The organism is Pseudomonas sp. HAR-UPW-AIA-41, assembly GCF_002304225.1.
Lineage (GTDB): Bacteria > Pseudomonadota > Gammaproteobacteria > Pseudomonadales > Pseudomonadaceae > Aquipseudomonas.
The window spans coordinates 56,779-167,009 of sequence record NZ_NSLB01000003.1; the positions used below are offsets into that span (position 1 = coordinate 56,779).

The following is a 110,231-nucleotide window of genomic DNA, read 5'->3' on the forward strand; positions in this document are numbered from 1 at the left end:
CCTGATGGTGTTCCTGCGGCCCAGCGTGGTGCGCGATGGAGCCGGTCTGGCCAGCCTGAGCCAGCAGAAGTACCAGGACATCCGCGTCTTCGGCGATGGCAATGGTGCCCCGCAGCTGCTGCCGGCCGATCCGCAGCGGCTGTTCCAGCGTGCCCCGGAAACGCCGCCACAGGCTCCGCCCGTGGCGCAGCCGCAGGTGCCGCCTGCCGCGCCGCCGCTGCAGACCCTGATGGAAAAACCGCGTCTGGTGGACCCGGCCACCCTGGGCGATGGGCGCGGCGGTGAGGAAGTCAGAGCCCCCGTTGCTCCTGCAGCACCGGCGCAGCGTTACAGCATTGCCCTGATCGAAGGCAGCAGCGAGGCCTACATGCGCATGCTGCTGGCGCAGCATCCGAAAGAGCCGCTGCGGCTGCAGCAGGAACAGCGCGGCGGGCAGCCCTGGTACCGGATCTTTTATGGCAACTACCCGCGCGCCGATCTGGCGGAGCGTGCCCTGCGCAGTCTGCCGGACAGTCTGCCGAAGCATCGCGGGCAGGTGGTGACGCTGTAACGGCGTTGCCCTGGCATTCACGACAATTGAAAACAAGAGTGAGGGAACATGCTGCGTGCAAGTGTGGTGCTGCTGGCGTTGCTGAGTCTGGCGGGCTGTCTGGAGTTGGGCGGCGGTGGTTCGGCGCCCGAGGTTGTGCCGCCGGTGACACCTCCTGTCAAACCGCCCGTGACCCCGCCGGTTAATCCGTCGCCCGACGAGCCGGGTGGCTCTGGTGAACCACCGCTTGAGCCGCCGGTTGAACCGCCAACCGAGCTGCCGGAGCCGCCCGAGGTCAAGCCGGAGCCTCCGGTTGTACCGCCGGTGAACAACTTTGCCGAGCCGACTGCCGCCGTGGTGGATGAACTCAATGCCCGTGCCTTCTACGACAAGGACAAGACGGGCGCGCCGCGCGCTGTGCGCAACGACCTGGGCGGCAGTCTGCCGGGCATGGTGCAGTTCGTTCAGAGCCACAGTGTCGATCCGTCCGGCAATGAAGCCCGGAGCATGCCCCGGCTGACATCGCAGAAAGAAGCCTTGCTGCTGGTCACGCCCGATCCGGCACTGACGAACATCGCCAGCCTGCAGGTGACCGTGCTGCGTAATGGCGCCCCGCTGGGCGTGCTGAGCATGCGTCAGCCTGACGAGATATTCCGCTCCGATTACGCTAATAACGATGGCCGCCCGGATTACGTCTATTCGCGTCGCGCCTGGAGCGCGGTGCTGCCCTGGGACTGGGTACAGGCCGGCCTGGAGCTGCGCGTCACCGACAACCAGGGCCGTGAAGGCAGCCTGGCGGCCGGTGCCATCGACTTCGCCGCCGCCGGCGAGCTGGTGGTCCACAACATCCGTATCGGTCTGCTGACCACGCCGCCGGGCGGCAGTCACTGGTTCCGCAGCAACCCGGCCGAGGCGGCCACCGACTACCTGCAGACCATTCCCGCCGCCCGCATCACGGCGGCGTTCTACGAGGACGTGACACTGCGCCAGGTCATGGTCAGCAGCGGGGTGATTTACGACGCGGACAAAGGCGAAACCAGCGCCACAACGGGTGACGTGTATAGCGGCGACATGCGTGGCGACACCGCCAAGAGCACCTTCGGTATCGGCATCAACCTGGCCAACTGGGGGGTGACCACCTCGGGCATGAGTGGTCAGGTTCAGCCGCAAGTGACGCAGATGGTGACGGCCCACCATGCCCGCGGCGTGTACACCAATGGCGTGCAGACCCATGGCCTTTCGGGCGGCAACAGCATGCTCACGCTGATCAATTCTAGCGGCAACGAATTCAGTCATGAGATCGGCCACCACTACGGTCTGGGCCATTATCCCGGTCAGAACGGCAACGACTACTTCTGGGCCGGGCACCACCATGACAGTGGCTGGGGCTTTATCAGCTACCGTAAGCGCATGCGTGCCAATATCCACTGGACGCGCGCCAAGACCGACCACCTGGCCGGCATGGCCGAGCTGGACGACACCTATACCTTCACCCCGGATGCCATGGCCGGCGGCAGCTTTGCCAGCAGTCTGTCGCGCTATACCCACTACACCGGCTACAGCACCAAGATCAGGATTCAGCCGGCCTTCGACCGCCCGGTGTTCGCCAGCGATTCGCCCACCGGTTACCGGAAATGGGATGCCACCACCCGCACCATGGTGGATTTCTCACCGGCTATCCCGGCCAGCCCCGGCTCGGTCTGGTACAACAGCGCCAGCGGCAAGTTCCTTGCCCCGCGCCGGCATGGCGTGCCGGTGGTCACCCTGCTTGGCGGTTACGACCCTGAGACCAACAAGGCGCTGATCTACCCGGCGCTGCGCGGCAACTGGGGCAACGTGTTTGCCCTGCCGTCCCAGGCCGTGGCCAGCGAGGCACGTGCCTGCTGGCTGCAGGTGGACTTTGCCGGCGGCGCCCAGCAGCGCATCGCTCTGGCGGGCCGGCGCATGCAAACCGGGCTGGTCAACAAGCTGCACGTCAACCTGGCCCAGGATGAGCAGCCGGCCCGCGCCGAGCTGCTGTGTCAGACGCCGGGCCAGGCCGCCGAGTCGCTGTATGTGCTGGCTATCCCGACCAATCAGCCGGCCATGGCGCCGGCCGTGGTGGTGGGCAAGGAGGCGGGTTATGCGGCGCTGCGGGCCGTTGAGCTGCCCACCCTCAATACCGCTCTGGAAGGACTGGCCGGCAAACCGTTACTGAACCTGAGCGGCAACGCCCGGGTGCTGTACGACAGCTGGGCCGATGACGTGCAGGGGCTCTCGGCCGGGGCTCAGCAGGTCGTTCAGCAACTGCGGGATCAGGAGAGCCGCGCGCTGCGCCTGAACCGCTGGCTGGATGCCTATGGCAGTCAGTTGTCCACCAGCGAGCCGGCCCGTCAGGCGCTGGACAGTCTGCTGGTCAACCTGCAGTTCAACATCAGTCCGTTGCTGCCGGCCGCCCAGACCCTTACCCGCAGCACGGGTGACTGCGTGAAGATCGAGCAGGTCAATGGTGTCTGGCAGCCGTATGTGGCGGCCAAGGCTCAGTGCACCGGCGCGCTGGATGAGCGCTGGCTGGTCGATGGCAGTCAGCGTATCCGCAGCGCCGCGCAGCCGAGCCTGTGCCTGACTCACGGAAGCAACATCAGTCTGACCAGTTGCTCGATTCAGAATGACAGCCAGGCCTGGGATCTCAGCGCCTTGCCGGCCATCAAGCGGGGCAACAGCTGTATGGACCTGTCGGGCGGCTACCTCACCGATGGTCGCGGCAAGCTGATCGGTTACGGCTGCACGGGCGGAGGCAATCAGAAATGGTATGGCCTGAGCCTGAATGACAACCTGCTGCTGCCGTTGCTGCGCAGCCGCAATGTGCCTGCCTTCTTCGCCTATGCCGAGCAACGTGCAACCCCGGCGCCCTGAGTCGCTGGTCTGGCTGCTGGGGTTATGCCTCGGCGGCCACGCCCACGCCGTTCAGCTGCCCGTCACGCTGTTGCCGGCCGCGCCTGCTATCACGGTACCGGCTGCCCGGCCGCTTGCCGGTATTGAGGGCTGGCGCCTGCACGGCGTATTCAGCTCCAGCCGGTCGGCGGCAGGCTGGGCGATGCTGAGTCTGGGCGACGGTGCCGCCATCAGCGTGCGGGTTGGCGATGGCCTGCCGGGCGGCATCCAGGTCAAGGGCGTGGAGCGCGACCACCTGTGGCTGCAGCGGGGCGAGGAGCAGGCGCTGCTTTACTTGCAGGGTGCAGTCGTCGCGGAGCGCCAGGTCCCTGACGAACCTGCTGCTTTGCTGAGCGGCCCTCTGCGGGCTGATGTTCTGCCGGTGGGTTGCGCCCCCTATGCCGCCGCCGGTGTGCCGACCGAAGAGCTGATTACACTGGGCGGGTGTCCGTCTGATGAGGCCGAAGCGGCGCCCGAGTAGTTGCTCCTGGCCGGTACTACAGAGCTATATAAGTCATGGTTTATGCTCTGGATAAGAAACATTAATTTCTAGTAATCAAACGGCCGGAAATCGCGGCTTTGCTCCTCATTTCTTCTGCTCCTTTGACCTGATGAATGGTTATTCAGGCCCCCGATCGGTAATCAAACGATTGAAACGCACGTTTGACTGCAGGCCGCGCCAGCTCTGCTGCTCAGTGGGGTGTTCAAAATTCTGGTCGGGGCATGACTTGTAGTCGATCTTTCGTCCGACTACAGAACTCCTTGATGCGCATCCGTCGCCTGTGCAAAATGCCGCCCCCGCCCTGATGCATGACCTGCATCCCGCGGTTTTTGTGCTGATCAGCCGCCCGGCCTGCCAACGTAGTGGGTCGGTTCATCAATGAGATCACACGCAGGAGATTAGAAGTGCACATCGGTGTTCCTCTCGAAACCCACGCTGGTGAAACGCGCGTCGCCGCGACGCCGGAAACCATCAAGAAGCTGATCGGCCAAGGCCATCAGGTGACTGTGCAGAGCGGTGCCGGCGTGAAAGCCAGCCTGCCCGACCACGTTTATGAAGTCGTCGGCGCCAATATTGGCGATGCCGCCACCGTGTTTGGTGCCGATCTGGTGCTCAAGGTCGTGGCTCCGGATGACGCCGAACTGGCGCTGATGAAGTCTGGCGCGGTACTGGTTGGCATGCTCAACCCGTTCTGCAACGAGACCATCGCGCGCATGGCCGCCCGTGGCATTACCGCTTTCGCCCTGGAGGCCGCGCCGCGTACCTCCCGCGCGCAGAGCCTGGACGTGCTGAGCTCGCAGGCCAACATCGCCGGCTACAAGGCCGTGATGCTGGGCGCCAACCACTACCCGCGCTTCATGCCGATGCTGATGACCGCTGCCGGTACCGTGAAGGCCGCTCGCGTGCTGGTGCTCGGTGCCGGTGTGGCGGGTCTGCAGGCCATCGCCACCGCCAAGCGTCTGGGTGCGGTGATCGAGGCTTCCGACGTGCGTCCTGCTGTTAAGGAACAGATCGAGTCGCTCGGCGCCAAGTTCGTTGATGTGCCGTTCGAGACCGACGAAGAGCGCGAGTGCGCCCAGGGCGTTGGCGGTTATGCCCGTCCGATGCCGGCCTCGTGGATGCAGCGTCAGGCCGGTGCCGTGCACGAGCGCGCCAAGCAGGCCGACATCGTCATCACCACCGCGCTGATTCCGGGCCGCAAGGCGCCGACCCTGCTGCACGAAGCGACCGTGGAAGAGATGAAGCCGGGCTCGGTGGTCATCGACCTCGCCGCTGCTCAGGGCGGCAACTGCCCGCTGACCGAAGTCGATCAGGTCGTCGTCAAGCACGGCGTCACCATCGTCGGCTACAGCAACCTGGCGGCCATGGTGCCGGCGGATGCTTCGGCACTGTACGCGCGCAACCTGCTGGACTTCCTCAAGCTCGTCATCGACAAGGAAGGCCATTTCCACCTCAACCTGGAAGACGACATCGTTGCCGCGTGCCTGATGTGCCGCGATGGCAATGTCGTGCGCACCAACGGCTAAGGAGTAGAGACATGGAACTGATTTCCCCAAGCATCTACAACCTGATCATCTTCGTGCTGGCCATCTACGTGGGGTACCACGTGGTGTGGAACGTGACCCCGGCCCTGCACACCCCGCTGATGGCCGTGACCAACGCCATCTCGGCGATCGTCATCGTCGGCGCCATGCTGGCCGCCGCCCTGACCGAAACCGTTCTGGGCAAGTCTATGGGCACCCTGGCAGTGGCTCTGGCCGCCGTTAACGTGTTCGGTGGCTTCCTGGTAACTCGCCGCATGCTGGAAATGTTCAAGAAGAAGGCGCCGAAAGCGCCGGCGGAGAAGCACTGACCATGAGCATGAATCTGATCACTCTTCTTTACCTGGTCGCCTCGGTTTGCTTCATTCAGGCCCTGAAAGGCCTGTCGCATCCGACTTCCTCGCGTCAGGGCAACCTGTTCGGCATGATCGGTATGGCCATTGCCGTGGTCACCACCGTGTTCCTGGTGTTCAAGCTGGGTGCCGAAATGTCCGAAGGCGGCGCGGCCAAGGGTCTGGGCTTCGTGCTGGTCGGCCTGCTGGTCGGCGGTACTGCCGGTACCATCATGGCCAAGCGCGTCGAGATGACCAAGATGCCGGAACTGGTCGCCTTCATGCACAGCATGATCGGTCTGGCCGCCGTGTTCATCGCCATCGCTGCCGTGGTTGAGCCGCAGTCGCTGGGTATCGTTGCGCACCTGGGCGACGCCATCCCGGCCGGTAACCGTCTGGAGCTGTTCCTCGGCGCGGCCATCGGTGCCATCACCTTCTCCGGTTCGGTGATCGCCTTCGGCAAGCTGTCGGGCAAGTACAAGTTCCGTCTGTTCCAGGGCGCCCCGGTGGTTTTCAAGGGCCAGCACCTGGTCAATCTGGTGGTTGGTCTGGCCATCTTCGGCCTGGGTCTGTACTTCACCCTCACCGGTAACATCACTGCCTTCGCCGTTCTGGTGGCGCTGGCCTTCGTGATCGGCGTGCTGATCATCATCCCGATCGGCGGTGCCGACATGCCGGTTGTGGTGTCGATGCTGAACTCCTACTCGGGCTGGGCGGCTGCCGGTATCGGTTTCTCGCTGAACAACTCGATGCTGATCGTCGCCGGTTCGCTGGTGGGCTCTTCGGGTGCCATCCTCTCGTACATCATGTGCAAGGCGATGAACCGTTCGTTCTTCAACGTGATCCTCGGTGGTTTCGGTGGCGCGGCTGAAGCTGCCGGCCCGGCTGGCGCTCAGGAAGCCCGTCCGGTGAAGTCGGGCTCCTCCGACGACGCCGCCTTCCTGCTGACCAACGCCGACACCGTGATCATCGTTCCGGGTTACGGCCTGGCGGTAGCCCGTGCCCAGCACGCGCTGATGGAGCTGGCCGAGAAGCTGACTCACCGCGGCGTGACCGTGAAGTACGCGATTCACCCGGTTGCCGGTCGTATGCCTGGCCACATGAACGTTCTGCTGGCCGAGGCCGAAGTGCCTTACGAGCAGGTGTTCGAGATGGAAGACATCAACTCCGAGTTCGGCCAGGCCGACGTGGTGCTGGTGCTGGGCGCCAACGACGTGGTCAACCCGGCCGCGAAGAACGATCCGAAGTCGCCGATCGCCGGCATGCCGATCCTCGAGGCCTACAAAGCCAAGACCGTGATCGTCAACAAGCGCTCGATGGCTAGCGGCTACGCCGGCCTGGACAACGAACTGTTCTACCTGGACAAGACCATGATGGTCTTCGGCGACGCCAAGAAAGTCATCGAAGACATGGTCAAGGCTGTCGACTAAGACCTCTTGCTCCAGTAACAAAAACCGGCCAAGTGCCGGGTTTTTTGTGTGTGGCTGTTGATAGGGCGCAATGGCCAAATACCCTGCTATTGGCTAGTCTGCCAGTACATCCTTCCCGTCATGCCAAGGAGTTTCTCCATGACCCGTCTGCTCCGCTTGTTCTGCGCTACCGCCACCCTGGCTTTCGCTGCCAGCGCTTCTGCCACCAGCTTCGTGGTTACCACCGATGCCATCGTCGGTGCCATTGGTGCGACTTCGGATTCCACGTCGTCGTCGACCAAGGATGACAAGATCGTCAAGGCGGCCCGTGATGACGCGGCCAGCTTCGTCGCCAGCCAGGGCGAGATTCGTGGTGCCCACCTGCAGGCCGCGCTGACCCATATCCGCGCGCAGCAGCCGCAGCTGCAGGCCAGCGATATGCAGATCGCCGAGGCGATTCTGGCGCAGTAATCGCGCTGCGATGCGATGCCCTGTCAGCCCGCCTTCCGGCGGGCTGATGCTTTATGGACGATGGGCGCTTGCGAGGTGGCCGGGCTTCACGTCCAATAGGCATCTTCATGGTTTGCTCTGGTTGAATCGTCATGCGTTCTCTGCTGATTGCCGCTGCGGCGGCTGTTTCCGTTCTGAGTCCTCTGGCCCATGCGCAAAGCGTGGTGGCCACCAGCAACATCATCGTGCGTGCACTGGATCGTTCGCTGGACTTCACCTCCGACACCACCACCTCGATCCGTGACATGAAGGTCGTGGCGGCGGCGCGCGAGGACGCGGCCAGTTTTGTTGCCAGCGAAGGCGCCATTCGCGGTGTGCAGCTGGAGGCCGCCCTGCAGCTGCTGCGTGAGCGTCTGCCGGAAGCGCGTCAGGCCGACGATCTGGCACTGGCCGAAGCCATCCTGGCGCACTGAGCCTGATCATGCGCCGCTGGCTGGCGGGCCTGGCGCTGTTGGCCTGCATGGTGCCCGCGCAGGCGGAGCTGCGCCTGTGGCTGGATACCGAGGGCCTGAGCGTCGCCGAGCGTCAGGCCAGTCAGCGGTTGCTGGAGGAAGCCCGGCAGGCGCTGCCGCCGAGTTTCCGCCAGCGCCTGGACCGCACGGTCGAAGTGCGCTGGGAGGCTGATCTGCCGGCGCAGAGCTATGGGCAGAGCAATGGCCGCCAGCGCCTGCTGCTCAATCGCCGCCTGCTGCCGGGGCTGGTCAGTGGTGAGCTGGCCCTTCAGCGCACGGAGCGCAGCCACGGCACGCAGCAGCGCGAGCTGCTCGCCACCGTTCTGCATGAGCTGCTGCACCTCTATGACCGCACCCGTCTCTGGTCGCCGGAGCAGAAGACGCTGCTGGCCCGTTGCCGGCTGCAGCGTGAAACGGCCGGCCCGGTCGGTTTGCCGGGGGAATGCCGCAGCCAGGATCACCGCCGCTTCACCCTGAGTGATGATCCGCGCCTGCTCGATCTGGCCGGCTGGCCGCAGCAGGTGGGACGGCGAGGCGCACGCGAGGCGGGCAATGCTTTTGTTGATCGTTCGCCGGATGACTACGAACTGAGCAACCCGCGCGAGTTCGTTGCGGTCAACTTTGAGTATTTCCTCCTTGATCCGCAGTACGCCTGCCGCCGCCCGGCGCTGCAGCGCTTCTACCGCGAGCATTTTGCCTGGCAGCCGGCCGCGCAGGCGCCCTGCGCGGAGCAGCAGGTCTATCTGAATGCCGGCAGTGATTTCCGTCGTCAGCCGCTTGGGCGCCTCGACCCCGAGCGGATCTACGAGATCGACTACCTGTTTGCCGAGGCCAATGCCAACTGGGTCAGCCGCTGGGGGCACAGCATGCTGCGTCTGGTCATCTGTGCGCCGGGCCGGCCGCGCGGGCCGGATTGCCGGCTGGATCTGGATGAGCATCTGGTGTTGTCCTACCGCGCTTTCGTCGGGGATGTGCAGCTCTCGACCTGGGACGGCCTGACCGGGGCCTATCCGTCACGCCTGTTCATCCTGCCGCTGGGGCAGGTGGTGGATGAGTACACCAAGGTCGAGCTGCGCAGCCTCGCCTCGGTGCCGCTGCGACTGAACCGGGCACAGATCGACCAGCTGGCGGTGCAGGCCGCGCAGGCGCACTGGAGCTATGACGGGCGCTACTACTTCTTCTCCAACAACTGCGCGGTGGAAACCCTCAAGCTGCTGCGCGCCGGTACCGATCACCCGCAACTGCGCGACCTCGACAGCATCATGCCCAACGGCCTGCTGGCATTGCTCGAGGGGCGCGGCATCGCCGATCGCACGCCGCTGCAGGACCCGCGTGAGGCCTTGCGTCTGGGCTATCGCTTCGACTCCTTCCGGGAGCGCTTCCAGGCCATGTTCAAGGTGCTCAAGGCACAGCTGGCCGTGCCGCAGAACGAGGTCGAGGACTGGCTGGTCCTGCCGGCCCGCGAGCGCCGGCCGTGGTTCGCCCAGGCCGACCTGCGCAGCAGCGCGGCCTTGCTGCTGCTTGAGCAGGCGGCGCAGCGGCGTCAGTTACTGCTGGCGCAGGAGGAGCTCAAGCAGCGTTATCTGGCGGCGCGTGAAGGGCGCAGTGGCGAACGGCTGGGCAGCGCCGACAGCACGCTGCAGCAGATTCTCGGCAACAGCGGTTTCCTCAGTCGTCCGGCTGAGCTGCTGCCGGCAGGCTATGGTCTGCCTCAACCCGATGAATGGGCGGTGCTGGAGGCACAGAGTCGCGAGCGTCAGGGGCGCCTGCGCCAGCTAAGCGACCATCTGGACGAGGAAATCCGCCGCCTGCTGGAGCCGCAGCGACTGGCCGAACTGGAGGCGGGCGAGGCCAATACCCGGGCCCTGGCTGACCGGTTGCGTGAGCTGCACCGCGCCAAAGGCGGGATTGTTCTGCCTGGTGCGGCCAAGGGCTCCTAATAGTTCTCCTCGCGTTCTTCCGGCAGCTGCGGATCCAGATGCAGCCAGGGCAGGCGTGTGCCGACCCAGATATGCCGACGGACGGTGACCTGTTCGGGATCATCCAGCGTGGCGATGGTGATATCGATGCTGTCCGGGCTGCGTGTGGTGAAGAGCGCCAGTTGTGCCCCGCAGTTCGGGCAGAAGTAGCGGGTGCAGGTGGCGGATGATTGATAGCTGCGTGGCTTGCCCTGAGCCCAGGTAAAGCTATCGAGCGGTACGGTTGCCCAGGTCGTGATGGTGCCGCCACTGCAACGCCGGCAGATGCTGCAGTGGCAGTGGGCAACATCGTCGAGCGTGGCCTGAACGCGGTAGCGAAGTGCGCCGCAGTGGCAGCCACCACTATGATTATGCGACATCGTTATCAGCCTCCTGGTGCTCGCCTCCCGGGTCATCTTCGGGCAGACTGCGCAGCCTTGAAAATGTCACTGCTTCGCCGAGGATCGCGACATGCTGGAGATTCTGAGCAACCCGGAAATCTGGATTGCCTTTCTGACCCTGACGGCCCTGGAAATTGTCCTGGGTATCGACAACATCATCATGATCGCCATTCTGGTCGGGCGCATGCCGCCGCATATGCAGGCGCGCACCCGTTTCTTCGGCCTGGCACTGGCCATGGTCACGCGCATCCTGCTGCTGCTGTCGATCACTTGGATCATGCGCCTGACCGCTGACCTGTTCGAGCTCTTTGGTCAGGGCATTTCCGGTCGTGATCTGATCCTGTTCTTCGGCGGCCTGTTCCTGCTGTGGAAGAGCAGTACCGAGATGTACCACAGTCTGGAAGGCGAGGATGAGACCGCTGATGAGCCCAAGAGCATGGCAGGGGGCTTCATCGGTACCATCATCCAGATCGCCATCATCGACATCGTGTTCAGTCTGGACTCGGTGATCACCGCCGTGGGCATGGTGTCGAACGTGCCGGTCATGATCGCGGCGATCATCGTGGCGGTGCTGGTGATGATGCTGGCTGCCGGCACCATCAGTGATTTCATCGACAAGCACCCGAGCCTGAAGATGCTGGCGCTGTCCTTCCTGGTGGTAGTCGGTACCGTGCTGATCGCCGAGTCGTTCGAAGTGCATGTGCCGAAGGGCTACGTCTACTTCGCCATGGCCTTCTCGTTGGCCGTGGAAGCGCTGAATATCCGCATGCGCACTGCGCGCCAGAAGGCGGTCAAGCTGCGCAAGGACATTCCGGGCGAATAAGGCCGGATGTTGCTGCACAACGGGGCCTGCGGGCCCCGTTGTCGTTTCGGCAACAGCGCCGCAAGATGAATCGAAGGAGGTGCCCATGTCGATCAATGCCGATTTTTCCCTGCGGGTGGTTATCCAGACGGCCGCAGAGGCCTGGCAGCCTTCGCCGCAGGCGGGTGTCGAGCGCATCCCGCTAGACCGCATCGGTGCCGAGGTGGCGCGTGCCACCAGCCTCGTGCGTTATGCGCCGGGCAGTCGCTTTACGGCCCACGGGCATGGTGGTGGCGAGGAAATTCTGGTGCTAGGCGGCGTATTCAGCGACGAGCACGGTGACTATCCGGCGGGCAGCTACCTGCGCAACCCGCCCGGCACCCGTCATGCCCCCTTTACCCGTGAGGGCTGCACCCTGCTGGTTAAGCTCTGGCAGTTTGCCCCGGATGACGACCGGCAGCTGTGCCTGGATACCACGCAGGCAACCTGGCGGCCCGGGCTGGTGGAAGGCCTGCGGGTACTGCCGCTGCATGAGCATGATGGTGTCAGTACCGCGCTGGTGCGCTGGGCGCCGGGCACGCATTTCTCGGCGCATACCCATCCGGGCGGTGAGGAAATCTTCGTCATCGAGGGTGAGCTGTGCGACGAAGACGGGGTCTATCCCGCCGGTACGTGGCTGCGCAATCCGCGCTGGAGCCGGCACGCGCCCTGGAGTGACAGTGGCGCGCTCATCTACGTGAAGGTCGGCCACCTCGGCGCGACTACCTGCTGGGAGCTGGCTCACTCTTCGGTATAGCAGGTTGCGCTGGTCCGCCCGGTGGCCAGCTCAGTTCGCCGCTGGTATCGAAGCGCGCACCGCCCAGCCAGCCGCTGGCCAGCTTGCCGCGCAGACGGTAGGGCAGCCGCTCTTGCGCCTGCCGATTGGCCATGCCCCATGCCTGGCGGAGTACAGAGAACGCCGAAATGCTTACCGGCACGCGTATTACCTGCTCTGCAAAGCCGGGAATCCGCCCCTGCTGGTCACTGACGCCACTGGCCAGTGGCTGCCCGTTGACCTGCAGATCAACCGCAATGCCCTGATAGTCGATGGCGCGACTGTTGGGGTTCTGCACCCGCAGGGCCAGGGCGAAGCGGGCCTCCAGGCTCTCGCCCGGCAGGGGCTCCAGGCCGACCACCTGAATCTGTGGTGGATCACCTGGCAGCAGGCTGCTGCAGGCGCTAAGGCTGAGGGCAATCAAAGTCAGCAGTGCGCGTAGGGAAAGGTGCTGCATGTACAGGGTCCGTCTCCTTTGTGTGTCTCTAGCCTAGGAGGATGCGAGGCTCCGGGCCAGTGAAGGTTTATCGCTTGCTGCACTAAGCAGATGGCGGGCAATTTCCAACTTATTTGAGCTTGAAAATTGGCGCCTGTTTTTTGTCTATTGCTTGGCAAATTCCGCATCTGCCGCTGCCTGATGGGGCGTGACTCTGCTTCTGTAGTGGTGTGACTATCCGCTGTGGGAGAGCTGCCATGCAGTCCCGGACATTGTCCCCTCGTACGTTCTATCGCTTTACTCGCTGCCTGTTTCAGTCGCTGCTCGTGTCTCTGTGTTGCCTGTTATCAGTGCAGGCTGCGCCTGCCGTAACCCTCAAGGCGCCCAGGCCGGTGGTTTGGCAGGAATTTCTCGGCGTGAATGCCCATTCATTGTGGTTTTCCGAATCTGCCTATCGTACGCAACTGAGTAAATGGCGATCGCTTGGGTTGCGCTGGGTGCGGGTAGATCTGCACTGGGATCGCCTTGAGCCGGCTCCCGGGCAGTGGCGCTTGGCGGAGTTGGATCGCCTCGTCAGCGTAATGCAGGAGCAAAGTATTAGTCCGCTCATGTATCTGGTGGGCTCGGCTCCATTTGCCAGCAGCGCTCCGGCGGGTGTGCCCAATGTCGATCAGTATCCGCCGGTTTCTGCTGAGCTATTTGCAGATCGAATGGGGCTGCTGGCCAGTCGCTACCCGACTGTGAAGGCCTGGCAGGTGTGGAATGAGCCGAATCTGCCGTCATTCTGGCAGCCGATGGAGGATCCGCAGGCTTATGCGCGACTGCTGGAGCCCAGCTTGGCAAGGTTGACCGCTGCAAACCCGGCTGCTCAGCGTGTTCATGGAGGCTATGCCTATTACAGCCAGATGCCAGTGAGGGGTGGGTTGATGCTGCAGGCGCTGAAGGATCAGGGACAGATTCGTCGCGACAGTGTGGTGGCCTATCACCCTTACAGTCTGTCGCCGGAGGGGGATCGGCCTGAGGAAATGGACTTTGTGCAGTACGCTTCCACCTTGAATCAGTACCTTCGCCAAGCCGGTACCGGCGGCATTTGGGCAACAGAGTTTGGCTGGTCCAGTTATGCCGGGCCGGTTGAGTGGCAGCCCCTGATTGGAGAGCAGGGGCAGGCTGACTTTTTGCTGAAGCGTCTCTCGCTCATGAGTGCGCTGGATTTCGACAAAGTCTTCTTGTTCGCCCTGAGCGATCTGGATGCGCGGGCTACCACGCGTGATCAGAAATACGGTCTGTTACGCCTCGACGGCACAGAGAAACCTGCATTTGTGGCGCTCAAACGCTATTTGCAGATTGCAGGTGCTCGACTCACGCCGCTGACGCCGCCGGCATTTGCGGATGCCCCGGCTGGCATGTTGAGCATGGCTTGGCGGCGTGCTGATGGAAAGAACCTGTGGCTTTTCTGGTCTCAAGTACCAGGCGTCGTCACGCTGCCCTTGCCGGTTGCCGGTCGGCTGTATAACCCGTTGCAGGGTAGTGCGCGAGATATTGCCCCTGGTTCCAGGGCGGCGATTCCAGTTGAACGAGAATTGCAGATGCTGGTTTGGTAGTCCTGGCTGTATGGCTATTTTAAGTCGGCACCTGTCAAGAATAATTAACCCCCGGATCGGTGTTTCATTAATTAAATCTATATAAAACAAGGTGATGGACGAGTGCGTAGTTTAGGCTGCACTGCTCGTTCATCGGCTTTGTGCAGAAAATCATTTCAATTGTTTGACATATTTTACGCATCTGCGAGACTGCGCCCCCCTGGGGTGTGTCGGGCACGGTACCGCTGATGGCGCCCCCAAAGAGCATAAGAAAAACGTTGCCGGCTTAGGTTGAAATGCCCCCAGCACGCGGGATGGTGCGGGGCAGTCAATCGGCGGGCCAGAGCCTTTGGAACATAGAGCGATGTTGATCTGGTTTGTTGTGCTGTATCTGCTGGTTACCGTTGGGATCGGCGTTTATGCATCCACTCGGGTGCACAACTCCAAGGACTTCGCGGCCGGTGGCCGTAGCATGGGATTCCCGATCGTGGCGGCGATGGTGTTCGCCACCTGGTTCGGCTCCGAAGCGGTGCTGGGCATTCCGGCGACGTTTATCGAAGAGGGTTTTGCCGGCATCGTCGAGGACCCGTTTGGCTCCTTCGGCTGCCTGATGCTGGTTGGCCTGATCATTGCCCGCCCGTTGTACCGTCTGAACCTGCTCACCATCGGTGACTATTTCCGCAAGCGCTTCGGGCCAAATGTGGAGCTGATCATTTCGCTGGTGATCATCGCCTCCTATCTAGGCTGGATCGCCGCCCAGCTGACGGCTCTTGGCCTGGTATTCAACGTGCTTTCCGACGGTGCCATCAGCACTACGCAGGGCATGCTCCTCGGTACTGGCATCGTCCTGATCTACACGCTGTTTGGCGGTATGTGGTCGGTCGCGCTGACTGACACCTTCCAGATGGGCATCATTGTCATCGGTCTGATCTACCTGACCTGGCTGATCGGTGACATGGCCGGTGGTGCCGATGTGGTCATCGCCCATGCCGCCGATGCCGGCAAGTTCACCTTCATGCACAGCTTCGAGCCCAAAGACGTCGTGGCCTTCATTGGTGCCGCGGTGACCATGATGCTCGGTTCTATTCCGCAGCAGGACGTGTATGCCCGTGTGATGTCGGCCAAGACCGAGAACATCGCCGCGCGTGCTTCGATGTTCGGGGCCGCCTTTTATCTCTGCTTCTGCATGCTGCCGATCTTTCTGACCTACGCCGCGTCGATGATCGATCCGCAGATGGTGCAGCGCTGGTTGGCAGAAGATTCGCAGATGATCCTGCCGCACCTGATCCTCGAGCGCACGCCGCTGTTCGCCCAGATTATGTTCTTCGGCGCGCTGCTGTCGGCGATCATGTCCACCGCTTCGGGTACCCTGCTGGCGCCGTCGGTAACCTTTACCGAAAACGTGCTCAAGCGCTTCCTGCCGGCGATGAAGGATCACCAGTTCCTGCGCGCCATGCGCCTGAGCATCGTGGCCTTCACCATCTTCACCTGTGCCTTCGCCCTCTACTCGGATGCCAGCATCTACGAGATGGTCGGTAACGCCTACAAGGTGACTCTGGTCGCCGCTGTGGTACCTCTGCTTGCTGGTCTTTTCTGGAAGCGTGCGACCACCCAGGGTGCCCTGATGGCCATCGGTTTCGGCCTGTTGTCCTGGATCTACCTGGAAGTGACGTTGACCGAAGAAGCCTTCTGGCCGCCGCAACTGGCAGGTCTGCTGTTCAGCTTGGCGGGCATGCTGATCGGCAGTCTGGCTCCGCAGTGGGGCGGGAGTCGTGCGCTGGAGGTAAAGGCTGAAACCAGCTTCTAAGCGTTCTACTGGCTTGATGCAGTGGCCCGGCTTGTCCGGGCCACTTTCGTTTAGGGCTGCAGATGTTTCTGAAGACCGGCGTCGAGGCTGGCGATAAAGGTCTCGACTTGACGGGTATAGACGTTATCCAAACCCAGTTCATGGTTGATCGCCTTGTGCGACAGGGGCTGTGGCAAGACTTCAGCGCGACTGCCCAGGCGCCGCATGGCGTTGGCGAAGGTCCTGGCTGCTGTACACGGCTGATCTTTGCGCTGGCTGGAGCATACAGCCAGTATTGGCGGCATCCCTTTCTGCAGTTGATGCAGGGGCGATAGCTGGCGCCAATAGGCAGGATCATTGCCGAAGGCTTGATCATAGAAGCGGTAGTGGGGTTTGCGCATGACCGCCGGCAGGTCTAGTACGGCGCTGTCGAGCAGGACGGTACCGCGCCAGGGTTGGATGCCCTGACGGGTGCTGGACCCGATGTCGGCATTGAGCAGGGCAACCAGGTGGGCGCCGGCGGAATGCCCGAGCAGCACCATCTGCGCCGGATCGCCGCCCCATTGCTGGGCATGTTGCTGCGTATGTTGTAGCGCCAGGCGCAAGTCGGCCAGTTGCTCCGCTACCGAGGTATCTGGCAGTAGACGGTAGTTCACCGAAACCAGCACAAAACCTTTGGGCTGCCAGCGCGCCGCCTTGTTGTCGATGACGCCTTCGTTGCGTTTATCGCCGGTGCGCCAGGCGCCGCCGTGGACCATCCACAGAATGGGGGCTGGCCCTGTGCTGGCGGGGCGATAGATATCCATGCGCTGGCGTGGGTCATCGCCATAAGCGCTTTCCAATGGCGTTTTCTTGTCTGCGCGCCGTTCCGCGAGCCAGTCACGCAGCGGTCCTGCCTGGGCGCTCTGGGCGGTCAGCAGGGCGCACAGGGTAAGCAGTGGCCAGCGCATGACGGTCTCCTTTAGTCGCTAGGGTGTCTGTTCAGCTGTGCATCGAGTTGGTGGGGCGGTACTGCAAGGCTTCGGCCAGATGCGTACGTTGGATCTGGTGTTGCTGCTGCAGATCGGCCAAGGTGCGCGCTACCTTCATGACCCGGTGGGCGGCGCGCAGTGACAGGCCGAGACGCTCGCAGGCATTTTCCAGCCAGTGCTGATCATCCGTGAGCAGCGCGCAGTGCTGGCGCAGGCCGGTCAAATCGAGCAGGGCGTTAGCGCAGCCTTGGCGGGCGAGCTGTCGATGTCGGGCCTCGACGACTTGAAGTGCCGCCTCGGCGCTGCTCGGCCCTTGGTTCGGGAGAGGTTGCAGCGAGGTGGTCTCACGGGCCACGCTCAGATGCAGGTCGATGCGGTCTAGCAGCGGGCCGGACAGCTTGCTGCGATAACGCTGGATCTGCTCCGGCGTGCAGCGGCAGCGCCCGCTGGGGTCGCCGAGATAGCCGCAAGGGCAGGGGTTCATCGCCGCCACCAGCTGGAAGCGGGCCGGGAAACGCACCTTGTCGTGAGCACGGGCGATGACGATCTCTCCGGACTCCAGAGGCTCCCGTAATACCTCCAGCACCTTGCGGTCGAACTCTGGCAATTCGTCGAGAAACAGCACGCCCTGATGGGCCAGGCTGATTTCGCCGGGCTTTGGCCGGCTGCCACCGCCGACCAGCGCGGGCCCCGAAGCGCTGTGGTGCGGCTGGCGGAAGGGCCGCTGCGGCCAGACATCCAGCGGGGTATGGCTGGCGATGGAGTGAATGGCTGCGACCTGCAGCGCTTCTTCTTCATTTAGCGGCGGCAGCAGGCCGGGCAGGCGGCTGGCCAGCAGGGTTTTGCCGGTGCCGGGCGGCCCGGAAAACAGCAGGTTGTGCTGGCCGGCGGCGGCAATCAGCAAGGCGCGCTTGGCGGCCTGCTGACCCTGCACGTCGGCCAGGTCCGGGTAGGCGGCGCTCTGTTTTTGCAGGCCATTGGCCTGGTAGGGCGTCAGGGGCGTTTGTCCGCTGAGGTGCGCGGCCAGTTGCAGCAGGTGCTCGACGGCATACACGGTGAGGCCTGAGGCCATGCAGGCTTCCTCGGCATTGGCCAGGGGCACCACCAGGGCGCGCCCGGCGGCGCGGGCTGCGAGGGCCGCGGGCAGCACGCCCTGCACCGACCGGATTGCGCCGGAGAGGGCCAGTTCGCCCAGGCATTCCAGCCCGCTCAGGCTGTCGGCGGGCACCTGTCCGCTGGCGGCGAGAATGCCCAGAGCAATGGCCAGATCGAAGCGGCCGCCGTCCTTGGGCAGATCGGCGGGGGCAAGGCTGAGGGTGATGCGTCGCGGCGGGAAGTCGAAGCCGGCATTGAGGATGGCGCTGCGCACGCGGTCCTTGCTTTCCTTCACCGCCGTTTCCGGCAGGCCCACCAGTGCCAGGCTGGGCAGGCCATTGGCCAGGTGTGCTTCGACGCTGACCGCCGGGGCTTCAATGCCGACCTGAGCGCGGCTGTGTACAAGAGCCAGGGACATCGATCACTCCTTGATCGTCAGTCGCCGGCGCCGGAATGCTTACTCGGCGTTGGGCGTGGGCTTTTCTGCCAGGCGTGCTTCCAGTTCGGCGACCTTGGCTTCCAGGCTTTCCAAGCGCGCGCGGGTGCGGGCAAGCACCACCATCTGGCTGTCGAATTCGTCGCGGCTGACCAGGTCGAGCTTGCTGAAGGCGCTCTGCATGAGCATTTTCAGCTGGGCTTCCAGTTCGGCGCGCGGCAGCGGCGCGTCGGCACTGAACAGGCGGGCGGCCTGCTGGCCAAGAACATCAAAAAGGGCTTTGGGCGGCAGCATTATGGGACTCCGGGTATCTGGGCGGCAGTGTAGCACGCGACTGCAGGGGCTCGGCCGAGCCGCTCGCGCCTTGGCCGCACGTTTTTCGAGCGCCTTTGCCGATGCGAGTGCATTGTTTTGGTGCGCGCGCCGCTGGTCGGGCTGGCCATCACCGCAGGGTTTTCGCCTAACTGGCTGAATAAATGAGTTTTTTCAGAACTGGCAAGCTTTCTGCTTTATCACTCTCGACGCGTGCACCGATGCAGTTCCGGTGCAACAGGCGAGGCAAGCCCCGAGTCACGAGCAAGGGGTGTGGTGTGTCGCAGCGGTTGGAGAGGTCGCTGCGGCGCGTTTCCAAAGCCAGACACTGCGCTTAGACTTGTCGCGGGTTCACCTGGGGCACGTCAACCAACACGGGAGAGAGTTTCATGAAGTTAGTCACTGCCATCATTAAGCCGTTCAAGCTGGACGACGTGCGCGAATCACTGTCGGAGATCGGCGTGCAGGGCATTACTGTCACTGAAGTCAAAGGCTTCGGTCGTCAGAAAGGCCACACCGAGCTGTATCGCGGTGCCGAGTACGTTGTTGATTTCCTGCCGAAGGTAAAAATCGACGTGGCCATCGCCGATGACCAGCTCGATCGCGTTATCGAGGCGATCACCAAGGCAGCCAACACCGGCAAGATCGGTGACGGCAAGATCTTCGTGGTCAACCTGGAACAAGCCATCCGTATCCGTACCGGCGAAACCGGCACCGACGCGGTTTAAGACCCAGTCTCCGAACGAACCCCTCGCCCCAGGAGAAACACTATGACTCTGCGTAAATTCGCAGGGCTTGGAGCCCTTTTGTCCCTCGTTACCCCCGGCATCGCCATGGCTGACGAGGTTGTACTGAATACTGGCGATACCGCATGGATGCTGGTCGCCTCCCTGCTTGTCCTGTTCATGACCATTCCCGGTCTGGCGCTGTTCTACGGCGGCATGGTGCGTTCCAAGAACGTCCTGTCGGTGATGATGCAGTGCTTTGCCATTACCGGCCTGATCAGCCTGCTGTGGGTCATCTACGGCTACAGCATGGCGTTCGACACCACCGGCATGGAGAAGGGTGTTACCAACCTCAACTCCTTCGTTGGCGGCCTGTCCAAGGCCTTCCTCAGTGGCGTTGAGCCGTCCAGCCTGGTGTATGCGATTCCGGAAAGCGTGTTCATCGTCTTCCAGATGACCTTCGCCATCATCACCCCGGCTCTGATCGTCGGTGCCTTCGCCGAGCGCATGAAGTTCTCCGCGATGCTGATCTTCATGGCGGTGTGGTTCACCCTGGTCTATGCCCCGATGTGCCACATGGTCTGGTCCGGTGACGGTGCCTTCCTGTGGGACGAAGGCGTTCTGGACTTCGCTGGTGGTACCGTGGTGCACATCAACGCCGGTATCGCTGGTCTGGTGGCCTGCCTGGTGCTGGGCAAGCGCAAGGGCTTCCCGACTACCGCCATGGCTCCGCACAACCTGGGCTACACCCTGATGGGCGCCGCCATGCTGTGGATCGGCTGGTTCGGTTTCAACGCCGGTTCCGCTGTTGCCGCCAACGGCACTGCCGGTATGGCCATGCTGGTGACTCAGATCGCTACCGCCGCCGCTGCTCTGGGCTGGATGTTCGCCGAGTGGCTGACCCACGGTAAGCCGAGCGCCCTGGGCATCGCCTCCGGTGTGGTTGCCGGTCTGGTGGCCATTACCCCGGCTGCTGGCACTGCTGGCCCGATGGGTGCCATCGTGATCGGTCTGGCTTCCGGCGTGATCTGCTTCTTCTGCGCCACCAGCCTCAAGCGCAAGCTGGGCTATGACGACTCCCTGGACGCCTTCGGCGTGCACGGCGTGGGCGGTATCGTCGGTGCCATCCTGACCGGTGTGTTCGCTGCTCCGGTACTGGGCGGTTTCGGCACCGTTGAGGACATCGGTGCTCAGGTCTGGATCCAGTTCATCGGCGTGCTGTTCACCGTGGTCTACACCGGCGTGGTCACTTACGTGATCCTCAAGGTGCTGGATCTGGTGATGGGCCTGCGCGTGACCGAGGAAGAAGAGACTGTTGGTCTCGACCTCTCCGAGCACAACGAGCGCGGCTACAACCTGTAAGCCTCACGCAGTACCCAACGCCCGGCTTGCCGGGCGTTGTTCTTTCTGCGCCGACGATGGCGCGATGTGATCCGGTACAAAGGAGTACCTCATGGACAGTACGGCTCTGATTCCCCTGCAGTATGCGCTGGATACTTTCTATTTCCTGATCTGTGGTGCCCTGGTGATGTGGATGGCGGCAGGCTTTGCCATGCTGGAATCCGGTCTGGTACGGGCGAAGAACACCACCGAGATCCTCACCAAGAATATCGTGCTCTACGGCCTTGCCTGCGTGATGTACATGCTCTGCGGCTATGCCCTGATGTACGGCGGCGACGCGGGGGGCGTGCTGCCCAATCTGGGCGCGCTGATTGGCGATGAGCATGCCGCTGAGGTGGTGGCAGCCGGTGGCGAGGGTGCGCCCTATTACTCCAAACGGGCTGACTTCTTCTTCCAGGTGGTGTTCACCGCGACCTGCATGTCGATCGTTTCCGGTGCCGTGGCCGAGCGTATGAAACTCTGGGCCTTCCTCGCCTTTGCCGTGGTGATGTGCGCGGTGATCTATCCGGTCGAGGGGTACTGGGCCTGGGGCGGCGGCTTCCTCAAGACAGCCGGCTTCAAGGACTTCGCCGGCTCCGGCGTGGTGCACCTGGCGGGGGCGACGGCGGCACTGGCCGGTGTGATCCTGCTCGGCGCGCGCAAGGGCAAGTACGCCGCCAACGGCCAGATCAATGCTTTCCCCGGTGCCAACCTGCCGCTGGCAACCCTGGGTTGCTTCATCCTCTGGTTCGGCTGGTTCGGTTTCAACGGCGGTTCGCAGCTGAAGATGAGCACCATCAGCGACGCCAACGCCGTGGCCAGCGTCTTCGTCAACACCAACCTGGCGGCTTGCGGTGGCTTGCTGGCGGCACTGGTGGTGGCCCGCATCCTGTTCGGCAAGGCCGATCTGACCATGATCCTCAACGGCGCACTCGCCGGGCTGGTGGCCATCACCGCCGAGCCGGCCACGCCGACTGCCGTGCAGGCCAGCCTGATTGGTGCGGTTGCCGGTGTGCTGGTGGTGTTCTGCATCCTGGCCCTGGACAAGCTGCACCTGGACGATCCGGTCGGTGCCATTTCGGTCCATGGCGTCTCCGGTATCTGGGGCCTGCTGGCGGTGCCGCTGAGCAATCCGGCCGCCAGCTTCGGGGTTCAGCTGCTGGGCGTGGCCAGCATCTTCACCTGGGTGTTCCTCGCCAGCCTGCTGGTGTGGGGGCTGATCAAGCTGATCATGGGTCTGCGGGTCAGCGAGGAAGATGAATACGAGGGCGTCGACATTGCCGAGTGCGGCATGGAGGCCTACCCCGAATTCACCCGCAAGTAAGGCTCGACCTTGGTCGCAGAGGGCGCTTCGGCGCCCTTTGCTTTTTCTGTGGCCGCGCTAGAATGCGCGCGCTAAGGCTCCTGCACAGGAATCAGCGATGGGCGGCATGTTCTGGCAGCAAACCCTGATCAGTCTCAAACCCCGCGCGCGTGGTTTTCATCTGATCAGTGCCGAGGTCGAGCAGGCGCTGCCCGAACTGGCGCGCTGCCGTGTCGGCCTGCTGCACTTGTGGCTGCAGCACACCTCGGCCTCGCTGACGGTCAACGAGAATGCCGATCCGGCGGTGCGTCGTGACTTCGAACGCTTCTTCAACCGTCTCGTTCCGCAGGATATGGCGGGCTACGAGCATCAGGATGAAGGACCGGATGATCTGCCGGCGCACTTCAAGTCCAGTCTGCTCGGCGTCAGCCTGCAGCTGCCGGTTCGTGAAGGCCGTCTGGCGCTGGGCACCTGGCAGGGTATCTACCTGGGTGAGCATCGCGACCACGCGGGAGCGCGCCGGCTGGTGGCGACCTTGCAGGGCGAGTCTTTCTGAATTTTTTCTGGCAACGCGAAGATTGCGCGCGGCTGGGCTATAACTAACGTGCTTTTCGCTAGGCAAGAGGTTGAACATGAGCGACGAAGAACTGGAACAGGACGAACTGGAAGGTACCGAGGACGAGGACGGCGAGGACCTGGGCGCCGCGGCCGACGAGGATGAGGCCGACGAAAGCGACGGTGAAGCCACGCCTGCCTCATCCGGCAAGAAAGCCAAGGCGGCGGTAGAGGAGGAAGAACTGCCTTCCATCGAAGCCAAGCAGAAGGATCGCGATGCTCTGGCGCGGGCCATGGAAGAGTTCCTTGCCCGTGGCGGCAAGGTGCAGGAGGTCGAACCCAATGTGGTTGCTGACCCGCCCAAGAAGCCGGACAGCAAATACGGCAGCCGCCCCATCTGAGGTGGCACCATGAAAAAGCCCGCCAACCGGCGGGCTTTTTCATGGTCGCGTTTCAGCGCCAGCCGCGCAGCAGGTCAGGCAGCTCGGCGAGACTGCGCACCTCGGCATGAGGACGCGTAGCCTCGCCCCAGGCATTCCCCTGCGGGTTGAACCAGATGGCGCGAAAGCCGGCCGCGAGGGCGCCGGCAATGTCATCGCCGGGATGGTCGCCGATATGGGCAGCCTGTACGGCCTCGACCCCGGCATGGGCGAGGGCGGCGGCAAAGGGTTCGCTGGCCGGCTTGCCGATGCCCACTTGCTCGGCGCTGACGGCAAAGCGGAAGTAGTCGGCCAGGCCCAGGCGCTGTACATCGGCATTGCCGTTGGTGATCACGCCGAGGATGAACTGGTTGGCCAGGTGCTCCAGCGTGGCATGCACGTCGGGAAAGAAATCCACTTCGTGGCGCGCGGCGAGGAATACCTGAAAGCCGCCTTCGGCCAGATGCGCCGCCTCGGCGTCCGGGTAGCCGGCTTCCAGCAGGGCCTGCAGGAGAATCCTCCGGCGCAGCTCGCTGAGGCGGTGCTTGAGTGCCGGTTCAGCTGCCAGCTGGCGGGCACGGATGGCCCACAGGTGCTCGATGGGGATTGGGCCGAGACGCGGTGCCTCGCGCGCCAGCCAGTCGCGCAGGCGCGCTTCGGCGTTGTGCATCACCGGGGCGACGTCCCACAGGGTGTCATCGAGGTCGAAGGTGACCAGCTTGAGGCTCATTCGCTGTCGCTCCCGCTGCGGCGTTTGGCCCGAGGGTGGGCACTGTCGTAGACCTTGGCCAGATGTTGGAAATCGAGGTGGGTATAGATCTGCGTGGTGGCGATATCGGCGTGGCCGAGCAGCTCCTGCACTGCGCGCAGGTCCTGGGAGGATTCCAGCATATGGCTGGCGAAACTGTGCCGCAGCATGTGCGGGTGCAGGTGCTGGCCAAGCTCTCGCACGCCGGCGGCACGTACCCGCAGCTGGATGGCGCGGGGCGTCAGGCGCTTGCCCTGACGGCTGATGAACAGTGCCGGGTCCTGCGGATTGGCCTGGGCACGCAGCGGCAGCCAGGCGCGGATGGCCTCGCGCGCCTGACGCCCAACCGGCACCTCGCGGGTCTTGCTGCCCTTGCCCAGTACCCGAACCAGGCCTGCTGCCAGGTCGAGAGCGGGCAGATCGAGGCTGACCAGTTCGGCCAGACGCAGGCCCGAGGAGTAGAACAGTTCCAGCAGCGCCTGGTCGCGGCGGGCAATGAAATCATCCTCGACACCGCCATCGAGCAGCTGCTGCGCGCGATCAGCATCCAGGGCACGCGGCAGGCGGCGCTCGCTCTTGGGCGGGCTCAGGCCGTTGGCCGGGTCGTGGCGGCACAGACCTTCACGCAGCAGGTACTGGTACAGCCCGCGTACCGCCGAGAGCAGGCGGCCCAGGCTGCGTCCGGAGAGCCCCAACTGATGCAGGCGGGCGATCATCCGGCGCAGGCGCGCGCTGTCCAGCTCATTCCAGCTACGCAGGCCATCCTGCTCGGCCAGCGGCAGCAGCTTGAGCAGGTCGCGCTGATAGGCGGCCAGGGTATGCGGGGAAACCTGGCGTTCGCGGCGCAGGTGTTCGAGGTAGGCGTCGAGGGCTTCGCGCACGGCGCGTTAGCGCACCGAACGCAGCGGGTTGGCGAAGCGTGGCAGAACGCGGGCGATGACCTCAGCCAGGTAGGCGAGGAACAGGGTGCCCAGGCTGCTCTTGTAGTGCTGCGGGTCGCTGCTGCCGATGGCCAGCACACCGTGCAGGCCCTGATGAGTCAGGCTGACCACGGCGGCCGAGCCGATCTGTGCGGCATCGTCATCGCCGAACAGGAAGCTCAGTTCGTTGGGGCGCAGCACGCCACACACGGTCTTGCCGCCGGCGAGGAGTCCGCCGATGGCCTGATGCGCTTCCGCGCTGCTGACGCAGCGGCCGACGGGCAGGCCGTTGTCGCTGAACAGGATCAGGCTGACGAAGGGCACCTGGAACTCATGGCGCAGGCTGTCCTCCACCGCGCTGACCACTTCGTCGAGGCTGTTGGCATCGAGCAGGGCCAGCACCAGACGGCGGGTCTTGTCGAACAGGCGGTCGTTGTCGCGGGCCACGTCCATCAGCTGCGACAGGCGATGGCGCATCTCGATGTTGCGCTCGCGCAGCAGTTTGACCTGGCGCTCCACCAGAGAAATCGCCTCTCCGGGCTGGTGCGGGATGCGCAGCTCGGTGATCAGTTCTTCGTGATCGACGAAGAATTCCGGATGGCGACGCAGGTAGGCTGCGACCTGTTCGCTATCCAGCTCGGCGGATTCCTGATGGTGTTCGCTCATAGACGGATCTGACCTTCGTACACGCGGACGGCGGGTCCGGTCATCATAACCGGCTGCCCTGCGCCTGCCCACTCGATGGACAGCTTGCCACCGGGCAGCTCCAGTTGCACGGGTGAATCCATCCAGCCCTGGCGAATCGCCGCCACGGCGGCGGCGCAGGCGCCGGTGCCGCAGGCCTGGGTTTCGCCGGCGCCACGCTCCCACACCCGCAGGCGGGCCTGATGGCGGTCGAGAACCTGTAGGAAACCGACATTGACCCGCTGCGGGAAGCGCGGATGGTGCTCCAGCTTTGGCCCCAGGCTGTGCACCGGCGCGCTGTCGACGCTGTCGACACGCAGCACGGCATGCGGGTTGCCCATGGATACTGCAGCCAGCTCAACCAGCTGACCGTCGACCTCCACCGGGTAGCTCAGGGCTTCGGCGTCGGCCTGGAAGGGGATGACGGCCGGCGCCAGGCGCGGAGCACCCATGTCCACGCAGACCTGGCCGTCCGGGCGCAGGTTGAGCTCGATGACGCCACTCTTGGTTTCCACGCGGATGCATTTCTTGGTGGTCAGGCGCTTGTCCATGACGAAGCGCGCGAAGCAGCGCGCGCCGTTGCCGCATTGCTCCACTTCCGAACCGTCGGCGTTGAAGATGCGGTAGCGGAAGTCCACGTCCGGGCTGGTCGGCGCCTCGACGATCAGCAGCTGGTCGAAACCGACACCGGTGTGCCGGTCGCCCCACTGCTTGGCGTGCTTGGGCTGGATGTGCGCGTGCTGGCTGATCAGGTCGAGGACCATGAAGTCGTTGCCCAGGCCGTGCATCTTGGTAAAGCGCAGCAGCATGATCGTCTACTCCGGCAGCAGGCTTTCGCCGGCATAGAGCTCCTCGAGCGTCTCGCGACGGCGTACTTCGAAGGCCTGTTCGCCATCCACCAGCACCTCGGCGGCGCGGCCGCGGGTGTTGTAGTTGGAACTCATGACGAAGCCGTAGGCACCGGCCGAGCACACGGCCAGCAGGTCGCCTTCTTCGAGCACCAGCTCGCGGCTCTTGGCCAGGAAGTCGCCGGTTTCGCAGATCGGGCCGACCAGGTCGTAGGTGCGGGCTTCACCTTCGCGCGGGCTGACCGGCACCACGTCCATCCAGGCCTGGTACAGCGCCGGGCGGATCAGGTCGTTCATCGCCGCATCGATGATGGCGAAGTCCTTGTGCTCGGTGTGCTTGAGGTATTCCACGCGGGTCAGGAGCACGCCGGCGTTGGCCACGATGGAGCGGCCCGGCTCGAACACCAGTGCCAGATTGCGCCCGGCAATGCGCTCGCGCACGGCGGCGATGTAGTCACCGGCCAGCGGCGGGGTTTCGTCCTTGTAGCGCACGCCGAGGCCGCCACCGAGGTCGAGGTGCTCGATGCGGATACCGCGGGCGGCCAGACGGTCGATCAGCGCCAGCAGACGGTCGAGGGCGTCGAGGAAGGGCGGCAGGCTGGTCAGCTGAGAGCCGATATGGCAGTCGACACCGACCACCTTGAGGTTCGGCAGCTCGGCGGCGCGGGCATAAACGGCTTCCGCGTCGGCGATGGCGATGCCGAACTTGTTTTCCTTGAGGCCGGTGGAGATATACGGGTGGGTGCCGGCATCGACGTCCGGGTTGACCCGCAGGGAGATCGCGGCAACCTTGCCCAGCTCGGCGGCCACGACCTGCAGGCGTTCCAGCTCGACGGTGGATTCGACGTTGAAACAGTGCACGCCGACTTCCAGCGCGCGGCGCATGTCGTCACGGCTCTTGCCGACACCGGAGAATACGATCCGCTCAGGCTGACCGCCGGCGGCCAGTACCCGCTCCAGCTCGCCGCGCGAAACGATATCGAAACCGGCGCCCAGACGGGCCAGCACATTCAGCACGCCGAGGTTGGAGTTGGCCTTGACGGCAAAGCACACCAGATGCGGGATGCCAGTCAGGGCATCGGCATAGGCGCGGTACTGCGCCTCGATATGGGCGCGCGAGTAAACGTAGGTCGGCGTGCCGAAGCGCTCGGCAATGGCGGACAGGGCCACGCCTTCCGCGAACAGCTGGCCGTCGCGGCGGGAGAAAGCTTCCATGATTACCCCTTAGAGAAAGACGTCTTTGTCGCGTTCTTTGACGGCGTCTTGGTCATCCGGATGGTACAGCGGACCTTTCTGACCGCAGCCGGTCAGGGCGCCGGCGAGGACGACGAGGGCGAGGAAGGGAAGCAGCAGGCGCTTCATGGCGTAATCCTTTGCATAATCGAGAATGGCCCGGAGTATACCGGCCCCCCGGCGCCTTGCCTATGCGCTGCCAGCCCCGTCCGGCGGGCCTTTGGCGGGGGATGACTGCCCAGGCCGGGCCTGCTTGTGGCAGGCTGTCGGCGCTTGAATCAACGAGGAGTGGATATGCAGCCGTTGGCGACACTGGCCAGCTCGGTTTCCGTGGCGTACCTGCAGGGGCTGGTCGACTATCTCGCGCGCCTGGGGATCGAGCCGGCGCAGCTGCTGGCGCTGGCCCAGCTGAGCCCGGAAATTCTGGCCCAGCGCGACCAGCGCATTGCCGCCAGCACCTACTTGGATCTGCTCGGCCAGGGCGTACGCCTGAGTGGCGACGACTGCCTCGGGCTGCACCTGGGCGAAGCCATCCGCCCCGGTTACTACGGTGTGCTCGGTTATTTGATCATGAGCTGCCCGACGCTGGCCGATGCGCTGCACCGGCAGGCCCGTTACGCTGCGCTGGTGGGCAATCTGGGGCATATCGAGCTGGAGGACTGGCCCCAGGGTGACAGCCCTGAACCGCTGGTGGTGCATCGCTGGACGCCGCTGCTGCCGCAGCAGCAACGGCAGATCGCCGAGGAGACGCTGGCCGGCTGGGTGACCTTCGGCCGCTGGGTCACTGGCCTCGACGAGCCACCGCTGCAAGTGCACTTCCAGCATACGGCACCGGCCGATACCCGTGAGCACCAGCGTCTGTTCCGCTGCCCGGTAAAGTTTGCCCAAGCGCAGAATGCCCTGATCTTCCCCAAGCGCCTGCTGACCCTACCGCTGGGGCAGGCCGATGCGCAGGTGCGGCTGATGCTGGATGCCTACGCGGACCGCCGGCTGAGTGAGATCGAGCAGGGCCATAGCGTGCTCGACCGCGCCCGCGCGCTGCTGGCGCGGCAGTTGCCGGAGCAGGGCCTTGAGCTTGAACAACTGGCGGCACAGCTGGCGCTGAGCCCGCGCACCCTGCAGCGGCGCCTGCGCGAGGCGGGCCTGTCGTTCAGTCAGCTGGTCGATGAAACCCGCCAGCAACTGGTGCTGCACTACCTGCGCGATCCGGCACTGGAACTGGCCGATATCGCCTTCCTGGTCGGCTTCAGCGAAGCCGGCTCGCTGGCCCGTGCCTTCCGCCGCTGGACCGGGCAGACACCGGCCGAATACCGACGGCAGCACAATTGAGCGTGCCAAAGCGCGCCGGCTTGGGGATACTGAGCAGCTAATCAACCTGCCGATGCAGGCAACATTTTGAGGGTGCGGTAATGAGTTTGAGTGAAGCGCGGTTCCATGATCTGGTCGATGCCACCCAGCAGGCGATCGAGGATGTGCTGGATGACTGCGATCTGGATATCGATCTGGAGAACAGTGCAGGCGTGCTCACCGTGCGCTTCGAGAATGGCAGCCAGCTGATCTTCAGTCGTCAGGAACCGCTGCGCCAGCTGTGGGTGGCGGCGCGCTCCGGTGGTTTCCATTTCGACTACGACGCCGAGACCCAGCGCTGGCTGTGCGACAGCAATGACGAGCCGCTGGGTGAGCTGCTGCTGCGCGTCACCGCCGAGCAGGCTGGTGAAGCCATTGAGTTCGAAGACCTCTGACGCCTCGCCCGGGCCGGCGGCCGCCGGCCCGGCCTCGCCCTGCGTGCGCCAGTGCTGTCTGGATGCGCAGGACATCTGCCTCGGCTGCGGCCGCAGCCTCAGTGAAATCCTCGAATGGGGCCCAGCCGATGCGGCGCGGCGCCATGCCATCTGCGCCGCTGCGCAGACCCGGCGGCAGTCGCGGGGTGTGCGCTGACCCGGCAGTCTTGCTTATTGCGCCGTCTGTGGTACGGTCACAAACCTGACCAGTTGTTCAGCAAACCCCGCCTTCGGGCGGGGTTTTCTTTTTGTCATGAGGAGTACCGTACACGCCATGAGTCTCAACCCGCCGATTACCATCACACGTCTCGACCTGCAGCGCTTGGAGCGCCTGCTCGACAGCCTGGAGGACTTCGGCCCGAGTGCCCTTGCTCTGGAAACGGAGCTGGCGCGGGCCCAGGTGGTGGGCCACAACGAGGTGCCGGCCGGCGTGGTGACGATGAATTCGCGGGTGCATTGCCGTGAGGAAAGCAGCGGTAAGGATTACCACCTGACCCTGGTGTTCCCGGAGGACGCCGGCGCGGAGGGGCGTGTGTCGATTCTGGCTCCGGTGGGCTGCGCGCTGCTCGGCCTGTCAGTGGGTCAGCAGATCGACTGGCCGGGGCCGGCCGGCAAGCCGCTGCGTCTGACCCTGCTGGCAGTGGAGTATCAGCCCGAGGCGGCTGGTGCCTATCAGCACTGAGCCGGATCAGGCTTCCTGCAGTGCCCGATTCAGCGCCTGCTCAAGCTCTGCCTTGTGGCGCAGGTAGTGAAGCGTCTCTACTGTTTCTCCGCCCGGTGTAGCGGAAAGGTCAAGGTCGGTGATGTAGCAGGGATAGCGTTGGCCGCCTGCCCGCTGGGCGAGAATGTGCCGGGCTACTGCCGGGAACAGCCCTGCACCGTATTCCAGCTCAGAAAACTCACGGTGGTTACAGTACAGCGTGACGTGCCGCCGGCCACCGGCGCTCTGCTCGATGATTGCCTGCACCGGATAAAACGGCTGGCGCTCCGCTTGTTGCGGTGTGCTACGACGCTCCAGGGAGCGTGCGCGCCCTGGCAGAGGGGGCAGCAGCTCGTAGTAGCGCAGTTCTAGAGGCTGTCCTGGCAGGTCGCTGAGTGATTTCAGCGCACTCTGGCGTTGCTGCACCGAGCTGAGAAAACGCTGCAGCGGGGTCAGCAGGCTCTGCTCATCGCGAAAGGGCAGGCGCTGGCGCCACAGTGCATTGCGCTCATCCAGCACATGCAGTTCGGCTTCGTCGCCATCGCGGCGATAGAACACCTGCACGCAGCCGGGACGCCCCTGCGGCAGGATGAGCGCCAGGTCCTCGCCCTCCAAGGCGTGGCGGTCCAGGGCCAGCGGGCTGAAATCGCTCTGTTCCTCGCCCAGCAGGCTGATCAGGGCGGCGATGCCGTTGACCGCCTGGTAGCTGACCTGACCGGGAGTGAGGTCGAACAGGTAGAAGCGCTGCTGAATCTGCAGGAGGAAACGGCTGCGCCCGCTGCTCTGACAAGCGATGACTTCCTGGAACAGTTCCTCGACCCGACGGGCGATGGCTGGGGCGCGGTTGCGACAGAAACAGCGGACCTGCAAGCGCGGCGCCGGGCCGCTGGCCGGCAGGGCATTGAGGTAGTCGCGCAGGCTGTCGAGCAGGGCATTGTCGTTGTCGTAGCGGCTGACCAGCAGCTCGTTCCAGCTGTTCAGGCAGACCTGATCCAGGCTCAGTACCAGATTTTCCCGCAGGCCGGCGTAGCCCAGCGAGTCGGTGCGCTCGCTGGTCATGTGGATGTTCTGCTGGCTGTGCTGACGCAGCGGGTCGAGGCCGACGTTGACCAGCAGCAGCACCTCGCTCGGCCGGCTCGGCTCCAGCAGTGCCTGGTCGTCCACCTCCGGCAGCGGCAGGGCAAAGCTGTGCTGCAGGCTGCCCAGCAGGTTGGACAGTTCGAAGTCGTTGAGGTCGCTCTCGCCGGGCTGGATGGCGATCCGCGAGCTGTTGTCGATCACGCCGTTGCGCTGGGCCCAGGCCAGCAGCTCGATCAGGTGGCGGCTGCGCTTGAGCGGCGAGTGATCCTGCCATTCGCTGCCGGCCAGGCTGCCGGCAAACAGGGCCCATTGCTGTTCCTGATCATCCTCGGAGTTCGGGCACTGCACCAGGCTGAGCAGCTCCTCGGCCAGGTCCGGGGCGATGCCGGGGTTGATGAATTCGACCTTGCCGGCCTTGCGCTCGAAGGCGGCGTACAGGCGCCGGCCGAGGATGCCCATGTCGCGGCCGCTCAGCGGGCTGCTGACCTGCAGCTGGCGTGCGAACTGGGCGAGGAAGCGGTAGGTGTAGGTCAGCTCGTTGACCAGGGCGCGGCGTTCACTCTGTACCTGGCGGACCTTCCAGCTGTCGCGGGCATCCAGGCGTTCCCACTGGCGCTGATCCCAGTGCCAGTCGGCGGTCAGACGCTCCAGCAGCAGGCGTTGCCAGCTTTTCTTGCGGTTGCGCGGCGGCTTGCTGAGCTTCTTGCCGACCTTCAGGTACAGGCAGCGGCGCACCAGCTCCAGGCGTTCCTGCTCGCCGCGCTGGCTGAGGTATTCCTCCAGACGGCGGTAAATGACCATGTACGGATCGAGTTCGTCGGCATCCAGCTGGTTGGCGAATACCGCCTCCTTGAAGCGCAGCGACAGGCAGCGGGTGTTGGGGTATTCGCTGGCGTAGACCTCGGTCAGCAGCAGCTTGAGCACCGACTTGAACGGTGAGTGGATGCCCTTGAACAGCTGCCACATGCCGGCGCCGATGAATTCGCTGGGCGGAATGTGGGCCAGGTGGCCCAGATCGATGACCTCGTCGGCGCGGACGAAACGTTTGCTCAGCAGGGTCTGGGTGAACTCGGCATAACGCGCCTCGTCCTTGACCGGCACCAGCCACCACAGGGGCGTGCGCCCGCCGAGCCAGATCGCCGTGCGGTAGAACTCGTCGAGCAGCAGGTAATGCTGGGTGGTGCCGCAGTCGTCGGAGGTGAGTCTGGCCTCGCGATCCTCGCGGCTGAAAGTGCCGGGGTTGATCAGGAAGCAGTGCAGCTCGGCCCCCTGACCGGTGGCCCAGACCTCCAGTTGCTGGCATTTGCGCTGCAGTTCGGCGATTTCCGCGGCGGACAGGTCCGGCGAATGGCAGACCCACAGATCGAGGTCGCTCTGCTCGGCCTGGGCCACGGTGCCCAGGCTGCCCATGAGGAAGAGTGCCTGGATTGGCTGTGGCGGGTTGCCACGGCGCGGCTTGTAGCTGAACGAGCGGGTCAGGCGCTGGGCTTCGGCGAGCAGGTCGTCGTCTGGTTCGAAACCGCTGAGACCTGCCGGGGTATTAACCGACACATAGCCCGGTAGCAGTGGATGATTGACGTGAAACAGCAGTGGCAGCAGGCGCAAGACCAGCTGTTGACGGGTTGATAGAGCGCTGCTGGCGCGCTGCAGCCGGGTCTGGTTGAGACTAAGGAAACGACCGCGCAGGCGTGCCAGTTCCTTGCGGTCGATACCTTCGTCAATATCCAGATGGATGTGCGGGTGGCGGATCATGAACTGCATTCCATCCGGCGCGGGTCGGGCTCCGTGATATCGCCCGTCTACTGAGTGGCTTTAGGGTTTGGAGTTGAGGATGGTCAGCAGGGCCTGGGCGTGCTCGGCGGCGTCCAGTCCGAGGCTGGTCAGATAGCCGCCATCGGCGGCGCTGATCAGACCTTTCTGGTGGAGGCGGGTGACGGCGCCGATCGCTTTGGAGTTGGCATTGTTATGTACCTTGAGGCCTTCCTGATGGTTGTCCAGGTTATACAAGGCCAGCAGTTCCAGTTCGGCGATCATTTCGGGAGTAAACGTCATGGGTGCCTCCACGGCAGGGATGAGGGCGCGGCGTACTGACCGCTGTACTCAGTCTAGGCGCAGGCGACGATCGCCGCCTAGTGGTTGGCTGCCGCACTGTCCGCATGGCGCCAGAGTCTGATGATCTCGTCGTAGCGCCCGTTGCGGCGAATCTCCCGCATGCCTTCGTCGAACCTGGTCAGCAGTTGCTCGGCCTGCGGGTGGCGGCGAGAGAAACTCAGGTGCAGTTCGGCGCGGTGGGCCAGATAGACCGGCGTGAACAGATTGGCCAGCTCGGGCTGGTCGCGGAACAGTTGTTCGCTGGTGCCGCGAAAGGCGATGACATGGTCGACCCGGCCGCGCTCCAGCATGCGGAAGCCGAACAGGTCCTGACGCACCGCGACGCGCACCAGCCCGGAGTAGCCATCGAAGGCGGGGCCGTATTCGTAGCCGATGGTGACGGCGACCCTTTTGTCCTGCAGGTCGCCGAGACCCTTGAGGGGCACTGCTTTTTCGCGACGGCTCCAGATCAGGATGTCGTCGGTAAACAGGGGTTCTGTGGACAAGCGGTAGATTCTGCGGGTTTCCGGTGTGGGAGTGGTATTGAAACAGCCGGCGAGGACACCTTTTTGTGTCAGGTGCATGCAACGTGAGTAGGGGTAGGTGATCAGCTCGACCGGGGTGTTGCTGGCGGTGAAGGCGGCGCGGACGATGTCCACAGCCATGCCGCCTAAGCGTCCCTCGCGCACGCCCGAGTAAGGATACCAGTCGTCTTCTGCACCAATCTGCGGTACCTCTGCAGCCTGCGTAGCGGTCACCAGCAGAAGCGACAGCAGCAGGTAGAGAGATCGCCGCAGCATGCTCAGGCCTCGTCAGGCAGCGTAGGCAAGGCGCGCAGCGCCTGTTCATACCAGGCTAGATCGAAGGGGCGGTCAGCCTCGAGCATGGCGCTGACCTCAAAGGCCAGTACCTGAGCCATGAGCTCCAGCGCTTCTTCGGCGGGGTAGCCGACCAGCGTCAGCTTGTTGAAGGTGGCGCGGGCGGCCGGCGGGCTGTCGGCGTCGATCTGGTTTTGCACGGCCTCGATGAGGCGCTCAGCGGCAAAGTCTTCGTCGTCTTGCGGCTCGTTGATCGGGGTGGCTTCGGTCACGCTGGAGGATTCCTGCTCAAGTTGGCAGAGCCGGCAGTCGCCGGCATCGCCCTGATTGGTTTCACGGTAGCGCACGGTGCGGTGCGCTGAGTGGCGGTCGGCGTCAAAGGCAAAGCGGGGCCGCTCGGTCATGTCACCTCCGACACTCTTACAGAACTACCCAGTCAGTCTGCCACAGACAGGGTGTCCGGAGCAGGTATCTCATAATAGCGATCGGTCAGTTGCTTGCCGTGGCGGCGGCTCAGCAATGTGCGCAGGGTTCCGTCTTCAAGCATGGCGCGGATATGTCGCTCCAGATGCCGTCGCTCGCCTAGCGTCAGGCTCAGACGAGACAGGTACGCGCCGGTGGGCAGGGCATCGGCTTCCGGCAGACGGATCAGCTGGAGGTGGTCATGTAGACCGAGGCTGTCGACTTCCTTCTGGTAGAGCCCCGCCGGCATCAGGGTGCCGTCGAGTCGCCCGGCCATGAGGCGGACGAAAACGTTATGCGCATCGGGCGACAGACTCAGCCGTTCTGGTGGCAGCCGGGCCAGCCGGTTGTCCAGTACCGGTCCGTTGACATGGCCGCGCACCATGCCCAGCTGCAAGGCCGGGTCATCCAGAAAGGCGTCGAGGCTGTTGATGTGTGGGGCCAGCTCGCGGCGGATCAGCAGATCGCTGCGGGTCTTGAAGTACTCGACGAAACGCGCCAGATGGTCACGATCCGGGGTGCGCACGGTCGGGGTGATCAGGTCCACCTCGTGCCGCTCCAGCAGATACCAGGCGCGGGCCCGTGGCATGGGGTCGATCCGGAAGCGACAGCCGCTGCGCCGGCTCAGCTCGGCATAGAAGTCGATGGAGGAGCCGGTCGGCTGCCCCTGCTTGTCCAGATAGTAGCTGTAGCCAATGGGCGAGACGCCCACGCGATACTCGCGGCTGCAGGGCACCTCGGCAAGGGCCGGGGCGCCCTGCAGGAGCAGGGCGAGCAGGACGAGGCGGCGCAGTGCAATGCCTCCCGGGGGACGGGGCGAGATCAGCGTTGCGCCAGCAGTTGCCGGCCGCGGGCCACGGCAGCGCGTACCTGGTTCGGCGCGGTGCCGCCGATGTGGTCACGGGCGTTGACTGAGCCTTCCAGGGTCAGCACGGCGAACACGTCATCGGTGATCTGGTCGCTGAACTGGCGCAGCTCGTCCAGGCTCATTTCTGCCAGGTCCTTGCCAGTCTGCACGCCGTATTTCACCGCGTGGCCGACGATCTCGTGGCAGTCGCGGAAGGGCAGGCCCTTGCGTACCAGGTAGTCGGCGAGGTCGGTAGCGGTGGAGAAGCCGCGACGGGCCGCCTCGCGCATGATGTCCTTCTTCGGCTTGATCGCCGGGACCATGTCGGCGAAGGCACGCAGGCTGTCGCGCAGGGTGTCGGCGGCGTCGAACAGCGGCTCCTTGTCTTCCTGGTTGTCCTTGTTGTAGGCCAGTGGCTGGCCCTTCATCAGGGTCAGCAGGCCAGTCAGGGCGCCGAACACGCGGCCGGATTTGCCGCGTACCAGCTCCGGTACGTCCGGGTTCTTCTTCTGCGGCATGATCGAGGAGCCGGTGCAGAAGCGATCCGGTAGGTCGATGAACTGGAACTGCGCGGAGGTCCACAGCACCAGCTCTTCGGAGAAGCGCGACAGGTGCATCATCGCCAAGGAGGCAGCGGCGCAGAATTCGATGGCGAAGTCGCGGTCCGACACGCCGTCCAGCGAGTTGCCGCCGACCTGATCGAAGCCCAGCAGTTCGGCGGTGATCTCGCGGGCAATCGGGTAGGTGGTGCCGGCCAGCGCGGCCGAGCCCAACGGCATGCGGTTGACCCGCTTGCGGCAGTCGACCAGGCGCTCGTAGTCGCGGCTGAGCATTTCGAACCAGGCCAGCAGATGGTGGCCGAAGGTCACCGGCTGGGCGGTCTGCAGGTGGGTGAAGCCGGGCATGATGGTGTCCGCTTCGGCTTCGGCCAGGCTCAGCAGGCCCTGCTGCAGGCGGGTGATCTCGGCGAGGATGATGTCGATTTCGTCGCGCAGCCACAGGCGGATGTCGGTGGCCACCTGATCGTTGCGGCTACGTCCGGTGTGCAGCTTCTTGCCGGTGATGCCGATGCGGTCGGTCAGACGAGCCTCGATATTCATGTGCACGTCTTCCAGGTCGACGCGCCAGTCGAACTGGCCCGCTTCGATCTCGCCCTGGATCTGCTTGAGGCCCGCCTCGATGGCATCGCGCTCGTCCGCGGTCAGCACGCCGACCTTGGCCAGCATGGTCGCATGGGCGATCGAGCCCATGATGTCGTGGCGGTACAGGCGCTTGTCGAAATCGACGGAAGCGGTGAAGCGGGCAACGAAGGCGTCGACGGGCTCGCTGAAGCGGCCGCCCCAGGACTGGTTGGTTTTTTCAGTGCTCATGGCTGGCTCGTAGTGGGGCAGGCTGGCGCCTGCAGAACGACAAATTGTGTCGATAATAACAGGGTCGTGGCCTTGCCTGCTGCCTTTGCCTGGCAGCGCGGGGACGGGGTCGGCGTCACACTTTGCCGGTATGGGCTGCCGTTCACCGGTGGTTTTTGCCCGATCGGCACTCATACCGCTTGTCGGCTGGCTGTGTGCCGGGGAAACTCCATCCATGTTCAAGCCATGGCTCAAGCCGGCGTCTAAGCCGGCGATCGACGACGATTTCTTCCTTCCCGAACTGTGCGAGTCGGAGGCGTTGTTCGCCTTGATTCTGCTGGCCGAGCTGCTGGTGCTGGTGCTGGTGCTGGCCGAGCCGATGCTGCCGGACTTCGACTGGGTGCGCCTGGCGCTGACCTCGCTGTTCGTGCAGTGGATCGTGCTGCTCTCGGCCGCCTGCATGTGCCGGCTGCGCCCGCTGCTGGCCCAGCTCCGGCCCTGGCTGGCGGGCTGCCTGTGCAGCGCGCTGGTGGTGGTGCTGACCCTGGCCTGCACCCTGGTGGCCGATTACTACGATCTGGGCGGGCCACTGCCGCGCAGTGGCGAGGTCAACCTGTACCTGCGCCATGCGCTGATTGCGCTAATCATGTCGGCATTGTTGCTGCGCTACTTCTACCTGCAGAGCCAGTGGCGCCGTCAGGAGCAGGCCGAGCTGCGTGCGCGTATCGAGTCGCTGCAGGCGCGCATCCGCCCGCATTTCCTGTTCAACAGCCTGAACAGCATCGCCAGTCTGGTGGTGGTGGATCCGTACAAGGCCGAGCAGGCCGTGCTCGATCTGTCCGATCTGTTCCGCGCCAGCCTGGCGAAGCCCGGCACCCTGGTGCCCTGGTGCGACGAATTGGCGCTGGCCCGGCGTTATCTGTCGATCGAACAGTACCGTCTGGGTGACCGTTTGCAGATGGAGTGGCAGGTGGAGGGAGTGCCCGACGACCTGCCGATTCCCCAACTGACCCTGCAACCCTTGCTGGAAAATGCGCTGATCTACGGTATCCAGCCGCGTATCGAGGGCGGTCTGGTGCGGGTTGAGGGGGAGTATCGCAATGGCGTGTTCAGTCTCTGCGTGAGCAATCCCTATGACGAGGCCGGCGATAGCCAGCCTTCGCGCGGGACGCATCAGGCGTTAGGGAATATTGAAGCGCGACTGACGGCACTTTTCGGCGCGGCAGCTACTCTGAGTGCAGAGCGCCGTGACGGACGGCACTTCACCTGTCTACGCTATCCTTGTGAAAGACTCTCGCAGGAAGCCCGAGCGTTATGAATGTCCTGATAGTCGATGACGAACCATTAGCCCGTGAGCGCCTGGCCCGCATGGTGGCCGAGCTTGAGGGTTGCCGAGTGCTCGAACCCTCGGCCAGCAACGGCGAAGAAGCGCTGGCGCTGATCGACAGCCTCAAGCCCGACGTGGTGTTGCTGGATATCCGCATGCCGGGGCTGGATGGCCTGCAGGTGGCTGCCAAGCTGTGCGAGCGCGATGCGCCGCCGGCAGTGATCTTCTGCACCGCCCACGACGAATTTGCCCTGGAAGCCTTCCAGGTCAGTGCGGTGGGCTATCTGGTCAAGCCGGTTCGCCCGGAAGCGCTGCGCGAGGCACTGAAAAAGGCCGAGCGACCCAACCGGGTGCAGCTGGCCGCGTTGACCAAGCCGCCCACCGTCGGTGGCAGCGGGCCGCGCAGCCATATCAGTGCGCGCACACGCAAAGGCATCGAGCTGATTCCGTTGGATCAGGTGATGTTCTTCATCGCCGATCACAAGTACGTCACCCTGCGTCACGAGGGTGGCGAGGTGCTGCTGGATGAGCCGCTCAAGGCGCTGGAGGATGAGTTCGGTGAGCGCTTCGTGCGCATTCACCGCAATGCGCTGGTTTCGCGCGAGCGCATCGAGCGGCTGCAGCGGACTCCGCTGGGGCACTTCCAGCTGTTCCTGCGGGGCATGGAGAGCGAAGCGCTGACGGTTAGTCGCCGGCATGTGGCGGGTGTGCGTAAGTTGATGCATCACCTCTGACCGTCGCTGCGGTGCCTTTCCATTGACTTCCGGCGGGTGCACCACCCGCCGGGCTGTCTTATCATGCCGGCGTTCATTCGTATCGAGAGCCGTCATGTCTTCCCGCGAAATCCGCATTGCTACCCGCAAGAGTGCCCTGGCCCTGTGGCAGGCCGAATACGTCAAGGCTTGCCTGGAGCAGGCCCATCCCGGTCTGCGCGTGAGTCTGGTGCCGATGGTCAGCCGCGGCGACAAGCTGCTCGATGCGCCGCTGGCGAAAATCGGCGGCAAGGGGCTGTTCGTCAAGGAGCTTGAAACCGCTCTGCTGGAGAACGAAGCCGACATCGCCGTGCATTCCATGAAGGACGTACCGATGGACTTCCCCGAAGGCCTCGGTCTGTTCTGCATCTGTGAGCGTGAAGACCCGCGTGATGCTTTCGTTTCCAACACCTTTGCCAGCCTCGACGAACTGCCGGCCGGCAGTGTGGTTGGCACTTCCAGCCTGCGCCGTCAGGCCCAGCTGCTGGCGCGTCGCCCGGACCTGAAAATCCAGTTCCTGCGTGGCAACGTCAACACCCGCCTGGCCAAGCTGGATGCCGGCGAGTACGACGCCATCATCCTCGCCGCTGCTGGCCTGATTCGCCTGGGTTTTGCCGAGCGCATCCGTTCCTCGATCAGTGTCGATGACAGCCTGCCGGCCGGTGGTCAGGGCGCGGTCGGCATTGAATGCCGCACGGCTGATGCCGAGATTCATGCCCTGCTGGCACCCTTGCACCACCGTGAGACTGCACTGCGGGTGATCGCCGAGCGGGCGCTGAACAAGCACCTCAACGGCGGCTGCCAGGTGCCGATTGCCTGCTACGCGATTCTGGAAGATGAGCAGCTGTGGCTGCGTGGGCTGGTTGGCCAGCCCGATGGTGGCTGCCTGCTGCGCGCCGAAGCCCGTGCGGCGGCGGCGGATGCCGAAGCCCTGGGTGTGCAGGTGGCCGAAGCGCTGCTGGCGCAGGGCGCCGACGATATCCTGCACGCGGTCTATGGCGAGGCCGGGCATCCGTGACCTGGCGGCTGCTGATCACCCGACCGGTCGAGGAGTGTGCGGCGCTGGCCGCCACCCTGGCCGAGCATGGGGTGTTCAGCAGCGCCATGCCGTTGCTGGCGATCGAGCCGCTGGCCGAGACGGCCGAGCGCGTGCCACTTTCCATGAGCTGTCGCGCTACAGCGCGGTGATCGTGGTCAGCAAACCGGCCGCGCGCCTGGGGCTGGAGCTGCTGAGCCGCTACTGGCCAGAGCCGCCGGCCTTGCCCTGGTTTGCCGTCGGCGCGGCCACCGGCCAGTTGCTGCACAACTATGGTGTGGATGCCTTCTGGCCGGCGAGCGGCGACGATAGCGAGGCATTGCTGGCCCTGCCTGAGCTGCAGCAAGCGCTGCAGGTGACTGATCCCCATGTGCTGATTCTGCGCGGCGAGACTGGCCGAGACTTCCTCGCCGAGTGCTTGCGCGGCCAAGGCGTCACGGTTGACTATCTGCCACTCTATCGTCGTGCGCAGCCGTTCTATGCGCCCGGCGAGGTGCTGGAGCGGGTGCGCGGGCAGCGTCTCAACGGCCTGCAGGTCAGCAGTGGTGAAGGGTTGGAGCGTCTGCGCGAACTGGCCGCCGATGACTGGCGCGAGCTGCAGCACATGCCGCTGTTTGTGCCCAGCCCGCGGGTCGCCGAACTGGCCCGTCAGGCCGGCGCCACTGATGTGATTGATTGCCGGGGCGCCAGCGCGCCGGCCCTGCTGGCGGCGCTCGATTCCCGGCCCGCCCCCTAGCAGGCTGTTGAAAAAACAAGCAGCTCTCGACGAGCAAAGGATGGATACGTGAGCGACGCAGTTTCTACCTCTGTCGAACAACCGGCGGCCGCCGCGCCCAGCGAGAAACCCCAGCCGGCTCCGGCGCCTGCTGCCGCCAAACGGGGTAACGGTCTTGCCCTGCTCGCCCTGCTGGTGGCCGCGGCGGCGGGTGGCGTGGCGGGCTGGTCGCTCCTCCAGCAGCAGGAGCAGCAAGCGCGTGAGCAGTTGCTGATCAAACAACTCAACGAGGCGACCGGCGCCACGCAGAGCCTGGCGCAACGTGACCAGCAGCTGCAGGCCCGTCTGACCGAGCTGCCAACCCCGGCCCAGCTGGAGGAGCGTCAGCGTCTGCTGGCCACGGTGCAGGGCGAGCAGCAGGTGCTGGCCGAGCGTCTCGACCGCCTGCTGGGCGAGAGCCGCGAACACTGGCGTCTGGCCGAAGCCGAGCACCTGCTGCGACTGGCCACTCTGCGTCTGAAAGCCCTGCAGGACATCAACAGCGCCGAAGCGCTGGTCAAGGCGGCCGACGATATTCTCCGCGAGCAGGATGATCCGGCGTCGTTCGCCGCCCGCGAGCAACTGGCGCTGAGTCTGGAGGCGCTGCGCAGCCTGCCCAAGCCCGACCGTACGGGGCTGTTCCTGCAACTGGCGGCCCTGCGCGAGCAGGTCGGTGGCGTACAGAGCCTGCGTCCGCAGTTCGAAAAGGGCGCCGCGGATAACCTCAACCTGCTGTCTGAAGGGGATGGGCAGAGCTGGTGGGCGGATGTCTGGGAAACCCTCTCGCCGTACTTCCGCATCGAATTCAATGCCGCCCAGAGTGTGCGCCCGCAACTCACTGGTCAGGGGCTGGCTCAGGTTCAGCTGAGCATTTCGCTGGCGCTGGAGCAGGCGCAGTGGGCGGCGTTGAACGCTCAGCAGGACATCTATGCCAATGCTCTGAAGCAGGCCGAGCAGAACCTGACCACCTACTTCAACCTGGATACCCCGCAGAGCCAGGCCCTGCTGGCGCGCATTCAGGCTCTGGGTACTCAGCCGGTCGCCGTGGTGGTGCCCGATCTCGATCCGGCCCTGGCCGCGCTGCAGACCTACCTGCGCCGGCATGACAGCATCAACGCCCAGCCCGTGCCGGAAACACCCGCTGCGCCAGTGCAAGAGGAGCCAGCGCCATGATCCTGCGCGTTGTGCTGTTGCTGGTGCTGCTGGCCGCCGCCGGGTCCTGGCTGTATTTCTTCGTCGAAACTCCCGAGCCCGGCTATGTGCTGATTGCCTTCGAAGGCTTTCGTTTCGAGTCGAGCCTGTGGTTCACCCTCGCCCTGCTGGTTTCGCTTTGGCTGTTGTGGCGGCTGAGCTGGTGGCTGGTGAGTCTGCTCGGCGCTTCCGGGCGGGTCATCAATCCCTGGTCGCGGCGCAACAACCAGCGCCGCGTGCAGCAGGCAGCCGAGCAGGGCATGCTCGATCTGGCAGAAGGGCGCTGGGCGCGGGCCCTGCGTCACCTGCAGCGCGCCGCCGAGGGCGAGGCGCGTCCGCTGATGCATTACCTGGGTGCGGCGCGTGCCGCGCACAAGCTGGGGCAGGTCGAGGAGAGCGAGCGTCTGCTGGAGCGGGCGCTGGAGCGTCAGCCCAAGGCGGAACTGGCCATTGCTCTGGCGCATGCCGAGATGCAGCAGTCCCGTGGTGAGTTGCAGGGTGCTCTGGAGACTCTGGAGGTCATGGCCAAGCGTCATCCGCTGCACCGTCAGGTGCTGCGCCACCTGTTGCAGGTGCAGCAGCAGCGGGGTGACTGGTCCGCGCTGCTCGGTCTGCTGCCCGAGTTGCGCAAGGCCAAGGTGCTGGCGGCAGAAGAGCTGGACCGTCTGGAACTGCAGGTTTGGCAGGGCCGTCTGCGCGCTGCCGGCAGCGAGGGACTTGCTACGCGCGACAGCCAGGCGCTGCAGCGTACCTGGCAGCAACTCAGCAAAGCCCAGCGCGAGCAGGCCGAGCTGGTGGTGGTGTATGCCGAGCAACTGCAGCAACTGGGGGGCGAGGCCGAGGCCGAGGAGGCGCTGCGCGCGGTGCTTAAGCGCGGTTTCCGGCGCGACCTGCTGGGCCTGTTCGGCAGCCTGCGTGGCCGCGACCCAGCGCGCCAGCTGCAACTGGCCGAAGGCTGGCTCAAGGACAATCCCGGCGATGCCGCTTTGCTGCTCTGTCTCGGCCGTCTGTGTCTGCAGTGCCAGCTGTGGGGCAAGGCGCGCGAGTACTTCGAGAGCAGTCTGAGCTTTGCCCGCACCGCCGAAACCTGTGCCGAGCTGGGGCGCCTGCTGACCCATCTGGGTGAGACTGAGCGCAGCAACCAGTTGCTCCAGGAGAGCGTGCAATTGCTCGAGCAGCACCTGCCCGCCCTGCCCATGCCCGTGCAGCACGGCTGAAACTCTGGCGACACAAGGCGGTCTATCTGCGATCAGCGCCCGCGCGTCCTGGTTGTGCCAGGCTCGCTTGAAAGGGGCGGGCGCTTTCCTCTACCGTAGCCGCCTCTTTTACCCATAGGTGTTGTCATGCCGCTGGCCAGTCCCCGCAATCTGTTTGCTCTTGCCTTCCTTGCCTGCGTTGCCATGATGGGCGCGGCGCTGTATCTGGAGCATGTGCTGGGCCAGGAGCCCTGCCCGCTGTGCATCGTGCAGCGCATCCTGCTGATCGCCTTCGGTCTGGTCTGCCTGTTGGCTGCTATCCATAACCCGGGGCGCGGCGGGCGCATGGGCTATGCCGGCGTTGCCGGACTGTTCGCCTTGTGCGGCGCCGCCACTGCCGGCCGGCAGATCTGGCTGCAGACCGTGCCGGCCGATCAGTTGCCCGCCTGCCTGCCGAGCCTCGACTACATGCTGCAGGCCTTTCCCTTCCAGGAAATCATCCGCGTGGTGCTGCATGGCAGTGCCGACTGCGCAGAAGTTAACTGGACCCTGTTCGGCCTCAGCATTCCGGAGCTGAGTCTGCTCGGCTTTGTCGTCTGCATTGGCCTGGCGCTCTACCAGGGGCTGCGCCGCAGCTGATGCGCAAGCGGCGCAGGGCCTCGCTTCCGGGCTCTTGCGCCATGCCTTGCCGCTGGGGGATTAAGCTCTGGCGCGCCGCGCGGGACGTCCCCGCCAGCGCCTCCGGCAATTAAACGCTCGTATGAAAGCCGCGCTTGCTGGCGTTATGCCACGGGCATAATCTGGCTTTGCGCGCCGCGGGCCTCACCCCTGCCAAGATAAAAACCTATCCGCAGCGCCTTCCCATCCGCAGTGCCGTGACAGGAGTGTTCACGGCGGGGATCAATAACGAGAACTTCATAGGGAAGAGAATCGTCATGCTTGATAGTTGTCAAAATGCCCAGGAACGCTGGGGTGGTGTACACCTGCTGATCGACCGCTGGTTGCGCGAGCGCCACGAGCTGATCACCGCCTTTGAGGCATTGCATGCTGAAGTGCCGGCACCCAAGGCGCACAGCGCTGAGCTGATCGGTTTCTGCCAGATCCTCGTCGATTACGTGTCGGCAGGTCATTTCGAGGTGTACGAGCAACTGATGGCCGAGGCCCGTGCCTTTGGTGATCAGCGTGGCCTGGAGCTGGCCAAACAGATCTACCCGCGCATCGAAGCCATCACCGAGGCCGCGCTGGCCTTCAATGATCGTTGCGACAACGGTGACAGCCGTGAAGGCGAATGCCTCAGCACCGAGCTGAAACGTCTGGGCCAGTTGCTGCATGAACGCTTCGAGCTGGAAGACTGCCTGATCGAAGTGCTGCATACCGCGCACAGCAGCCAGGTCGCCCAGCCGGTGTGATGGTTCGGCCCGGTGTCTGCCGGGCCTCCCTGACGCCTCCCCGCAAAAGCCGCTGCTGGTCAGCGGCTTTTCAGCAATTCCACTTCGAATACCAGCGGCGCGTGCGGCGGAATCAGGTCGCCGGCACCTTCTGCGCCATAGGCCTGCGCCGACGGAATCACCAGTTGCCAGCGTGCACCGGCCGGCATCGCCAGCAGCGCAGTGCGCCAGCCGGCAATCAGGCTGTCCAGGCGGAACCATTGCGGCTCCTGGCTTTCGTCGAACAGCGTGCCATCGGCCAGTCGACCGCTGTAGCGCACACTGACCTGCTGATCCGCCGTGGGTTTGGGCCCCTGGCCGGCGCGCAGCTCGCGCCAGAGCACGCCGCCGGGTAGTTCGTGGGTGCCGGGTTTGGCCTTTTCTTTGGCCAGGAAGCGCCGTTCGGCCTGCTGTGCCGGACTGTCATCTGTTGCACTGGCCAGCCGGGCTTCGTGGGCGGCGAGCAGGTCTTCAATCTGCTCTGCCGGCAGATCCAGCTTCTCGCCGCGATATGCCTGCTGCAGGCCTTTGAGCAGAGCCTGCAGCTGCAGTTCCGGCACTTCATCGCGCAGGCGCTCACCCAGGCGCACGCCGAGGCTGTAGGACAACGCTTCGTTATCTTTGGCTTCGGCCAGAACGAGTGATGGCAGGGTCAGGGCGACGAGCAGCAAGGGCAGACAGCGCATGGGGAATCTCCGGCCGGACAGGCCGACGATTATGCCAGTGCGCTGGTGACGGGTGTTGGCGTCGCCACTTCGGGGCGTCTAGTATGGGCGCTTAACCATCGCCAGGAGGCTCATCATGCCGGCCAAGAAGAAGTCAGTGACCACCCCGCTGCATCTGCTCCAGCAACTGTCCCACAGCCTGCTTGAGCACCTTGAGGATGCCTGTGCCAAAGCCCTGGCAGATGCCGAGAAGCTGCTGACCAAGCTGGAAAAACAGCGTGGCAAGGCTCAGACCAAACTGCATGAGGCGCGAAGCAAGCTGGAGCAGGCAGCTGTGGCAGGTAAAGCCAAGGCCCAGGCCAAGGCGAAAAGCGCCATCGCCGAGCTGGAAGAGCTGCTGGAAGCTTTGGCCAAGCGTCAGGGCGAGACCCGCCAGTACATTCAGCAGCTGAAGAAAGATGCCGAGGACAGCCTCAAGCTGGCCCAGGGCGTCGGCAAGGTGCGTGAGGCTGCCGTGAAGGCACTGGGGCTGCGTGAGGCCAAGGCCAAACCGGCCGCCGCCGAGAAGGCTCCGGCCAAGGCAGCGGCAAAACCGGCGGCGCGTAAGCCGGCTGCGACCAAGCCCGCTGCCAAACCGGCCACTGCTGCTGCCAAGGCTCCGGCTAAAGCTGTGGCCAAACCTGCCAGCAAACCGGCAGCCAAGACGGCCAGCAAGCCTGCTGCGGCCAAGCCTGCAGTCGCCAAGAAACCCGCTGCTGCGGCCAAGCCGGCTGTGGCGAAGAAGCCGGTCGCCAGCAAGCCGGCCGCCGCTAAACCCGCAGCCAAAGCACCGGCGGCCAAGCCTGCTGCAAAACCGGCTGCCAAGCCGGCGGTCAAGAAGGCGCCAGCCGCTAAGCCTGCCGCCAAACCGGCAGCGGCCAAGCCGGTAGTGGCGCCTGTTGCCACTCCTGCCGCAGTGCCGGCGGCCGAGGCCAAGCCGCAGGCTTAAGCTTCGTGCAGCGCGCGGCGTAACTGCCGCTGCGCATCCTCCGACTGGGCGGCCTGCGGGCCGCCCAGTGCATTCAGCCAGTCGTCCAGTGTTTCGCCTTGTCCGGTGGGCCAGTGCTCGCTGAGTTGCTGCAGGCGCTCCAGCAGGTAGCGTTCAGCCTGCAGTTCCAGTTGCTTGAGGGTTTCGCGCAGTTCGTGCAACCGGGCGTCCTGCTGCGCGGCCTGGCGCCAGCGCTGACGCTGTTCCCGCAGCGGCGTGATGACATCCTGCTGCCAGGTCCTGGCCTGTTGCTGCAGGGCTTCGGCACGCTCCGGCGTGCAGGCTACGCCGTGTCTGCCCAGCCAGCCGGCGGTCAGCAACAGGCAGACATCCGCGCCCTTGGTCTGCAGTTGCAGGCAGGCGCTTTCCACGCCCGGACGGGCGTAGCGGTCGCAGGCAAAATTCCACAGGTCGCTTGGCATCGCTGGCTCCGTGGCTAGGAGTGGTAGACTGCGCGTTTCGTAGAGAACCCGGAAGCTGGCCATGCGGTGGCCGCCCGGGTCTGTCCATTCTCGCTAAATTGCGCTTTTTCGCCTGTCGCGCTGCTTGCGGCGCGCGCGAGGGAGCGAACAGGCTGTCATGATCAAGATACAGAATCTTACCCTGCAACGCGGCCCGCAACGCCTTCTCGAAGGCGCCGAGCTGACCCTGCATCCCGGCCAGAAAGCCGGTCTGATTGGCGCCAACGGTGCGGGTAAGTCCAGCCTGTTTGCCCTGCTGCGGGGCGAGCTGGAGCCGGATGCCGGCGACTGCCAGCTCCCGCCGGACTGGCGCATCGCCCACATGCGTCAGGAAGTGGATAACCTCGAATGTCTGGCGGTGGACTATGTGCTGGACGGTGATGAAACGCTGCGGCGCATTCAGCAGCAGCTCAGTCAGGCCGAGGAGACGCACGACGGCACCGCCATTGCCCGTCTGCACATCGAGCTGGATAACGCCCAGGGCTATACCGCCGATGCCCGCGCCCGCAAATTGCTGGCCGGTCTGGGTTTTTCCAGCGAGCAGATGGAGCGCCGGGTCGGTGACTTTTCCGGTGGCTGGCGTATGCGCCTGAACCTGGCGCAGGCGCTGATGTGCCCGTCCGACCTGCTACTGCTGGACGAGCCGACCAACCACCTCGATCTCGATGCCATTCTCTGGCTGGAAGGCTGGCTCAAGAGCTACCCCGGCACCCTGCTGCTGATCTCCCACGACCGCGATTTCCTTGATGCGGTGGTCGACCATATCGCGCACCTCGAACAGCAGAAGCTGACGCTGTACCGCGGCGGCTACTCGGCCTTCGAGCGCACCCGCGCCGAGCGTCTGGCGCAACAGCAGCAGGCGTACGACAAGCAGCAGGCGCAGCGCGCGCACATGGAAAAGTACATCGCCCGCTTCAAGGCGCAGGCCACCAAGGCACGCCAGGCGCAGAGCCGGATCAAGGCGCTGGAGCGTCTGGAAGAGTTGGCACCGGCCCATGTCGATTCGCCGTTCGAGTTCAGCTTCCGCGAGGCGGACAAGATTTCCAGCCCGCTGCTCGACCTCAGCGAAGGGCAGCTCGGCTACGGCGACAAGGCGGTGCTGCAGCAGGTCAAACTGCAGCTGGTGCCGGGCGCGCGTATCGGCCTGCTGGGCCCCAACGGGGCGGGCAAGTCGACCCTGATCAAGACCCTGGCCGGCGAGCTGCAACCGCTGGGCGGGCGACTGGCGCGCGGCGAAAACCTGGCCATCGGCTATTTCGCCCAGCATCAGCTTGACGGTCTGGATGCCAAGGCCAGTCCGCTGCTGCACCTGCAGCGCATCGCCCCGGGTGAGCGCGAGCAGACCCTGCGCGATTTTCTCGGTGGCTTCGATTTCCGCGGGCCGCGCTGTGATGAAGTGGTGGTGAATTTCTCCGGTGGTGAGAAGGCGCGTCTGGCCCTCGCCCTGATTGCCTGGCAGAAGCCCAACCTGCTGCTGCTCGACGAGCCGACCAACCACCTCGATCTGGAAATGCGTCTGGCCCTGACCTTGGCTCTGCAGGAATTTGCCGGTGCGGTGCTGGTGGTCTCTCACGATCGTCATCTGCTGAAAAGCACCACCGACGAGTTTCTGCTGATCGCCGATGGCCGCGTGCAGCCCTTCGATGGCGATCTGGATGATTACAGCCGCTGGCTGGTGGACTACCGCGCGCGGCAGGCGGCCAGCAGTTCGCCGGCACCGGCTGCCGGTGCTCCTGACAAGACCGACAAGCGCGCTCAGCGTCAAGCTGCCGCCGCGTTGCGCCAGCAACTGGCGCCGCACAAGAAGGCCGCCGACAAGCTGGAGAAGGAGTTGTCTATCCTGCATGAGCAGCTGGCCCAGGTTGAAGCCAGTCTCGGTGACAGTGCGCTGTACGAGGCCGCGCGCAAGGATGAACTGCGCGACTTGCTGGCCCGTCAGACCCAGCTCAAGAGCCGCGAGGCCGAGCTGGAGGAAGCCTGGATGGCCGCGCTGGAGGAGCTGGAAAGTCTGGAGCAGCAACTGGCCCAGACCGAGTGAAGTGGTGCCGCCGCAGCCCGGGTTTTCCCGGTGCCCGCGGCAGCACTACGCTGAACCCTGGTTGATTGAGGTGGTGATGCCATGAGCCTGGATACCTGGATTGCCTTGTTCATTGCCTGCTGGGTGATCAGCCTGTCGCCGGGCGCCGGTGCGATTGCCTCGATGAGCGCCGGCCTGCAATACGGCTTCTGGCGCGGCTACTGGAATGCTCTCGGCCTGCAGCTGGCCTTGCTGCTGCAGATCGCCATCGTTGCCGCCGGCCTGGGGGCGGTGCTGGCTGCCTCCGAGCTGGCGTTCGGGCTGATCAAGTGGTTCGGCGTGGCTTACCTCGTCTACCTTGGCTGGAAGCAGTGGGTGGCGCCGCCCAGCGAGATAGTTGCCGCCACCGGCGAACGCCCGCTGGGTCGCCCGCTGACGCTGGTGCTGCGCGGTTTTCTGGTCAACGCCAGCAATCCCAAGGCCATCGTCTTCATCCTCGCGGTGCTGCCGCAGTTTCTCGATACCCGCCAGCCGCTCCTTGGCCAGTACCTGCTGATGGCCTTGACCATGGTGGCCGTCGATCTGGTGGTCATGGCCGGCTACACCGGGCTGGCGGCACGGGTGCTGCGGACCCTGCGTGAGCCGCACCAGCAGCGTCTGCTCAACCGCACCTTCGGTGGTCTGTTTATCGCCGCGGCCGGGCTGTTGGCCATGGTTCGCCGCACCGCCTGAGAACCTGCTCAAAGTCTGCTGCGCTTCGGCCATGCTGCGTTGAAATTGGGCTCAGAATGCTCATTTACCGCTCGTAAACTGCGCTTCTTCGCCCAATTTCGCCTTGCCTGTCTCTAGCTCGCGAGACTTTGAACCGGTTCTGATACCGGCCGGGCGGCATTTCGCCGCAGGCCGGCGGGCGCAGGTGGATTGTTGGAACTCTGCAAGAAGAGGACAATCCAACCTGTTCCCATTCTCATTTGGCTGTCGCGAATGAATCCTCTGCGCCGTCTCGCTGTCTTCCTGCTGCCGCTGCTGCTCGCCTGCACGGCTCCCGCCATGGCTCAGGAGGCGTCATCCGCCGCGGCCGCCAAGGCCCTGCATCTGCTGAGTTATCTGGCCGCGGATTACCCGGCCACCGTCTCGGCGGGTGAGATCCGCGACGCCGGCGAGTACCGCGAGCAGCAGGAGTTTGCCAGACTCCTGCCGGCGCTGGTGCAGAGCCTGCCGGCCAGCACGGCTCAGGCCTCTCTGCTCACCGGTCTGGCGCAGCTGGGGCAGGCCATCGAGCAGCGTCAGGACGGCGCCGCGGTCAGCCTGCAGGCGCGCAGTCTGGCTCAGCAGCTGGCCAAGGCCTACGCGGTCAGCCAGAGCCCGGTTATCACCCCGGATGCCCGGCGCGGCGCCCAGCTGTTCGCCCAGCAGTGCAGCGTTTGCCACGGCGTTGGCGGTCAGGGTGATGGCCCGGCCAGCATCGGTATGCAGCCGGCACCGACCAACCTGACCAATACCGCGCGGCTGGATCAACTTAGCCTGTATGACCTGTTCAACACCCTGACACTGGGTGTGGACGGTACCGATATGGCCGCCTTCGCCGATCAGCTGGATGAGCGCCAGCGCTGGGATCTGGCCGTCTATGTTGCCAGCCTCAGCGTGCCGGCGGGTAGCCCCGCCCCGGCCTCGACATTCAGCCTGCAGCAGCTCAGCGGCCTGACGCCGGCGGCGATTGCGGCTAGCGAGGGAGCCGGGCAGGCCGCCGCCTTCCGTGCGGCGCGGGCACAGCCACAGTTGCCGCAGCGTTCCTCGACGCAACTGATCGAGTTCACCCGCGAGACCCTGCAGGCCAGCCTGAAGGCCTATCGCGAGGGTGCCAGCGAGCAGGCCTACGACCTGTCCGTGGCGGCCTATCTGGAAGGCTTCGAACTGGTCGAAGGGGCGCTGAACAATGTCGACCCGGCCCAGCGAAAACGCACCGAACAGGCCCTGATGGCCTACCGTCAGGCCCTGCAGGAGCAACTGCCGGCCAGCGAGGCCGAGGTGCGCCTGCAGGCGGCGGGCGAGCAGTTGCAGCGCTGTGTCGAGGTTCTCGGTAGCGATGGCCTGAGTCAGTCGCTGAGCTTCTTCTCCAGCCTGCTGATCCTGCTGCGCGAGGGGTTGGAGGCGATTCTGGTGCTGGCGGCCATCCTCGCCTTCCTCAACAAGACCGGTCAGCAGCATGCAACCCGCAGTGTGCACCTCGGCTGGGGCCTGGCGCTGGTCGCCGGCTTCGTCACCTGGGCGGTGGCGGCCCTGCTGCTGGACATCAGCGGCGCCCAGCGCGAGCTGCTGGAAGGCGGCACGGCGCTGTTCGCCAGTGTGATGCTGCTGTGGCTCGGGGTGTGGATGCATGGCCGGCGTCAGGCCGATGCCTGGCAGGCCTACCTGCGCCAGTCGATGCTGGGTAGTGGCGGTCGTTTCGGTTTCGCCCTGCTGGCCTTCATCGCGGTGTACCGCGAGCTGTTCGAGGTCATCCTGTTCTATGAAACCCTCTGGCTGCAGGCCGGCGCTGCGGGGCAGCCCTGGGTGATCGCCGGTGCGCTGGCTGCACTGGTGCTATTGCTCGGTCTGGCCTGGGTCATTCTGCGCGGCGCGGCGCGGCTGCCGCTGGGTGCCTTCTTCAGCGCCAATGCGCTGCTGATGTGCGCGCTGGCCGTGGTGTTCGCCGGGCATGGCGTGGCCGCCCTGCAGGAGGCCGGGCGCCTGCCGCTGGCGCCGGTGCCGTTCTTCGAACTGGACTGGCTGGGCGTGCATCCGGATGCCTACGGGCTGGCCGCGCAGGGGCTGGTGCTGGCCCTGATCGCGCTGTTCTACGGGCGTGACTGGTGGCGTAGCCGCCAGCTGCGCCCGGCCGTGGAGGGCTGACCGGTGCGGGTGTGGATCGATGCCGATGCCTGCCCGCGTCTGGCCCGTGATCAGGTGGTCAAGTTCGCCCTCAAGCGGGGGTTCGAGGTGGTGCTGGTGGCGGGGCAGGCCGTGGCACGGCCCAACTTCGCCTGCGTCCGGCTGATCGTGGTGCCCAGCGGCCCGGATGCGGCCGACGACCATCTGGTCGAACACGCCGAGCCCGGCGATCTGGTGATCTGCAGCGATGTGCCGCTGGCCGACCGTCTGGTGAAGAAGGGTGTGGCCGCCCTCGATCCCCGTGGCCGCGAGTTCGACGAGCGCAACATGGGCGAGCGGCTTGCGGTGCGTAATCTGTTTACCGACCTGCGCGAACAGGGGCAGGTGGGTGGCGGTCAGGCGGCCTGTGGCGAGAAGGACCGTCAGGCCTTTGCCAATGCGCTCGACCGTCTGCTGACCCGCCTTTTGCGCTAACCCGTCAGATAGGTGCCGGTACCGACGGCGACCAGGGTGCCGTCTTCGCTGTGCAGCTCGCTGCGTACCACCGCCACCTTGTTGCCGGAACGCAGCAGCACGGCGGTGGCGGTGAAACGCTGGCCGCGGCCGGGGCGCAGGTAGTCGACGCGCAGGTCGATGGTACCGAGCTTGGACAGCCGCGTCATGCGCTCCTGACTGGACAGGTGCTGGTGCTTGTCGAAGGCACCGATCAGCGCCATGGCGCCGCCGCAGACATCCAGCAGGGTCGAGATCACCCCGCCGTGGAGAATGCCCTGGACGAAGTTGCCGATCAGCTCGGGCTTCATCGGCAGGTGCATGGTGACCCGTTCGGCACTCAGCTCATCCAGCTCGATGCCCAGCAGCCGGTTGAACGGAATGCGCTCGAAGAAGCTGGCGACAGCCGCGCGCAGCTCGTCGGTGAGAACGAAGGGGGGATGGCTCATGACGCGGCTCCGGATCCGTGGACGGTTCTGCACGCTGCCGCAATTGCCTGCTGGCGACCAGAGGCGCGGCGCTTGTGCCCGCGACTCTGGCCGGATGGCGGCAGGATTTTCCCGCGCCGGGCTCAGCCCGGGGTGTGGCTGAGTTCCAGCACGGCATCGACCAGCTTGTTGATGCCGGCCGCCGCCTGGCTGATCGACTGGGCCAGCATGTAGGCCGGGGTGGTGACCAGCTTGTGCTGGGTGTCGATGACGATGTCATCCACGGCGCATTCGGCATGCACGGCGCCCATGGCTGTCATGGCCTGGGCGGTTTCGTGGTCGGTGCCGATGGTGCAGGTGACGCCGGCGCCGAAGATCCTGGCTGCCAGTGCCGGGGCGATGCAGATCAGGCCGACCGGCTTGCCGGCCTTGACGAAGGCCTGGGTGGCGGCCAGTACATCGGGCTGCACCGTGCAGCGTGCGCCGAGCAGAGCGAAGTCGGAGAGGTTCTTGGCCACGCCGAAGCCGCCCGGCAGGATCACCGCGTCGAAATCGGCGACGTGCAGCTCGTGCAGGTCCTTGATGTTGCCGCGGGCGATGCGCGCCGACTCTTCCAGCACGTTGCGCTGCTGGTCCATCTCGTCGCCGCGGTAGTGGTCGATCACATGCATCTGCGGGATGTTCGGGGCAAAGCACTGCACCTGGGCGCCACGTTGATCGAGGCGCAGCAGGGTGAGCACGCTTTCGTGGATTTCGGCGCCGTCATATACGCCGCAACCGGAGAGGATCACCGCGACTTTCTGCTTCATTGCTAACTCCTGAATTCAGCGGCCCGCAGGCCATGGCTTATGGCATCCGTTTTACCCGCTGGCGGGGGCAGGCGTCGAGTCTGAGTTTGTCGCCAAATGCCGCTCGACCTGTCATCCGCCGCTGCCTGTACCTTGTGGCCGGGCGACTAGGATGAACAGGAAGCCCTTGAGTGGGTATGGCATTGAGGCATGGCGGCGGTATGAATTACGTTCTGTATGCGATTCCCTTCTTCTTTCTGCTGATTGCGCTGGAGCTGGTCGTCGATCATTGGCGCGGTGTGCGCACCTATCGCCTGGCGGATGCGATCAACAGTCTCAGCGCCGGCGTGCTGTCCCAGGCCCTGGGCCTGCTGACCAAGGCGCTGGGCATTCTGGTGTACGCGGTGGCGTTCGAGCAGCTGGCGCTGTTCCGGCTGGATGCCAATGAACTCTGGGTGTGGCTGCTGGCGTTCGTCTTCTACGACTTCTGCTACTACTGGAACCACCGCATCGGCCACGAGCGCAATGTGTTCTGGGCGTCCCACGTGGTGCATCACCAGAGCGAGGAGTACAACCTCTCCACCGCCCTGCGCCAGACCAGCACCGGCTTCCTGTTGAGCTGGATCTTCTACCTGCCCATGGCGCTGGCCGGCGTGCCGCCGCTGGTGTTCCTCACGGTGGCGGCGCTGAACCTGCTCTACCAGTTCTGGGTGCATACGCGGCATATCCCCAAGCTCGGCTGGTTCGAGTGGGTCTTCGTTTCACCCTCCAATCACCGTGTGCACCACGCGCAGAATCCGGTCTACATGGACCGCAACTACGGCGGCGTATTCATCATCTGGGACCGGCTGTTCGGCACCTTCCAGGAAGAACTGGACGAAGAGCCGGTTATCTTCGGTGTGACCACGCCGCTGGCCAGCTGGAACCCGCTGTGGGCCAATGTGCAGTTCTATGTGCAGCTGTGGCGTGATGCCGTGCGGGCCGGCTCCTGGTGGGACAAGCTGCGCATCTGGTTCATGCCCACCGGCTGGCGCCCGGCCGATGTGGCGGCGCAGTACCCGCTGGCCAAGCCCGATCTGGCCAGCTTCCGCAAGTTCGAGGTGCCGCTGGGGCGCGGCCGCCAGTGCTATGCCGCGTTGCAGTTCGCCGTCTATGTGCTGGGTACCACGGGCCTGCTGATGCAGGCGCCGCAGGCGTCTTATGCGGCCCTGATGATCGGCTGTGGCTGGGTAGCCTACGGGCTGTATGCCATCGGCATGTGGCTGGAGAACCGGCCCAGCGCGACTGCACTGGAGTGGCTGCGCCTGTTGCTCAATGCGCCGTTGCTGGCAGCGGCGCTGGCGCTTGGCCTGGTGCCGGCGGGCGTGGCCGTCTGGCCGTGGCTGGCCGGTTACAGCCTGCTCAGCGCTGCCGGCCTGCTGTGGCTGAGTCGCGAGCCGGCGGAGGGGGTTGCAGCCTGACTCAGCCGCTGAAGCGGCTGGTCAGTACCTGCAGGCGTTGCGCCAGGGCGTTGAGTTCGCGGCTGTCCTGTTCCAGTTCGCTGGCGTCCAGAGCGGCCTGCTCGGCGACCTGCTGCACGCCTTGCAGGTGCTGCTGCACTTCGCTGGCCACGGCTGATTGCTCGTGGGTGGCCGCGGCGATCAGCTCGTTCATGCGGGTGATGCTGGCGATCTCCTCGGCGGCATTGGCCAGCAGACTTGCCGTGCTCTGGGTTTCGCCGACGCAGCGGGTCACGCTCTGGCGGCTCTGCTGCATGGCGCTGGCGGCCTGGCGGCTGCCCTGCTGCAGGCGGCCGATGATGTCCTGAATTTCCGCCGTCGAGCTGGCGGTCTTCTGTGCCAGATTGCGTACCTCGTCGGCCACCACGGCAAAGCCACGGCCCTGTTCTCCGGCGCGGGCAGCCTCGATGGCGGCGTTGAGGGCCAGTAGGTTGGTCTGTTCGGCAATGGCGCGGATCACGTCCAGTACCTTGCCGATCTGCTCCGACTGGCTGGCCAGCGACTGCACTTCCTGATCGGTGCCGTCGATGTGCTGGGCCAGGCGCTCGATTTCACCGTTGGCCACGCCCAGCGCCTGATTGCCCTGACTGGCGCGCTGATTGGCCTGCTGGGCGTTCTGTGCGGCACTGTCGGCATGCTGGGCAACTTCGCTGACGGCACTGCTCATCTGCTGCATGGCGGTGGAGATGTAGGCCGCTTCGTTCTGCTGGCGCTGGCTGCCCTGGCTGAGGTCCTGGGTCGCGCTGGCAACCCGGGCGCCCATCTGGGTGAGCTGGCTGGCACCCTGCTGTACCTGGCTGACCAGTTGCGCCAGCTGGTCGAGGAAGGCATTGAAGCGCTTGGCCACGGTGCCCTGCTCACGGCAGCGTGGCTGCAGCGAGACCTTGCCGTCGTCGCTGAGCAGGTTGCCCACGGTATCGAGCAGGTCCGAACTTTCCGCGGCTTCGCGCTGCCCCTGCAGAGCGAGGTAGATGAGGATCGCGCTTTCCACCACCACATACAGGGCATGCAGGAAGATGATGCCCCAGCTGCCATTGCTGACCACATAAACGCCGCTGCCCTGTTGTTGCAGGGAGAAGAACAGCAGGTGATGCACGGCGATCACCGCCGCGGCGGTGACGATCGGCAGCCAGTCACGGTACACGGTGAGGAAGGCAAGTATGACAAAGATGCCGAAGTGCATCTCGGTCATGCCGTGGTTCTGGTTGATGTGCAGCGCGTTCATGACCATGAAGGCGGCGCCCATGCAGGCGCGCAGCAGGCGCTGGCCCGGAATCAGGGCATAGAGCACGCTCATGGCCAGGGCGGTGCCACCGCCGATCACCAGTGCCTGGCCCCAGCTGTCGCTCAGACTGGCGAGAATCAGGGCATAGAGAAACAGCAGCCAGACGACGCCGAGCATCAGCTGGTCGGCTTTTCGATAGAGCTTGTCCATACGACTGGAAAGGGTCATGGCGTACCTCGTGCGACGTGGGGAGCGGGCAGCAGAGTATCGGCAGGCAGCCCGTTCGCTTTACCGGATCAGCCTTTAGTCTAGGCGCTGCTGCAGCTTCAGTCGTTCTGCCAGTCGCAGAAACAGCCCACCGCCAGGTTGTTTGACGCCTGCACCGGGCGGTCGGCGAGCAGGGCTTCGAGGATCGGCTCGATGAAGCTGTTGCTGGAGGTGCACACCGCCCCCGAGCTGTAGGGGCCGAAGTAGGCCAGACGCCCCTGCTTGTCCCAGATGGCCACGGCCGGGCTGGCCGGCAACTGCTCGCTGCCGGGTAGCGTTGCCAGTGCCTGCAGGCCCTTGAGCGGTGCCGGCAGTTCACCCTGAGTACCGGGTTTGCGCACGCTGTAGAAGTCCACGCCGTGTTCGCCAAAGCGCGCCAGCAGTTCGCCCAGATGCTGCTGGTTGCCCACATTGCACGGGCAGGCCGGGTCCCAGAAATGCACCAGGCGCACCGGGCCGGGGCCGCGCAGCTCTCCGGGCAGTTGCAGCAGGCTGCCGTCGAACAGCGCTGTCTGTTCGGTGAAGGGGCGGATGTAACGGGCCTGATACCACCAGAAGGCAGCCGCCATCAGACCGACCCAGAGCAGGGCGAGCAGGCAGGCGAGCAGGGTTTTGCGGCGGGGCATGCGCGGGTCGTCGTCGGTGGCAGGCTTTGAGGTGCGCTAGCTTGCCACGGGCGGCGTCGCAGCAGAATATCGGTAGTCATCTTTGTTGCTGGCGATGCGTTCATGCCCAGTTTCTCGACAACCGGTTTTTCCCTGCCTGCCGCCGGGCCGTTCCAGCCCGAGCGGCTGCAGGCAGCCCTGCGCCCGGTGCTCGGCAGTGACGAGTCCAGCCAGGGGTTACAGGCCTACCGGGCGTTTTATGGCCTGCCGGACACTTTCGAACATCGTCTCGGCCGGATGTCGGTGGGTGGCTACGAGCTGGCTGCCCAGCTGTGGTTGCCGGAGAAACCCCGCGCCACGCTGATACTCCTGCACGGCTATTACGACCATCTCGGCCTTTACGGCCATCTGCTGCGCTGGGCACTGGATATGGGCTTTGCCGTGCTGGGCTGCGACTTGCCGGGGCATGGCCTGTCCAGTGGCGCGCGGGCCAGCATCGGCGAGTTCGCCGAATACCAGACGGTGCTCGACGGGCTGTTCATTCAGGCTGCCGAGCTGCAGCTGCCGGCGCCCTGGCATCTGGCCGGGCAAAGCACCGGCGGAGCGATTCTGCTGGATTACCTGCTGACCGGTGCGCCACGCCCGGAGGAAGGACAGGCCCTGCTGTTCGCCCCGCTGGTGCGGCCGCGCGCCTGGCGCTGGTCGCTACTCAGCTACCGTTTGATGCGACCTTTTGCCGAGTCCATCCCGCGGCGTTTCTACGCCAATTCCCATGATGCCGAGTTCATTGATTTCGTGCAGAACCGCGACCCCCTGCAGCCGCAGCATCTGCCGACCGCGTGGGTCGGCGCGCTGTCACGCTGGATTCCGCATATCGAGGCGGCGCCACGCAGCGAGCGGCGGCCTCTGGTGGTGCAGGGTCAGGGCGACATGACGGTGGACTGGCGGCATAACCTGAGCGTGCTGCAGGCCAAGTTCGATCAGCCCGAACTGATCATCCTGCCCGAAGCGCGTCATCATCTGGTCAACGAGCGTGCCGACCTGCGCCGTTACTACTTCGATCGCCTGAGTCAGCGGCTCGCTTAGAGTCTGTTCAAAGTCTCGCGAGCTAGAGTCAAGCAAGGCGAAATTGGGCGAAGAAGCGCAGTTTACGAGCGGTAAATGAGCATTCTGAGCCCGATTTCAACGCAGCATGGCCGACGCGCAGCAGCCTTTGAGCAGGCTCTTAGAGCCCGGCCGACTGCACCGGCCCCTGCAGAGCGGCCTTCACCGCAGCCAGGGCGGCGCGGTAGTAGTCGCGGCCGGCGGGGGACTGGGCGAAGCTGACGAACTCTTCCAGTTCGGCGTCGGACAGCTGGCGATAGACATACAGCAGGGTGTTGTCCAGATCACCGTCGATCTGCGCCTGCAGATGCTGGCGCTGGGCATCGAGCATGCCCTGAGCCTGGTCGGCGCCGAGCAGACCGGGGAGCATCTGGCTGAGGCTGTCGGCGGCGACACCGGCCAGCGCCAGGCTGACCTCGGCGCCGGCCTGGCTGGCCGGCAGCGCCTGCGCCAGGTGGCGGATCTGCAGGCGGCGGGTGGCGTCGGCCTCGATGCGTGGCAGACCCTGGCTGTGCTTGGCCAACTGGTCTTTACGGGTGGCCTGCACCTCGGCGGCGATGACCTTGCGCCCGGTGGCGGACTGGAAGAAGGTCAGCGCCGGCTTTGGATCATCGAGGTTGCTGCGCAGAGCGGCCTCGGCGCGCTGCTCCATGCCCTCGGCTGCAAAACGGCGGTTGCTGTTGTTCAGCAGGGTTTCATACAGGGCCGGCGGCAGGCTCGTCTGGTAGCGTTGCTGGGCGGCCTGCAGGGCGTCGCTGAAGTGGCTGCGCTGCTTGGGCCAGCCAGCCGTCTGATACAGCTCTTGCAGCGTATCGGCGAAGGCGGGCAGGGAAAGCAGGGTCAGTACAAACAGCAAACAGGGTCGCATGGTCACTCCGTCTTTAGGTGCCGTCCTGGCCGGCGCGGGTATTGTCTGGCGCGGGTGCCCGGCTTGTCGAGGCCGAGCGGCAAACAGGTAGAATTAGGTTATGGACACTTTCAGCGCATCCCAGTTGCAACAGATCTGCGACGACTTGGCCGGCCCCGGCTGGTCGCTGCAGCCCATGGCCTTGAGCGTCGACTTTGCCCGGGAGCTGGCGGCCGAGTGCCGCCGTCGGGCCGGGCAGGGCGCATTGAAGGCCGCTGGCGTCGGCCGGGCCGGTGGTGCTCAGGTACAGGAAGGCATCCGCGGCGATGCCATCCAGTGGCTGGAGCCTGGCCAGGCGGCGGTCAGCGACCGCTATCTGGCCCTGATGGACAGCTTGCGCGGCGAGTTGAACCGGCAGCTCTATCTGGGGCTGGAGGACTTCGAGTGCCATTTTGCCCTGTATGAGCCCGGCGCCTTCTATCAGAAGCATGTGGATCGTTTTCGCGACGATGACCGGCGTGCGGTGTCGGCCGTGCTCTACCTCAACGAAGCCTGGCTGGCGGAAGAGGGTGGTGCGCTGCGACTGTATCCCGAAGGCGCTGAGCCACAGGATGTGCTGCCGCAGCTGGGCACGCTGGCAGTGTTCCTGTCCGCCAACCTGCCCCACGAAGTGCTGCCGGCGACCCGTGAACGGCTGTCGCTGACCGGCTGGTTCCGCCGCCGCGGACAGGCACCGTTCTAGGTCAGTGACCCCAGACGCGAATAGTGCCGCGGATATTGCTGATGTCGCGAATCTCGAAGGCGCCCAGGGTGCTTGAACCCGGCGCACCCTGATTACCCAGTCCGAGTTCTCCGGCAATACGCAGTCGGATGGTCAGTGGCTGGGTGATGATGCCGTCGGCCAGCAGTTGGTCACTGGTGGTCTTCAGGTCGGGCAGTTGCAGTTGCAGTTTCTTCGTGCCGCCCTGATCAACCACGTCGACCTTGAGGGTCGGAGCGTTTACCAGGCCACTGATGAAGTACAGTTTGGCAGCGCCATAGGCGACACCGACCGGGCAGGCACCGGGCGCCACGCAGCCGTTGTCGATCACCAGATTGCGGATCTGCAGGCTGTTGCCATCATCCTCCCAGGCGACTTTGCCGATCTGGGTCTTGAGGTCGAGGGTCAGGGTGATCCCGGCCTGACCGGTGACGTCGCTTAGGTCCTTATTGTTCAGCGCCTGCAGGGCTGCCTGGGCGTTCAGGCTGAGCAGCGCCGAACAGCAGGTCAGCGCGAGGGTGACTGTTTTGAGCATGGCGGCAATCCGTGGCGAGGTGATGTTGTTTGCGCGGCAGTGTGCGCGCGGCGCTACCGCCTCACTAGGGCGTGCCTGCGGTTCCCGCCGAAGGATGGGCTGTAGCCCTTGTTCCAGAGCGGCTGAAGGTTGGGATTTGGCAGTTTTCTGCGACTAAGGTTGAGCCTTGCCGGCATGCATTCGCGGCGAGTTTGTGATCTTGGGTAAGGCGTCTGTTACATCAGGCCACAAGGGACTTATGGAAAAGATACTGGTCAGTCGCTGCCTGCTCGGGCAGCCGGTGCGTTATGACGGCGGTGCCCATGGCCCGCTGAGTCTGTTGCTGCGCTGGCAGGCAGAAGGGCGGCTGGTGCCTTTGTGCCCTGAGGTGTTCGGCGGCCTGCCGACACCGCGGGCGCCAGCGGAGATTGCCGGTGGGCAGGGGGCGCGGGTGCTGGATGGCGAGCTGGCGGTTCTGACGGTGGAGGGTGCCGATGTCAGCCCGGCATTCCTGGCCGGGGCGCGGGAAGCTCTGCGTCTGTGCGCGGAGCACGGCATTCGTCTGGCCGTGCTCAAGGCGCGCAGCCCTTCCTGCGGCAATCACGAGAATTACGATGGCAGTTTCAGTGGCGTGCGCGTGCCGGGTGAAGGCGTAACGGCGGCGGCCCTGCGTCGTGCCGGGGTTCTCGTGCTCAACGAGGAGGAGCTGGCGCAGGCCGAGTCCTGGCTTGCGCAGCAGGAATCGCAGGCATGAAAAAGGGAGGCCTCGGCCTCCCTTTTCCGTTGCAGCGGGTGCTTAGAACAGCACGCGGCTGCGGATGGTGCCCTTGACGTGCTGCAGCTTCTCCAGCGCCAGATCGGAGTACTCGGCGTCGACGTCGATCACCACGTAGCCAACCTTCTCGTTGGTCTGCAGGAACTGACCACAGATGTTGATGCCGTTGTCGGCGAACACCTTGTTGATCTCGCTCATCACACCCGGAATGTTCTCGTGGATGTGCAGCAGGCGGTGCTTGCCCGGGTGCGCCGGCAGGGCGACTTCCGGGAAGTTGACCGAGGACACCGAGGTACCGTTGTCACTGTACTTGACCAGCTTCTCGGCCACTTCCAGACCGATGTTGGCCTGAGCTTCGGCGGTGGAGCCGCCGATATGCGGAGTCAGAATCACGCGGTCCAGGCCACGCAGCGGGCTTTCGAACTCTTCATCGTTGGACTTCGGCTCGACCGGGAATACGTCGATGGCCGCGCCGATCAGGTGCTCGTCCTTGATCGCGTTGGCCAGGTGGTCCAGCTCGACCACGGTACCGCGGGCCGCGTTGATCAGGATGCCGCCCTTCTTCATGGCGCGGATTTCCTTCTCGCCGATCATCCACTGGGTGGACGGCAGCTCCGGCACGTGCAGGGAGACGATGTCGCACATGCCCAGCAGTTCGTGCAGGTTGCCGATCTGGGTGGCGTTGCCCAGCGGCAGCTTGGTTACCACGTCGTAGAAGAACACCTGCATGCCCAGGGCTTCGGCCAGTACCGAGAGCTGGGTGCCGATGGAACCGTAGCCGACAATGCCGAGCTTCTTGCCACGGATCTCGAAGGAGTTGGCCGCCGACTTGATCCAGCCGCCGCGGTGGCAGGAGGCGTTCTTCTCCGGGATGCCGCGCAGCAGCAGGATGGCCTGGCCCAGAACCAGCTCGGCCACCGAGCGGGTGTTGGAGTAAGGGGCGTTGAACACGGCGATACCGCGCTCGCGGGCTGCATTCAGGTCAACCTGGTTGGTGCCGATGCAGAAGCAGCCGACGGCGACCAGTTTCTTGGCGCAGTCAAAGACCTCGGCGGTCAGCTGGGTGCGCGAGCGGATGCCGATGAAATGAGCGTCGGCGATCTTCTCTTTCAGCTCGTCATCGGACAGGGCGCCCTTGAGGTACTCGATGTTGGTGTAGCCAGCGGCCTTCAGGGTGTCGACAGCGTTCTGGTGCACGCCTTCGAGAAGAAGGAACTTGATCTTGCTCTTGTCGAGAGAGGTCTTGCTCATCGGAGTACCTGTTGTCCCGTGATGTATGGCTGGGAAAGCGGCCAGCAAGCGGCTGGCGCGGGCCGCGAGTCGGGCGCTGGCACGATTCGCGGGGGGCGTATGCTAGCATAGGAGCCCCCCGAAATACCCACCCCTGGCCGATGAAGCGTGCTCAGGGTGACCATGAATACTTTGAGAGTTCCGCGAATGACCAATCCTGCGCTGATCGAAGAGCTGAAGACCCTGGTGGATGCCGGCAAGGTACTCACCGACGCCGACTCGCTGAACGCCTATGGCAAGGATTGGACCAAGCATTTTGCCCCCGCCCCGACCGCCATTGTCTTTCCCAAGACCATCGAGCAGGTGCAGGCCGTGGTGCGCTGGGCCAACCAGCACAAGGTCGCCCTGGTGCCGTCCGGTGGTCGAACCGGCCTGTCCGCCGGTGCCGTCGCCGCCAATGGCGAAGTGGTGGTGGCGTTCGACTACATGAACCAGATTCTGGAATTCAACGAATACGACCGCACCGCCGTGTGCCAGCCGGGCGTGGTGACCAAGCAGCTGCAGCAGTTCGCCGAGGACAAGGGCCTGTACTACCCGGTGGATTTCGCTTCCAGCGGTTCCAGCCAGATTGGTGGCAATATCGGCACCAATGCCGGCGGGATCAAGGTCATTCGCTACGGCATGACCCGCAACTGGGTGGCCGGCCTCAAGGTCGTCACCGGCACCGGCGACCTGCTGGAACTGAACCGCGACCTGATCAAGAACGCCACCGGCTACGACATGCGTCAGCTGTTTATCGGCGCTGAAGGCACTCTGGGCTTTGTTGTCGAGGCCACCATGCGTCTGGATCGCGCGCCGAAGAACCTCACCGCCATGGTGCTCGGCACCCCGGACTTCGATTCGATCATGCCGGTGCTGCACGCCTTCCAGGGCAAGCTCGACCTGACCGCCTTCGAGTTCTTCTCCGACAAGGCGCTGGCCAAGATCATGGCTCGTGGCGACGTGCCGCCGGCTTTCGAGACCGACTGCCCCTTCTATGCCCTGCTGGAGTTCGAGGCAACCACCGAGGAAGTGGCCAATCAGGCCCTGGAAACCTTCGAATACTGCGTCGAGCAGGGCTGGGTGCTGGATGGCGTGATGAGCCAGAGCGAGCAGCAGCTACAGAACCTGTGGAAGCTGCGCGAGTACATCTCCGAGACCATCAGCCACTGGACGCCGTACAAGAACGATATTTCGGTCACCGTGAGCAAGGTGCCGGCGTTCCTCCACGACATCGACCGCATCGTCGGCGAGAACTACCCGGACTTCGAGGTGGTGTGGTTCGGCCACATCGGCGACGGCAACCTGCACCTGAACATTCTCAAGCCGGATAACCTGTCCAAGGACGAGTTCTTCGCCAAGTGCGCGACGGTGAACAAGTGGGTGTTCGAGACCGTGCAGAAGTACAACGGCTCGATCAGCGCCGAGCACGGTGTGGGCATGACCAAGCGCGACTACCTGCACTACAGCCGTTCCGAGGCGGAAATCGCCTACATGAAGGCGGTCAAGGCGGTGTTCGACCCGAACGGCATCATGAACCCCGGCAAAATCTTCCCCGTCTGAAGCTACTGCGGGCTTCGCGCGCCATGCTGCGTTGGCGCAGCCGGGAAAAATGCTCATTGGCACTAGCCAACTCCGCTTTTTCCCGACTCCGCCGCCTAGCCTGACCTTCGCCCGCGACGCTTTAAACTGCGCCCTGCAATTGGAGAAGCCGCAATGAGTTACCAGCACCACTACACCGACGGCACGCCGATCCACTTCCCGCTGGGCAAGGTGGTCTGTGTCGGGCGCAATTACGCCGAGCATGCCGCCGAGCTGAACAATCCGATCCCCACCGAGCCGCTGCTGTTCATCAAGCCGGGCAGCTGCACCGTGGCGCTGGATGACAGCTTCGCCATCCCGCAGGACCGCGGCGCGGTGCATTTCGAGGCGGAGATTGCCGTGCTGATCGGCAAACCGTTGTCCAAGCAGCCTTCCGAGGAGGAGGTGCGCGATGCCATCTCCGGCTATGCCCCGGCACTGGATCTGACCCTGCGTGACGTACAGGCCAAGCTGAAGGAAAAGGGCCTGCCCTGGGAGCTGGCCAAGAGCTTCGACGGCGCCTACGTGCTGGCACCGTTCGTGGCTGCGGATGCTGTGGAGGATGTGCGCGACATCGGCATCCGCCTGTCCATCGACGGCCAGCTGCGTCAGGACGGTAACAGCCGTGACATGCTCAACCCGATCATCGGCCTGATCCAGCACATCGCCGGCCACTTCAGCCTGCAGCCGGGCGACGTGGTGTCCACCGGCACCCCGGCCGGCGTCGGCCCGCTCGCCAGCGGCGAGCAACTGGACATCGAGCTGGTGGGGCTGAGCCGTTTCAGCACCCGCGTGCTGTAAAGACGACTCCGCTCCAGTGAAAAGGCCCGGCAATTGCCGGGCCTTTTTGTTGCGGCGCGTTCAGCGCTGGGTGCTGTCGAAGCCCTGCAGCACGTTGATGGCATTGATGCCGATCTCTTCCACCGCGTAACCACCTTCCATGACGAACAGGGTCTGCAGGCCAAGCCGGCCGATGATTTCACCCATGCGCGTGTAGTCCGGGCTGTCCAGCTTGAACTGGGAGATCGGGTCTTCCTTGAAGGTGTCCACGCCCAGCGACACTACCAGCGCGTCGGCGCCGTAGGCGGCGATCTGCCGACAGGCGGCGGCCAGCGCCAGGCTCCATACCGACCAGTCGCTGCCGGCGGCCAGCGGGTAGTTGAAGTTGAAGCCTTCCCCCACGCCCACACCCTTCTCGTCGGCAAAACCGAGGAAGTACGGGTACTCGAAGCGCGGATCGCCGTGGATCGAGGTGAACAGCACGTCGCCGCGGTCGTAGAAGATGTCCTGGGTGCCGTTGCCGTGGTGGTAGTCGACGTCGAGGATGGCGACCCGGCTGGCGCCCTGGTCGAGCATGGCCTGGGCGGCAATCGCGGCGTTGTTCAGGTAGCAGTAGCCGCCGATGTAGTCGGCGGCGGCATGATGGCCCGGCGGTCGGCACAGGGAGAACACGCCGCGCGCGCCCTTGGCCAGTTCGGCCTGGCCGGTCAGCGCCACGTTGGCCGAGGCGGTGATGGCTTTCCAGGTGCCGGCGGTGATGGGCGCGCCGGCGTCGAAGCTGTAGTAGCCCAGCTTGCCGTCAATGGTGTCGGGTTCGACGTCGCGCAGGCGGCGTACCGGCCAGGTCATCGGCAGCATGTCGTGGCTGCGGCCCAGAGCAGTCCAGTCGCTCCAGGCGTTCTGCAGGAAACGCACAAAACCTTCGCTGTGCACGCGGCGTACCGGGTCGAGGCCGAACTCGCGGGGCGCGGCGATCGGGCCCAGGTTCACCGCCTTGGCGCGGGCCAGCACCATGTCGGCGCGGCTGGGCATCTCGAAGCAGGGTTTGAAGGTGCCATCGATCAGTTCGGCAGCACCGTGGTGCAGGTGATGGTCGTCGCTGTAAATCGTTAGCATGAGGGGCTCCCCGGGCGCGTTCTGCGCCCGTGAATCAGGTCGTCGAGGTTCCCTCCCCCCCCCTTTGTGGGGGAGGGGGCAGGGTGAGGGATTTATTTTTGAGTTTGGTCCAAACCGTGCTGCGCAGCTTCAGCGCCTTCGGCGAGCACAGCTGGAAGGGGCGCAGGCGGTCGAGCTTGTCTTTCGGCGTGTTGATGGCCGGGTCCTCGAACAGCGCCTTGTCCATGAACTGCTCGGCGCCGGCGATGGCGTTGTTGTACTTGGCGAAGTTGGACGCGGCGGCGATGTTTTCCGGCTGCATCATCCAGTTGATGAAGACGTGGGCTTCCTTGACGTTGCTGGCGCCCTTGGGGATGGCAAAGTTGTCGATGAAGGCGCTGATGCCTTCCTTCGGATAGACGTAGACCAGGCTGTCACGCTGCTCCTTGGCGCGGTGGAAGGCACCGTTCCACTGCTGGTGCATGGCCACTTCGCCGGCGGCCATGCGCTCGATGGTGCCGTCGCTGTTGTACATGGCCAGCATGTCCTTCTGCTTGAGCAGCAGGTCCTGAATCTTCTTGGCTTCCTTCGGGTCCTCGGTGCACGCATCGATGCCCAGGTAGCGCGCCGCCGGCGGATAGAGGTCGTCGGCCGAGTTCAGCGCTACCACCTTGCCCTTGAGTTCGGCTGGCGGCTCGAAGAAGGCCTTCCAGCTCTCTTCAACCACGCCGCCTGGAACGGCCTTGGCGTCGTAGCTGTAGCCGGTGGTGCCCCACAGGTAGGGCACGGTGTAGTCGTGGCCCGGGTCGAAGTCGAGGGTCTGGAAGGTCGGCGCCAGGTTCTTCAGGTTGGGCAGCTGGTTCTTGTCGAACTTCTGCAGCAGGTCTTCCTGCACCATGATCTGGATGAAGCTGTCGGACGGCACGATCACGTCGTAGTTGCCGCCGCCGGCCTTGAGCTTGGCCAGCAGGGTTTCGTTGGAGTCGTAGGCATCCAGGGTGGCCTTGATGCCGGTGTCGGCCTCGAACTTCTTCAGCAGCTCCGGCGGGTAGTAGTCCGACCAGTTGGCGAAGTTGAGGGTGCCGGCGGCCTGGGCGGTGCCGGTGAGGCCCATGGCGAGCAGAACGGACAGCGCGAGCGGGGTGCGACGGATCATGGTCTGGCTCCTTGCGTGGGGTGAGGCTCAGCGTTTGCGCTGGCCGATGTAGTAGGACAGTGCGACGAAAGCGATGGAAATCAGGAGCATGATCGTCGAAATGGCATTGATCTTCGGCGAGATGCCCATGCGGATAGAGCTGAAGATGTAGATCGGCAGGGTGGTCGAGCCGGCCCCGGCGACGAAGTAGGTGATGACGAAGTCGTCCATCGAGATGATGAAGGCCAGCATCGCCCCGGAGAGGATGCCCGGCAGCAGCAGCGGGAAGCTGATCCGCCAGAAGGCCCGCCACGGCGAGGCATACAGGTCGGCGGCGGCCTCCAGCAGGCGTGGGTCCATGCCCTGCAGGCGGGCGCGGATCGGCAGGTAGGCGAAGGGCGTGCAGAACACGATGTGGGCAATCAGGATGGTCAGCAGCGACAGCTTCAGGCCGATAAAGGCGAAGAACATCAGGATGGCCACGGCGCAGACGATGTCCGGCACCAGCAGTGGCAGACCGAGCACGCCCTGAATGGCCCCCTGGCCGCGAAAGCGCGTGCCGTGCATGCCCAGCGCGGCGAGGGTGGCCAGGCAGGTGGAGATCAGGGTGGCGAGGGTGGCGACGATCAGTGAGTTCTTCGCCGCACGCAGAATCTCCGCGTCATTGGCCACCACGCTGTACCACTTGAGGCTGAAACCCTGCCACAAGGTGGCCGACTGGCCGCTGTTGAAGCTCAGCGCCACCAGCACCAGGATCGGGATGTAGAGAAAGGCGAAGAACACCCAGGCGGCCGGGCGTACCCCGGTGAAACGCCACAGTGGACCTTGCAGGTTCATACGCGCACCTCCGTGCTGCGGCGCTGGCGCAGGCCGTTGAACAGCAACGCCAGCAGCACCAGGCTGAACAGGGCAAAGGCCAGCGCCGAACCCAGCGGCCAGTTGTGCGCCGAGCCGAACTGCAGCTGCACCAGGTTGCCGATCATCAGCGCCTTACCGCCGCCCAGCAGCTCGGGAATGATGTAGTTGCCCAGCGCCGGAATGAACACCAGCGTGGTGCCGGCTAGCATGCCCGGTAGCGCCAGCGGCAGGATGATCCGCCTGAGGGCCTGGAAACGGTTGGCGCCGAGGTCGAAGGCCGCTTCCACCAGGCGCCAGTCGAGCTTCTCCAGGCTGGTGTAGATCGGCAGCACCATGAACGGCAGGAAGGTATAGAGCAGGCCGATCATCACCGCGGTATTGGTGTAGAGGATGCCCAGCGCACCATCGCCCAGGCCGATCAGGCCGAGGCCGCTGTCGACCAGGCCGCCGTTGCGCAGCAGTAGAATCCAGGCATACACGCGCACCAGCAGGTTGGTCCAGAACGGCACCGTGACCAGAAACAGCAGCAGGTTGCGCTTCTTCTCGCTCTGCAGCGCCAGGTACAGGGCGGTGGGGAAGCCGATCAGCAGGCAGCCCAGGGTGGTCATCACGGCCAGGCCAAGGGAGCGCTGGAAGATGCCCAGGTAGTCGGTGTTGAACACCAGACTGTCGTCCAGGTCGCGCTCATAGAAAAAGTTGATGTAAGCCTCGGGCGAGTACTCGCCCCATTTCACGCCGCCGTAGTCGCCGGGCTGGAGGAAGGACACCAGCAGCATGATGGCCAGCGGGGCGACCAGAAAAACCGCGAGAACCAGCATGCTCGGCGTGATCAGGCCGAGCCGGCGCAGCAGCTGGCGGCGCGCCGCGAGTTGGCGTGGCGTGCTCATTCGGCCAGCACCCGGATGGCGGCGGAGGGCACGTCGATGCGCACCGCATCACCGCGCTTGAGCGGTTGGGCGGCACCCAGCCGGTTCTGCTGGCGCACGCGGAAGCCCGACTGCCCGGCGACCTTGAGCAGGTAGAGGGTATCGGTGCCGATGTACACCACTTCCTCCACTTCTCCCTGCAGATCGCCGTTGTCCTGCAGGCTGATGCGTTCCGGGCGAATGGCCAGTGTCACCGGGCCCGGTGTCGGGCTGACGGCGCTGAGCAACTGGCCGTCGGCCAGGCGCACGCCGCTGGCGAAGGCATCGGCCGTGAGGAAGTTGGTTTCGCCGATGAAGTCGGCCACGGTGCGGTTGACCGGCGCCTCGTATATCTCAGTGGGCGAGCCGACCTGCAGGATGCGCCCCTGGCTCATCACCGCGATGCGGTCGCTCATGGTCAGGGCTTCTTCCTGATCGTGGGTGACGAAGATGAAGGTGATGCCGGTCTCGGCCTGCAGGCGCTTGAGCTCGATCTGCATGTCCTTGCGCAGTTTCATGTCCAGCGCCGACAGGGACTCATCCAGCAGCAGCACCTTGGGCCGGCTGGCCAGCGCGCGGGCCAGGGCTATTCGCTGCTGCTGGCCGCCGGACAGCTGATCGGCGCGGCGGTCGGCCACATGGGGAAGTTTGACCAGCGCCAGCATGCGCTCGACGGTGGCGGCGATCTCGGCCTTGGGCTTGCCCTGCATCTCTAGGCCGAAGCCGATGTTCTGCGCCACCGTCATGTGCGGGAACAGGGCGTAGCTTTGGAATACGGTGTTGACGGGGCGGCGGAACGGCGGCAGGTCCTGCATAGGCTCGCCATACAGGCGGATGATGCCGGCGCTGGGCTGTTCGAAGCCGGCAATCAGGCGCAGCAGGGTGGTCTTGCCACAGCCCGAGGGGCCCAGCAGGGTGAAGAATTCGTTGTCGCGGATTTCCAGCGAGACGTCATCCAGCGCCTTGTGGCCGCTGCCGGGAATGCCGTACTCCATGCTCAGGGATTCGATCGAAATCGCGCTGCTCATCCGCTATTGCTCCCTAACCAATTGTATTTATTGGTTTTTATTCTTGCGCCAAGAGAATTGGCGAGGCTGTCCCGATTCTGTCAGCGTGCCGGGGCGGGAAAAACGATAGATGCGGTCAAAAGGGGATAGATGTGGCCATTATGTGTGGCCCTGTTCAGGGATTTGTCTCAGGTGGCTGGGTTGATACGGGTTGGTAGCGGCCGGCGCGCAGGTCGGCAAAGTAGGGGCCGATCAGGTCGCGCTGCCGGAAGTCCGCCAGCCTGCGGTTGAACTGGCTGCGCAGCGCCTGGCTTTCCGGTTTGGCTTTCGGAAACAGCAGAAAGCTCTGGTTCTTCAGCAGGACCTTGGGGTGATGGGTAATGGCCGCGACCTTGCGGGGCGGGAAGGACTGGCGCAGGGAGAAGTAGCCGACGTTGATCTCCTGCGGGTAGAGGTCGATGCGCCCGCGCAGCAGCTTGTCGAAGTTCTGCTGGTCACTCGACACGCGCTCCATCTGCAGTCGGCCGTCGGCGATGGCGGCGTCAAACTCCGGCCCGTAGCTGTATTCCAGTCCGCCGCCCAGCCGCAGGCCGCGGAGATCATCCAGGGTCTGCCAGTCGAAGGCGCGTGAGCGCAGGTGGAAAATGACAAACTGTTCGTCCAGCAGCGCATCGCTGTAGAGGAAGTCGGCTTCCCGTTCCGGTTTGTGCATCCAGATGGCCGTTGCAGCCTGCTTGCCGGCGGCGGCCTCGGCATAGGCCCGGGGCCAGGGCAGGAACTTGAACTGCACGCAGTAGCCTTCGGCGCGCAACAGGTCGCGGATCAGGTGGGCAATCACTCCCTGCTCGGGGAGGTCGCGGGACAGGTAGGGAGGCCACTCGCCCGCAGTGATTTCCAGCGGCGTACAGCGCTCGCTTGCCGTGCTCTGGAAGCTCAGCAATAGCATCAGCAGGGGCAGCAGGCGTGGCATCGGCAACCTCATGTTGTTCTGTCATTGCAGTGTAGACAGAGGTACGGGGTGCCGTTGCCTCGTCGGCGCGTCAGCCTCCGGCCGTCAGGTGGCGGGCAATGCCCTTCTTCAGCGGCAGCAGGCCCTGGGCCACGCGCAGGCCGGCGCCGCGCAGCAGGCGCACGGGTAGGCGGTCGTCGGTGTACAGGCCGACCAGCAGGTTGGTGGCCTGGTACAGCGGCCAGGTCGCCAGGCGATGCTGGCGCTGGTAGCGCTCCAGCACGCTGGTTGCGCCAATGTCACGGCCCTTGCCGTGGGCGGTTAGTACGGCATCGGCCAGCCGCTGCACGCTGCCCAGACCGAAGTTAAAGCCGTGTGCGGTGACCGGGTGCATACCGACGGCGGCATCGCCGATCAGCGCACAGCGCGGGCCGATCAGGCGCTGGGCATAGGCTCCGACCAGCGGATAGGCATGCCGGCTGCTGATCAGCTGCATGGCGCCGAGGCGGCGGTCGAAACGCTGCTCCATCTCGCGGGCAAAGGTGTCTTCGTCCAGCGCCTTGAGGCGTTCGATGTCCCGCGGCGGCAGGGTCAGTACCACCGACGAGCAGCGGCCATTGAGCGGCAGCAGGGCCAGGGTCTGGCCGTAGCCGAACCACTCCCAGGCCACCTGCTGGTGGTCCTGTTCATGCTGCATGCGGCAGACTAGCATGGTCTTGCCGAAATCCTTGAGCTGCGCGCCGATGCCCAGCAGGCGGCGGGTTTCCGAAAAGCGGCTGTCGGCGGCCACCAGCAGACGGCTTTGGAGCAGGCGGCCTTCACCTAGTTCGATCTCCACCTGAGTCGGGCTGTGGCGAATGGCGCGTACCTGGGTTTCGCTCAGCAGCTGTACATCGGCGCACTGACTGACAGCGGCATAGGCGGCGCGTCGGATGGCCTGGTTGGCCACCAGATGACCGAGGCGCTCGGCACCGGCCTGTTCGGCGTTGATCTTCAGGGCAAACAGCGAGGGGCCGTTGAGTACCTGCGCGTCACGCAGGACGGCGACCTCTTCTGCCGGCAGGCGCTGCCACAGGCCGAGTTTTTCCAGCAGGTGCTGGGAGGCGTGTGTGAGGGCGATCTCGCGGCCGTCGAATTCCGCTTCGCGCAGGTGCTCTTCGGCCTGCCGTTCGATCAGGGCGATGGACAGACCATGGCCTGACAGGGCGCGTGCCAGACACAGACCGGCCGGGCCGGCGCCGATGATGGCGACATCGAAATTCATGGGGCAGCACTCCGCACAGACAGATGCCGGGAGTCTAGGCAGGGCACTGGCGACAAACCTTGCGCCGGATCATGGAAGTGCATGCCGCGCTGCGGCGGGTCGTCGCAGGGGTTCAGTCGTGCAGCGCCTTAGCGCCTGAAGTTGCTCGGGGTCAGCCCGCTCCAGCGCTGAAAGGCGTGTCGGAAGCTGGCTGTCTCGCTGTAGCCCAGCTGTTCGGCGATCAGGTAGATCGGCAGGTCGGTGTGCAGCAGCAGCTGACGGGCCTTGTCGTAACGCACCTCGTCGAGCAGGTGCTGGAAACTGGTGTTGAGCTGCTGCAGGTGGCGGCGCAGGGTGCGTGCCGAACGGTGCAGGCGCGCGGCCACACGCTCCAGGCTGGTGCACTGGCTGATGTCGCTGGCCAGTTGCTGGCGGATCAGCTCGCGCAGGTCCTGGCGGCTGTGAAACTGGGCCTCCAGCTGCAGGCATTGCTGCAGGCCGTGCTGGAAACTCACCGGGTCGGCCAGGGGCAGGGCGCGCTTGAGCAGTGAAGGGGTAAAGCACAGAGCATTGCTGCCAGCGCCAAATTCCACCGGGCAGCCGAGCTTTTCGCTGTAGCTGGCCGCATGCAGTGGTGGCCGGTAGCTCAGCAGCAGGCGGCGTGGCCGCACGGCCTCGCCGAGCAGGTCCTGAATGACGGTGAGCATGGAGGCCAGGCACAATTCGGTGTTGAATACCGTCAGCTCCGGTGCATAGCGGTAGCCGCTGGCGACCAGGCGTACTTCGTCGTCTTCATGCTGCAGGGTGAGCTGGAAGTAGCTGCCGAGCAGTGCCGGATGGTCGATGGCCAGCTGCAGGGCATCGCCCAGGGTCGGGCTGGCCAGCAGGGTGTAGCCGAGCATGCCGTAGGCCGAGACATGCATGCGCTGGCCGAGCAGCAGGCCGAGGGCCGGGTCGCGTGTACAGTTCAGGGCATTGGCCAGTACCTGCAGCTCCTGAGCGTGGCAGATCAGCCGCGCCGGGTTGTCCAGCTCATCCGGGCGAATGCCGCTGCCATCGAGCAGACGTTCGCTGGCAATGCCGGTACGTCCGAGCATCTGGGTCGCCAGGGTGACGGTATGCAGGGTGGTGAGGGTGCGCTGTTCCGGTAACAGTGACATGCTCATCAGGCTCCGTGCCTTTGGTACCTTTGGTCACACACCATTCAGCTGCCGTTCAGCAGACTGTGGTAATCATGCCGCGCTGACTCTGGGAGTGTGGAACCATGCCGTTGCTGTTCAAGTCTCGTGCCGTGCGGATTGCCGGCCTGTTGCTGGTGGTCTTGCCGTTGTTGTGGGCGGGCCAGCAGTGGCGAGTGTTCGAGCGCGGCTGGTTTGCAGTGCAAGAATGGCGCCACGCCGCCGAGTGGCGTGAGCGCTCGCTGTGGCTGCCGGACTATCAGGTGGTGATTGAGGCGCAGCCGATTGCCGGCCTGGAAGACGATGTTTCGGCGCTGACCTACGACCCGGATCGGCGCAGCCTGTTTACCGTGACCAACCAGAAGGCCGAGCTGATCGAGCTGTCGCTGGACGGGCAGGTGCTGCGGCGTATTGCGCTGGCCGGTTTTGGGGATGCCGAAGCGGTGGAGTACATCGCGCCGGGCACCTATGTGATCAGCGATGAGCGTGCCCAGCGTCTGTTCAAGGTACATGTCGATGAGCGTACGCGCCGGCTGGATGCGGCCGACAGCGAGCAGCTGTCGCTGGGGCTGGGGCTCAACGGCAACAAGGGCTTCGAGGGGCTGGCCTACGACAGCCAGGGGCAGCGCCTGTTTGTGGCCAAGGAGCGCGACCCGCTGCGCATTCTGGAAATCACCGGTTTTCCCAGCGGCGAGCAGCGCCTGAACCTGCACGTGGCCGATGACCTCAAGCGCGACCGCCGGTTGTTTGTGCGCGATCTGTCCAGCCTGCAGTTCGATGAGCGCAGTGGTCACCTGCTGGCACTGTCCGACGAGTCGCGGCTGGTGGTCGAGCTGGATGTCGATGGCCGGCCGATCAGCACCCTGTCGCTGCTGCGCGGCATGCACGGGCTGAAACGCAGCGTGCCGCAGGCCGAGGGGCTGGCGATGGACGAAGCCGGCGAGCTGTATCTGGTCAGCGAGCCGAACCTGTTCTACCGCTTCACGAAAAAGGCCGGCAAATAGCCGGCCTTTTCAGTTCCAACGGGTAGCCCGGTTCGGGCTGTCTCAGCGCTCAGTCGCGCTTGAGCGTCTTCACGCCGTCCTTGGTGCCGAGCAGCAGCAGGTCGGCTGGGCGGGCGGCGAACAGGCCGTTGGTGACCACGCCGACAATGGCGTTGATATCACGCTCCAGTGCCACCGGGTCGAGAATCTCCATATTGAACACGTCGAGGATGATGTTGCCGTTGTCGGTCACCACGCCTTCGCGGTAAACCGGGTCGCCGCCCAGTTTCACCAGCTGGCGGGCGACATGGCTGCGGGCCATGGGGATGACCTCCACCGGCAGCGGGAAGGCGCCCAGTACCGGCACCAGTTTGCTCTCGTCGGCGATGCAGATGAAGGTCTGCGCCACGGCGGCCACGATCTTCTCGCGGGTCAGGGCGGCGCCGCCGCCCTTGATCAGGTGCAGGTGTTCGTCACTCTCGTCGGCGCCGTCGACGTAGAACTCCAGATCGCCGACGCTGTTGAGGTCATACACCGGAATGCCGTGGGCCTTGAGGCGCGCGGCGGTGGCTTCGGAGCTGGCCACGGCGCCGTCGAAGTCCATCTTGTGCTGAGCCAGCGCGTCGATGAAGAAATTGGCGGTGGAGCCGGTGCCGACGCCGACCACGCTCTTTTCTGTGAGCTTGGGGCGGATGAAATCCATGGCTGCCTGGGCCACGGCCTGCTTGAGTTGATCCTGGGTCATGCTGCACCGCGCAAGAAAATGGAAAACCGGGCGGCGATTATAGCCCGATCGACCGCTGAAAACCCCGCATTGTCTGTGGTCGGGCGCGGTTCGGCTGGGTAGACTGGCGCATTCCGCCCGCCAGCCAGTGAACTGCCGCAATGCTCGAACAGTACGTGAAGAAGATCCTCACCTCGCGCGTCTACGATGTCGCCGTGGAAACGCCCCTGCAGCCTGCCCGTCAGCTCTCCGAGCGCACCGGCAACCAGATTCTGCTGAAACGCGAAGATCTGCAGCCGGTGTACTCGTTCAAGATTCGCGGCGCCTACAACAAGCTGGCTCAGCTCAGCCCCGAGGAGCTGGAGCGCGGTGTGGTCACTGCCTCGGCCGGCAACCATGCCCAGGGGCTGGCGCTGGCCGCCAAGCATCTGGGCGTGAAGGCGACCATCGTCATGCCGCGCACCACGCCGGAACTGAAGGTGCAGGGCGTGCGTTCGCGCGGCGGCAAGGTGGTGCTGCATGGCGATGCCTTCCCCGAGGCGCTGGCACACTCGCTCAAGCTGGTGGAGGAGAAGGGCTACAGCTACATCCACCCCTACGACGATCCGCTGGTGATCGCCGGCCAGGGCACCGTGGCCATGGAAATCCTCAGCCAGCAGCCGGGCCAGTTGGATGCCATCTTCGTGCCCTGCGGCGGCGGCGGCCTGATCGCCGGCATCGCGGCTTACGTCAAATACCTGCGCCCGGAAATCCGCGTGATCGGTGTCGAGCCGGATGACTCCAACTGTCTGCAGGCGGCCATGGCCGCCGGTGAGCGCGTGGTGCTGCCGAGCGTCGGGCTGTTCGCCGACGGCGTGGCGGTGGCGCAGATCGGCGCGCACACCTTCGAGCTGTGCAAGGACTATGTCGACGAGGTGATCACCGTCAGCACCGACGAGATCTGCGCGGCGATCAAGGACATCTACGACGACACCCGCTCGATCACCGAGCCGGCCGGTGCGCTGTCGGTGGCCGGGATCAAGAAGTACGTCGAGCGCGAGGGCGTGCAGGGCAAGGTGCTGGTGGGCATCGACTCGGGCGCCAACATCAACTTCGACCGCCTGCGCCATGTGGCCGAACGCGCCGAACTGGGCGAGAAGCGCGAGGCGATCATCGCCGTGACCATTCCCGAGCAGCCGGGCAGCTTCAAGACCTTCTGCGAGGCCATCGGCAAGCGCCAGATCACCGAGTTCAACTACCGCTACCACACCGACGGCGAGGCGCACATTTTCGTCGGCGTACAAACCCACCCGGAAAACGACCCGCGTGCGGCGCTGGTGCAGGGGCTGCGCGACCAGGGCTTTCCGGTGCTCGATCTGACCGACAACGAGCTGGCCAAGCTGCATATCCGCCACATGGTCGGCGGCCATGCGGCGGCGGTGCCGGACGAGTGCGTGTTCCGCTTCGAGTTCCCCGAGCGGCCGGGCGCGCTGTTCAACTTCCTCACCAAACTCGGCGGGCGCTGGAATATCTCGATGTTCCACTACCGCAACCATGGTGCGGCAGATGGTCGCGTGCTGGCAGCGTTACAAGTGCCGCATGACGAGCGTCACCTGATTCCATCCGCGCTGGATGCCATCGGCTACCCGTACTGGGACGAGACCGATAATCCGGCCTACAAACTGTTCCTCGGTTAAGGAGAGAGATGTGGAGTACTACACCCTGATCAAGGCGGCGCACAGCCTGCCGGCCCTGTTGCTGCTGCTGGGCATGCTGGCGCATGTGTTCATGCTGTTTAAGGCCTACCGCAGTGGCGATGCCGCGGCGCTGACGCGCAAGCTGCGCGTCACCCGCTGCTACAGCCTGCCGGCGCTGGGCCTGCTGGCGCTGAGCCTGCCGGTCACCGGCTGGTGGCTGGCGCACCTGGCCGGCATCCCGCTGGGCCAGACCTGGCTGCTGGCCAGCGGCGTGCTGTTTGTCATGATGATGGTGATGGCGGTGCTGCTGCGCGGTCGCCTGGCAGCCTGGGAAGCGCTCGGTGAAACCCCGGCCTCGCCGCGCCTAGTGATGATGACGGCGGCCTATGCCCTGCAGTACATCGTGCTGCTGCTGGCCATCATGGGCCTGATGGGCGCCAAGCCGGTCTGAGGACTGGCGGCACAAGAAACGGGGCGCTCAAGGCGCCCCGTTTGCGTTTCAGCGCAGGCTGATCACCGGCCAGCCGCGCTCGGTGGCGATGCCGCGCAGGACGTCGTCCGGGTCGACCGCCACCGGGTTGGCGGCGACCTGCAGCAGTGGCAGGTCGTTGCGCGAGTCGCTGTAGAAATAGCTGTCTTCCAGGCTCAGACCGGTTTCTGCCAGCCACTGGTTCAGGCGCGTCACCTTGCCGTCCTGATAGCAGGGAGTGCCGGTGATCTGTCCGGTGTAGCGGCCGTCCTGCATGCCGCACTCGGTGGCCAGCAGGGTGTCCACGCCCAGGCGCTCGGCGATCGGGCCGGTGACGAAGCGGTTGGTGGCGGTGATGATTACCAGCTTGTCACCCGCGTCGCGGTGCCGGTCGAGCAGGGCCTCCCCCTTGGCCAGGATGATAGGCTCGATCACCTCGGCCATGAACTCGCGGTGCCACTGCGCCAGCTGGGCCATGTTCGTGCGGCCCAGAATGGCCTGACTGAAGTTCTGGTAGGCCACCACATCCAGCTTGCCGGCGCAGTAGTCGGCGTAGAAGGCATCGTTGCGGGCCTGGTACTCGGCGGCGTCGACCAGGCCGCGCTGGCAGAGGAATTCGCCCCAGCTGTGGTCGCTGTCACCGGCGAGCAGGGTGTTGTCGAGATCGAAGAGGGCCAGGCGCACGTCGGGGAACCTTTGTCATAAAGAAGAAACGGGGCGCACAGGATAAGGCAAAAGCACTGGCGATGCCCGTTCCGGCTGGGCTTTCGGGCTTGCCGCACAGCCTCGGGAGCCTGCATTGCTGCGGCAGCGGCCTTTGTGGAACAATGCCTTGCATATGTGTTTTGAGGTGCCTGCCGTGATTGATTCCGATGGTTTTCGCCCCAATGTCGGCATCATCCTTTCCAATGATGCCGGGCAGGTCATGTGGGCACGCCGCATCAATCAGGATGCCTGGCAGTTTCCCCAGGGAGGCATCAACCCGCGCGAAACGCCGGAAGAGGCGCTGTTCCGCGAGTTGAACGAAGAAGTGGGTCTGGAGCCTGAGGATGTGAAGATCCTCGCCTGCACCCGTGGCTGGTTGCGTTATCGTCTGCCGCAGCGTCTGGTGCGTACGCACTCGCAGCCGCTGTGCATCGGCCAGAAGCAGAAGTGGTTTCTGTTGCGTCTGACCGGTGCCGAAGACCGTGTGCGGATGGATGTGACCGGCAAGCCGGAGTTCGACGGCTGGCGCTGGGTCAGCTACTGGTACCCGCTGAATCAGGTGGTGACGTTCAAGCGCGAGGTCTATCGCCGCGCCCTCAAGGAATTGGCTCCGCGCCTGCTGGTACGTGAATAACTAATCAGTGCGCGAATAACACGGGAGATACGGCCCTGACCATGCTCAACACGCTGCGCAAGATCGTGCAGGAAGTCAACGCCGCCAAGGACCTCAAGGCGGCGCTGGGCATCATCGTGCAGCGCGTGAAAGAGTCCATGGGCAGCCAGGTCTGCTCGGTGTATCTGCTCGACCCGGAAAGCAATCGCTTCGTGCTGATGGCCACCGAGGGTCTGAACAAGCGTTCCATCGGCAAGGTCAGCATGGCGCCCAACGAGGGCCTGGTGGGCCTGGTGGGCAGCCGCGAGGAGCCGCTCAACCTCGAAGATGCTGCCACCCACCCGCGCTACCGCTACTTCGCCGAAACCGGTGAAGAGCGCTATGCCTCCTTCCTCGGCGCACCGATCATCCACCACCGTCGTGTGATGGGCGTACTGGTGGTGCAGCAAAAGGAGCGCCGCCAGTTCGACGAAGGCGAGGAAGCCTTCCTGGTCACCATGAGCGCCCAGCTTGCCGGCGTTATCGCCCATGCCGAGGCCACCGGTTCGATCCGTGGTCTGGGCAAGCAGGGCAAGGGCATTCAGGAAGCCAAGTTTGTCGGTGTGGCCGGTTCGCCGGGCGCCGCGGTCGGCTCCGCCGTGGTGGTGTTGCCGCCGGCCGATCTGGATGTGGTGCCAGACAAGGGCGTTGACGATATCGACGCCGAGCTGGAGCTGTTCGGCAAGGCGCTGGAATGGGTCCGCGAGGATATGCAGGAGCTCTCCGCCAAGCTGGCCACCCAGCTGCGCAAGGAAGAGCGTGCCCTGTTCGACGTCTACCTGATGATGCTCGACGATGCCGCGCTGGGTAACGAGGTGCGCACCGTTATCCGCACCGGACAGTGGGCGCAGGGCGCCCTGCGTCAGGTGGTTAATGCGCATGTGGCGCGCTTCGAGCTGATGGACGACGCCTACCTGCGCGAACGCGCCAGTGACGTGCGCGACCTCGGTCGTCGCCTCCTGGCCTACCTGCAGGAAGAGCGCAAGCAGCAGCAGACCTATCCGGACAACACCATTCTGGTGGCCGAGGAGCTGTCGCCGGCCATGCTTGGCGAGGTGCCAGCCGGCAAACTTATCGGTCTGGTTTCGGTACAGGGTTCCGGCAACTCCCACGTGGCCATTCTGGCCCGCGCCATGGGTATTCCCACGGTGATGGGGGCGGTCGACCTGCCGTATTCCAAGGTCGACGGCATCGCCATGATCGTCGACGGCTACCATGGCGAAGTCTTCACCAACCCCTCGGCCGAGCTGGCGCGGCAGTACCGTGCGGTGGTCGAGGAGGAGCGTCAGCTGGTCAAGGGTCTTGACGCCCTGCGCGAGCTGCCCTGCGAGACTCTGGACGGTCACCGCGTGCCGCTGTGGGTCAACACCGGCCTTTTGGCCGACGTGACCCGCGCGCAGGAACGCGGGGCCGAGGGTGTGGGCCTGTACCGCACCGAAGTGCCGTTCATGATCAACGAGCGCTTCCCCAGCGAAAAGGAACAGATGCAGAACTACCGGGGTCAGCTGGCGGCCTTTCACCCGCTGCCGGTGACCATGCGTACTCTGGATATCGGCGGCGACAAGGCGCTGCCGTACTTCCCGATCAAGGAAGAAAACCCCTTCCTCGGCTGGCGCGGTATCCGTATCACCCTCGATCACCCGGAAATCTTCCTGGTGCAGGTGCGGGCGATGCTCAAGGCCAGCGAGGGCCTGAACAATCTGCGCATCCTGTTGCCGATGATCTCCGGCCTGCAGGAGCTGGAAGAATCCCTGCACCTGATCCACCGCGCCTGGGGCGAGGTTCGTGACGAAGGTGTGGACATTCCCATGCCGCCGGTCGGGGTGATGATCGAGATTCCCGCTGCCGTCTATCAGGTGCGCGAACTGGCGCGCCAGGTCGACTTCCTCTCGGTCGGCTCCAACGACCTGACCCAGTACCTGCTGGCGGTGGACCGCAACAACCCGCGTGTCGCCGATCTCTACGACTTCCTCCATCCGGCCGTGCTGCATGCGCTGAAGCTGGTGGTCGACGGCGCTCATGCCGAAGGCAAGCCGGTGAGCATCTGCGGCGAAATGGCCGGTGATCCGGCGGCGGCGGTGATCCTGATGGCCATGGGCTTCGATTCGCTGTCGATGAACGCCACCAACCTGCCCAAGGTGAAGTGGCTGCTGCGTCAGCTCAGCATGAGCAAGGCCCAGGAGCTGCTGGCGCAACTGCTGCGCATGGACAGCCCGCAGGTGATCCACAGTTCACTGCACCTGGCTCTGCGCAACCTCGGCCTGGGCCGGGTGATCAACCCGGCCGCGACCATTCAGGCGTGACATCCCCCCTGCCGCTGCAGGAACTGGCGACCCTGCGTCTGGCGGCAGCCAGCGCACTGGTGGTGCTGAATGAGCGGCTGTATGTGCTGGGCGATGACGAACTGCTGCTGCAGCGCTACAGCCTGACGGGCGGCTTTATCGGTCAGCAGTCCCTGCTGGCGGGCGAACTGCCGCAGGAGCCGGCGGAACGCAAACGCCTGAAACCCGACTTCGAAATGCTCTGCGTGCTGCCGGATGGTCGCCTGCTGGCGCTTGGTTCCGGCTCCACCGCGCAGCGCTGCCGGGCTGTGCTGGTCGACGGCGAGCAGCACCGGGTGATCGATCTGAGCGAGTTGTATGACGCGCTGGCGACGCAGTTGCCGGAGCTCAATCTGGAAGGTGCCGTGGTGCAGGGGCAGCAGCTCCTGCTGGCACAGCGCGGTAATGGCCGGGGTGGGGTCAATGCCCTGATCAGTCTGGACCTGCCTCGGGTACTGAGCGGCCTGCATGAGGGTGGGTTATCGGCCAGTGCGCTGTGTACTGTGCAGCCGGTCGAGCTGGGAGACTGGCAGGGCGTGCCACTGAGCCTCACCGATCTGTGTCTGGACCTGCAGGGGCGCCTGCTGTTTTCCGCCGCCGCCGAGGACACCACATCGAGCTACCATGACGGTGCCTGCGCCGGTTCGGTGATCGGTTGCCTGGATGCCGGCAGGGTTAGCCGGCAGTGGCTACTGGCCGGGCAGGCCAAGATCGAAGGGCTGGTGATGCTCGCCGATGGCAGTCTGCGTCTGGTCAATGACCCGGATGACCGCCAGCAGCGCTCGCGCCTGTTCTGCCTCGACCTACCGCAGTTCTAAGCGCGTCTCGCCCAGTGACTCGCCATGCGGGCCGAAGCGGCGTTCGTGAATGCTCCGGCTGCCATCTTCCCGCACCCGCACCAGGGTGCTGGCCCGTGTGCCATAGGCGGCACTGCGGATGAACACGCTGGACAGCAGCCGCTCGGTCTCGCGGCCCACGCCGGTATCCGGCAGGTGTTCGTCGGCTGCCGGCTGCGGATCGGCCAGCACGGCAAACAGGCGTTCGTCATCGCCGTCGTGCAGGGCCTGCTGCAGGCCCTGGCGGGCACGCAGCAGCTTTGGCCAGGGCGTGTCGAGGGTGGCGTTGGACAGGCCGTAGATGCCTTCGCCGAGCTGACGCGGCTGGGCTTCGCGCTGATTGAGGTGCCACAGTTGCCGGCCGTCGCCGAGCAAGAGGTTGAAACCGCTGAACTGGTGCAGCTGCGGCTGCAGCTCGGCAATGAACTCGGCAGGACTTTGCGATCCGGCGAGAAAGCGTGCCGGCAGCTCGCCGCGCGAGGCACTGCCCAGCGGCTGACGCGGATCGCGGATATTGGTCAGGGCGGCAAAGCGCCCGTTGGCGCCGAGGCCCAGCCAGGTGCCGCCGGCCTGCAGGTCACGGCCGGCCACCAGACCGGGCACGTCGTCCCAGGGCGCCAGTGCAGCGGCCGGCCGGGCGTAGAACTCGTCGCGGTTGGCGGCCACCAGCAGGGGCAGGACGTGGCCGGGGCGCCAGGCAAAGACGATCAGGCACATGGCAGGACTCGTTTGGAGTGAACTCTCAGACTACTGCATCCATCGGCGCGGGTGGAGGGGCGGCGGGGCATCCGTTACCATGCGCCTTTGTCTGGGGGACCTCATGGAATTTGCGCTGTACATGCTGCTGGGGGCGGCGGCCGGTGTGCTGGCCGGGCTGTTTGGCGTCGGTGGTGGTCTGATCATTGTGCCGGTGCTGGTGTTCAGCTTCGCGGCCCAGGGCTTTGCTCCGGAAGTGCTCACCCATATGGCGGTCGGCACCTCCCTGGCGACCATCATCTTCACCTCGATCAACTCGGTGCTGGAACATCAGCGCAAGGGTGCGGTGCTGTGGCCGATCTTCATCTGGATGGCCGTCGGCATTCTGCTTGGCGCCGGTCTGGGGGCGCTGACGGCCGCCAGTATTCAGGGGCCCTTGCTGCAGAAGATCATCGGCGTGTTCGCCATCATCATCGCCGTGCAGATGACTCTGGACCTGAAGCCCAAGGCCGCGCGCAGCGTGCCGGGCAAGCCGGGGCTGGTGGCCGCCGGGAGCGTGATCGGCTGGGCCTCGGCCATCTTCGGCATCGGCGGCGGCTCGCTGACCGTGCCCTTCCTGACCTGGCGCAGCGTGCCGATGCAACAGGCCGTGGCGACCTCGTCAGCCTGCGGCCTGCCGATTGCCATCGCCAGCGCCCTGAGTTTTCTGGTGATCGGCTGGGGCCAGCCGCAGCTGCCAGCCTGGAGCCTGGGTTATGTGTATCTGCCAGCGATGGTCGGGATTGCCCTGACCTCGATGTTTTTTGCCCGCTTTGGTGCGCGTCTGGCCCACCGCCTGCCGCCGCGCCTGCTCAAGCGTCTGTTTGCCCTGCTGCTGCTGAGCGTGGGCCTGAGCTTTCTCGTTTAAGGAGTTGTGATGCTGGCTTATCCGCAGATTGACCCGGTGGCGATTGCCCTGGGGCCGCTGAAAATCCACTGGTACGGCCTGATGTACCTGATCGGCATCGGTGGTGCCTGGCTGCTGGCCAGCCGGCGGCTGAAGGCCTTCGATCCGGCCTGGACCAAGGACAAACTGTCCGACCTGGTGTTCTGGGTGGCGATGGGCGTGATTCTCGGTGGCCGCTTTGGCTATGTGCTGTTCTACAACTTCGGCCATTTCCTCAGCGATCCGCTGTCGCTGTTCAAGGTGTGGGAAGGCGGCATGTCCTTCCACGGGGGCTTTATCGGCGTGATGCTGGCCACCTGGTGGTTCGGCAAGCGCAATGGCAAGACCTTCTTCGAGCTGATGGACTTTATCGCCCCTCTGGTTCCGATTGGCCTGGGCGCAGGCCGTCTGGGCAACTTCATCAACGCCGAGCTGTGGGGCAAGGCCACCGATGTGCCCTGGGCGATGGTCTTCCCCACCGATCCGGCACAGCTGCCGCGTCATCCGTCGCAGCTGTACCAGTTCGCGATGGAGGGCGTGGCGCTGTTTGTGATTCTCTGGCTCTATACCCGTAAGCCGCGGCCGACCATGGCCGTGTCCGGCGTGTTCGCCCTCAGCTATGGCTGCTTTCGCATCCTCGCCGAGTTCGTCCGCGTGCCGGATGCCCAGCTGGGTTACCTCGCCTTCGGCTGGCTGACCATGGGCCAAGTGCTGAGCCTGCCGATGGTGATCGTCGGCATTGCCCTGATTGTTTTTGCCTACCGCCGCCAAGCGGCGCAGGGAGCTGCCTGATGAAACAGTACCTCGACCTGATGCGCCATGTGCGCGAGCACGGCACTTTCAAGGAAGACCGTACCGGCACCGGCACCTACAGCGTGTTCGGTTACCAGATGCGCTTCAACCTGGCCGATGGATTCCCCATCGTCACCACCAAGAAGTGCCACCTGAAGTCCATCATCCACGAGCTGCTGTGGTTCCTGCAGGGTGATACCAATATCAAGTACCTGAAGGACAACGGCGTCAGTATCTGGGACGAGTGGGCCGACGAGAACGGCAACCTCGGCCCGGTATACGGCTACCAGTGGCGCAGCTGGCCGGCGCCGAACGGCGAGTCGATCGACCAGATCAGCAAGCTGATCGAGATGATCAAGAAGAACCCGGACTCGCGCCGGCTGATCGTCTCGGCCTGGAACCCGGCACTGGTCGACCAGATGGCCCTGCCGCCCTGCCATGCGCTGTTCCAGTTCTATGTCGCCGACGGCAAGCTCAGCTGCCAGCTGTACCAGCGTTCGGCCGACATTTTCCTCGGCGTGCCCTTCAATATCGCCAGCTACGCGCTGCTGACCCTGATGGTGGCGCAGGTCTGCGATCTTGAGCCGGGCGAGTTCATCTGGACCGGCGGTGACTGCCACCTGTACGCCAACCATCTGGAACAGACCGATCTGCAGTTGACCCGCGAGCCTTTCCCGCTGCCGCAGATGAAGCTCAACCCCGAGGTGAAGGACCTGCTGGCCTTCCGCTTCGAGGACTTCGAACTGGTCGGCTACCAGTCGCACCCGCACATCAAGGCGCCGGTGGCGGTATGAGTCTGCCGCTGTGCCTGATCGCCGCCATGGGCGAGAACCGCGTGATCGGCGTGGACAACCAGCTGCCCTGGCGTCTGCCGGGTGATCTCAAGTACTTCAAGGCCAGAACCCTGGGCAAGCCGGTGGTGATGGGGCGCAAGACCTGGGATTCGCTGGGCCGGCCGCTGCCGGGCCGGCTCAATCTGGTGGTCAGCCGCCAGACGGGCCTGCAGCTGGAGGGCGCCGAGGTCTTCGCCTCGCTGCCCGAGGCGCTGCAGCGTGCCCAGAGCTGGGCGCAGGAGCAGGGTGTCGACGAGGTCATGCTGATCGGCGGCGCGCAGCTGTATGAGCAGGCGCTGCCGCTGGCCGAACGCCTGTACCTGACCCGGGTGGCGCTCAGCCCGGCCGGCGATGCCTGGTTTCCGCCCTTCGAGGGTGAGCAGTGGCAGCGCACGAGCTGCACCGAGCATGCCGCCGAAGGCGAAACGCCGGGGCATAGCTACGAGGTCTGGCAGCGTCAGATCTAGCTCTCGCTAGCAGGTAGTTTTTCAACAGCCTGCTAGGCCTGCACCTCGCAGCAGGCCAGTGCCGCCTGGCTGTGTTGTGCGACGCCGGCGCGCAGCTGCTGGGCCGCTTCGCGCAGCGGTTCGGGGGGGAGTTGGGCCGGGTCGTGCTTGAGCTGCTGCTCCAGTGCCGCCGCCTGCTGGCTCAGGGCATCCATGCCGAGAGTCCCGGAGCTGCCCTTGAGGCTGTGAGCCATGCGGTGTGCGGTTGGCCAGTCGGCGCTCTCGATTGCCGCGCACAACTGGTCGGCCATGCTGCCGGCCTGTCGGGCGAACTCCTGCAACAGATTACTCATGACCGGCGTGCCCAGTTGCTCGCACATCTGCACGATGCGCGGGTAGTCGACAGGCTCTGGCTGGCTGGGCATGGGTGTTGGCTCTTGGCGGGTCTCGGGGGCCGGATCATGGCTGGCGGGCAGGTAGCGTTGCAGCACTTGCAGCAGCTCGTCGCGCATTACCGGCTTGCTGAGGAAATCATCCATACCGGCTTCCAGGCAGCGCTGGCGACTTTCCTTGTAGGCGTTGGCGGTCAGGGCAATGATCGGCAGGTGGCGGGCGCTGCCCAGACTGGCCTCGCGGGCGCGAATCGCCCGGGTAGCATCCAGACCGTCGAGCACGGGCATCAGGCAGTCCATCAGGACCAGATCGAAGCTTTCCCGGGCGCAGGCTTCCACCCCCAGCTGGCCGTTATCGGCAAACTGCAGGGTAAGGCCATAGGGTTCGAGCATGGCGCGGATCACCTGCTGGTTGAGCAGAGTGTCTTCGACCACCAGCAGGCGGCCGTGTAGACGCATCGGCAAACTGTCCGGGCCGGATGGCGATGGTGTTGCGGCGCTGTGGTTCGGGTCGAGCAGTTGCTCAACGGCCTGCAGCAGCTCGCTGCGCTTGCCCGGCTGCGGCAGTCGCGGCACTCCGGCCGGACAGCGGCACTGTTCGTGGGGCAGGCTGCAGAGCCACAGCTGCGGCTCATCACGCAGCCCGGCGGGCAGGCTGCTGTCGATGCGGTCGCTGATCAGCAACAGATCATGGGGCGGAAGGGGGCTGTCAGCCTGCTCAAGGTAGTGCACATGGCAGCCGCTGCTGATCAGGCTGCTCTGCACAACCTGCAGGTTGAGCGGCTGAGTATCCAGCAGCAGTACCTGTTTGCCGCTGAGGCTGTGGCTGTCCTGTGCGGGAGGCAGGGTCTGACACGGCAGGGTCAGGTCGATGGTGAAGCAGCTGCCTTCATCCGGTGCACTGCTCAGCTGGATGCTGCCCTGCATCAGTTCCAGCAGCTTGCGGCTGATCGACAGGCCCAGACCGGTGCCACCGAATTCGCGGGTGGTGGATGAATCTGCCTGGGTAAAGGGCTGGAACAGGCGCGCCTGCTGCGCCTGGGTCATGCCGATACCGGTGTCGCGGATGCGCAGACGGAAGCTGGCACTGCCGGTCAGCTGGCGGGTCAGGCTCAGCTCGACATGGATGTAGCCATGGCGGGTGAACTTGACCGCATTGCTCAGCAGGTTGAGGGCAATCTGACGCAGACGGATCGGGTCGCCGAGGATGGCCACAGGCACTTCGGGCTCGATCAGCAGAAACAGCTGCAGGGCTTTCTTCTGCGCGTGGGGCTGCATCAGTTTGCAGGCATCGAGGAGGATGTCCTCCCAGTTGCAGGCGGTCTGCTCCAGACGCAGCATGCCGGCTTCGATCTTGGACAGGTCGAGGATGTCGTTGAGCAGGGTCAGGAGCAGCTCGGCGGAGTGTTGCAGGGTGCTGACCAGTTCCTGCTGCTGGTTGTTCAGCGGGGTGTCGGCCAGCACCTGAGCCATGCCGATCACGCCGTTCATCGGTGTGCGGATTTCGTGGCTCATGGTGGCGAGGAATTCGCTTTTTGCCCGGCTGGCGCTTTCCGCCGCTTCGCGTGCCTGCTTCAGCAGGCGCTCGGCCTCCTTGCGCTCGCCGATGTCGTGAAGCATGACGGTGAAGATTTCTTCATCGTGCAGGTGGATGTGACTGCAGATCATGGCCAGTTGCAGTGCTGTGCCATTGAGGCTGCAGCCGAGTACCTCGCCGATGAACTGGCGCGGTGGCGCCTCGCTGCGGAACTCCTGACGCAGTTGAATCAGGCGCTCGCGGTCGCTGTCGGTGTAGACCAGCTTCAGCACCGACTCGCCGAGCAGGGCCTCTTCGGTATAGCCGAACAGCCGGCAAAGGGCAGGGTTGGCATAGCTGATCAGGCCGTTGCCATCTGCCAGCAGAATCCCTTCGCCGGCCGAGGCGAGGATGCTCTGCAGGCGTGCCTTGTCGCGCTGTTCGCGCTGGAACTGCTGGTACAGCGTCTGCGCCAGCACCTGAAACTCTCCCCGGGTATCCAGGCTGGCCTGCTGCAGGCGTGGCTCGGGGTTGCTGCTGGCAATGGCCTGCAGCAACTGGCTCAGGGGGTTCAATACCTTGCGTCGCAGTTGCCAGGCCAGCAGCCCGAGCAGGCCGGCAGTGCCCAGCATCAGCAGTGCGCTCTGCTGCAGCACGCGCTGTTGCAGGCCGCTTTGCAGGGCGTGGGTGTCCAGCTCGAGGTAGATGGCGCCCTGACTCTGCAACTGATCCGTCAGCAGGGAGTTGCCCAGCAGGATTGGCATTGAAAAGTCCAGATGCTGCTCGGCAGTCTTGCTGACATCTTCCGTGCTGAGGGTTTTTTGCAGCTGCTGGCTGCGTTCGATCAGTTGCACCGATTGAGCTTCCAGACTGCTCAGGGGTTTGCCGATCTGGCTGGTGTCCAGGCTGGCCAGAACCCGTGGCGGCGTGCCTGCGACGATCACTAGCTCATGAATATCGTTTTCGGCCCCCATTGCCATCACGATACGTTGCAGTTCATGGTGTCGGTCGACGGTTTCCGCTGCCACCTGCAGGTTGCCCATCAGCGATTCGGCCCTCAGTTTGACGAGGTCGTTGCCAATCTGACGGTTGCTGCTGGCGGAAAAGACCAGCAGCAGCACGCCCAGCAGCAGCCAGGCGGCGGCCAGCGGCAGCATGATCAGCCAGTTCAGTGGCAGGGTGCGGCGTGTGTTCATGAGTGATCAGCGCGGCGGGACAATGAGGCTGGGCAGATCCTGCTCGGCGGTCAGCGCGCCACTGTCCAGCAGCACCTGCTGAGTGCTTTGCAGTGCTTTGAGCAGACGTTGCTCCGGGCCATAGAACTGGGCTTGCTCTTGAGCGCCGAGAATATGCAGGTCCTGCTCGATGGCGGCCTGGAAGTCCTCCAGGCTCAGTCCTTCGCGCTCGGCCATGATGGTGTAGGCCTCTTTCGGGTGCTCGCGCGAGTAATCGATGGCACGGGTAAAGGCGCGCAGCATCCTGGCGACATCCTCTGGCCTGGCTTCCAGCGTGCTGGCATCGACGACCAGTACATCCAGAACTTCGCCGGGAATCTCGCTGGTGTCGAACAGCTTTTTGAGCTTGGGGCTCTTCAGCATGGCCACGGAAAAGGGTGGGTAAGTCACGGCGGCATCGATTTTTTCATTGTCCAGGGCGTTCGACATTTCTGCCTGTGGCATGGCCACCAGACTGACCTGCGGCAGCTCGAGGCCATGGCGCTGCAGCGCCCGGGACAGGATGTAGGTATTGAGGGTGCCTGGCTCAATGGCCACACGCTTGCCGGCCAGGGCCCTCAGGTCGGCCAGTTCGCTTTGACCGATGATCAGGTCGCCACCGTTGGAGTAGTCCGGCAGATACACCAGCCGCGGCTGGCGCGGGCTGTTCTGCCGCGCCATCAAGACCTCAACAAGGGTGGCGCCAAAGCCATCGACCTTGCCTTGTTCATAGGCCCGGCGCGCATCGTTGAGCGAGCTGAATTGCAGGATGCGGACATTCACCCCTTCGGCCTCGAACAGCTTCAGGCGTTCGGCCAGGTAGAGAAACTCATAGCCTGGCCAGGGGTTGATGGCCATGCGCAGGGGCGTGTCAGGCGTTTCTCGGCAGGCGCCGAGCAGAAGCAGGGTGGCAATGAGAAAGCTGCGGAGCATAGACGTGGTCTCCAGGCGAGTGCTTTCACTATAGACAGGCAAACGGCAGGCATGAAAAAGCCCGGCACGGGGCCGGGCTTTCAGGATAGGCAGGTGGCACTCGTGATGGCGTCTCTTCCGCCGTACCGTGTATGCGTTGCCTTAGCCCCGCTTACCCATCCAGCAGAGCCTTGTTGCGCACCGCCCCTTTGTCGGCACTGGTGGCCAGCAGGGCGTAGGCCTTGAGTGCGGTGGACACCTTGCGCGCACGCGGCGCGACCGGCTTCCAGCCTTTCTGGTCCTGCTCGATGCGGCGGGCATGCAGCTCGGCGTCGGAGATCTGCAGATTGATCGCTCGGTTAGGGATGTCGATCAGGATGCGGTCACCGTCCTTGACCAGGCCGATGGCACCGCCGGCGGCGGCTTCCGGCGAGGCATGGCCGATGGACAGGCCCGAGGTACCGCCGGAGAAGCGGCCGTCGGTGAGCAGAGCGCAGTCTTTACCCAGGCCCTTGGACTTCAGGTAGGAGGTCGGGTAGAGCATTTCCTGCATGCCCGGGCCGCCTTTGGGGCCTTCGTAGCGGATGATCACGATGTCGCCGGCCTTCACTTCGTCGGCGAGGATGCCTTTGACGGCGCTGTCCTGGCTCTCGAAGATCTTGGCTTTGCCTTCGAACACGTGGATCGACTCATCCACGCCGGCGGTCTTCACCACGCAGCCGTCCAGCGCGATGTTGCCGTACAGCACAGCCAGGCCGCCTTCCTGCGAGTAAGCATGCTCGACGGAGCGGATGCAGCCGTTTTCGCGGTCGTCGTCCAGGGTCTCCCAGCGGGTGCTCTGGCTGAAGGCGACCTGGGTCGGGATGCCGGCAGGACCTGCCTTGAAGAAGGTGTGCACGGCCTCGTCGCTGGTCTGGGTGATGTCCCACTGGGCGATGGCGTCGGCCATGGTCTTGCTGTGCACGGTCGGCACGTCGGTGTGCAGCAGGCCGCCACGGGCCAGCTCACCGAGGATGGAAAAGATGCCACCGGCGCGGTGCACGTCTTCCATGTGGTACTTCTGGATGTTCGGCGCCACCTTGCACAGCTGCGGCACCTTGCGCGACAGGCGATCGATGTCGCGCAGGTCGAAGGCGATCTCGGCTTCCTGGGCGGCGGCCAGCAGGTGCAGGATGGTGTTGGTCGAACCGCCCATGGCGATGTCCAGGGTCATGGCGTTCTCGAACGCCTTGAAGCTGGCGACATTGCGCGGCAGCACCGACTCGTCGCCCTCGCCGTAGTAGCGCTGGCACAGCTCGACGGCCAGGCGGCCGGCGCGCAGGAACAGCTGCTCGCGGTCGGCGTGGGTGGCCAGGGTCGAACCGTTGCCCGGCAGGGACAGGCCCAGGGCTTCGGTCAGGCAGTTCATCGAGTTGGCGGTGAACATGCCCGAGCAGCTGCCACAGGTGGGGCAGGCGCTACGCTCGTACTCGGCGACCTTCTCGTCGGAGCAGGAGTCGTCGGCGGCGGCGACCATGGCGTCGACCAGGTCCAGACCGTGGCTGGCCAGTTTGGTCTTGCCGGCTTCCATCGGGCCGCCGGAAACGAACACCACCGGGATGTTCAGGCGCAGGGCGGCCATCAGCATGCCGGGGGTGATCTTGTCGCAGTTGGAGATGCACACGATGGCGTCAGCGCAGTGGGCGTTGACCATGTACTCCACGGAGTCGGCGATGATCTCGCGGGAGGGCAGCGAATACAGCATGCCGTCGTGGCCCATGGCGATGCCGTCGTCCACGGCGATGGTGTTGAATTCCTTGGCCACGCCGCCGGCTCTTTCGATCTCGCGGGCGACCAGCTGGCCGAGGTCCTTCAGGTGCACGTGGCCGGGCACGAACTGGGTGAAGGAGTTGGCGATGGCAATGATCGGCTTCTTGAAGTCTTCGTCCTTCATCCCGGTGGCGCGCCAGAGGGCACGGGCGCCGGCCATGTTGCGGCCAAAGGTGGAGGTTTTCGAGCGGTAATCGGGCATGACGGATTCCTGCGGCTATCAGGTTCGGTATCAGGGTTGCGTGAGGCTGCTCGGGCAACAGGGTCGGCGCGGTGGCCGGGGTTGCACGACTGGCTGGCTACGAAGGGGTCGCCGTTCGCTCAGCCGCTGCTCACAAGCCCGCCGGGGATGGTTGGCAAGGGATGCAAGGATTCTACGCCGGGTGTGCCGGGCGCGAAAGGCTGGCGGTCGGGCTGGCCGCCAGCCTGAACGATCAGCTGTTGGGCAGCAGGCGGCAGGTGAGACTCTTGATGTAGCGCGTCTCGTGGATTGCCGGATGCACCGGGTGGTCCGGGCCCTGGCTGCCACGTTCGAGTAACTGGATGTTGCGGTCCAGGTGGCGGGCGCTGGTCAGGAGGATGTTCTGCAGGTCATCTTCGGGCAGGTGCATGGAGCAGCTGGCGCTGACCAGAATACCGTCCTTGTTGAGCAGACGCATGGCCTGTTCGTTGAGGCGGCGGTAGGCCGCTTCGCCGTTCTTCAGGTCCTTCTTGCGTTTGATGAAGGCGGGCGGGTCGGTGATGATCACGTCGAAGCGCTCTTCCGAGGCCTTGAGCTCCTTCAGCGCTTCAAACGCATCGCCTTCAACGCAGGCCATCTTCTCGGCCACGCCATTAAGCGCGGCATTGCGCTCGACGCCATCCAGAGCAAAGCCCGAGGCATCCACGCACATCACTTCGCTGGCGCCGAAAGCCGCTGCCTGCACGCCCCATCCGCCGATGTAGCTGAACAGGTCAAGCACGCGCTTGCCCTTGACGTAGGGGGCCAGACGCGCGCGGTTCATGCGGTGGTCGTAGAACCAGCCGGTCTTCTGGCCTTCACGCACCGGCGCCTCGAACTTCACGCCGTTTTCTTCCAGGGCAACCCAGTCCGGCACTTCACCGTAGGCAGTATCGACGTAGCGCGGCAGGCCCTCGGCGTCACGCGAGCTGGCATCGTTGCGCAGCAGAATGCCGGCGGGTTTGAGCACCTGAACCAGCGCCTCGACCACATCGTGTTTGTGGTGCTCCATGGTCGCGGAGGCCAGCTGGACCACCACATGGTCGCCGAAACGATCGACCACCAGACCCGGGAGCAGGTCAGAATCGCCGTACACCAGACGGTAGAACGGCTTGTCGAACAGGCGCTCACGCAGCGACAGGCAGACATTCAGGCGGTGCACCAGCAGGGATTTGTCGAGGATATGCTTGACCTCGCGCGACAGCAGGCGGGCACAGATCAGGTTGTTCGGGCTCATGGCCACTACGCCTAGCGGCTTGCCGCCGGCGGCTTCGAGAATGGCCTGGTCTCCGGGGGCAAAGCCAGCCAGCGGGGTGGCGGCGACATCGATCTCGTTGCTGTAGACCCACAGGTGGCCGGCACGCAGACGGCGATCGGCATTGGCTTTGAGGCGCAGGCTGGGCAGGCTCATGGGGCAGGCTCTCCGGAAAAAGGCCGGCATTATAGCCGAGCGGCAGTCTGTCCGGCCCTTGCCATAAATCATGATTAATCCAGCCGCTTTGCGGCTACACTCTCATTCACTTTTCGATCTTCTGGCGCGTGACAGTTATGGCAGTTGACCTCAGCGAAGGGCAAATCCAGGAATTCCTGCATGGCATCAGCGTTCCGCCCCAGCCGCAGATCATGGTTGATCTGCAGATGGAGCAGTTGATGCCGGAGCCCGATCTGAAGGCCATTGCCAAGTTGATTGGTCAGGATCCAGGCCTTTCAGGCGCGCTGCTGAAAATCGTCAATTCGCCGCATTTTGGCCTGGCCAACCGCATCGCCTCGATTCAGCAGGCAGTCAATCTGCTGGGCTGCAACACGGTGATCAACCTGATCAATGCCCAGTCGATCAAGGGCGAAATGAGCGATGAGACCATCGTCACGCTCAACCGCTTCTGGGATACCGCTCAGGATGTGGCGATGACTTGCCTGACCCTGGCCAAGCATATTGGCTACCAGCCTGCCGACGAGGCCTATGCTCTGGGGCTGTTTCACAATTGTGGCATCCCGCTGATGGTCAAGCGCTTCCCTGATTACATGCAGGTGTTGGAAGAGGCGTACGCTTGTAACAACGACGAGCGCCGTGTGGTGGATGTGGAGAATGACAAACTCAACACCAACCATGCCGTGGTGGGTTATTTCACTGCGCGTTCCTGGCGCCTGCCGGAGCATCTATGTGAGGCCATCGCCAATCATCACAATCTGCTGGCGATCTTCTCCGAGGAGTCATCCCGGAATGCTCGCCTGAGAACACTCCTGTCCATTCTCAAGATGGCTGAGCATATCTGTGGGTGTCATCGGGTTCTGGGCAACCAAGTGGATGATCACGAGTGGGCGGTTCTTGAGCCGACTGTATTGGAGTATGTCGGTCTCTCCGAGTACGACTTCGAGAACTTTATGGACAGTCTCAAAGAGCTCGGTATAGGGCTGCGCTGAGTATCGGCTAGCCCAGGGGTGGGCTGGTTAGGTTCCAGTGGCGCTGCTAAGGTGGCGGCCTGCTATCTAGTTGCCTGGTTCTCATGCCTGAATTACCCGAAGTCGAAACCACCCGTCGCGGTATCGAGCCCCATCTGCTGGGGCAGCGTGTCAGTCGTGTTCTGGTGCGTGAGCACCGGCTGCGCTGGCCGATTCCCGAAGACCTGGACATCTGCCTGTCCGGACAGCGCATCGAGTCGGTCGAGCGTCGGGCCAAGTACCTGCTGATCAAGGCCGAAAGCGGCACGCTCATTGCCCACTTGGGGATGTCCGGCAGCCTGCGCCTGGTGCCAGTGGGAACGCCTGCGGCCAAGCATGAGCATGTGGATGTCGAGCTGGAGTCGGGGCTGGCCCTGCGCTACACCGATCCCCGGCGTTTCGGTGCGTTGCTCTGGAGTCGCGAACCACTGAGCCATGAACTGCTGGCCAGGCTGGGGCCTGAACCGCTGGGCGGCGGTTTCGACGGTGAGCGGCTGTATGAGCTGTCGCGTGGGCGCAGCATGGCGGTCAAGCCCTTCATCATGGATAACGCGGTGGTGGTCGGAGTCGGCAATATCTACGCCAGCGAGGCGCTGTTTGCCGCCGGCATCGATCCGCGGCGCGAGGCGGGGAGCATCTCGCGGGCGCGTTACCTGCGCCTGGGTGAAGAAATCAAACGCATCCTCGCCCATGCCATCGAGCGTGGAGGTACCACGCTGCGTGACTTTGTCGGTGGCGACGGCCAGCCCGGTTACTTCCAGCAGGAGCTGTTCGTCTACGGGCGAGGCGGCGAGTTCTGCAAGTGCTGCGGCAGCACGCTGCGCGAGGTCAAACTGGGTCAGCGTGCCAGTGTCTACTGCGGCAAATGCCAGCGCTGAACCCTGTCAAACTCTGCCGAGAACAAGAATAAGAGGTGAATGATGTCCGGCAATTATCTTCCGCCCAACCCCTTTGCCGAGTGGGTCGGACGAACTGTCCTGCGCCTCATGGGCTGGCGCATCGAGGGGCAGATGCCTGCGCTCGATAAGTTCGTGGTGATCGGTGCCCATCACACTTCGAACTGGGACTTCGTACTGTTTCTGGCCGCCAAGTTCGTGCTGCGCCTGAATGCCCGCTGGTTCGGCAAACACACTATTTTCCGCTGGCCATTTACCAATCTGCTGCAGCGTTGGGGGGGGATCCCGGTGCGTCGCCATCTCAAGCTGAATATGGTCGATCAGGCGATTCAGGGTTTCCGCGACAATTCTCAGTTCATGCTGATTTTGTCGCCGGAGGGTACACGCAAAAAGGTTGAGCGCTGGAAAATGGGCTTCTACCACATCGCCCGCGGCGCAGGCGTCCCTATCGTGTTGGGTGCCTTGGATTATGCGGAGAGGCGCATCGTGATCGGCCCGGCGTTTCAGCCGACAGGCGATCAGGCGGCTGACCTCAAGGCTATGTTGGAATTCTTCCGCCCCTATCCACCGAAAAAGCCAGAATATGCGTTCCACGGGGATTGACCTGCATCACGCTGACTTTTTCTGAAGCGCTGTTATAGTTAACCGACAACGAGAACTCCTGAAGGATCGCAACCATGAACCTGTTTCGTACCACCGCTGCTGTCCTGGCGCTGACCACTGGCCTCCTGACGCTGCCGGCGCATGCCGAGGTGGTGCAGCAGAACACTAGTGGTGATCCGATGTATACCGCAGAGTCTCCGAGGGCTTACGCCATGATCGGTGATCTGGTCATCGCGCGGCCTTTGCTAATTGCAGCAACCGGTATTGGTGCGATTGCCTTTGTCGTCAGCCTGCCGTTCACCGCTCTGGGCGGTAACGTTGGTGAGGCGGCGGATGCGCTGGTTGGTGAGCCGGGCCGTGAAGCCTTTGTGCGCTGCCTGGGTTGCACCACCCCATCTCCTGCTCCGGGTGTAAGTGCACACCGGTAAGGCGTAGCCTTTTTTAAAAGCCGGTCTGTGACCGGCTTTTTCATTGTGGAGGCAGGGTAATGGTATCTGCCCGGCCTAGCCCGCGCGGTCGCTGGCGCCTTCGACTGCGCCGCTCTGCTTGTTCCAGCGCAGTACCTGCAGGTTGCCATAACGGCGGTTGGTACTCTGCAGCTGATGACCAAGGCGCAGCAGTCCGGCCTTCTCCTGACTGCTGAAGGTGGCGGGTTCGTACTCCAGTACATCCGGCAGGTATTGGTGATGAAAGCGCGGGCGGTCTACCCAGCGCTCGACTGGCTGGCCGTCCAGGTATTCGAGGATGCCCAGCAGCACCATGCTGGGAATGCGGCTGCCGCCAGGTGTGCCGAAGCTGCTCAGTTCACCGGTGCTTTCGATAAAGCTCGGGGTCATGCTCGACAGCGGGCGTTTGCCCGGGGCAATCAGGTTGGCCTGGCTGCCGGTGAGGCCATAGGCGTTCTGCTCATCCACGGCCTTGGCGAAATCATCCATCTCGTTGTTCAGCAGAACCCCGGTGCCTTTGGCGGTGAAGGCTGCGCCAAAGGGCAGGTTGATCGAGAGGGTAGCGCTGACGGCATTGCCGGCCTGGTCGATTACCGTGAAGTGGGTGGTATGCGGGCCTTCATGCCAGGCGGTGGTGGGGGGGAGACTGCTGCTGGGCGTGGCCTTCTGACGGTCGATGGAGCGCGCCAGTTGCTGCAGATAAGCCGGCGCCAGCAGACTGGTCAGCGGATTGCGGATCTGATTCGGGTCGCCCAGCAGGCCACGGTCGCGGTAGGCGCGGCGCAGGCTCTCGATTACCAGATGATCGCGGGTCAGGGTATCGGCCTTGCGCCAGTTCAGCTGTTGCAGCATGGCCAGGCTCTGGATCAGGGCCACGCCGCCGGCCGAGGGCGGTGGTGCTGTGATCAGTTCACGGCCTTCCTGCAGTCTGGCACGCAGTGGCTGACGTTCGACCACCCGGTATTCGGCGAGATCCTGATGAGTCCAGATGCCGCCTGCCGTCTGTACGGCGCGCACCAGCAGATCGGCGCTGCGGCCGCTGTAGAAGCCGGCATGGCCGTGATCGGCCAGTCGTTGCAGGGTGCTGGCCAGCTCAGGTTGGCGCAGCAGGCTGTGCTCGGCGGGGGCTTCATTATCAGTCAGGAATATGCGCGCTGTCTCTGGATCAGCCTGCATGGCCTTCAGTCGCCAGCTGACTCTTTCTCGATACAGCGCATCGATGCCAATGCCATCGCGGGCCAGGCGCTGGGCAGGATACAGGCTGTCGCGCAGTGCCAGCTTGCCGTAGCGCTTGCTGAGGTGGGCGAGGGCGGCGGGCAGGCCGGGGATGGCCGCCGCCAGAGCACCATCCAGTGACGGCGCCTGTTTCGTCTTGCCGGCCACCGCATACATGTCTGCATGGGCCTTCAGCGGAGCCCGTTCGCGCGCATCGACGAAGCGGTAGCGGGGTAGTGTTCCGGCTTCGCGCAGCAGAAAGAACCCGCCGCCACCCAGGCCAGAGCCATAGGGCTCGGCCACGGCCAGGGCAGCCGCCACGGCCACGGCCGCGTCGAAGGCGTTGCCGCCGGTGGCCAGGGTTTCCAGACCGGCAACGGTGGCGGCTGGGTGGGCGCTGGCCACCAGAGCCTGTTGCGGGAGTTGAGCGGGTGTTTCGGCGCGGAGGCTGCTGCACAGCAACAGGCCGACGAACAGTATGAGCGATGGGCGCATGTGGGGTGTCTGCCAGGTTAGTGGCGGCGCGCAGGCAAACAAAAGCCGGCGCGCCGGACTCGTCTACCCAGTGTAATCGAGTCGGCCACGCCGGCTGGCGAATGTCTGTGGCTCAGGCCTTGCCGGTGATGATCCGGTACTTGGCCATCAGCTCGTCATGGCTTTCGACATGGTTCGGGTCGAGGGGAATGCAGTCGACCGGACACACCTGCTGGCACTGCGGTTCGTCGTAGTGGCCGACGCACTGAGTGCACAGGTTGGGATCGATCACGTAGATCTCCTCGCCCTGGGAGATGGCGGCGTTGGGGCATTCGGGCTCGCAAACGTCGCAGTTGATGCAGTCTTCGGTGATGATCAGGGACATGGGATGACTCCGGTGCCGGTCAGGCACGGTATTGCCGGGACAGAGCTGCAATTTTGCCGCATGGCGCGGCACGCCGCATCAGTGAAGATGCGGCGAGTTGCCTCAGATCACTGGGCGAAGCGGTTTTTCAGGGCTTCTTCCACCGCCGGGTGGACGAACTTGCTGACATCGCCGCCCAGCGCAGCGATTTCGCGCACTAGGGTCGAGGAGATGTAGGAGTACTTCTCCGACGGGGTGAGGAACATGCTCTCCACCTCGGGCACCAGCTGACGGTTCATGTTGGCCAGCTGGAATTCGTACTCGAAGTCCGACACCGCGCGCAGGCCGCGCAGGAAGACGTTGGCCTTCTGCTCTTTGACGAAGTGGGCGAGCAGGGTGGAGAACCCCACCACCTCGACATTCGGCAGGTGAGCAGTGACTTCCCGGGCGAGGGCCACACGTTGCTCCAGAGGGAACAGCGGGTTTTTCTTCGGGCTGGCCGCCACCGCGATGATGATATGGTCGAACAGGCGCGAGGCGCGCTCGATCAGGTCACCATGACCCTTGGTAATGGGATCGAAGGTACCTGGGTACAGCACTCGGTTCATCGCAACGTCCAGACAGGTCCGTAGGGGACTCGGATGGTAGCGCAGCAGTTCCCCAAGGCCAAGCCAAAGGGAACTTTGCGCAGCAGCGGTCAGGCCGCTTTCAGGCGCTCGGCAAGCAGGCTGGCGAGCTGGGCGGTGAGGCCGTAGATCGACAACTGCGGGTTCGCACCGATGCTGGTGGGGAACAGCGAACCGTCGTGGATCGACAGGTTCTCCAGCTGGTGGTGGCGCCCCAGGCTGTCGGTGACGCCCAGCTTGGGATCTTCGCTCATGCCGCAACCGCCCATCACGTGGGCGCTGCCCAAACGGGTGCGGTAGATTTCCAGGCGCAGCGAATCGATCAGCTCGCGGGCCTGGGCCGGGGTCTTCACGTAGTCGGCGTCGGCGTGCAGCGGCAGCACGGCCTTGGCGCCGGCGGCGAACTGGATTTCCGCCATGACCTGGAAGGCGCGGCGGATGCCGTCCCAGGTGTAGTCGGTCATCTGGTAGTCGAGCACCGGGCTGCCGTCGCTGCGCAGCTCGACCTTGCCCACCGCGCTGTCCGGGTGGAAGCCGTCGCGCATCAGCGCCAGCATCACGTTGGTGTGCGGCAGCTGCTCCATGCGCAGGGCGTTGTCGATACCAAAGCGGCCGAGCAGGGTAGCGGTCAGCGCCGGCTGCAGTGGCGGCACTTCGAGCTTGTAGGACATGCGCCCGGTGATGCCTTCATCCCACTGGAAATGATCGGAATAGAGCGACTGCGGGGCGCCGTAGAAGGGATTGATCACTTCATCGAACTGCGCCGCGGAGAAGTTCACCGTGTGCAGGAAGGTGCGCTGGCCGGTGCGGCCGTGCGGGTCGGGAGCGTTGGAGCGCATCAGCAGCGCCGGGCTGTTGATGCCGCCGGCGGCCAGCACATAATGTTTGGCTTTGACCAGAATCTTGCGGCCGTTGGGGGCCACGCAGCGCTCGTCCAGCCCCTGGCATTCGATGCCGGTGACCTTGCCGCCGCTGATCTGCAGCTTGTCGGCGCGGGCCAGATAGAGCAGCTCGCCGCCCTTGTCGAGGGTGGCCGGAATGGTGGTGACCAGCATCGACTGCTTGGCGTTGGTCGGGCAGCCCATGCCGCAGTAGCCCAGGTTCCAGCAGCCGCGCACATTGCGCGGGATGACTTTCCAGTGATAGCCGAGCTTGTCGCAGCCGCGGCGGATCACATCGTTGTTGGCATTCGGCGGAATAACCCAAGGGGCTACGCCCAGGCGCTGTTCCATCTTCTCGAACCAAGGTGCCATGTCGGCGACGCTGTGGCCCTTTACGCCATAGGCCTCGGCCCAGTGCTGCAGGGTGCCGTCCGGGGTGCGGAAGCTGGAGGTCCAGTTGACCAGGGTGGTGCCGCCCACGGCACGGCCCTGCATGATGGTGATGGCACCGTCCTTGCTCATCCGCCCCATGCCTTCCTGATACAGCGAGCCATAGGCCTCGGGTTCCTGCATCTTGAAGTCGGAACTGGTCTTTAGTGGGCCTTCCTCGATCAGCAGGACCTTGAAGCCGGCTGCGCTGAGAATCTCCGCGGTGGTGCCGCCGCCTGCGCCGGATCCGACGATGGCCACATCGGCTTCCAGGGTCAGGTCCTGGCTCAGGCGCGAGCCGTCGTAGGTCTTCCAGCCGCGAGACAGGCCCTCTTTGAACAGATCCGGTACAGGCATTTCAGGCTCTCTTTTTATGATTCAGGCAGAACAAGGCTGAGCGGGTTGCAAGCAGACATCAGACAGTGGGCGGGCCGGGGTAGCCGCAGTGACCCCAGGAGTCCGGGTTGCCGTACCAGGCCAGCATCACCAGTTGCAGCAGCGAGGCATGGCCCATCTTCAGCAGGCCCAGCGAGCTGTTCTGCCAGCGGCCGAGGAAGTGGCGGATATCGTCGGCGCTGGCTTTTTCCCAGCTGCCCCAGATGCCGGTCAGCGGGCCACGGGTCACGCCCATGGCCAGCACGTCGAACAGCTGGATGGTGAGCTTGGCCATTTCCGGCGAGAAACGGTTGAGGCTGTAGTCGATGCCGGCGATGGTCTTGCCCACTGCGGACTCCATCTTCTCGGCGGGCACGGCACCCTCGAGAATCACCGGGATCAGCGCGCGGAGAAACGGCAGGTCACCGTCGCGCAGGACCGCCAGGCCCTGGGCCGGCACACTGGCCGAACAGCCGCTGAGGCTGGCGGTGACGCCGGCGGTGGCGAGGAAGGCCGAGCCGAGCAGGCCGACCTTGAGCAGGCTGCGCCGGGAAAGTTCGGGCGCGTCCATCGAATGTGCAGTCATGGAAAATCTCGCGGCAAGTCAGCGACGGGCCGGTCAGGCGACCGGCCCAGGAGGCTCAGCGGACGAACAGCTTGTACACCAGCTTCTGGATGGCCTTGCCGTAGGGCGGGTAGATCATCGCGGCGGCGTTGAAGCGCTGTTTGATGAAGGTGCTCTTGGCATGGCTGAAGGTCTTGAAGCCTTCGTGGCCATGGTAGTGGCCCATGCCGGACGGGCCGACGCCGCCGAAGGGCATGTCGTCCTGGGCCACGTGCAGCATGGTGTCGTTCAGGCATACGCCGCCCGAGTGGGTCTGCTCCAGCACGTGCTGCTGCTCGGCCTTGTCGTAGCCGAAGTAGTACAGCGCCAGCGGGCGGTCGCGGTCGTTGATGAAGGTCAGGGCGTCTTCCAGCTTGTCATAGGGGATCACCGGCAGCAGCGGGCCGAAGATCTCGTCCTGCATCACCTTCATCTCATCGTTCACATTCAGCAGCAGGGTGTGCGGCAGGCGGCGGCCCTGGCCTTCGGCATACAGCGGGATGATCTGGGCACCCTTGCTTTCGGCGTCTGAGATGTAGCTCTTCAGGCGTGCCAGCTGACGCTCGTTGATGACTGCGGTGTAGTCCGGGTTGTCCTTGAGGGTCGGCAGGAAGCGCTGCACCACTTCTTTGTAGGCAGCAACGAAACCATCGACGCGGTCCTTCGGCACCAGCACATAGTCCGGTGCCACGCAGGTCTGCCCGGCGTTGAGGGTCTTGCCGAAGGCAATACGCTCTGCGGCATCGCGCAGCGGTACATTTGCCGAGACGATGGCCGGGGACTTGCCGCCCAGCTCCAGCGTCACCGGGGTCAGGTTTTCGGCGGCGGCGCGCATCACGTGCTTGCCGACGCTGGTGGCGCCGGTGAACAGCAGGTGATCGAACGGCAGCTTGGAGAAGGCCACGCCCAGCTCCACCTCACCGAGCACCACGCACACCAGATCCTCGGGGAAGATGCGCGCCAGCAGATTCTTCACCAGTGCGGCAGTGGCCGGGGTGGACTCGCTCATCTTGATCATCACCCGGTTGCCGGCGGCCAGCGCGCCGATCAGCGGGCCCATGGCCAGGTACAGCGGGTAGTTCCAGGGCACGATCACGCCGACCACGCCGACGGGCTGGTACACCACCTTGGCGGCGGCCGGCATGAACGCCAGGCCGACGCTGCGGCGCGAGGGCTTCATCCACTTCTTCACGCGCCTGGCCGAATAGTGGATGGCATGCAGGCTCGGCATGATCTCGGCGAGGATGGTTTCATCCGCCGAGCGGTTGCTGAAGTCCGCGCTGATGGCCTTGATCAGGCTCTCCCGCTCGCTGGAAATCAGCTCCGCCAGGCTGTTCAGCCATTGCACGCGCTGCTCTGCCGAGGGCATCGGATGGGCGCGATAGGCACTACGCTGGCGGGCAAACAATTGCTCGAGCTGGGCAATTTCCTGCTGGGTCTGCTGCAGGTAGGCGATATCGGCAACCATGGTGGGGCTCCTGGTGGGGTGGCTTTCGAGCATTTTTAGAGCAAATGCTCTAGAGTGTCAAATAGCATGACTGCCGGGCCGCCGTGCGGCAGCCCAACGAAAAGTTAGCGTGCCCGCCGGGGGTTGCTGCGCGGTAACATGCGCCTGTTTCCGCTGCGGCCCGGTGCCCCAGTTGTCAGTCAGAGAGGACCCGTTGGCATGGCCCCGCGTGTGAAAACCCGAGACCGCATCGTTGCCGAGAGCCTGGAGCTGTTCAATGCTCAGGGCGAGCGCAACGTCACCACCAATCACATCGCGGCGCACTTGGGCATGTCGCCGGGCAACCTGTACTACCACTTCCGCAACAAGCAGGCGATCATCGCCGAGCTGTTCGCCCAGTATGAAGCGCAGGTCGACCAGTTCCTCCGCCGGCCCGAGGGGCGGGCGCTGACCGTCGCTGACAAGACCTTCTATCTCGAAGCCCTGCTGGCGGCGATGTGGCACTACCGCTTCCTTCACCGTGACCTGGAGCACCTGCTTGAGGCCGATCCGGAACTGGCCGCCCGCTACCGCACCTTTGCCCAGCGCTGCATGGTGCAGGCCCAGGGCATCTACCAGGGCTTCGTCGAGGCCGGCATTCTGCTGATGGAGCCAGCGCAGGTCGAAGCGCTGACCCTCAACAGCTGGATCATCATGACCTCCTGGGTGCGCTTTCTCTGCACCACCTTCGGCAGCCACGGCGATCTCAGCCAGGACATGCTGCGCCGTGGCATCTATCAGGTTCTGGCGCTGGAGGGCGGCTATGCCAGTGCCGAGGCGCGCCCGGCGATCGAGGCATTGCAGCAGAAACTGTTCGTGCCGGTTGATGCCCTCAGCTGACACGCTGTTGCTGTAACCACTGCGGGATGCGCCGTTCCAGGTAGAAACCGGGCTGGCGCAGGCTGCCGTCGATAAAGCCGACATGCCCGCCATGCTCATGCAGCTCCAGCGTCGTGCAGGGGGCCAGCTCGGAGGGCTCCGGCACGCTGTGGCGGAACACGAAGGGGTCGTCGGCGGCCTGAATCAGCAGGCTCGGGGTGCGGATGGCGCTCAGGTAGAAGCGGCTGGAGGCGCGCCGGTAATAGTCGTCGGCATCATGGAAGCCGTGCAGCGGCGCGGTGACGCGGCCGTCGAAGTCCCAGAAGGTTCGCATGTCATCCAGCGGGCCCAGGCCCTCCAGAGTCGCCAGGTGCTGGGCCAGACCCCGCTCGGCAAAACGCGCACGCTTGTCGGCCACGTAAGCCTTGAGCTCCTGCATGAAATGCGCCTGATAGACCCGCGAAAAGCCGATGCCGATGCGGTCAGCGCACTGGTCCAGGCGAAAGGGCACCGACACCGCCACGGCGGCTTCCAGCCCGGAGTGCTCGCCCGTCTCGCCCAGGTACTTGAGCAGTACATTACCGCCCAGCGAATAGCCCACCGCGTACAGCGGTGCCTGCGGTCGGCAGGCTTGCAGGTGGGCGATCACCGCCGCCAGGTCTTCGCTCACGCCCGAGTGATAGCCGCGCGGCAGCAGGTTGGATTCGCCCGAACAGCCGCGCCAGTTCAGTGCCACGCTGGCCCAGCCCTGATTGGCGAGCTGCTGCTGCAGGCCGAGCACATAGTGGGACCCGGACGAGCCGGTCAGGCCGTGTGCCACCAGCACCAGCGGGACCTCGGCCTCGTGCGGGCCGTACCAGTCGAGGTCGATGAAATCGCCATCGGCCAGCCACAGCCGCTCGCGCTGACGCTGCAGTTGCGGCGTTTTGCGGAAGAACGAGGCCCAGAGGGTCTGCAGGTGCGGGCCGGGCAGCCACCAGGCGGGTTGGAAAGACGCGGACATCGATGGAGAAACTCGTGGCGGAGACTCAGGCTGCGAGGCTAGGGGTTGGGCAACAGAAAGAAAAGCACCATGGGCAAGCTGAATGTCAGCGTGTCATATCTGTACCGATCCGGACCTCGCGCTCCTGAACGATCGGCAAATGAGCGCTGCCCAATGTGCCGATTGTCTGCGGCGATTCGTGCCCCAAAAGGACCGCAGCGCTTACTGTGTCTCGCGCTGCCACAGGGCGTAGTGCACCTGGCCAGCATGCTTCTCCCGGTGCAGGCGCCAGTTGCCCGGCAGGCCGAGGCTGGAGGGTGGTTGCTCGCTTTCGGTGTAGATCCAGGCATCCGCTGCCAGCCAGCCCCGTGTTTCGAGCAGCTCGCAGGCGGGTTGCAGCAGGTTCTGCTGGAACGGCGGGTCGAGGAAGACCAGATCGAATGGGGTGGCAGTCTGCTCGCTCAGGTAGCGCAGGCTGTCCTGCTGCTGCACCTGGCCGCGTTCGCACTGCAGGGTTTGCAGGTGTCCGCGCAGCGCCGCCACCGCCGCGCCGTTGAGGTCCAGAGCCAGCCCGGCGCTGGCGCCGCGGGACAGGGCTTCGAGGAACACCGCGCCGCTCCCGGCAAAGCACTCCAGAATCCGCGCCCCGGCGACATAGGGGGCAAGCCAGTTGAAGAGGGTTTCCCGCACCCGGTCCGGGGTCGGGCGCAGGCCCGGGCCTTCGGGGAAGGCAAAGCGGCGCGAGCGCCATTCGCCGCCGATGATGCGCAGCTGGCCCTGGCCGCCATGGGGCTTATTGGCCGGTTTGCCTGCCGGTTTATGTGGGAACTGGCGCATCAGTGCTCCGGAATGCCGGTCGGCCAGGCCGCGCGTTTTTCGGTAGGTGGCGGCAGCGGCTGCTGCGGCACCTGCGGGCCGGCCGTGACGACCAGCATGGCCTCGGGCTTGAGATGCTTGGCCATGGCGGCGCGTACCTGTTCGGCGCTGAGTGCCTGCACCTGGCTCATGAAGTCTTCTAGGTAGGTCAGCGGCAGATCATAGAAACCGATGGCGCCGAGCTGGCCGACGATATCGGCATTGCTCGCGGTGGACAGCGGGAAGCTGCCGGCACTTTCGCGCTTGGCGTTGTCCAGTTCTTCCTGGGTCGGGCCCTTGGCCAGGTAGTCGCGGAGAATGTCCTGCACCAGCTTGAGTGTGCCTTCGCTCAGCTCGGCACGGGTCTGCACGTTGATCAGGAAGGGCCCGCGCGCCTGCATGGCGGAGAAGCCGGAGTAGATGCCGTAGGTGAGGCCGCGTTTCTCGCGCACCTCTTCCATCAGGCGGGTACCGAAACCGCCGCCGCCGAGGATCTGGTTGCCCAGAAACAGCGCCGGCCAGTCCGATTCACGGCGGTCGATGCCCAGTTGCGCCAGCAGGATGTGGGTCTGCTTGGAGGGGAAGTCGATGTGGCTGGGGCCAGCCTTGGGCTCGCTCGGCTGCGGTATCTTGGCCAGTGCCGGGCCCTGGGGCAGAGCACCGGAGACCTCGGCGGCAATGGCTTCGGCTTCAGCGCGGGTGAGGTCGCCGACCAGGGCGATAACCACGTTACCGGCGGCGTAGGCGCGCTGGTGGAATGCCATCAGTTGTTCGCGGCTGATGCCCGGGATCGACTGCGCGGTGCCTTCGCTCGGATGGGCGTAGGGGTGGCTGCCATACAGGCGCTGCATCAGTTCGAGATTGGCCAGCTTGCCGGGGTTTTGCTTGTTCATCTCGAAGCTGGCCAGCAACTGGTTCTTGATCCGTGCCAGCGAGTCGGCGGGAAAGGTCGGCTGGCCGATGACCTGATTGAACAGCTGCAGCGCCGGCTGGCGCAGCTCGGGCTTGCTCAGGCTGCGCAGGCTGGCGATGGCCATGTCGCGGTAGGCGCCGTTGCCGAACTGGGCGCCGAGATCCTCGAAGCCTTCGGCAATGGCGCCGACATCCTTGCCGGGCACGCCTTCATTGAGCATGGCGTTGGTCAGCAGGGCCAGGCCGGCGGCTTCGCCATCCTGGCTGCTGCCGGCGGCGAAGGTCAGGCGCAGGTCGAACATCGGCAGCTCGGGGGCGGCGACGAACAGCACCTTGGCGCCGCCTGGTGTCTGCCAGGTCTGGATCTGCAGGTCGCGGCGGGCCGGCGCCTGCTGGTCGAGGCTGCTGAGTGACTCCAGGGCGGCGCGGCCCTGGGATTCGGTGGCGGGTTGGCGCGCCACGGCGCCCAACAGGGCGGCGATGCCTATCAGCAGGACGACGCCCAGCAGGCTGTCGCGCAGGGAATGGCGGTCACTCATGGGCGGCGCCTCCGGCAGGATGTGCGCGACGGTCAGGCGCGTGCGGGTGAAGTAGGTGCGGGCGGCGGCCTGGATATCGGCCGGGGTGATGCTTTCCAGGGCAGCCAGGTCCTGATCGAGCAGGCGCCAGGACAGGCCGACGGTTTCCAGCTCGCCGATGCTGGTGGCCTGGCTGGTGATCGAGTCGCGCTCGTAGACCAGGCCGGCAATCACCTGAGCACGGACGCGGGCCAGTTCTTCGGCCGACGGCGGGTTGTCCTGCAGGTCCTTGAGCTGGCGCCACAGGCCATCCTCCACCTGCTGCAGGGTCTTGCCGGTCTGCACGTTGGGTGTGGCGGATATGACGAACAGGCTGTCGCCGCGGGCATGGGCGTCGTACCAGGTCGAGGCACCGGACACCAGTTCCTCGCCGCGTTCCAGCCGGGCCGGCAGGCGGGCGCTGTCGCCGCCGTCGAGCAGGGCCGAGATCAGGCGCAGGGCGTGTACCGGCTTGGCGTCCTTGGCGCTGCCGAGGCTGGGGACGTTGAAGCCGTAGAGCAGGCTGGGCAACTGGGTTTTGAGGTAGAGCGTGGTGCGCCGCTCGCCCGGCTCGGCCAGTTCCAGCGGTGCCTTGGCCGCCGGCACGGGGCGGGCGGGAATGCTGCCGAAATAGCGCTCGGCCAGGGCCTTGACCTGCTCCGGCTGGACATCGCCGACCACCACCAGAGTGGCATTGTTTGGCACGTACCAGGTGCGGTACCAGGCGCGCAGGTCCTCGACGTTCATGCGCTTGAGGTCGGCCATCCAGCCGATGGTCGGGTTGCGGTAGCCGCTGGCCGGGTAGGCCAGTGCCTTGAAGCGCTCATAGGCCAGCGAGGAAGGTTTGTCGTCGGTGCGCAGGCGGCGCTCTTCCTTGATGACCTCAATCTCGCGGGCGAATTCGTCGGCCGGCAGTTTCAGGCTGGCCAGGCGGTCGGCTTCAAGCTCCAGGGCCACGGCCAGACGGTCGCTGGCCAGCACCTGGTAGTAAGCGGTGTAGTCGTCGCTGGTGAAGGCATTTTCCTCGGCGCCCAGCTCGCGCAGGATGCGCGAGGATTCGCCCGGGCCAAGTTTGCGGCTGCCCTTGAACATCATGTGTTCGAGGGCGTGGGACAGGCCGGTCTGGCCGGCGGTCTCGTAGCTGGAGCCGACCTTGTACCAGAGCTGGGAGACCACCACCGGCGCGCGGTGGTCTTCGCGGACGATGATCTTCAGGCCGTTGGCCAGACGAAATTCGTGAGTCGGCTGGGCGTCCTTGGCCGATGCTGCCAGCGGCAGGCACAGGCAGGCCAGGAACAGGCCGAGGGAGCGGCGGGCGCGTATTGTCATGGTGAATGCTGACCTTCTGGACGGCCCGCGCGGCGTACCGCCGGCAGGCGAAGAGGTGCTAGGATACCCCATCCTTTTCCGGGGCGGCGCGCCGGTCCGTGGTTGCCCTGAAAACCAGTCTGCGCCGCTCCCCTGAGATACCTGTACCCATGTTTGGTTCCAACGACGATAAAAAGACCCCGGCCCAGCCCGTCCAGCCCCCCGTAGCAGGTAATGCCCCTGCAGAGCCGGCCGCCGAGAAGAAATCGATGTTCAGCTGGCTGCGCAAGAAACCCCAGGAAACGCCGGCGCCGGCCGCTGCTCCGCAGGAGCCTGTGGTTGCCCCGGTGGTAGCCCCGGCGCAGGAGAGTGCCCCGGCCGTGGTTGCCGAGGCAGCGCCCGTTGCGCCTGCTCCGAGTGAGCCGGCGGCCAGCGTTGTGACTGAGACTCCCGTTGCGCCAGTGCCCGGCAACGAGGTGGCTGCCGCCGTGCCGGCAGAGCCTGTGCCGGCTGCTGAGGTTGCGCCTGTGGCCAGCAGCGCTGCCGTTGTCGAGCCTGCAGCTCCTGCGGCAGCCGACGAGGCTCCGCGTCCGGCCTTCAGCCGCTTCCGCATCAATGCCGGTGCCGAGCCGATTGCCCCGGTGGTGCTGCCGGTGGAGTTGGAAGTGCCTGCCGCGCCGGCAGAGGCTGTGGTGGTCGAGCAGGCCAAACCCGGTGATAACCAGGGCGGCTGGTTTGCCCGGCTCAAACAGGGCCTGTCAAAAACCAGCGCCAGTCTCGGCGAAGGCATGGCCAGCCTGTTCCTCGGCAAGAAGGCCATCGACGACGACCTGCTCGACGAGCTGGAAACCCGCCTGCTCACCGCCGACGTCGGTGTCGAGGCCACGACCGCCATTGTGCAGAGCCTGACCAAGCGTGTGGCGCGCAAGGAGCTGGCCGACAGCGACGCGCTGTACAAGGCGCTGCAGCAGGAACTCAACGACCTGCTCAAGCCGGTCGAGCAGCCGCTGCTGATCGATACCACGCACAAGCCCTACGTGATTCTGGTGGTCGGCGTGAACGGCGCCGGCAAGACCACCACCATCGGCAAGTTGGCGAAGAAGCTGCAGAACGAAGGTAAGAAAGTCATGCTCGCGGCGGGCGATACCTTCCGCGCGGCCGCCGTCGAGCAGTTGCAGGTCTGGGGTGAGCGCAACCAGATTCCGGTGATTGCCCAGCACACCGGCGCCGACTCGGCCTCGGTGATCTTCGATGCCCTGCAGGCTGCCAAGGCCCGCGGTATCGATGTGCTGATCGCCGACACCGCCGGGCGTCTGCACACCAAGGACAACCTCATGGAGGAGCTGAAGAAGGTGCGCCGTGTGCTCGGCAAACTGGATGAAACGGCGCCCCACGAGACCCTGCTGGTGCTGGATGCCGGCACCGGGCAGAACGCCATCAACCAGGCCAAGCAGTTCAACCAGACCGTGAATCTGACCGGTCTGGCCCTGACCAAGCTGGATGGCACCGCCAAGGGTGGGGTGATCTTCGCCCTGGCCAAGCAGATGGCGCTGCCGATCCGTTACATCGGCGTGGGCGAGGGCATCGACGATCTGCGTACCTTCGTCGCCGACGATTTCGTCAAAGCCCTGTTTGCAGAATCCAAGTAAGCGCGGAGAAGCCATGATTCGATTCGAGCAGGTCGCCAAGCGCTATCCCAATGGTCATGTCGGGTTGCATGAGCTGACGTTCCGCGTGCGCCGGGGCGAGTTCCTGTTCATCACCGGCCATTCCGGCGCGGGCAAGAGCACCCTGCTGCGCCTGCTGCTGGCCATGGAACGACCCACCGGCGGCAAGCTGCTGCTGGCCGGGCAGGACCTGGCGCGCATCAGCAACGCGCAGATTCCGTTCCTGCGCCGGCAGATCGGCGTGGTGTTCCAGAACCATCAGCTGCTGTTCGACCGCAGCGTGTTCGACAACGTCGCCCTGCCGCTGCAGATCCTCGGTCTGTCCAAGCCGGAGATCGACAAGCGCGTGCGCACCGCGCTGGAACGCGTCAGCCTGCTGGACAAGGTCGACGCCTATCCGGCTGACATTTCCACCGGTCAGCAGCAGCGCGTCGGCATTGCTCGTGCGGTGGTACACCAGCCGGCCCTGCTGCTGGCGGATGAGCCGACCGGCAACCTCGACCCGCGTCTGGCCGCCGAAATCATGGGCGTGTTCGAAGATATCAATCGTCTGGGCACCACCGTGCTGATCGCCAGCCACGACCTGGCCCTGATCGCGCGCATGCGCCATCGCATGCTGACCCTGCAGCGCGGCCGCCTGATCGGCGACGGAGAAGCAGCATGAGCGACGCAGCCAGCAAACCGAACCCGGCCAAGCCCGCGCCAACGCCGACTGCGCCGATGCGCAAGCGCGGCGAGGAGACTGGCCCGGATCTGAAAACCCTGACCCGTGCCTGGCTGGAAAGCCACCGTGCCAGTCTGCTCGACAGCCTGCGCCGACTGGGCAAGCAGCCGATCGGCAGCTTCTTCACCTGTCTGGTCATGGCCGTAGCGCTGTCGTTGCCCATGGGGCTTTCCCTGCTGCTGGACAATCTGGAGCGCCTCGGCGGCTCCTGGCAGCGCGCGGCGCAGATTTCCCTGTTCCTCGATCTTCAGGCCAGCGAGGCCGACAGCCAGCAACTGCGCGACGAAATCGCCGCCATGCCGGATGTGGCCGAGGTCGAGCTGATCAGCCGCGAGCAGGCGCTCAACGAATTCCAGCAGCAGTCCGGGCTGGGCGATGCCTTGCGCGAACTGCCGGACAATCCGCTGCCGGCGGTGATTCTGGTAACGCCGAAGGAGGTCGACAAGTCTGCTCTGGAGTCGCTGCGCCTGCGTCTGGATGAGCTGAATGCTGTCGAACTGGCTCAGCTCGATCTGGTCTGGGTCGAGCGCCTCACGGCGATTCTCAAGCTGGGAGACCACTTTGTCTTCGGGCTGTCGCTGCTGCTGGTCATGGCCCTGCTGCTGGTGATTGGCAATACCATTCGTCTGGCCATCGAGAACCGCCGCACCGAGATCGAGGTGATCAAGCTGGTTGGTGGTACCGACGGCTATGTGCGT

107 protein-coding genes and 3 pseudogenes (2 of these 110 only partly in view) are annotated in these 110,231 nt (G+C 64.7%); 59 read left to right on the forward strand and 51 right to left on the reverse strand.

Annotated elements, in window-relative coordinates:
* The 9 genes from gspD to CK486_RS07510 all read left to right on the forward strand — a co-directional run.
* A protein-coding gene (gene gspD / locus CK486_RS07465) for a type II secretion system secretin GspD (protein WP_176481667.1) crosses the window boundary here: on the forward strand, nt 1-550 show its final stretch. 1,709 nt of this gene lie to the left of the window's left edge; 550 of the gene's 2,259 nt are visible here — the last part of the coding sequence; the start codon falls outside the window, past its left edge; its stop codon occupies nt 548-550.
* Between the two features lie 48 nt (nt 551-598).
* Entirely contained in the window at nt 599-3,424 is a 2,826-nt protein-coding gene (locus CK486_RS07475; protein WP_176481668.1) for a M66 family metalloprotease, read from the forward strand.
* A complete protein-coding gene (locus CK486_RS07480; protein ID WP_141248891.1) occupies nt 3,405-3,923 on the forward strand; it encodes a type II secretion system protein N in 519 nt (172 codons plus the stop codon). Before CK486_RS07475 ends, CK486_RS07480 begins: the two co-directional genes overlap by 20 nt.
* A gap of 425 nt (nt 3,924-4,348) precedes the next feature.
* Nucleotides 4,349-5,470, forward strand: coding sequence for a Re/Si-specific NAD(P)(+) transhydrogenase subunit alpha (locus tag CK486_RS07485; protein WP_095939676.1), 1,122 nt, complete (start codon nt 4,349-4,351; stop codon nt 5,468-5,470).
* Between the two features lie 11 nt (nt 5,471-5,481).
* Nucleotides 5,482-5,796 (forward strand): NAD(P) transhydrogenase subunit alpha, encoded by a 315-nt coding sequence (locus CK486_RS07490; protein WP_076423377.1) that lies wholly within the window; start codon nt 5,482-5,484, stop codon nt 5,794-5,796.
* Nucleotides 5,797-5,798: 2 nt separating this feature from the next.
* Nucleotides 5,799-7,247 carry an NAD(P)(+) transhydrogenase (Re/Si-specific) subunit beta gene (locus CK486_RS07495; protein ID WP_095939677.1) on the forward strand — a complete coding sequence of 483 codons (1,449 nt, stop codon included), beginning with the start codon at nt 5,799-5,801 and terminating at the stop codon, nt 7,245-7,247.
* 138 nt (nt 7,248-7,385) lie between these two features.
* Complete coding sequence (locus CK486_RS07500; protein ID WP_095939678.1) at nt 7,386-7,697, forward strand: DUF2388 domain-containing protein; 312 nt, start codon at nt 7,386-7,388, stop codon at nt 7,695-7,697.
* Nucleotides 7,698-7,828: 131 nt separating this feature from the next.
* Entirely contained in the window at nt 7,829-8,149 is a 321-nt protein-coding gene (locus CK486_RS07505; RefSeq protein ID WP_095939679.1) for a DUF2388 domain-containing protein, read from the forward strand.
* 8 nt (nt 8,150-8,157) lie between these two features.
* On the forward strand, nt 8,158-10,128 hold the full coding sequence (locus CK486_RS07510; protein ID WP_095939680.1) for a DUF4105 domain-containing protein: 1,971 nt from the start codon (nt 8,158-8,160) through the stop codon (nt 10,126-10,128).
* Here CK486_RS07510 and CK486_RS07515 read toward each other — a convergent pair.
* The gene (locus CK486_RS07515) at nt 10,125-10,526 is read right to left on the reverse strand and encodes a GFA family protein (RefSeq protein ID WP_095939681.1); all 402 of its coding nucleotides are present in this window, start codon (nt 10,524-10,526) and stop codon (nt 10,125-10,127) included. The genes CK486_RS07510 and CK486_RS07515 overlap by 4 nt on opposite strands.
* A 94-nt stretch (nt 10,527-10,620) precedes the next feature.
* On the opposite strand from CK486_RS07515, the gene CK486_RS07520 reads away from it, so the two are divergent.
* Together CK486_RS07520 and CK486_RS07525 are read left to right on the forward strand one after the other, a co-directional pair.
* A complete protein-coding gene (locus CK486_RS07520) occupies nt 10,621-11,370 on the forward strand; it encodes a TerC family protein (RefSeq protein ID WP_095939994.1) in 750 nt (249 codons plus the stop codon).
* Between the two features lie 85 nt (nt 11,371-11,455).
* Nucleotides 11,456-12,145, forward strand: a complete 690-nt coding sequence (locus CK486_RS07525) for a cupin domain-containing protein (protein WP_095939682.1) — start codon at nt 11,456-11,458, stop codon at nt 12,143-12,145.
* Here the strand turns inward: CK486_RS07525 and CK486_RS07530 are convergent.
* Complete coding sequence (locus CK486_RS07530; RefSeq protein WP_095939683.1) at nt 12,111-12,620, reverse strand: LEA type 2 family protein; 510 nt, start codon at nt 12,618-12,620, stop codon at nt 12,111-12,113. The genes CK486_RS07525 and CK486_RS07530 overlap by 35 nt on opposite strands.
* A gap of 371 nt (nt 12,621-12,991) precedes the next feature.
* Here CK486_RS07530 and CK486_RS07535 point away from each other — a divergent pair, with 371 nt between their 5' ends.
* Together CK486_RS07535 and CK486_RS07540 are read left to right on the forward strand one after the other, a co-directional pair.
* Nucleotides 12,992-14,200 (forward strand): beta-xylosidase, encoded by a 1,209-nt coding sequence (locus CK486_RS07535; RefSeq protein ID WP_256574381.1) that lies wholly within the window; start codon nt 12,992-12,994, stop codon nt 14,198-14,200.
* Between the two features lie 343 nt (nt 14,201-14,543).
* Nucleotides 14,544-15,986, forward strand: a complete 1,443-nt coding sequence (locus CK486_RS07540) for a sodium:solute symporter family protein (protein ID WP_095939684.1) — start codon at nt 14,544-14,546, stop codon at nt 15,984-15,986.
* Nucleotides 15,987-16,036: 50 nt separating this feature from the next.
* Here CK486_RS07540 and CK486_RS07545 read toward each other — a convergent pair whose 3' ends face one another.
* From CK486_RS07545 to CK486_RS07555, 3 genes are read right to left on the reverse strand one after another with little or no spacing between them, the layout of a single operon-like run.
* Entirely contained in the window at nt 16,037-16,915 is an 879-nt protein-coding gene (locus tag CK486_RS07545) for an alpha/beta hydrolase (RefSeq protein ID WP_095939685.1), read from the reverse strand.
* 31 nt (nt 16,916-16,946) lie between these two features.
* Complete coding sequence (locus CK486_RS07550; RefSeq protein ID WP_095939686.1) at nt 16,947-18,449, reverse strand: YifB family Mg chelatase-like AAA ATPase; 1,503 nt, start codon at nt 18,447-18,449, stop codon at nt 16,947-16,949.
* Between the two features lie 39 nt (nt 18,450-18,488).
* Nucleotides 18,489-18,761, reverse strand: coding sequence for an accessory factor UbiK family protein (locus CK486_RS07555; protein WP_095939687.1), 273 nt, complete (start codon nt 18,759-18,761; stop codon nt 18,489-18,491).
* A gap of 407 nt (nt 18,762-19,168) precedes the next feature.
* Between CK486_RS07555 and glnK the strand changes: the two genes are divergently transcribed.
* The 5 genes from glnK to sutA all read left to right on the forward strand — a co-directional run bounded on the left by glnK (nt 19,169) and on the right by sutA (nt 23,143).
* Nucleotides 19,169-19,507: a P-II family nitrogen regulator gene (gene glnK, locus CK486_RS07560; RefSeq protein ID WP_021700071.1), complete on the forward strand. Its 339-nt coding sequence runs from the start codon at nt 19,169-19,171 to the stop codon at nt 19,505-19,507.
* A 42-nt stretch (nt 19,508-19,549) separates the two neighbouring features.
* Nucleotides 19,550-20,866 (forward strand): ammonium transporter, encoded by a 1,317-nt coding sequence (locus CK486_RS07565; RefSeq protein WP_095939688.1) that lies wholly within the window; start codon nt 19,550-19,552, stop codon nt 20,864-20,866.
* A gap of 91 nt (nt 20,867-20,957) precedes the next feature.
* The gene (locus CK486_RS07570; RefSeq protein WP_095939689.1) at nt 20,958-22,208 is read left to right on the forward strand and encodes an ammonium transporter; all 1,251 of its coding nucleotides are present in this window, start codon (nt 20,958-20,960) and stop codon (nt 22,206-22,208) included.
* A 106-nt stretch (nt 22,209-22,314) separates the two neighbouring features.
* Nucleotides 22,315-22,743, forward strand: coding sequence for a secondary thiamine-phosphate synthase enzyme YjbQ (locus CK486_RS07575; protein WP_095939996.1), 429 nt, complete (start codon nt 22,315-22,317; stop codon nt 22,741-22,743).
* A gap of 76 nt (nt 22,744-22,819) precedes the next feature.
* A complete protein-coding gene (sutA, locus tag CK486_RS07580) occupies nt 22,820-23,143 on the forward strand; it encodes a transcriptional regulator SutA (RefSeq protein ID WP_095939690.1) in 324 nt (107 codons plus the stop codon).
* A gap of 52 nt (nt 23,144-23,195) precedes the next feature.
* Here sutA and CK486_RS07585 read toward each other — a convergent pair whose 3' ends face one another.
* Genes CK486_RS07585 through CK486_RS07610 form a run of 6 tightly spaced genes read right to left on the reverse strand, consistent with a single transcriptional unit; the run spans nt 23,196 to nt 27,723 of the window.
* Nucleotides 23,196-23,891: an HAD family hydrolase gene (locus CK486_RS07585; protein WP_095939691.1), complete on the reverse strand. Its 696-nt coding sequence runs from the start codon at nt 23,889-23,891 to the stop codon at nt 23,196-23,198.
* A complete protein-coding gene (gene xerC, locus CK486_RS07590) occupies nt 23,888-24,790 on the reverse strand; it encodes a tyrosine recombinase XerC (RefSeq protein WP_095939692.1) in 903 nt (300 codons plus the stop codon). The genes CK486_RS07585 and xerC overlap by 4 nt, the downstream gene beginning before the upstream one ends.
* A gap of 6 nt (nt 24,791-24,796) precedes the next feature.
* Nucleotides 24,797-25,495 (reverse strand): DUF484 family protein, encoded by a 699-nt coding sequence (locus tag CK486_RS07595; protein ID WP_095939693.1) that lies wholly within the window; start codon nt 25,493-25,495, stop codon nt 24,797-24,799.
* A complete protein-coding gene (gene dapF, locus CK486_RS07600; protein WP_095939694.1) occupies nt 25,492-26,322 on the reverse strand; it encodes a diaminopimelate epimerase in 831 nt (276 codons plus the stop codon). The genes CK486_RS07595 and dapF overlap by 4 nt, the downstream gene beginning before the upstream one ends.
* 6 nt (nt 26,323-26,328) lie before the next feature.
* Entirely contained in the window at nt 26,329-27,576 is a 1,248-nt protein-coding gene (gene lysA, locus CK486_RS07605; RefSeq protein WP_095939695.1) for a diaminopimelate decarboxylase, read from the reverse strand.
* Between the two features lie 9 nt (nt 27,577-27,585).
* The gene (locus tag CK486_RS07610) at nt 27,586-27,723 is read right to left on the reverse strand and encodes a lipoprotein (RefSeq protein ID WP_095939696.1); all 138 of its coding nucleotides are present in this window, start codon (nt 27,721-27,723) and stop codon (nt 27,586-27,588) included.
* 165 nt (nt 27,724-27,888) lie between these two features.
* On the opposite strand from CK486_RS07610, the gene CK486_RS07615 reads away from it, so the two are divergent.
* The 4 genes from CK486_RS07615 (at nt 27,889) to rnk (ending at nt 30,057) form a co-directional block, all read left to right on the forward strand.
* Nucleotides 27,889-28,923 carry an AraC family transcriptional regulator gene (locus tag CK486_RS07615; protein WP_095939697.1) on the forward strand — a complete coding sequence of 345 codons (1,035 nt, stop codon included), beginning with the start codon at nt 27,889-27,891 and terminating at the stop codon, nt 28,921-28,923.
* A gap of 80 nt (nt 28,924-29,003) precedes the next feature.
* A complete protein-coding gene (gene cyaY, locus CK486_RS07620; RefSeq protein ID WP_095939698.1) occupies nt 29,004-29,336 on the forward strand; it encodes an iron donor protein CyaY in 333 nt (110 codons plus the stop codon).
* A complete protein-coding gene (locus CK486_RS07625) occupies nt 29,308-29,532 on the forward strand; it encodes a DUF1289 domain-containing protein (protein ID WP_256574383.1) in 225 nt (74 codons plus the stop codon). The genes cyaY and CK486_RS07625 overlap by 29 nt, the downstream gene beginning before the upstream one ends.
* Before the next feature lie 117 nt (nt 29,533-29,649).
* Complete coding sequence (rnk, locus tag CK486_RS07630; RefSeq protein WP_095939700.1) at nt 29,650-30,057, forward strand: nucleoside diphosphate kinase regulator; 408 nt, start codon at nt 29,650-29,652, stop codon at nt 30,055-30,057.
* Between the two features lie 6 nt (nt 30,058-30,063).
* On the opposite strand, the gene CK486_RS07635 is transcribed toward rnk, so the two are convergent.
* From CK486_RS07635 to argH, 6 genes are all read right to left on the reverse strand, one after another.
* Nucleotides 30,064-32,907 (reverse strand): class I adenylate cyclase, encoded by a 2,844-nt coding sequence (locus tag CK486_RS07635; RefSeq protein WP_095939997.1) that lies wholly within the window; start codon nt 32,905-32,907, stop codon nt 30,064-30,066.
* Between the two features lie 60 nt (nt 32,908-32,967).
* Nucleotides 32,968-33,207, reverse strand: a complete 240-nt coding sequence (locus CK486_RS07640) for a TIGR02647 family protein (RefSeq protein ID WP_095939701.1) — start codon at nt 33,205-33,207, stop codon at nt 32,968-32,970.
* Nucleotides 33,208-33,284: 77 nt separating this feature from the next.
* Complete coding sequence (locus tag CK486_RS07645; RefSeq protein WP_095939702.1) at nt 33,285-34,046, reverse strand: ABC transporter substrate-binding protein; 762 nt, start codon at nt 34,044-34,046, stop codon at nt 33,285-33,287.
* Between the two features lie 2 nt (nt 34,047-34,048).
* Nucleotides 34,049-34,468 (reverse strand): hypothetical protein, encoded by a 420-nt coding sequence (locus CK486_RS07650; RefSeq protein WP_256574384.1) that lies wholly within the window; start codon nt 34,466-34,468, stop codon nt 34,049-34,051.
* Between the two features lie 32 nt (nt 34,469-34,500).
* Nucleotides 34,501-35,238 (reverse strand): ABC transporter substrate-binding protein, encoded by a 738-nt coding sequence (locus CK486_RS07655; protein ID WP_176481669.1) that lies wholly within the window; start codon nt 35,236-35,238, stop codon nt 34,501-34,503.
* A gap of 110 nt (nt 35,239-35,348) precedes the next feature.
* Complete coding sequence (gene argH / locus CK486_RS07660) at nt 35,349-36,743, reverse strand: argininosuccinate lyase (protein WP_095939704.1); 1,395 nt, start codon at nt 36,741-36,743, stop codon at nt 35,349-35,351.
* A 214-nt stretch (nt 36,744-36,957) separates the two neighbouring features.
* On the opposite strand from argH, the gene CK486_RS07665 reads away from it, so the two are divergent.
* From CK486_RS07665 to rsd, 8 genes and pseudogenes are all read left to right on the forward strand, one after another.
* Nucleotides 36,958-38,040 (forward strand): sensor histidine kinase, encoded by a 1,083-nt coding sequence (locus CK486_RS07665; RefSeq protein ID WP_095939705.1) that lies wholly within the window; start codon nt 36,958-36,960, stop codon nt 38,038-38,040.
* Nucleotides 38,037-38,783 (forward strand): LytTR family DNA-binding domain-containing protein, encoded by a 747-nt coding sequence (locus CK486_RS07670; protein ID WP_095939706.1) that lies wholly within the window; start codon nt 38,037-38,039, stop codon nt 38,781-38,783. The genes CK486_RS07665 and CK486_RS07670 overlap by 4 nt, the downstream gene beginning before the upstream one ends.
* Nucleotides 38,784-38,877: 94 nt before the next feature.
* Entirely contained in the window at nt 38,878-39,819 is a 942-nt protein-coding gene (gene hemC, locus CK486_RS07675; protein WP_095939707.1) for a hydroxymethylbilane synthase, read from the forward strand.
* Nucleotides 39,816-40,573: pseudogene (locus CK486_RS07680) on the forward strand (uroporphyrinogen-III synthase). Before hemC ends, CK486_RS07680 begins: the two are co-directional and overlap by 4 nt.
* A gap of 48 nt (nt 40,574-40,621) precedes the next feature.
* Entirely contained in the window at nt 40,622-41,764 is a 1,143-nt protein-coding gene (locus tag CK486_RS07685) for a uroporphyrinogen-III C-methyltransferase (RefSeq protein ID WP_095939708.1), read from the forward strand.
* Nucleotides 41,761-42,999: a heme biosynthesis HemY N-terminal domain-containing protein gene (locus tag CK486_RS07690; protein ID WP_176481670.1), complete on the forward strand. Its 1,239-nt coding sequence runs from the start codon at nt 41,761-41,763 to the stop codon at nt 42,997-42,999. The genes CK486_RS07685 and CK486_RS07690 overlap by 4 nt, the downstream gene beginning before the upstream one ends.
* 126 nt (nt 43,000-43,125) lie before the next feature.
* Nucleotides 43,126-43,617, forward strand: coding sequence for a disulfide bond formation protein B (locus CK486_RS07695; protein WP_095939709.1), 492 nt, complete (start codon nt 43,126-43,128; stop codon nt 43,615-43,617).
* Nucleotides 43,618-43,913: 296 nt separating this feature from the next.
* Nucleotides 43,914-44,387 (forward strand): sigma D regulator, encoded by a 474-nt coding sequence (gene rsd, locus CK486_RS07700; RefSeq protein WP_095939710.1) that lies wholly within the window; start codon nt 43,914-43,916, stop codon nt 44,385-44,387.
* Nucleotides 44,388-44,446: 59 nt separating this feature from the next.
* Here rsd and CK486_RS07705 read toward each other — a convergent pair whose 3' ends face one another.
* Nucleotides 44,447-45,091, reverse strand: a complete 645-nt coding sequence (locus tag CK486_RS07705; RefSeq protein ID WP_095939711.1) for an FKBP-type peptidyl-prolyl cis-trans isomerase — start codon at nt 45,089-45,091, stop codon at nt 44,447-44,449.
* A gap of 115 nt (nt 45,092-45,206) precedes the next feature.
* On the opposite strand from CK486_RS07705, the gene CK486_RS07710 reads away from it, so the two are divergent.
* Nucleotides 45,207-46,058: an AlgP family protein gene (locus CK486_RS07710; protein ID WP_218192094.1), complete on the forward strand. Its 852-nt coding sequence runs from the start codon at nt 45,207-45,209 to the stop codon at nt 46,056-46,058.
* On the opposite strand, the gene CK486_RS07715 is transcribed toward CK486_RS07710, so the two are convergent.
* Nucleotides 46,055-46,519, reverse strand: coding sequence for a TIGR02444 family protein (locus CK486_RS07715; protein ID WP_095939712.1), 465 nt, complete (start codon nt 46,517-46,519; stop codon nt 46,055-46,057). The two genes, CK486_RS07710 and CK486_RS07715, sit on opposite strands and share 4 nt — an antisense overlap.
* 157 nt (nt 46,520-46,676) lie before the next feature.
* Here CK486_RS07715 and CK486_RS07720 point away from each other — a divergent pair, with 157 nt between their 5' ends.
* The 4 genes from CK486_RS07720 to CK486_RS07735 all read left to right on the forward strand — a co-directional run bounded on the left by CK486_RS07720 (nt 46,677) and on the right by CK486_RS07735 (nt 51,920).
* Entirely contained in the window at nt 46,677-48,596 is a 1,920-nt protein-coding gene (locus CK486_RS07720; RefSeq protein WP_095939713.1) for an ATP-binding cassette domain-containing protein, read from the forward strand.
* 81 nt (nt 48,597-48,677) lie between these two features.
* The gene (locus CK486_RS07725; protein ID WP_095939714.1) at nt 48,678-49,307 is read left to right on the forward strand and encodes a LysE family transporter; all 630 of its coding nucleotides are present in this window, start codon (nt 48,678-48,680) and stop codon (nt 49,305-49,307) included.
* A gap of 252 nt (nt 49,308-49,559) precedes the next feature.
* Nucleotides 49,560-51,467, forward strand: coding sequence for a cytochrome c/FTR1 family iron permease (locus tag CK486_RS07730; protein ID WP_095939715.1), 1,908 nt, complete (start codon nt 49,560-49,562; stop codon nt 51,465-51,467).
* A gap of 3 nt (nt 51,468-51,470) precedes the next feature.
* Nucleotides 51,471-51,920: a YaiI/YqxD family protein gene (locus CK486_RS07735; RefSeq protein WP_095939716.1), complete on the forward strand. Its 450-nt coding sequence runs from the start codon at nt 51,471-51,473 to the stop codon at nt 51,918-51,920.
* Here the strand turns inward: CK486_RS07735 and CK486_RS07740 are convergent.
* Both CK486_RS07740 and elbB read right to left on the reverse strand, forming a co-directional pair.
* Nucleotides 51,917-52,387 carry a thioesterase family protein gene (locus CK486_RS07740; protein ID WP_095939717.1) on the reverse strand — a complete coding sequence of 157 codons (471 nt, stop codon included), beginning with the start codon at nt 52,385-52,387 and terminating at the stop codon, nt 51,917-51,919. The genes CK486_RS07735 and CK486_RS07740 overlap by 4 nt on opposite strands.
* 122 nt (nt 52,388-52,509) lie before the next feature.
* Nucleotides 52,510-53,175 carry an isoprenoid biosynthesis glyoxalase ElbB gene (gene elbB, locus CK486_RS07745; RefSeq protein ID WP_095939718.1) on the reverse strand — a complete coding sequence of 222 codons (666 nt, stop codon included), beginning with the start codon at nt 53,173-53,175 and terminating at the stop codon, nt 52,510-52,512.
* A gap of 200 nt (nt 53,176-53,375) precedes the next feature.
* Between elbB and CK486_RS07750 the strand changes: the two genes are divergently transcribed.
* Nucleotides 53,376-54,614 carry a sterol desaturase family protein gene (locus CK486_RS07750; protein WP_095939719.1) on the forward strand — a complete coding sequence of 413 codons (1,239 nt, stop codon included), beginning with the start codon at nt 53,376-53,378 and terminating at the stop codon, nt 54,612-54,614.
* A 1-nt stretch (nt 54,615) separates the two neighbouring features.
* Here the strand turns inward: CK486_RS07750 and CK486_RS07755 are convergent, their stop codons facing one another.
* Nucleotides 54,616-56,106 carry a methyl-accepting chemotaxis protein gene (locus CK486_RS07755; RefSeq protein ID WP_095939720.1) on the reverse strand — a complete coding sequence of 497 codons (1,491 nt, stop codon included), beginning with the start codon at nt 56,104-56,106 and terminating at the stop codon, nt 54,616-54,618.
* Between the two features lie 98 nt (nt 56,107-56,204).
* Nucleotides 56,205-56,771 (reverse strand): DUF6436 domain-containing protein, encoded by a 567-nt coding sequence (locus CK486_RS07760; protein WP_095939721.1) that lies wholly within the window; start codon nt 56,769-56,771, stop codon nt 56,205-56,207.
* A gap of 102 nt (nt 56,772-56,873) precedes the next feature.
* Here CK486_RS07760 and CK486_RS07765 point away from each other — a divergent pair, with 102 nt between their 5' ends.
* Complete coding sequence (locus CK486_RS07765; RefSeq protein WP_095939722.1) at nt 56,874-57,836, forward strand: alpha/beta hydrolase; 963 nt, start codon at nt 56,874-56,876, stop codon at nt 57,834-57,836.
* Between the two features lie 139 nt (nt 57,837-57,975).
* Here CK486_RS07765 and CK486_RS07770 read toward each other — a convergent pair whose 3' ends face one another.
* Nucleotides 57,976-58,722 (reverse strand): DUF2059 domain-containing protein, encoded by a 747-nt coding sequence (locus CK486_RS07770; RefSeq protein ID WP_095939723.1) that lies wholly within the window; start codon nt 58,720-58,722, stop codon nt 57,976-57,978.
* 100 nt (nt 58,723-58,822) lie between these two features.
* Between CK486_RS07770 and CK486_RS07775 the strand changes: the two genes are divergently transcribed.
* On the forward strand, nt 58,823-59,443 hold the full coding sequence (locus CK486_RS07775; protein ID WP_095939724.1) for a 2OG-Fe(II) oxygenase: 621 nt from the start codon (nt 58,823-58,825) through the stop codon (nt 59,441-59,443).
* A 1-nt stretch (nt 59,444) separates the two neighbouring features.
* On the opposite strand, the gene CK486_RS07780 is transcribed toward CK486_RS07775, so the two are convergent.
* Entirely contained in the window at nt 59,445-59,996 is a 552-nt protein-coding gene (locus tag CK486_RS07780; protein ID WP_095939725.1) for a DUF6160 family protein, read from the reverse strand.
* Between the two features lie 238 nt (nt 59,997-60,234).
* Between CK486_RS07780 and CK486_RS07785 the strand changes: the two genes are divergently transcribed.
* The gene (locus tag CK486_RS07785) at nt 60,235-60,729 is read left to right on the forward strand and encodes a DUF523 domain-containing protein (protein ID WP_095939726.1); all 495 of its coding nucleotides are present in this window, start codon (nt 60,235-60,237) and stop codon (nt 60,727-60,729) included.
* 42 nt (nt 60,730-60,771) lie between these two features.
* On the opposite strand, the gene serA is transcribed toward CK486_RS07785, so the two are convergent.
* Entirely contained in the window at nt 60,772-62,001 is a 1,230-nt protein-coding gene (serA, locus tag CK486_RS07790; protein ID WP_095939727.1) for a phosphoglycerate dehydrogenase, read from the reverse strand.
* Nucleotides 62,002-62,187: 186 nt separating this feature from the next.
* Here serA and CK486_RS07795 point away from each other — a divergent pair, with 186 nt between their 5' ends.
* Entirely contained in the window at nt 62,188-63,582 is a 1,395-nt protein-coding gene (locus CK486_RS07795; protein ID WP_095939728.1) for an FAD-binding oxidoreductase, read from the forward strand.
* Nucleotides 63,583-63,735: 153 nt separating this feature from the next.
* Entirely contained in the window at nt 63,736-64,401 is a 666-nt protein-coding gene (locus tag CK486_RS07800; RefSeq protein ID WP_095939729.1) for a fumarylacetoacetate hydrolase family protein, read from the forward strand.
* A 60-nt stretch (nt 64,402-64,461) separates the two neighbouring features.
* On the opposite strand, the gene CK486_RS07805 is transcribed toward CK486_RS07800, so the two are convergent.
* From CK486_RS07805 to CK486_RS07840, 8 genes and pseudogenes are all read right to left on the reverse strand, one after another.
* Nucleotides 64,462-65,496, reverse strand: a complete 1,035-nt coding sequence (locus tag CK486_RS07805) for a histone deacetylase family protein (protein WP_095939730.1) — start codon at nt 65,494-65,496, stop codon at nt 64,462-64,464.
* A 97-nt stretch (nt 65,497-65,593) separates the two neighbouring features.
* Nucleotides 65,594-66,631, reverse strand: a pseudogene (locus tag CK486_RS07810) (extracellular solute-binding protein); the annotation flags it as partial.
* 27 nt (nt 66,632-66,658) lie between these two features.
* Nucleotides 66,659-67,447: an ABC transporter permease gene (locus CK486_RS07815; RefSeq protein WP_095939732.1), complete on the reverse strand. Its 789-nt coding sequence runs from the start codon at nt 67,445-67,447 to the stop codon at nt 66,659-66,661.
* Nucleotides 67,444-68,355: an ABC transporter permease gene (locus CK486_RS07820; protein ID WP_095939733.1), complete on the reverse strand. Its 912-nt coding sequence runs from the start codon at nt 68,353-68,355 to the stop codon at nt 67,444-67,446. The genes CK486_RS07815 and CK486_RS07820 overlap by 4 nt, the downstream gene beginning before the upstream one ends.
* A complete protein-coding gene (locus CK486_RS07825) occupies nt 68,352-69,401 on the reverse strand; it encodes an ABC transporter ATP-binding protein (protein ID WP_095939734.1) in 1,050 nt (349 codons plus the stop codon). The genes CK486_RS07820 and CK486_RS07825 overlap by 4 nt, the downstream gene beginning before the upstream one ends.
* A gap of 154 nt (nt 69,402-69,555) precedes the next feature.
* On the reverse strand, nt 69,556-70,350 hold the full coding sequence (locus tag CK486_RS07830) for a transporter substrate-binding domain-containing protein (RefSeq protein WP_095939735.1): 795 nt from the start codon (nt 70,348-70,350) through the stop codon (nt 69,556-69,558).
* A 70-nt stretch (nt 70,351-70,420) separates the two neighbouring features.
* A complete protein-coding gene (gene ubiM, locus CK486_RS07835) occupies nt 70,421-71,593 on the reverse strand; it encodes a 5-demethoxyubiquinol-8 5-hydroxylase UbiM (RefSeq protein ID WP_095939736.1) in 1,173 nt (390 codons plus the stop codon).
* Nucleotides 71,594-71,721: 128 nt separating this feature from the next.
* Nucleotides 71,722-72,732, reverse strand: coding sequence for an AraC family transcriptional regulator (locus CK486_RS07840; RefSeq protein WP_256574385.1), 1,011 nt, complete (start codon nt 72,730-72,732; stop codon nt 71,722-71,724).
* Between the two features lie 104 nt (nt 72,733-72,836).
* On the opposite strand from CK486_RS07840, the gene CK486_RS07845 reads away from it, so the two are divergent.
* Nucleotides 72,837-73,754 carry an SdiA-regulated domain-containing protein gene (locus CK486_RS07845; protein WP_095939738.1) on the forward strand — a complete coding sequence of 306 codons (918 nt, stop codon included), beginning with the start codon at nt 72,837-72,839 and terminating at the stop codon, nt 73,752-73,754.
* Nucleotides 73,755-73,803: 49 nt separating this feature from the next.
* Here the strand turns inward: CK486_RS07845 and rpiA are convergent, their stop codons facing one another.
* The gene (gene rpiA / locus CK486_RS07850; RefSeq protein ID WP_095939739.1) at nt 73,804-74,478 is read right to left on the reverse strand and encodes a ribose-5-phosphate isomerase RpiA; all 675 of its coding nucleotides are present in this window, start codon (nt 74,476-74,478) and stop codon (nt 73,804-73,806) included.
* A gap of 140 nt (nt 74,479-74,618) precedes the next feature.
* Between rpiA and ilvA the strand changes: the two genes are divergently transcribed.
* Nucleotides 74,619-76,133 (forward strand): threonine ammonia-lyase, biosynthetic, encoded by a 1,515-nt coding sequence (gene ilvA / locus CK486_RS07855; protein ID WP_095939740.1) that lies wholly within the window; start codon nt 74,619-74,621, stop codon nt 76,131-76,133.
* A gap of 10 nt (nt 76,134-76,143) precedes the next feature.
* Nucleotides 76,144-76,584, forward strand: a complete 441-nt coding sequence (locus CK486_RS07860; protein ID WP_095939741.1) for a DUF2269 family protein — start codon at nt 76,144-76,146, stop codon at nt 76,582-76,584.
* Nucleotides 76,585-76,632: 48 nt separating this feature from the next.
* Here the strand turns inward: CK486_RS07860 and CK486_RS07865 are convergent, their stop codons facing one another.
* Entirely contained in the window at nt 76,633-77,286 is a 654-nt protein-coding gene (locus CK486_RS07865; protein WP_095939742.1) for an HAD family phosphatase, read from the reverse strand.
* A gap of 175 nt (nt 77,287-77,461) precedes the next feature.
* Here CK486_RS07865 and CK486_RS07870 point away from each other — a divergent pair, with 175 nt between their 5' ends.
* From CK486_RS07870 to CK486_RS07880, 3 genes are read left to right on the forward strand one after another with little or no spacing between them, the layout of a single operon-like run.
* Nucleotides 77,462-77,941 carry an RNA pyrophosphohydrolase gene (locus CK486_RS07870; protein WP_095940000.1) on the forward strand — a complete coding sequence of 160 codons (480 nt, stop codon included), beginning with the start codon at nt 77,462-77,464 and terminating at the stop codon, nt 77,939-77,941.
* A 41-nt stretch (nt 77,942-77,982) separates the two neighbouring features.
* A complete protein-coding gene (ptsP, locus tag CK486_RS07875; RefSeq protein ID WP_095939743.1) occupies nt 77,983-80,262 on the forward strand; it encodes a phosphoenolpyruvate--protein phosphotransferase in 2,280 nt (759 codons plus the stop codon).
* Nucleotides 80,259-81,098: a hypothetical protein gene (locus CK486_RS07880; protein ID WP_095939744.1), complete on the forward strand. Its 840-nt coding sequence runs from the start codon at nt 80,259-80,261 to the stop codon at nt 81,096-81,098. Before ptsP ends, CK486_RS07880 begins: the two co-directional genes overlap by 4 nt.
* Here CK486_RS07880 and CK486_RS07885 read toward each other — a convergent pair.
* Nucleotides 81,084-81,833: an NRDE family protein gene (locus tag CK486_RS07885; RefSeq protein ID WP_095939745.1), complete on the reverse strand. Its 750-nt coding sequence runs from the start codon at nt 81,831-81,833 to the stop codon at nt 81,084-81,086. The two genes, CK486_RS07880 and CK486_RS07885, sit on opposite strands and share 15 nt — an antisense overlap.
* A 103-nt stretch (nt 81,834-81,936) precedes the next feature.
* Between CK486_RS07885 and CK486_RS07890 the strand changes: the two genes are divergently transcribed.
* The 4 genes from CK486_RS07890 to CK486_RS07905 are packed head-to-tail and all read left to right on the forward strand — an operon-like array spanning nt 81,937 to nt 84,829.
* The gene (locus CK486_RS07890; RefSeq protein WP_095939746.1) at nt 81,937-82,719 is read left to right on the forward strand and encodes a sulfite exporter TauE/SafE family protein; all 783 of its coding nucleotides are present in this window, start codon (nt 81,937-81,939) and stop codon (nt 82,717-82,719) included.
* 9 nt (nt 82,720-82,728) lie between these two features.
* Nucleotides 82,729-83,529, forward strand: coding sequence for a prolipoprotein diacylglyceryl transferase (gene lgt, locus CK486_RS07895; protein ID WP_095939747.1), 801 nt, complete (start codon nt 82,729-82,731; stop codon nt 83,527-83,529).
* The gene (locus CK486_RS07900; protein ID WP_095939748.1) at nt 83,529-84,323 is read left to right on the forward strand and encodes a thymidylate synthase; all 795 of its coding nucleotides are present in this window, start codon (nt 83,529-83,531) and stop codon (nt 84,321-84,323) included. The genes lgt and CK486_RS07900 overlap by 1 nt, the downstream gene beginning before the upstream one ends.
* Nucleotides 84,320-84,829, forward strand: a complete 510-nt coding sequence (locus CK486_RS07905; RefSeq protein WP_095939749.1) for a dihydrofolate reductase — start codon at nt 84,320-84,322, stop codon at nt 84,827-84,829. The genes CK486_RS07900 and CK486_RS07905 overlap by 4 nt, the downstream gene beginning before the upstream one ends.
* A gap of 32 nt (nt 84,830-84,861) precedes the next feature.
* On the opposite strand, the gene CK486_RS07910 is transcribed toward CK486_RS07905, so the two are convergent.
* From CK486_RS07910 to CK486_RS07925, 4 genes are all read right to left on the reverse strand, one after another.
* Nucleotides 84,862-87,912, reverse strand: coding sequence for an ATP-binding protein (locus CK486_RS07910; RefSeq protein WP_095939750.1), 3,051 nt, complete (start codon nt 87,910-87,912; stop codon nt 84,862-84,864).
* A 6-nt stretch (nt 87,913-87,918) separates the two neighbouring features.
* Nucleotides 87,919-88,863 carry an ABC transporter substrate-binding protein gene (locus CK486_RS07915; protein ID WP_095939751.1) on the reverse strand — a complete coding sequence of 315 codons (945 nt, stop codon included), beginning with the start codon at nt 88,861-88,863 and terminating at the stop codon, nt 87,919-87,921.
* A gap of 151 nt (nt 88,864-89,014) precedes the next feature.
* Nucleotides 89,015-90,853: a dihydroxy-acid dehydratase gene (ilvD, locus tag CK486_RS07920; protein ID WP_095939752.1), complete on the reverse strand. Its 1,839-nt coding sequence runs from the start codon at nt 90,851-90,853 to the stop codon at nt 89,015-89,017.
* A gap of 232 nt (nt 90,854-91,085) precedes the next feature.
* Nucleotides 91,086-92,282, reverse strand: coding sequence for a class I SAM-dependent rRNA methyltransferase (locus CK486_RS07925; protein WP_095939753.1), 1,197 nt, complete (start codon nt 92,280-92,282; stop codon nt 91,086-91,088).
* 137 nt (nt 92,283-92,419) lie between these two features.
* Here CK486_RS07925 and CK486_RS07930 point away from each other — a divergent pair, with 137 nt between their 5' ends.
* The 4 genes from CK486_RS07930 (at nt 92,420) to CK486_RS07945 (ending at nt 95,237) form a co-directional block, all read left to right on the forward strand.
* On the forward strand, nt 92,420-93,292 hold the full coding sequence (locus CK486_RS07930) for an HDOD domain-containing protein (protein ID WP_095939754.1): 873 nt from the start codon (nt 92,420-92,422) through the stop codon (nt 93,290-93,292).
* Nucleotides 93,293-93,375: 83 nt separating this feature from the next.
* The gene (gene mutM / locus CK486_RS07935; RefSeq protein WP_095939755.1) at nt 93,376-94,188 is read left to right on the forward strand and encodes a bifunctional DNA-formamidopyrimidine glycosylase/DNA-(apurinic or apyrimidinic site) lyase; all 813 of its coding nucleotides are present in this window, start codon (nt 93,376-93,378) and stop codon (nt 94,186-94,188) included.
* 42 nt (nt 94,189-94,230) lie between these two features.
* Nucleotides 94,231-94,809 carry a lysophospholipid acyltransferase family protein gene (locus tag CK486_RS07940; protein ID WP_095939756.1) on the forward strand — a complete coding sequence of 193 codons (579 nt, stop codon included), beginning with the start codon at nt 94,231-94,233 and terminating at the stop codon, nt 94,807-94,809.
* Between the two features lie 74 nt (nt 94,810-94,883).
* Entirely contained in the window at nt 94,884-95,237 is a 354-nt protein-coding gene (locus tag CK486_RS07945) for a multidrug transporter (protein ID WP_095939757.1), read from the forward strand.
* A gap of 75 nt (nt 95,238-95,312) precedes the next feature.
* Here the strand turns inward: CK486_RS07945 and ggt are convergent, their stop codons facing one another.
* The 6 genes from ggt to CK486_RS07975 form a co-directional block, all read right to left on the reverse strand.
* Nucleotides 95,313-96,965: a gamma-glutamyltransferase gene (ggt, locus tag CK486_RS07950; RefSeq protein WP_095939758.1), complete on the reverse strand. Its 1,653-nt coding sequence runs from the start codon at nt 96,963-96,965 to the stop codon at nt 95,313-95,315.
* A gap of 112 nt (nt 96,966-97,077) precedes the next feature.
* Nucleotides 97,078-97,329 carry a YfhL family 4Fe-4S dicluster ferredoxin gene (locus CK486_RS07955; protein WP_095939759.1) on the reverse strand — a complete coding sequence of 84 codons (252 nt, stop codon included), beginning with the start codon at nt 97,327-97,329 and terminating at the stop codon, nt 97,078-97,080.
* Nucleotides 97,330-97,436: 107 nt separating this feature from the next.
* Nucleotides 97,437-97,916, reverse strand: a complete 480-nt coding sequence (gene coaD / locus CK486_RS07960; RefSeq protein WP_095939760.1) for a pantetheine-phosphate adenylyltransferase — start codon at nt 97,914-97,916, stop codon at nt 97,437-97,439.
* An 89-nt stretch (nt 97,917-98,005) separates the two neighbouring features.
* Nucleotides 98,006-99,601, reverse strand: a complete 1,596-nt coding sequence (locus CK486_RS07965) for a GMC family oxidoreductase (protein ID WP_095939761.1) — start codon at nt 99,599-99,601, stop codon at nt 98,006-98,008.
* Nucleotides 99,602-99,659: 58 nt separating this feature from the next.
* Nucleotides 99,660-100,205, reverse strand: a complete 546-nt coding sequence (locus CK486_RS07970) for a twin-arginine translocation pathway signal protein (protein WP_095939762.1) — start codon at nt 100,203-100,205, stop codon at nt 99,660-99,662.
* Between the two features lie 55 nt (nt 100,206-100,260).
* Nucleotides 100,261-101,724 (reverse strand): coniferyl aldehyde dehydrogenase, encoded by a 1,464-nt coding sequence (locus tag CK486_RS07975; RefSeq protein WP_256574386.1) that lies wholly within the window; start codon nt 101,722-101,724, stop codon nt 100,261-100,263.
* A gap of 165 nt (nt 101,725-101,889) precedes the next feature.
* Here CK486_RS07975 and CK486_RS07980 point away from each other — a divergent pair, with 165 nt between their 5' ends.
* Nucleotides 101,890-102,549, forward strand: coding sequence for a TetR/AcrR family transcriptional regulator (locus tag CK486_RS07980; RefSeq protein WP_095939764.1), 660 nt, complete (start codon nt 101,890-101,892; stop codon nt 102,547-102,549).
* Here the strand turns inward: CK486_RS07980 and CK486_RS07985 are convergent.
* The 4 genes and pseudogenes from CK486_RS07985 to CK486_RS08000 form a co-directional block, all read right to left on the reverse strand.
* Complete coding sequence (locus CK486_RS07985; RefSeq protein ID WP_095939765.1) at nt 102,542-103,531, reverse strand: hydrolase; 990 nt, start codon at nt 103,529-103,531, stop codon at nt 102,542-102,544. The two genes, CK486_RS07980 and CK486_RS07985, sit on opposite strands and share 8 nt — an antisense overlap.
* 201 nt (nt 103,532-103,732) lie before the next feature.
* Nucleotides 103,733-104,347, reverse strand: a complete 615-nt coding sequence (rsmD, locus tag CK486_RS07990; RefSeq protein ID WP_095939766.1) for a 16S rRNA (guanine(966)-N(2))-methyltransferase RsmD — start codon at nt 104,345-104,347, stop codon at nt 103,733-103,735.
* A complete protein-coding gene (locus CK486_RS07995; RefSeq protein ID WP_095940001.1) occupies nt 104,347-105,816 on the reverse strand; it encodes a pitrilysin family protein in 1,470 nt (489 codons plus the stop codon). The genes rsmD and CK486_RS07995 overlap by 1 nt, the downstream gene beginning before the upstream one ends.
* 9 nt (nt 105,817-105,825) lie before the next feature.
* A pseudogene (locus CK486_RS08000) lies at nt 105,826-107,163 on the reverse strand (M16 family metallopeptidase); the annotation flags it as partial.
* A 149-nt stretch (nt 107,164-107,312) separates the two neighbouring features.
* Here CK486_RS08000 and ftsY point away from each other — a divergent pair.
* The 3 genes in view from ftsY to ftsX are tightly spaced (at most 56 nt apart) and all read left to right on the forward strand, a layout consistent with a single transcriptional unit that may run on beyond the window.
* Nucleotides 107,313-108,791 carry a signal recognition particle-docking protein FtsY gene (gene ftsY / locus CK486_RS08005; protein ID WP_095939767.1) on the forward strand — a complete coding sequence of 493 codons (1,479 nt, stop codon included), beginning with the start codon at nt 107,313-107,315 and terminating at the stop codon, nt 108,789-108,791.
* A gap of 13 nt (nt 108,792-108,804) precedes the next feature.
* A complete protein-coding gene (ftsE, locus tag CK486_RS08010) occupies nt 108,805-109,473 on the forward strand; it encodes a cell division ATP-binding protein FtsE (RefSeq protein WP_095939768.1) in 669 nt (222 codons plus the stop codon).
* 56 nt (nt 109,474-109,529) lie between these two features.
* Nucleotides 109,530-110,231, forward strand: partial view of a permease-like cell division protein FtsX gene (gene ftsX, locus CK486_RS08015; protein ID WP_256574392.1) — the 5' portion only. Its footprint extends 252 nt past the window's final position; the window shows 702 of its 954 coding nt (coding positions 1-702); it begins with the start codon at nt 109,530-109,532; the stop codon falls past the right edge of the window.

What these genes read in the sequence shown, in the direction of transcription:
- CK486_RS07830 (WP_095939735.1), bottom strand. Translation starts at nt 70,350, where the DNA reads ATGCCACGCCTGCTGCCCCTGCTGATGCTATTGCTGAGCTTCCAGAGC.
- CK486_RS07805 (WP_095939730.1), bottom strand. Translation starts at nt 65,496, where the DNA reads ATGCTAACGATTTACAGCGACGACCATCACCTGCACCACGGTGCTGCC.
- CK486_RS07670 (WP_095939706.1), top strand. Translation starts at nt 38,037, where the DNA reads ATGAATGTCCTGATAGTCGATGACGAACCATTAGCCCGTGAGCGCCTG.
- CK486_RS07715 (WP_095939712.1), bottom strand. Translation starts at nt 46,519, where the DNA reads ATGCCAAGCGACCTGTGGAATTTTGCCTGCGACCGCTACGCCCGTCCG.
- CK486_RS07635 (WP_095939997.1), bottom strand. Translation starts at nt 32,907, where the DNA reads ATGATCCGCCACCCGCACATCCATCTGGATATTGACGAAGGTATCGAC.
- CK486_RS07705 (WP_095939711.1), bottom strand. Translation starts at nt 45,091, where the DNA reads ATGCGCTGTCTGCCCTTGCTGCTCGTCGCCCTGACCCTGCCATCACTC.
- rsd (WP_095939710.1), top strand. Translation starts at nt 43,914, where the DNA reads ATGCTTGATAGTTGTCAAAATGCCCAGGAACGCTGGGGTGGTGTACAC.
- lgt (WP_095939747.1), top strand. Translation starts at nt 82,729, where the DNA reads ATGCTGGCTTATCCGCAGATTGACCCGGTGGCGATTGCCCTGGGGCCG.
- ptsP (WP_095939743.1), top strand. Translation starts at nt 77,983, where the DNA reads ATGCTCAACACGCTGCGCAAGATCGTGCAGGAAGTCAACGCCGCCAAG.
- CK486_RS07840 (WP_256574385.1), bottom strand. Translation starts at nt 72,732, where the DNA reads ATGTCACTGTTACCGGAACAGCGCACCCTCACCACCCTGCATACCGTC.
- CK486_RS07800 (WP_095939729.1), top strand. Translation starts at nt 63,736, where the DNA reads ATGAGTTACCAGCACCACTACACCGACGGCACGCCGATCCACTTCCCG.
- CK486_RS07570 (WP_095939689.1), top strand. Translation starts at nt 20,958, where the DNA reads ATGGACAGTACGGCTCTGATTCCCCTGCAGTATGCGCTGGATACTTTC.
- CK486_RS07500 (WP_095939678.1), top strand. Translation starts at nt 7,386, where the DNA reads ATGACCCGTCTGCTCCGCTTGTTCTGCGCTACCGCCACCCTGGCTTTC.
- CK486_RS07995 (WP_095940001.1), bottom strand. Translation starts at nt 105,816, where the DNA reads ATGAGTGACCGCCATTCCCTGCGCGACAGCCTGCTGGGCGTCGTCCTG.
- CK486_RS07615 (WP_095939697.1), top strand. Translation starts at nt 27,889, where the DNA reads ATGCAGCCGTTGGCGACACTGGCCAGCTCGGTTTCCGTGGCGTACCTG.
- CK486_RS07915 (WP_095939751.1), bottom strand. Translation starts at nt 88,863, where the DNA reads ATGCTCCGCAGCTTTCTCATTGCCACCCTGCTTCTGCTCGGCGCCTGC.
- CK486_RS07720 (WP_095939713.1), top strand. Translation starts at nt 46,677, where the DNA reads ATGATCAAGATACAGAATCTTACCCTGCAACGCGGCCCGCAACGCCTT.
- CK486_RS07585 (WP_095939691.1), bottom strand. Translation starts at nt 23,891, where the DNA reads ATGAGCCTCAAGCTGGTCACCTTCGACCTCGATGACACCCTGTGGGAC.
- CK486_RS07965 (WP_095939761.1), bottom strand. Translation starts at nt 99,601, where the DNA reads ATGCCTGTACCGGATCTGTTCAAAGAGGGCCTGTCTCGCGGCTGGAAG.
- CK486_RS07905 (WP_095939749.1), top strand. Translation starts at nt 84,320, where the DNA reads ATGAGTCTGCCGCTGTGCCTGATCGCCGCCATGGGCGAGAACCGCGTG.
- CK486_RS07945 (WP_095939757.1), top strand. Translation starts at nt 94,884, where the DNA reads ATGAACCTGTTTCGTACCACCGCTGCTGTCCTGGCGCTGACCACTGGC.
- elbB (WP_095939718.1), bottom strand. Translation starts at nt 53,175, where the DNA reads ATGAAGCAGAAAGTCGCGGTGATCCTCTCCGGTTGCGGCGTATATGAC.
- CK486_RS07510 (WP_095939680.1), top strand. Translation starts at nt 8,158, where the DNA reads ATGCGCCGCTGGCTGGCGGGCCTGGCGCTGTTGGCCTGCATGGTGCCC.
- CK486_RS07885 (WP_095939745.1), bottom strand. Translation starts at nt 81,833, where the DNA reads ATGTGCCTGATCGTCTTTGCCTGGCGCCCCGGCCACGTCCTGCCCCTG.
- CK486_RS07930 (WP_095939754.1), top strand. Translation starts at nt 92,420, where the DNA reads ATGGCAGTTGACCTCAGCGAAGGGCAAATCCAGGAATTCCTGCATGGC.
- CK486_RS07565 (WP_095939688.1), top strand. Translation starts at nt 19,550, where the DNA reads ATGACTCTGCGTAAATTCGCAGGGCTTGGAGCCCTTTTGTCCCTCGTT.
- CK486_RS07750 (WP_095939719.1), top strand. Translation starts at nt 53,376, where the DNA reads ATGAATTACGTTCTGTATGCGATTCCCTTCTTCTTTCTGCTGATTGCG.
- CK486_RS07980 (WP_095939764.1), top strand. Translation starts at nt 101,890, where the DNA reads ATGGCCCCGCGTGTGAAAACCCGAGACCGCATCGTTGCCGAGAGCCTG.
- CK486_RS07760 (WP_095939721.1), bottom strand. Translation starts at nt 56,771, where the DNA reads ATGCCCCGCCGCAAAACCCTGCTCGCCTGCCTGCTCGCCCTGCTCTGG.
- CK486_RS07820 (WP_095939733.1), bottom strand. Translation starts at nt 68,355, where the DNA reads ATGAGCACGCCACGCCAACTCGCGGCGCGCCGCCAGCTGCTGCGCCGG.
- CK486_RS07515 (WP_095939681.1), bottom strand. Translation starts at nt 10,526, where the DNA reads ATGTCGCATAATCATAGTGGTGGCTGCCACTGCGGCGCACTTCGCTAC.
- CK486_RS07975 (WP_256574386.1), bottom strand. Translation starts at nt 101,724, where the DNA reads ATGCTCGAAAGCCACCCCACCAGGAGCCCCACCATGGTTGCCGATATC.
- argH (WP_095939704.1), bottom strand. Translation starts at nt 36,743, where the DNA reads ATGAGCACTGAAAAAACCAACCAGTCCTGGGGCGGCCGCTTCAGCGAG.
- CK486_RS07785 (WP_095939726.1), top strand. Translation starts at nt 60,235, where the DNA reads ATGGAAAAGATACTGGTCAGTCGCTGCCTGCTCGGGCAGCCGGTGCGT.
- CK486_RS07900 (WP_095939748.1), top strand. Translation starts at nt 83,529, where the DNA reads ATGAAACAGTACCTCGACCTGATGCGCCATGTGCGCGAGCACGGCACT.
- CK486_RS07910 (WP_095939750.1), bottom strand. Translation starts at nt 87,912, where the DNA reads ATGAACACACGCCGCACCCTGCCACTGAACTGGCTGATCATGCTGCCG.
- lysA (WP_095939695.1), bottom strand. Translation starts at nt 27,576, where the DNA reads ATGGAAGCTTTCTCCCGCCGCGACGGCCAGCTGTTCGCGGAAGGCGTG.
- CK486_RS07665 (WP_095939705.1), top strand. Translation starts at nt 36,958, where the DNA reads ATGTTCAAGCCATGGCTCAAGCCGGCGTCTAAGCCGGCGATCGACGAC.
- sutA (WP_095939690.1), top strand. Translation starts at nt 22,820, where the DNA reads ATGAGCGACGAAGAACTGGAACAGGACGAACTGGAAGGTACCGAGGAC.
- CK486_RS07955 (WP_095939759.1), bottom strand. Translation starts at nt 97,329, where the DNA reads ATGTCCCTGATCATCACCGAAGACTGCATCAACTGCGACGTTTGCGAG.
- cyaY (WP_095939698.1), top strand. Translation starts at nt 29,004, where the DNA reads ATGAGTTTGAGTGAAGCGCGGTTCCATGATCTGGTCGATGCCACCCAG.
- CK486_RS07550 (WP_095939686.1), bottom strand. Translation starts at nt 18,449, where the DNA reads ATGTCCCTGGCTCTTGTACACAGCCGCGCTCAGGTCGGCATTGAAGCC.
- CK486_RS07475 (WP_176481668.1), top strand. Translation starts at nt 599, where the DNA reads ATGCTGCGTGCAAGTGTGGTGCTGCTGGCGTTGCTGAGTCTGGCGGGC.
- coaD (WP_095939760.1), bottom strand. Translation starts at nt 97,916, where the DNA reads ATGAACCGAGTGCTGTACCCAGGTACCTTCGATCCCATTACCAAGGGT.
- CK486_RS07695 (WP_095939709.1), top strand. Translation starts at nt 43,126, where the DNA reads ATGCCGCTGGCCAGTCCCCGCAATCTGTTTGCTCTTGCCTTCCTTGCC.
- CK486_RS07645 (WP_095939702.1), bottom strand. Translation starts at nt 34,046, where the DNA reads ATGCTGCGGCGATCTCTCTACCTGCTGCTGTCGCTTCTGCTGGTGACC.
- CK486_RS07595 (WP_095939693.1), bottom strand. Translation starts at nt 25,495, where the DNA reads ATGAGCGAACACCATCAGGAATCCGCCGAGCTGGATAGCGAACAGGTC.
- CK486_RS07815 (WP_095939732.1), bottom strand. Translation starts at nt 67,447, where the DNA reads ATGAACCTGCAAGGTCCACTGTGGCGTTTCACCGGGGTACGCCCGGCC.
- ftsY (WP_095939767.1), top strand. Translation starts at nt 107,313, where the DNA reads ATGTTTGGTTCCAACGACGATAAAAAGACCCCGGCCCAGCCCGTCCAG.
- CK486_RS07970 (WP_095939762.1), bottom strand. Translation starts at nt 100,205, where the DNA reads ATGACTGCACATTCGATGGACGCGCCCGAACTTTCCCGGCGCAGCCTG.
- CK486_RS07765 (WP_095939722.1), top strand. Translation starts at nt 56,874, where the DNA reads ATGCCCAGTTTCTCGACAACCGGTTTTTCCCTGCCTGCCGCCGGGCCG.
- CK486_RS07755 (WP_095939720.1), bottom strand. Translation starts at nt 56,106, where the DNA reads ATGACCCTTTCCAGTCGTATGGACAAGCTCTATCGAAAAGCCGACCAG.
- CK486_RS07775 (WP_095939724.1), top strand. Translation starts at nt 58,823, where the DNA reads ATGGACACTTTCAGCGCATCCCAGTTGCAACAGATCTGCGACGACTTG.
- CK486_RS07610 (WP_095939696.1), bottom strand. Translation starts at nt 27,723, where the DNA reads ATGAAGCGCCTGCTGCTTCCCTTCCTCGCCCTCGTCGTCCTCGCCGGC.
- ubiM (WP_095939736.1), bottom strand. Translation starts at nt 71,593, where the DNA reads ATGAATTTCGATGTCGCCATCATCGGCGCCGGCCCGGCCGGTCTGTGT.
- CK486_RS07730 (WP_095939715.1), top strand. Translation starts at nt 49,560, where the DNA reads ATGAATCCTCTGCGCCGTCTCGCTGTCTTCCTGCTGCCGCTGCTGCTC.
- CK486_RS07540 (WP_095939684.1), top strand. Translation starts at nt 14,544, where the DNA reads ATGTTGATCTGGTTTGTTGTGCTGTATCTGCTGGTTACCGTTGGGATC.
- CK486_RS07940 (WP_095939756.1), top strand. Translation starts at nt 94,231, where the DNA reads ATGTCCGGCAATTATCTTCCGCCCAACCCCTTTGCCGAGTGGGTCGGA.
- ilvA (WP_095939740.1), top strand. Translation starts at nt 74,619, where the DNA reads ATGCTCGAACAGTACGTGAAGAAGATCCTCACCTCGCGCGTCTACGAT.
- CK486_RS07845 (WP_095939738.1), top strand. Translation starts at nt 72,837, where the DNA reads ATGCCGTTGCTGTTCAAGTCTCGTGCCGTGCGGATTGCCGGCCTGTTG.
- CK486_RS07575 (WP_095939996.1), top strand. Translation starts at nt 22,315, where the DNA reads ATGTTCTGGCAGCAAACCCTGATCAGTCTCAAACCCCGCGCGCGTGGT.
- ggt (WP_095939758.1), bottom strand. Translation starts at nt 96,965, where the DNA reads ATGCGCCCATCGCTCATACTGTTCGTCGGCCTGTTGCTGTGCAGCAGC.
- CK486_RS07545 (WP_095939685.1), bottom strand. Translation starts at nt 16,915, where the DNA reads ATGCGCTGGCCACTGCTTACCCTGTGCGCCCTGCTGACCGCCCAGAGC.
- rnk (WP_095939700.1), top strand. Translation starts at nt 29,650, where the DNA reads ATGAGTCTCAACCCGCCGATTACCATCACACGTCTCGACCTGCAGCGC.
- rsmD (WP_095939766.1), bottom strand. Translation starts at nt 104,347, where the DNA reads ATGCGCCAGTTCCCACATAAACCGGCAGGCAAACCGGCCAATAAGCCC.
- ftsE (WP_095939768.1), top strand. Translation starts at nt 108,805, where the DNA reads ATGATTCGATTCGAGCAGGTCGCCAAGCGCTATCCCAATGGTCATGTC.
- ilvD (WP_095939752.1), bottom strand. Translation starts at nt 90,853, where the DNA reads ATGCCCGATTACCGCTCGAAAACCTCCACCTTTGGCCGCAACATGGCC.
- CK486_RS07525 (WP_095939682.1), top strand. Translation starts at nt 11,456, where the DNA reads ATGTCGATCAATGCCGATTTTTCCCTGCGGGTGGTTATCCAGACGGCC.
- CK486_RS07710 (WP_218192094.1), top strand. Translation starts at nt 45,207, where the DNA reads ATGCCGGCCAAGAAGAAGTCAGTGACCACCCCGCTGCATCTGCTCCAG.
- CK486_RS07795 (WP_095939728.1), top strand. Translation starts at nt 62,188, where the DNA reads ATGACCAATCCTGCGCTGATCGAAGAGCTGAAGACCCTGGTGGATGCC.
- dapF (WP_095939694.1), bottom strand. Translation starts at nt 26,322, where the DNA reads ATGCTGCTGCGCTTTACCAAGATGCACGGCCTGGGCAACGACTTCATG.
- CK486_RS07495 (WP_095939677.1), top strand. Translation starts at nt 5,799, where the DNA reads ATGAGCATGAATCTGATCACTCTTCTTTACCTGGTCGCCTCGGTTTGC.
- CK486_RS07650 (WP_256574384.1), bottom strand. Translation starts at nt 34,468, where the DNA reads ATGACCGAGCGGCCCCGCTTTGCCTTTGACGCCGACCGCCACTCAGCG.
- CK486_RS07770 (WP_095939723.1), bottom strand. Translation starts at nt 58,722, where the DNA reads ATGCGACCCTGTTTGCTGTTTGTACTGACCCTGCTTTCCCTGCCCGCC.
- CK486_RS07740 (WP_095939717.1), bottom strand. Translation starts at nt 52,387, where the DNA reads ATGAGCCATCCCCCCTTCGTTCTCACCGACGAGCTGCGCGCGGCTGTC.
- CK486_RS07505 (WP_095939679.1), top strand. Translation starts at nt 7,829, where the DNA reads ATGCGTTCTCTGCTGATTGCCGCTGCGGCGGCTGTTTCCGTTCTGAGT.
- CK486_RS07530 (WP_095939683.1), bottom strand. Translation starts at nt 12,620, where the DNA reads ATGCAGCACCTTTCCCTACGCGCACTGCTGACTTTGATTGCCCTCAGC.
- CK486_RS07780 (WP_095939725.1), bottom strand. Translation starts at nt 59,996, where the DNA reads ATGCTCAAAACAGTCACCCTCGCGCTGACCTGCTGTTCGGCGCTGCTC.
- CK486_RS07490 (WP_076423377.1), top strand. Translation starts at nt 5,482, where the DNA reads ATGGAACTGATTTCCCCAAGCATCTACAACCTGATCATCTTCGTGCTG.
- CK486_RS07725 (WP_095939714.1), top strand. Translation starts at nt 48,678, where the DNA reads ATGAGCCTGGATACCTGGATTGCCTTGTTCATTGCCTGCTGGGTGATC.
- CK486_RS07890 (WP_095939746.1), top strand. Translation starts at nt 81,937, where the DNA reads ATGGAATTTGCGCTGTACATGCTGCTGGGGGCGGCGGCCGGTGTGCTG.
- mutM (WP_095939755.1), top strand. Translation starts at nt 93,376, where the DNA reads ATGCCTGAATTACCCGAAGTCGAAACCACCCGTCGCGGTATCGAGCCC.
- CK486_RS07690 (WP_176481670.1), top strand. Translation starts at nt 41,761, where the DNA reads ATGATCCTGCGCGTTGTGCTGTTGCTGGTGCTGCTGGCCGCCGCCGGG.
- glnK (WP_021700071.1), top strand. Translation starts at nt 19,169, where the DNA reads ATGAAGTTAGTCACTGCCATCATTAAGCCGTTCAAGCTGGACGACGTG.
- CK486_RS07640 (WP_095939701.1), bottom strand. Translation starts at nt 33,207, where the DNA reads ATGACGTTTACTCCCGAAATGATCGCCGAACTGGAACTGCTGGCCTTG.
- rpiA (WP_095939739.1), bottom strand. Translation starts at nt 74,478, where the DNA reads ATGACCCAGGATCAACTCAAGCAGGCCGTGGCCCAGGCAGCCATGGAT.
- CK486_RS07825 (WP_095939734.1), bottom strand. Translation starts at nt 69,401, where the DNA reads ATGAGCAGCGCGATTTCGATCGAATCCCTGAGCATGGAGTACGGCATT.
- CK486_RS07985 (WP_095939765.1), bottom strand. Translation starts at nt 103,531, where the DNA reads ATGTCCGCGTCTTTCCAACCCGCCTGGTGGCTGCCCGGCCCGCACCTG.
- CK486_RS07555 (WP_095939687.1), bottom strand. Translation starts at nt 18,761, where the DNA reads ATGCTGCCGCCCAAAGCCCTTTTTGATGTTCTTGGCCAGCAGGCCGCC.
- serA (WP_095939727.1), bottom strand. Translation starts at nt 62,001, where the DNA reads ATGAGCAAGACCTCTCTCGACAAGAGCAAGATCAAGTTCCTTCTTCTC.
- hemC (WP_095939707.1), top strand. Translation starts at nt 38,878, where the DNA reads ATGTCTTCCCGCGAAATCCGCATTGCTACCCGCAAGAGTGCCCTGGCC.
- CK486_RS07925 (WP_095939753.1), bottom strand. Translation starts at nt 92,282, where the DNA reads ATGAGCCTGCCCAGCCTGCGCCTCAAAGCCAATGCCGATCGCCGTCTG.